The sequence below is a fragment of the Synechococcus sp. A10-1-5-9 genome (genome assembly GCF_047716785.1).
Taxonomy (GTDB): Bacteria; Cyanobacteriota; Cyanobacteriia; order PCC-6307; family Cyanobiaceae; genus Synechococcus_C.
In genome coordinates, this window is sequence record NZ_CP180406.1 from 1432498 (window position 1) to 1547840 (window position 115343).

97 protein-coding genes, 1 tRNA gene, 1 other RNA gene and 1 riboswitch (2 of these 100 only partly in view) are annotated in these 115343 nt (G+C 54.3%); of the genes, 56 read left to right on the top strand and 43 right to left on the bottom strand.

Annotated features, from left to right (window positions below; genetic code table 11):
• From ACLM45_RS08070 to ACLM45_RS08095, 6 genes are all read right to left on the bottom strand, one after another.
• On the bottom strand, window positions 1–833 hold the 5' portion of the coding sequence (locus ACLM45_RS08070; RefSeq protein ID WP_415408711.1) for a glycosyltransferase. It extends 316 nt beyond the left edge of the window; only the first 833 of its 1149 coding nucleotides appear in the window; the start codon lies at window positions 831–833; its stop codon lies off the left edge, out of view.
• Complete coding sequence (locus ACLM45_RS08075; protein WP_415408712.1) at window positions 833–3052, bottom strand: glycosyltransferase; 2220 nt, start codon at window positions 3050–3052, stop codon at window positions 833–835. Before ACLM45_RS08075 ends, ACLM45_RS08070 begins: the two co-directional genes overlap by 1 nt.
• Window positions 3053–3057: 5 nt before the next feature.
• Window positions 3058–4875, bottom strand: coding sequence for an ABC transporter ATP-binding protein (locus ACLM45_RS08080; RefSeq protein WP_006042437.1), 1818 nt, complete (start codon window positions 4873–4875; stop codon window positions 3058–3060).
• Window positions 4876–4956: 81 nt separating this feature from the next.
• Window positions 4957–6048: a glycosyltransferase gene (locus ACLM45_RS08085; protein ID WP_232198981.1), complete on the bottom strand. Its 1092-nt coding sequence runs from the start codon at window positions 6046–6048 to the stop codon at window positions 4957–4959.
• Window positions 6045–6758: a heme oxygenase (biliverdin-producing) gene (locus ACLM45_RS08090; RefSeq protein WP_006042439.1), complete on the bottom strand. Its 714-nt coding sequence runs from the start codon at window positions 6756–6758 to the stop codon at window positions 6045–6047. The genes ACLM45_RS08085 and ACLM45_RS08090 overlap by 4 nt, the downstream gene beginning before the upstream one ends.
• A 73-nt stretch (window positions 6759–6831) precedes the next feature.
• Window positions 6832–7284 (bottom strand): hypothetical protein, encoded by a 453-nt coding sequence (locus tag ACLM45_RS08095; protein WP_006042440.1) that lies wholly within the window; start codon window positions 7282–7284, stop codon window positions 6832–6834.
• 71 nt (window positions 7285–7355) lie between these two features.
• On the opposite strand from ACLM45_RS08095, the gene ACLM45_RS08100 reads away from it, so the two are divergent.
• Window positions 7356–8660 (top strand): ChbG/HpnK family deacetylase, encoded by a 1305-nt coding sequence (locus ACLM45_RS08100; RefSeq protein ID WP_415408713.1) that lies wholly within the window; start codon window positions 7356–7358, stop codon window positions 8658–8660.
• Here the strand turns inward: ACLM45_RS08100 and ACLM45_RS08105 are convergent.
• A complete protein-coding gene (locus tag ACLM45_RS08105; RefSeq protein WP_415408714.1) occupies window positions 8635–9570 on the bottom strand; it encodes a glycosyltransferase family 2 protein in 936 nt (311 codons plus the stop codon). The genes ACLM45_RS08100 and ACLM45_RS08105 overlap by 26 nt on opposite strands.
• Before the next feature lie 415 nt (window positions 9571–9985).
• Between ACLM45_RS08105 and ACLM45_RS08110 the strand changes: the two genes are divergently transcribed.
• The 4 genes from ACLM45_RS08110 (at window position 9986) to ACLM45_RS08125 (ending at window position 15536) form a co-directional block, all read left to right on the top strand.
• Window positions 9986–10723, top strand: coding sequence for a hypothetical protein (locus ACLM45_RS08110; protein WP_415408715.1), 738 nt, complete (start codon window positions 9986–9988; stop codon window positions 10721–10723).
• A 191-nt stretch (window positions 10724–10914) separates the two neighbouring features.
• Window positions 10915–12339 (top strand): NADP-dependent isocitrate dehydrogenase, encoded by a 1425-nt coding sequence (locus tag ACLM45_RS08115; RefSeq protein ID WP_415408716.1) that lies wholly within the window; start codon window positions 10915–10917, stop codon window positions 12337–12339.
• A 225-nt stretch (window positions 12340–12564) separates the two neighbouring features.
• The gene (locus tag ACLM45_RS08120; protein WP_415408717.1) at window positions 12565–14226 is read left to right on the top strand and encodes a hypothetical protein; all 1662 of its coding nucleotides are present in this window, start codon (window positions 12565–12567) and stop codon (window positions 14224–14226) included.
• Window positions 14223–15536 carry a (Fe-S)-binding protein gene (locus ACLM45_RS08125; RefSeq protein WP_415408718.1) on the top strand — a complete coding sequence of 438 codons (1314 nt, stop codon included), beginning with the start codon at window positions 14223–14225 and terminating at the stop codon, window positions 15534–15536. Before ACLM45_RS08120 ends, ACLM45_RS08125 begins: the two co-directional genes overlap by 4 nt.
• Window positions 15537–15557: 21 nt before the next feature.
• Here the strand turns inward: ACLM45_RS08125 and ACLM45_RS08130 are convergent, their stop codons facing one another.
• Window positions 15558–16961 (bottom strand): four-carbon acid sugar kinase family protein, encoded by a 1404-nt coding sequence (locus tag ACLM45_RS08130; protein WP_415408719.1) that lies wholly within the window; start codon window positions 16959–16961, stop codon window positions 15558–15560.
• On the opposite strand from ACLM45_RS08130, the gene ACLM45_RS08135 reads away from it, so the two are divergent.
• The gene (locus tag ACLM45_RS08135; RefSeq protein ID WP_415408720.1) at window positions 16960–18213 is read left to right on the top strand and encodes an FAD-binding oxidoreductase; all 1254 of its coding nucleotides are present in this window, start codon (window positions 16960–16962) and stop codon (window positions 18211–18213) included. The two genes, ACLM45_RS08130 and ACLM45_RS08135, sit on opposite strands and share 2 nt — an antisense overlap.
• Here ACLM45_RS08135 and ACLM45_RS08140 read toward each other — a convergent pair.
• From ACLM45_RS08140 to ACLM45_RS08150, 3 genes are all read right to left on the bottom strand, one after another.
• Window positions 18138–19112 carry a hypothetical protein gene (locus ACLM45_RS08140; protein WP_415408721.1) on the bottom strand — a complete coding sequence of 325 codons (975 nt, stop codon included), beginning with the start codon at window positions 19110–19112 and terminating at the stop codon, window positions 18138–18140. The two genes, ACLM45_RS08135 and ACLM45_RS08140, sit on opposite strands and share 76 nt — an antisense overlap.
• Before the next feature lie 152 nt (window positions 19113–19264).
• The gene (locus ACLM45_RS08145) at window positions 19265–20131 is read right to left on the bottom strand and encodes a galactose mutarotase (protein WP_415408722.1); all 867 of its coding nucleotides are present in this window, start codon (window positions 20129–20131) and stop codon (window positions 19265–19267) included.
• 36 nt (window positions 20132–20167) lie between these two features.
• Window positions 20168–21100 carry an alpha/beta fold hydrolase gene (locus ACLM45_RS08150; protein WP_415408723.1) on the bottom strand — a complete coding sequence of 311 codons (933 nt, stop codon included), beginning with the start codon at window positions 21098–21100 and terminating at the stop codon, window positions 20168–20170.
• Window positions 21101–21171: 71 nt separating this feature from the next.
• Between ACLM45_RS08150 and ACLM45_RS08155 the strand changes: the two genes are divergently transcribed.
• On the top strand, window positions 21172–21477 hold the full coding sequence (locus ACLM45_RS08155; RefSeq protein WP_415408724.1) for a hypothetical protein: 306 nt from the start codon (window positions 21172–21174) through the stop codon (window positions 21475–21477).
• On the opposite strand, the gene ACLM45_RS08160 is transcribed toward ACLM45_RS08155, so the two are convergent.
• Window positions 21474–22868 carry a cation:proton antiporter gene (locus ACLM45_RS08160; protein WP_415408725.1) on the bottom strand — a complete coding sequence of 465 codons (1395 nt, stop codon included), beginning with the start codon at window positions 22866–22868 and terminating at the stop codon, window positions 21474–21476. The two genes, ACLM45_RS08155 and ACLM45_RS08160, sit on opposite strands and share 4 nt — an antisense overlap.
• A 172-nt stretch (window positions 22869–23040) precedes the next feature.
• On the opposite strand from ACLM45_RS08160, the gene ACLM45_RS08165 reads away from it, so the two are divergent.
• The 14 genes from ACLM45_RS08165 (at window position 23041) to ACLM45_RS08230 (ending at window position 49128) form a co-directional block, all read left to right on the top strand.
• Entirely contained in the window at window positions 23041–25476 is a 2436-nt protein-coding gene (locus tag ACLM45_RS08165) for a phosphoketolase (protein ID WP_415408726.1), read from the top strand.
• A gap of 60 nt (window positions 25477–25536) precedes the next feature.
• Entirely contained in the window at window positions 25537–28059 is a 2523-nt protein-coding gene (locus ACLM45_RS08170; protein ID WP_415408727.1) for a glycogen/starch/alpha-glucan phosphorylase, read from the top strand.
• Window positions 28060–28078: 19 nt separating this feature from the next.
• Complete coding sequence (locus tag ACLM45_RS08175) at window positions 28079–29158, top strand: acetate/propionate family kinase (protein WP_415408728.1); 1080 nt, start codon at window positions 28079–28081, stop codon at window positions 29156–29158.
• Between the two features lie 1086 nt (window positions 29159–30244).
• A complete protein-coding gene (locus ACLM45_RS08180) occupies window positions 30245–31213 on the top strand; it encodes a GDP-mannose 4,6-dehydratase (protein WP_415408729.1) in 969 nt (322 codons plus the stop codon).
• Window positions 31206–32312: a GDP-mannose 4,6-dehydratase gene (gmd, locus tag ACLM45_RS08185; RefSeq protein WP_415408730.1), complete on the top strand. Its 1107-nt coding sequence runs from the start codon at window positions 31206–31208 to the stop codon at window positions 32310–32312. Before ACLM45_RS08180 ends, gmd begins: the two co-directional genes overlap by 8 nt.
• Before the next feature lie 378 nt (window positions 32313–32690).
• Entirely contained in the window at window positions 32691–36713 is a 4023-nt protein-coding gene (locus ACLM45_RS08190) for a glycosyltransferase (protein WP_415408731.1), read from the top strand.
• 1867 nt (window positions 36714–38580) lie between these two features.
• Entirely contained in the window at window positions 38581–40224 is a 1644-nt protein-coding gene (locus tag ACLM45_RS08195; RefSeq protein ID WP_415408732.1) for a hypothetical protein, read from the top strand.
• A complete protein-coding gene (locus ACLM45_RS08200) occupies window positions 40221–41330 on the top strand; it encodes a hypothetical protein (protein ID WP_415408733.1) in 1110 nt (369 codons plus the stop codon). Before ACLM45_RS08195 ends, ACLM45_RS08200 begins: the two co-directional genes overlap by 4 nt.
• Before the next feature lie 331 nt (window positions 41331–41661).
• Window positions 41662–42315 (top strand): hypothetical protein, encoded by a 654-nt coding sequence (locus ACLM45_RS08205; RefSeq protein ID WP_415408734.1) that lies wholly within the window; start codon window positions 41662–41664, stop codon window positions 42313–42315.
• Entirely contained in the window at window positions 42312–43304 is a 993-nt protein-coding gene (locus ACLM45_RS08210; RefSeq protein WP_415408735.1) for a glycosyltransferase 61 family protein, read from the top strand. Before ACLM45_RS08205 ends, ACLM45_RS08210 begins: the two co-directional genes overlap by 4 nt.
• Before the next feature lie 230 nt (window positions 43305–43534).
• A complete protein-coding gene (locus tag ACLM45_RS08215; protein WP_415408736.1) occupies window positions 43535–45463 on the top strand; it encodes an FkbM family methyltransferase in 1929 nt (642 codons plus the stop codon).
• A gap of 573 nt (window positions 45464–46036) precedes the next feature.
• Window positions 46037–48364 carry a glycosyltransferase gene (locus ACLM45_RS08220; RefSeq protein ID WP_415408737.1) on the top strand — a complete coding sequence of 776 codons (2328 nt, stop codon included), beginning with the start codon at window positions 46037–46039 and terminating at the stop codon, window positions 48362–48364.
• Window positions 48365–48448: 84 nt separating this feature from the next.
• Window positions 48449–48688 carry a hypothetical protein gene (locus ACLM45_RS08225; RefSeq protein ID WP_415408738.1) on the top strand — a complete coding sequence of 80 codons (240 nt, stop codon included), beginning with the start codon at window positions 48449–48451 and terminating at the stop codon, window positions 48686–48688.
• Entirely contained in the window at window positions 48685–49128 is a 444-nt protein-coding gene (locus ACLM45_RS08230; protein ID WP_415408739.1) for a TA system VapC family ribonuclease toxin, read from the top strand. The genes ACLM45_RS08225 and ACLM45_RS08230 overlap by 4 nt, the downstream gene beginning before the upstream one ends.
• Window positions 49129–49180: 52 nt before the next feature.
• Here ACLM45_RS08230 and ACLM45_RS08235 read toward each other — a convergent pair whose 3' ends face one another.
• The 3 genes from ACLM45_RS08235 to ACLM45_RS08245 are packed head-to-tail and all read right to left on the bottom strand — an operon-like array spanning window position 49181 to window position 50083.
• Window positions 49181–49354 carry a hypothetical protein gene (locus ACLM45_RS08235; RefSeq protein WP_415408740.1) on the bottom strand — a complete coding sequence of 58 codons (174 nt, stop codon included), beginning with the start codon at window positions 49352–49354 and terminating at the stop codon, window positions 49181–49183.
• Between the two features lie 14 nt (window positions 49355–49368).
• Window positions 49369–49710, bottom strand: a complete 342-nt coding sequence (locus ACLM45_RS08240) for a nucleotidyltransferase domain-containing protein (protein ID WP_415408741.1) — start codon at window positions 49708–49710, stop codon at window positions 49369–49371.
• The gene (locus ACLM45_RS08245) at window positions 49676–50083 is read right to left on the bottom strand and encodes a HEPN domain-containing protein (RefSeq protein WP_415408742.1); all 408 of its coding nucleotides are present in this window, start codon (window positions 50081–50083) and stop codon (window positions 49676–49678) included. Before ACLM45_RS08245 ends, ACLM45_RS08240 begins: the two co-directional genes overlap by 35 nt.
• Before the next feature lie 221 nt (window positions 50084–50304).
• Here ACLM45_RS08245 and ACLM45_RS08250 point away from each other — a divergent pair, with 221 nt between their 5' ends.
• The 7 genes from ACLM45_RS08250 (at window position 50305) to ACLM45_RS08280 (ending at window position 52695) form a co-directional block, all read left to right on the top strand.
• Window positions 50305–50721: a nucleotidyltransferase substrate binding protein gene (locus ACLM45_RS08250; RefSeq protein WP_415408743.1), complete on the top strand. Its 417-nt coding sequence runs from the start codon at window positions 50305–50307 to the stop codon at window positions 50719–50721.
• Window positions 50718–51065, top strand: coding sequence for a nucleotidyltransferase domain-containing protein (locus ACLM45_RS08255; RefSeq protein WP_415408744.1), 348 nt, complete (start codon window positions 50718–50720; stop codon window positions 51063–51065). Before ACLM45_RS08250 ends, ACLM45_RS08255 begins: the two co-directional genes overlap by 4 nt.
• Before the next feature lie 64 nt (window positions 51066–51129).
• Window positions 51130–51375, top strand: coding sequence for a FitA-like ribbon-helix-helix domain-containing protein (locus ACLM45_RS08260; protein WP_415408745.1), 246 nt, complete (start codon window positions 51130–51132; stop codon window positions 51373–51375).
• Window positions 51375–51767, top strand: a complete 393-nt coding sequence (locus ACLM45_RS08265) for a type II toxin-antitoxin system VapC family toxin (RefSeq protein ID WP_415408746.1) — start codon at window positions 51375–51377, stop codon at window positions 51765–51767. The genes ACLM45_RS08260 and ACLM45_RS08265 overlap by 1 nt, the downstream gene beginning before the upstream one ends.
• Before the next feature lie 30 nt (window positions 51768–51797).
• The gene (locus tag ACLM45_RS08270; protein WP_415408747.1) at window positions 51798–51938 is read left to right on the top strand and encodes a hypothetical protein; all 141 of its coding nucleotides are present in this window, start codon (window positions 51798–51800) and stop codon (window positions 51936–51938) included.
• Window positions 51935–52297, top strand: a complete 363-nt coding sequence (locus tag ACLM45_RS08275) for a nucleotidyltransferase domain-containing protein (protein WP_415408748.1) — start codon at window positions 51935–51937, stop codon at window positions 52295–52297. Before ACLM45_RS08270 ends, ACLM45_RS08275 begins: the two co-directional genes overlap by 4 nt.
• Window positions 52294–52695, top strand: coding sequence for a HEPN domain-containing protein (locus ACLM45_RS08280; RefSeq protein WP_415408749.1), 402 nt, complete (start codon window positions 52294–52296; stop codon window positions 52693–52695). The genes ACLM45_RS08275 and ACLM45_RS08280 overlap by 4 nt, the downstream gene beginning before the upstream one ends.
• A gap of 103 nt (window positions 52696–52798) precedes the next feature.
• On the opposite strand, the gene ACLM45_RS08285 is transcribed toward ACLM45_RS08280, so the two are convergent.
• The 3 genes from ACLM45_RS08285 to ACLM45_RS08295 form a co-directional block, all read right to left on the bottom strand.
• The gene (locus ACLM45_RS08285) at window positions 52799–53254 is read right to left on the bottom strand and encodes a hypothetical protein (protein ID WP_415408750.1); all 456 of its coding nucleotides are present in this window, start codon (window positions 53252–53254) and stop codon (window positions 52799–52801) included.
• Window positions 53255–53291: 37 nt separating this feature from the next.
• Window positions 53292–53615, bottom strand: coding sequence for a hypothetical protein (locus ACLM45_RS08290; RefSeq protein ID WP_415408751.1), 324 nt, complete (start codon window positions 53613–53615; stop codon window positions 53292–53294).
• 95 nt (window positions 53616–53710) lie between these two features.
• Window positions 53711–53784 (bottom strand) — tRNA-Arg (locus ACLM45_RS08295).
• Window positions 53785–53806: 22 nt separating this feature from the next.
• Between ACLM45_RS08295 and rnpB the strand changes: the two genes are divergently transcribed.
• Both rnpB and rnc read left to right on the top strand, forming a co-directional pair.
• An RNA gene (gene rnpB / locus ACLM45_RS08300) (RNase P RNA component class A) lies at window positions 53807–54204 on the top strand.
• A gap of 27 nt (window positions 54205–54231) precedes the next feature.
• Complete coding sequence (gene rnc, locus ACLM45_RS08305) at window positions 54232–54954, top strand: ribonuclease III (RefSeq protein ID WP_415408752.1); 723 nt, start codon at window positions 54232–54234, stop codon at window positions 54952–54954.
• Here the strand turns inward: rnc and ACLM45_RS08310 are convergent.
• The 4 genes from ACLM45_RS08310 to ACLM45_RS08325 all read right to left on the bottom strand — a co-directional run bounded on the left by ACLM45_RS08310 (window position 54951) and on the right by ACLM45_RS08325 (window position 56579).
• A complete protein-coding gene (locus ACLM45_RS08310; RefSeq protein WP_415408753.1) occupies window positions 54951–55772 on the bottom strand; it encodes an ion transporter in 822 nt (273 codons plus the stop codon). The genes rnc and ACLM45_RS08310 overlap by 4 nt on opposite strands.
• Window positions 55773–55777: 5 nt before the next feature.
• A complete protein-coding gene (locus ACLM45_RS08315; RefSeq protein ID WP_415408754.1) occupies window positions 55778–55960 on the bottom strand; it encodes an NAD(P)H dehydrogenase subunit NdhS in 183 nt (60 codons plus the stop codon).
• Between the two features lie 239 nt (window positions 55961–56199).
• Entirely contained in the window at window positions 56200–56415 is a 216-nt protein-coding gene (locus ACLM45_RS08320; protein ID WP_415408755.1) for a hypothetical protein, read from the bottom strand.
• 20 nt (window positions 56416–56435) lie between these two features.
• Window positions 56436–56579 carry a hypothetical protein gene (locus ACLM45_RS08325; protein WP_415408756.1) on the bottom strand — a complete coding sequence of 48 codons (144 nt, stop codon included), beginning with the start codon at window positions 56577–56579 and terminating at the stop codon, window positions 56436–56438.
• A 153-nt stretch (window positions 56580–56732) separates the two neighbouring features.
• On the opposite strand from ACLM45_RS08325, the gene rimM reads away from it, so the two are divergent.
• A complete protein-coding gene (gene rimM, locus ACLM45_RS08330) occupies window positions 56733–57305 on the top strand; it encodes a ribosome maturation factor RimM (protein WP_415408757.1) in 573 nt (190 codons plus the stop codon).
• A gap of 23 nt (window positions 57306–57328) precedes the next feature.
• On the opposite strand, the gene ACLM45_RS08335 is transcribed toward rimM, so the two are convergent.
• The 6 genes from ACLM45_RS08335 to ACLM45_RS08360 all read right to left on the bottom strand — a co-directional run bounded on the left by ACLM45_RS08335 (window position 57329) and on the right by ACLM45_RS08360 (window position 65239).
• Window positions 57329–59077 carry an SLC13 family permease gene (locus ACLM45_RS08335; protein WP_415408758.1) on the bottom strand — a complete coding sequence of 583 codons (1749 nt, stop codon included), beginning with the start codon at window positions 59075–59077 and terminating at the stop codon, window positions 57329–57331.
• Complete coding sequence (locus ACLM45_RS08340; protein WP_415408759.1) at window positions 59074–59541, bottom strand: hypothetical protein; 468 nt, start codon at window positions 59539–59541, stop codon at window positions 59074–59076. Before ACLM45_RS08340 ends, ACLM45_RS08335 begins: the two co-directional genes overlap by 4 nt.
• A 303-nt stretch (window positions 59542–59844) precedes the next feature.
• Complete coding sequence (locus ACLM45_RS08345) at window positions 59845–60114, bottom strand: HU family DNA-binding protein (RefSeq protein ID WP_006042464.1); 270 nt, start codon at window positions 60112–60114, stop codon at window positions 59845–59847.
• A 126-nt stretch (window positions 60115–60240) separates the two neighbouring features.
• A complete protein-coding gene (locus tag ACLM45_RS08350) occupies window positions 60241–61350 on the bottom strand; it encodes a DUF1501 domain-containing protein (protein ID WP_415408760.1) in 1110 nt (369 codons plus the stop codon).
• Window positions 61350–62468, bottom strand: coding sequence for a DUF1800 family protein (locus ACLM45_RS08355; protein ID WP_415408761.1), 1119 nt, complete (start codon window positions 62466–62468; stop codon window positions 61350–61352). The genes ACLM45_RS08350 and ACLM45_RS08355 overlap by 1 nt, the downstream gene beginning before the upstream one ends.
• Window positions 62469–63169: 701 nt before the next feature.
• Window positions 63170–65239, bottom strand: a complete 2070-nt coding sequence (locus ACLM45_RS08360; protein WP_415408762.1) for a hypothetical protein — start codon at window positions 65237–65239, stop codon at window positions 63170–63172.
• On the opposite strand from ACLM45_RS08360, the gene ACLM45_RS08365 reads away from it, so the two are divergent.
• The 5 genes from ACLM45_RS08365 to rfbB all read left to right on the top strand — a co-directional run bounded on the left by ACLM45_RS08365 (window position 65234) and on the right by rfbB (window position 69237).
• Complete coding sequence (locus ACLM45_RS08365) at window positions 65234–65581, top strand: hypothetical protein (protein ID WP_415408763.1); 348 nt, start codon at window positions 65234–65236, stop codon at window positions 65579–65581. The genes ACLM45_RS08360 and ACLM45_RS08365 overlap by 6 nt on opposite strands.
• A 150-nt stretch (window positions 65582–65731) precedes the next feature.
• Window positions 65732–66673 (top strand): glucose-1-phosphate thymidylyltransferase RfbA, encoded by a 942-nt coding sequence (rfbA, locus tag ACLM45_RS08370; protein ID WP_415408764.1) that lies wholly within the window; start codon window positions 65732–65734, stop codon window positions 66671–66673.
• Window positions 66663–67250 carry a dTDP-4-dehydrorhamnose 3,5-epimerase gene (gene rfbC, locus ACLM45_RS08375; RefSeq protein ID WP_415408765.1) on the top strand — a complete coding sequence of 196 codons (588 nt, stop codon included), beginning with the start codon at window positions 66663–66665 and terminating at the stop codon, window positions 67248–67250. Before rfbA ends, rfbC begins: the two co-directional genes overlap by 11 nt.
• On the top strand, window positions 67250–68158 hold the full coding sequence (gene rfbD, locus ACLM45_RS08380; RefSeq protein WP_415408766.1) for a dTDP-4-dehydrorhamnose reductase: 909 nt from the start codon (window positions 67250–67252) through the stop codon (window positions 68156–68158). Before rfbC ends, rfbD begins: the two co-directional genes overlap by 1 nt.
• 5 nt (window positions 68159–68163) lie before the next feature.
• Complete coding sequence (rfbB, locus tag ACLM45_RS08385) at window positions 68164–69237, top strand: dTDP-glucose 4,6-dehydratase (RefSeq protein ID WP_415408767.1); 1074 nt, start codon at window positions 68164–68166, stop codon at window positions 69235–69237.
• Window positions 69238–69396: 159 nt separating this feature from the next.
• On the opposite strand, the gene ACLM45_RS08390 is transcribed toward rfbB, so the two are convergent.
• Window positions 69397–70245 carry a Stf0 family sulfotransferase gene (locus tag ACLM45_RS08390; protein ID WP_415408768.1) on the bottom strand — a complete coding sequence of 283 codons (849 nt, stop codon included), beginning with the start codon at window positions 70243–70245 and terminating at the stop codon, window positions 69397–69399.
• Window positions 70246–70685: 440 nt separating this feature from the next.
• Window positions 70686–71567 carry a hypothetical protein gene (locus tag ACLM45_RS08395; RefSeq protein ID WP_415408769.1) on the bottom strand — a complete coding sequence of 294 codons (882 nt, stop codon included), beginning with the start codon at window positions 71565–71567 and terminating at the stop codon, window positions 70686–70688.
• A 481-nt stretch (window positions 71568–72048) separates the two neighbouring features.
• Here ACLM45_RS08395 and ACLM45_RS08400 point away from each other — a divergent pair, with 481 nt between their 5' ends.
• Window positions 72049–72243, top strand: coding sequence for a hypothetical protein (locus ACLM45_RS08400; protein WP_415408770.1), 195 nt, complete (start codon window positions 72049–72051; stop codon window positions 72241–72243).
• 570 nt (window positions 72244–72813) lie between these two features.
• Here the strand turns inward: ACLM45_RS08400 and ACLM45_RS08405 are convergent.
• Genes ACLM45_RS08405 through ACLM45_RS08415 form a run of 3 tightly spaced genes read right to left on the bottom strand, consistent with a single transcriptional unit; the run spans window position 72814 to window position 78954 of the window.
• Window positions 72814–76812: a glycosyltransferase gene (locus tag ACLM45_RS08405; protein WP_415408771.1), complete on the bottom strand. Its 3999-nt coding sequence runs from the start codon at window positions 76810–76812 to the stop codon at window positions 72814–72816.
• Window positions 76813–76837: 25 nt separating this feature from the next.
• The gene (locus tag ACLM45_RS08410; protein WP_415408772.1) at window positions 76838–78766 is read right to left on the bottom strand and encodes a glycosyltransferase; all 1929 of its coding nucleotides are present in this window, start codon (window positions 78764–78766) and stop codon (window positions 76838–76840) included.
• Window positions 78763–78954 (bottom strand): hypothetical protein, encoded by a 192-nt coding sequence (locus tag ACLM45_RS08415; RefSeq protein ID WP_415408773.1) that lies wholly within the window; start codon window positions 78952–78954, stop codon window positions 78763–78765. Before ACLM45_RS08415 ends, ACLM45_RS08410 begins: the two co-directional genes overlap by 4 nt.
• Window positions 78955–79029: 75 nt before the next feature.
• On the opposite strand from ACLM45_RS08415, the gene ACLM45_RS08420 reads away from it, so the two are divergent.
• The 4 genes from ACLM45_RS08420 (at window position 79030) to ACLM45_RS08435 (ending at window position 85327) form a co-directional block, all read left to right on the top strand.
• Window positions 79030–82728 carry a glycosyltransferase gene (locus ACLM45_RS08420; protein ID WP_415408774.1) on the top strand — a complete coding sequence of 1233 codons (3699 nt, stop codon included), beginning with the start codon at window positions 79030–79032 and terminating at the stop codon, window positions 82726–82728.
• Between the two features lie 43 nt (window positions 82729–82771).
• On the top strand, window positions 82772–83692 hold the full coding sequence (locus tag ACLM45_RS08425) for a hypothetical protein (RefSeq protein ID WP_415408775.1): 921 nt from the start codon (window positions 82772–82774) through the stop codon (window positions 83690–83692).
• A 46-nt stretch (window positions 83693–83738) separates the two neighbouring features.
• Window positions 83739–84578 carry a hypothetical protein gene (locus tag ACLM45_RS08430; RefSeq protein WP_415408776.1) on the top strand — a complete coding sequence of 280 codons (840 nt, stop codon included), beginning with the start codon at window positions 83739–83741 and terminating at the stop codon, window positions 84576–84578.
• Window positions 84579–84799: 221 nt separating this feature from the next.
• Window positions 84800–85327 (top strand): sulfotransferase family 2 domain-containing protein, encoded by a 528-nt coding sequence (locus tag ACLM45_RS08435; protein WP_415408777.1) that lies wholly within the window; start codon window positions 84800–84802, stop codon window positions 85325–85327.
• A 23-nt stretch (window positions 85328–85350) separates the two neighbouring features.
• Here ACLM45_RS08435 and ACLM45_RS08440 read toward each other — a convergent pair whose 3' ends face one another.
• Together ACLM45_RS08440 and ACLM45_RS08445 are read right to left on the bottom strand one after the other, a co-directional pair.
• The gene (locus ACLM45_RS08440) at window positions 85351–86115 is read right to left on the bottom strand and encodes a hypothetical protein (protein ID WP_415408778.1); all 765 of its coding nucleotides are present in this window, start codon (window positions 86113–86115) and stop codon (window positions 85351–85353) included.
• Window positions 86116–86454: 339 nt separating this feature from the next.
• Entirely contained in the window at window positions 86455–87621 is a 1167-nt protein-coding gene (locus tag ACLM45_RS08445) for a hypothetical protein (protein ID WP_415408779.1), read from the bottom strand.
• Between the two features lie 298 nt (window positions 87622–87919).
• On the opposite strand from ACLM45_RS08445, the gene ACLM45_RS08450 reads away from it, so the two are divergent.
• Entirely contained in the window at window positions 87920–88810 is an 891-nt protein-coding gene (locus tag ACLM45_RS08450; protein ID WP_415408780.1) for a sulfotransferase family 2 domain-containing protein, read from the top strand.
• Here ACLM45_RS08450 and ACLM45_RS08455 read toward each other — a convergent pair.
• The gene (locus ACLM45_RS08455) at window positions 88768–89760 is read right to left on the bottom strand and encodes a tetratricopeptide repeat protein (RefSeq protein ID WP_415408781.1); all 993 of its coding nucleotides are present in this window, start codon (window positions 89758–89760) and stop codon (window positions 88768–88770) included. The genes ACLM45_RS08450 and ACLM45_RS08455 overlap by 43 nt on opposite strands.
• 213 nt (window positions 89761–89973) lie before the next feature.
• Between ACLM45_RS08455 and ACLM45_RS08460 the strand changes: the two genes are divergently transcribed.
• From ACLM45_RS08460 to ACLM45_RS08480, 5 genes are all read left to right on the top strand, one after another.
• On the top strand, window positions 89974–90960 hold the full coding sequence (locus ACLM45_RS08460) for a glycosyltransferase family 2 protein (protein ID WP_415408782.1): 987 nt from the start codon (window positions 89974–89976) through the stop codon (window positions 90958–90960).
• Complete coding sequence (locus tag ACLM45_RS08465; protein WP_415408783.1) at window positions 90957–92471, top strand: glycosyltransferase family 61 protein; 1515 nt, start codon at window positions 90957–90959, stop codon at window positions 92469–92471. The genes ACLM45_RS08460 and ACLM45_RS08465 overlap by 4 nt, the downstream gene beginning before the upstream one ends.
• Complete coding sequence (locus ACLM45_RS08470; RefSeq protein ID WP_415408784.1) at window positions 92468–93598, top strand: tetratricopeptide repeat protein; 1131 nt, start codon at window positions 92468–92470, stop codon at window positions 93596–93598. The genes ACLM45_RS08465 and ACLM45_RS08470 overlap by 4 nt, the downstream gene beginning before the upstream one ends.
• On the top strand, window positions 93595–95076 hold the full coding sequence (locus ACLM45_RS08475; protein ID WP_415408785.1) for a sulfotransferase domain-containing protein: 1482 nt from the start codon (window positions 93595–93597) through the stop codon (window positions 95074–95076). Before ACLM45_RS08470 ends, ACLM45_RS08475 begins: the two co-directional genes overlap by 4 nt.
• A gap of 67 nt (window positions 95077–95143) precedes the next feature.
• Window positions 95144–95998: a calcium-binding protein gene (locus tag ACLM45_RS08480; protein WP_415408786.1), complete on the top strand. Its 855-nt coding sequence runs from the start codon at window positions 95144–95146 to the stop codon at window positions 95996–95998.
• Window positions 95999–96745: 747 nt separating this feature from the next.
• Here the strand turns inward: ACLM45_RS08480 and ACLM45_RS08485 are convergent.
• On the bottom strand, window positions 96746–97804 hold the full coding sequence (locus ACLM45_RS08485) for a hypothetical protein (protein ID WP_415408787.1): 1059 nt from the start codon (window positions 97802–97804) through the stop codon (window positions 96746–96748).
• Window positions 97804–98484, bottom strand: a complete 681-nt coding sequence (locus ACLM45_RS08490; protein WP_415408788.1) for a hypothetical protein — start codon at window positions 98482–98484, stop codon at window positions 97804–97806. The genes ACLM45_RS08485 and ACLM45_RS08490 overlap by 1 nt, the downstream gene beginning before the upstream one ends.
• An 84-nt stretch (window positions 98485–98568) precedes the next feature.
• Between ACLM45_RS08490 and ACLM45_RS08495 the strand changes: the two genes are divergently transcribed.
• Window positions 98569–99729, top strand: coding sequence for a glycosyltransferase family 4 protein (locus ACLM45_RS08495; protein WP_006042507.1), 1161 nt, complete (start codon window positions 98569–98571; stop codon window positions 99727–99729).
• Here the strand turns inward: ACLM45_RS08495 and ACLM45_RS08500 are convergent.
• Window positions 99638–100393, bottom strand: coding sequence for a tetratricopeptide repeat protein (locus ACLM45_RS08500; RefSeq protein WP_415408789.1), 756 nt, complete (start codon window positions 100391–100393; stop codon window positions 99638–99640). The genes ACLM45_RS08495 and ACLM45_RS08500 overlap by 92 nt on opposite strands.
• Between ACLM45_RS08500 and ACLM45_RS08505 the strand changes: the two genes are divergently transcribed.
• From ACLM45_RS08505 to ACLM45_RS08520, 4 genes are all read left to right on the top strand, one after another.
• Window positions 100392–101021 (top strand): peptidylprolyl isomerase, encoded by a 630-nt coding sequence (locus tag ACLM45_RS08505; protein ID WP_156783650.1) that lies wholly within the window; start codon window positions 100392–100394, stop codon window positions 101019–101021. The two genes, ACLM45_RS08500 and ACLM45_RS08505, sit on opposite strands and share 2 nt — an antisense overlap.
• Window positions 101018–103996 (top strand): peptidase domain-containing ABC transporter, encoded by a 2979-nt coding sequence (locus ACLM45_RS08510; protein WP_415408790.1) that lies wholly within the window; start codon window positions 101018–101020, stop codon window positions 103994–103996. The genes ACLM45_RS08505 and ACLM45_RS08510 overlap by 4 nt, the downstream gene beginning before the upstream one ends.
• A gap of 46 nt (window positions 103997–104042) precedes the next feature.
• On the top strand, window positions 104043–105146 hold the full coding sequence (locus tag ACLM45_RS08515; RefSeq protein ID WP_415408791.1) for an HlyD family secretion protein: 1104 nt from the start codon (window positions 104043–104045) through the stop codon (window positions 105144–105146).
• A gap of 62 nt (window positions 105147–105208) precedes the next feature.
• Window positions 105209–106675, top strand: coding sequence for a mannose-1-phosphate guanylyltransferase/mannose-6-phosphate isomerase (locus ACLM45_RS08520; RefSeq protein WP_415408792.1), 1467 nt, complete (start codon window positions 105209–105211; stop codon window positions 106673–106675).
• Here the strand turns inward: ACLM45_RS08520 and glmS are convergent.
• Both glmS and psaC read right to left on the bottom strand, forming a co-directional pair.
• Window positions 106662–108548: a glutamine--fructose-6-phosphate transaminase (isomerizing) gene (gene glmS, locus ACLM45_RS08525; RefSeq protein ID WP_415408793.1), complete on the bottom strand. Its 1887-nt coding sequence runs from the start codon at window positions 108546–108548 to the stop codon at window positions 106662–106664. The genes ACLM45_RS08520 and glmS overlap by 14 nt on opposite strands.
• Before the next feature lie 65 nt (window positions 108549–108613).
• On the bottom strand, window positions 108614–108859 hold the full coding sequence (gene psaC, locus ACLM45_RS08530; RefSeq protein WP_006042515.1) for a photosystem I iron-sulfur center protein PsaC: 246 nt from the start codon (window positions 108857–108859) through the stop codon (window positions 108614–108616).
• Between the two features lie 151 nt (window positions 108860–109010).
• Here psaC and acpP point away from each other — a divergent pair, with 151 nt between their 5' ends.
• From acpP to ACLM45_RS08550, 4 genes are all read left to right on the top strand, one after another.
• Complete coding sequence (gene acpP, locus ACLM45_RS08535; protein ID WP_006042516.1) at window positions 109011–109253, top strand: acyl carrier protein; 243 nt, start codon at window positions 109011–109013, stop codon at window positions 109251–109253.
• Window positions 109254–109264: 11 nt separating this feature from the next.
• The gene (gene fabF, locus ACLM45_RS08540) at window positions 109265–110512 is read left to right on the top strand and encodes a beta-ketoacyl-ACP synthase II (RefSeq protein WP_006042517.1); all 1248 of its coding nucleotides are present in this window, start codon (window positions 109265–109267) and stop codon (window positions 110510–110512) included.
• A gap of 51 nt (window positions 110513–110563) precedes the next feature.
• Entirely contained in the window at window positions 110564–112573 is a 2010-nt protein-coding gene (gene tkt / locus ACLM45_RS08545; RefSeq protein WP_415408794.1) for a transketolase, read from the top strand.
• A gap of 96 nt (window positions 112574–112669) precedes the next feature.
• Window positions 112670–113608 (top strand): UDP-glucuronic acid decarboxylase family protein, encoded by a 939-nt coding sequence (locus ACLM45_RS08550; protein ID WP_415408795.1) that lies wholly within the window; start codon window positions 112670–112672, stop codon window positions 113606–113608.
• A gap of 32 nt (window positions 113609–113640) precedes the next feature.
• On the opposite strand, the gene thiC is transcribed toward ACLM45_RS08550, so the two are convergent.
• Together thiC and ACLM45_RS08560 are read right to left on the bottom strand one after the other, a co-directional pair.
• The gene (gene thiC / locus ACLM45_RS08555; protein ID WP_006042520.1) at window positions 113641–115044 is read right to left on the bottom strand and encodes a phosphomethylpyrimidine synthase ThiC; all 1404 of its coding nucleotides are present in this window, start codon (window positions 115042–115044) and stop codon (window positions 113641–113643) included.
• A 46-nt stretch (window positions 115045–115090) separates the two neighbouring features.
• Window positions 115091–115201: riboswitch (TPP riboswitch) on the bottom strand.
• A gap of 32 nt (window positions 115202–115233) precedes the next feature.
• Window positions 115234–115343, bottom strand: partial view of a HEAT repeat domain-containing protein gene (locus ACLM45_RS08560; protein ID WP_415408796.1) — the end only. Its footprint extends 517 nt past the window's final position; only the last 110 of its 627 coding nucleotides appear in the window; the start codon falls outside the window, past its right edge; the stop codon is at window positions 115234–115236.

Consider the following 115343-nt stretch of genomic DNA (forward strand, 5'->3'; position numbering starts at 1 on the left):
GCCCTGCGATACCAGCGGGTCATGCTGCCGCAAACCCCTGGCAACAACAGCCGGCGCTGCAGGTCGGAATCCGCCCCCAGCCGTTCGCGCAACCAAGCCTGCTGATCCTGCCCGTGATAAGTCCCTGAAGTCAGACCCAGCACAGCCAAGTGCAAACGGGAGTCCGCCAGGCCTAGCTCGGCAAACACAGGCATCAGGCGATCAAATCCCTTCTGCCGCGCCTTGGTTCCCGCGGCCAGGATCAAAGGCAGCTCCGGTGCCAACCAGTCTTCAGGCTCGATCAGTGGCTCACGATCCTGCAGCGGCCAGCTCACTGCATTGGGCAGCAGCCGCTGACGACGCACACCACAATGCTGACGTAACCAAGCGCCGGTGATGCGGGTCTGCACCAGGTGCAGATCAGCCCAGGGATAGGTGAGCTTGCGCAACCAGCGCCAAGGCAGAGCCGGGGGTTTAGCGGGCGGATAGTTGCGCTCTGACACCACAGTGCGCAGAGGCAGTCCGGCACAGGCCAGCAGCAACTTCACGGCCGGCAGGGTGGTCATGCCCACGGCCAGATCACACCGTTTCTGCATCAAGAGCCGGCGCAGTTGCCAGACGCGAAAGGGGAAGGCCAACCAGCCGAGCCGCTCAAGGGGAGCCGGCAACCCTGGTTCCTGGCATCGCTGCACACCATTCGGCACTGGATAGGCATCCCGGTCGGGCCCATGGCGGGTGATCACGAGCACCGACCAGCCTTCGTCCTTGCACCATTGAGCCCACTGGAGCAGAACCCTTTCGGCTCCGCCCAGCTTGAGCGAGTCGATCGAGAACGCGACACGCAGACCCCGCATCAGGACTGAGCGACGGGCTGCAACGACTGCAGAAAACGACGCGCTTTCTCGGCCCGGTTGCGGCGCAGATCAGGGAAGTACACCAACAGAACAGGGTCCACCAAGCACTCCAGCTCCGGCCGTTGGGAGGGGTCCGTCACCGACCAGCGACAGGCCGCCAGCATCGCCACCACCGCATCGGCGAAACCACGGTGATCTTCCTGAGTTTTATTGGCAATCGGATCAAAGCGATCGGCATGACAGGCCTTGCGCAACCGCTCCATTTCGCCCAACACATCGGCAAAGCGCTGGGCTTCGGCTTTCTGCCAGGCCATCACCGCAGCAATGGTGAGGCTGCGCATGATGTTGCGCGTCATCCGCGTCGCTGTGTTGCGATCGATCGCGAAGGGCTCGTAACGACGGGCACTGTCCAGCAGTTCGCGGGAGGCCTGAGCCAGAGCGGCCGTGTCCTGGAGAGCCATCAGAGCCCGCAGCCGAGTGAGCTGGGCGGAAATCAGCAGCTTGGCTCTGTTCTCGCGGTTGGGCTTGAGACAACGATAGGTATCGGGATCACGCTCCAGCTCCAGAAGAATCGCTTCAAGACCCACGACCCCCCGTCGCAGAGCGTTCGGATCTTTGGCATCGATGGCCCGGTAGGTGCGCACCACCCGGCAATAGCCGGCGTAATGCAGAGGTAGCGATGGACTGGCGGCCAGCACATCGAAGAGGGCCAGCTGATCCACCTTGGATCCAGGCCTGGATCCACGCCGAAACAGCAATTGATGGAGAATTTCGGCCTCGCCATCCTCCGCCCAGATCCGTTCGATCAACTCACAACCACCCAAGTTGTCCCCGACAGACAGACGTCTCTGCGCCAAAGCAGCCAAAAGGGTGACATTGCCCGGCTCTCGCCGAAGCCAGTAACGCAAACAAGCCTCAGCCGCCTGCGCAAGACCCAGCGTCTCGAGGATTCTCACCGGCCCAAGGCGTCCCAGAGCTGAAAGGTGGGCCCGACTCCACTGACTACGCACATGGTGATAAGGAGGAGCCTGAGGAGCCAGCGGTTCCTCAGGCATCAGACCGTGCTGACACAGGCACTGGAGCATGGCGGCCGTACGGCTGCGGTAGGTGTGACCAGCGGCCCGTTCCAAGCGCTGGTTCTGGCTTGGCCCCTCTCCTGCAAGAGCCTTGCGGATCGCCTGCTCAAAGGCCATTGGTTCCGGCGGAACCAGCCAAGCCACATCCCCTTGATCCGCGAGCGACGGAATGTCCGTGGCCACCACGGGCAGGCCGGCGGCAAGGTACTCGAAGAACTTCATCGGATACATGTGGCGGGTGTAGTCGTTGATCTGCAGAGGCAGCAGGGCAACATCGGCCTGAGCCAGATAAGCCGGAAGGGTGGAGTAAGGCCGCGGCCCGAGCACATGCACGTTGGGCAAGCCTTCAAGAGACGAAATATCCGTTGTTGGATCCGTTTCTCCGACCGGACCGATGAAGACATAAGTCCACTCAGGCGTGGATGGCGCCAAACGCTCGAGCATCGTCAGATCCAATTTGTAGGCATCGATCGCACCGATGAAGATCATCACGGGCCCTTGAATCGTTGGCCAGTCGACTGGGGCGTGCCGCTGAGGCTCAAGCGCTTGGCCGAAGTGGTCGGCATCCGCCACATTCCCGAAATAGTGACTCCCCGCATTCAGGGGTCCAAGCGACTGCAGCAGCTGAGGAGCCGTCGTGAACAAGGCATTGGCGGCTCCGCAGAGATCCCGTTCTGCCGCTTCCAGAGCGGCCACCGGCATCCCCGGCTGCGCCTGGATCCGATCAACACAGTGATAAATCACAGCGTGAAACTTGCCTAAGCGCAGGTAGGCACGGGTCTGGGGGTTGAACGTCCACAGCAGAGGACGTCGCAGGTCCAGAACCAGGTCTGCAGCGAACAGGCACAGATTCAAACTCCAGCGATTGAGTCGGCCAGCCACACCCTGCGTCTGCCCTGGGATCACCAGGGGAGACACCACCCACACACCGGGACGGACCTGTCGTGGCAGGCGCAGCCCGCGCCGCAACCGCCGAAGAATCCGGCCGGAATCAGCGCGATCGACCCGAGGGCCGCGCACACCAAGGGAGTCCACATACAGAACCCGATGGCCCAGCTCGGCCAGGGCACAGGCAACGTGCTGCTTATTGGTCCAGAGCGGATGATCCCAGTCGGCCGTGGCCAGAAGAACAATGTCTGCCATGGCTTTCAGACCACATCCAGCATCGTCATTTCACGAAAACTAGGTGATGTGCGTGTCAACGTTTCAAAATCACCGGAAGCGATGATTCGCCCTTGATCCACCTGGTAAATCCGGTCACATTTTTTGACGGTGGACAGACGATGAGCAATGACCACCATCGTGCAGCGGCGACCGATCAGATCAAGAGCCTGCATCACGTCATGCTCGGTCTTGTTATCAAGTGCGCTGGTGGCTTCATCAAGAACCATCAGCTTGGCGCGTCGGTAAAAAGCTCTGGCAAGTGATAGACGCTGCCGCTGACCGCCAGACAGCTTCATGCCATTTTCACCACACATAGTGAACAGGCCGTAGGGCATCTGAGCAACAAATTCGGAGAATTGTGCCGCTTCCAATGCAGCCCAAACCTGTTCATCATCAATGGCATCGGGTTGCTCACAGAACGCAACGTTTTCGCGCACGCTCGCGTCGAGCAGACGAATGTTCTGGGGCACGAATGCACAATTGGCCTGCCATGCGGGCATCTCCTCATCAGACACTGGAACGCCATCCAGAAGAAGTTCTCCGGTGGTGGGTGTGTAGAGACCAAGCAGCACGTGAGCCAGGGTCGTCTTGCCGCTGCCGGTTTTCCCAACAAAGGCGATGCGCGATCCCACCGGGATCGAGAGATGAATACCTTCCAGAACCGGGCGCTCGCTCCCGAAGTAATTGAAGCTGACGTCATTGAGCTCAATCAGACGCCTGGGCATCACTCCATCCGGAGAGGGCACCCCGGGATCACCGAGCGAATATCGCTGGGGACGCATGCGCAACAACTCAATGGCGTCTTTGACTTCGGGAAGACCGCCTCTGAGCTTATTGATACTGCGGAATACAGACTGGAGTGGACCAGAAATCCGCAGCAGCACCACAAGGATTGTAGCGAGTTCCGGCAGAGCGTCACGAAGCCGGTCACCGTCTCCGGTGACGATTGCGGGAGCGAGTCCAACCGCGAACAGGATAGTGATGCCCGCAGGTTCGATCACGAAGCGCGGCACATTGGGAAGCAGGCTCGAGAGCCTGTCATTGCGCTTGGCCTGCACTCCTTCACGGGAGAAGCGATCAACAAAAAATCGATGCGAGGAATACATCTGCACATCACGCATCGATTTCAACGACTCTGAGAAAATGACATGAAGCCTTCGGGAATATCGATTTTTCTGACGAACGGCTAACCGCAAATAGGGGGTAATAATCTTTGAGGAGAGAGCATAAGCCGCCAGCAACAAAGTAAAAATCAGCAGGGATGAACTACCGAGAACAAAAATCACACCCACGATCAACGCCAACACGGAAAGCAAATTTCCTGCGATTGCAATCATGGGAGTGATCACAGCGCCGGTCACCCTGCTGAGGATGCGATTGAAGCGCTCTGACAACACTGATGTGCGCTTATGCATGAAAAACTCATAGCGCTGCAGCATTAAATTGTTATAGACCTTGTTAACAAGATCAGACCAGATCTCAGCCGTTAGGAGAGATTCGAGCAAAGCAACGCCAAAGCGGATTCCCGAAGCGAACCAGTACGCCGTGATCAGCAGAACCACGATCCAGCCAGCCTGATCGAGAAGCCCCCCGCCGAAAAAACGGATACCGGGAATCTGATCCCCAAGCTTCGCGCCCGCCAAGAGACCAACGAGACGAGCCAGGAGTCCGACCAAAAGAATGTCGACGATCCCCTGAAACAGAGACGCCAGCAACACCACAGCTAAAAACCGCAGGCGTCTGGACGACAATTCCTGGAGCAACAGCTTCAGTTCATTCCAGGTCTGGCTCTTGAAGGGCATGAACGAAGGTGCCGAAGACTCTGCCCGTATGGCAGATGCCTGTTCTTGCAGAGCTTTATTAAAGACCGGGAGCCGGTCTGATCAGCTCGGCCGCAGCCAGCCGGGCAACCGATTGACCACCTTGCTTCGCAGCCGATCCCCACGCTGGCCCCAGCGCAGACGTCGGGTGGATGGACTGGTCAGAGATGCCGCAGGATCCAGGCCGAGGGCTTGGCGCTCGGCAAGAGCGTCCAACTGGCTGAGCGTGGCTCGCCAACGCTCCAGCCAACGGGCTTCAGTGACGTTCTCCAGCACAACGGCGAGGGACGAAGCATCGGGCCCCCAGCTCTCCGGATCAACGGCAGCGGCACTGATGCGCAGGAGATCGTTGTCTAGAGACCCCTGACCGATCTGATGAGCGGTGACCCCAGGGGTGAGGCTGTCAGCCAACGCATGATTGAAACTGCTGAACACTACGCAGCCACAAGCCAGGGCTTCCAACGGCGGCAGGCCAAAACCCTCGCTCACCCCGCGGCCTCGCCAATACTCAGCCGAGTCGTAGAGAACCACGCCAGCACTGTTGAACAAGCCAACAAGATCATCAACCCAGCCGCTTTGCACCTCCACCGTCAACCCCCGTGCACGCAGGGCAGGAACCAGCCGGTTGAGGACGTAAGGACTGCTTTTGCGCTTCTGCACCAGCACATCGATCGGGCGCCTGGATCGAACAGCTCCTAGCCCGATCGGACGCGCTCCACGTTCCAACCACTGGGGCTCAAGGGCATTGGGAACAAGAAAGAGGGGATTGCGAGGCGCCCGATCACCCCAGTAGCCAAGGGTATTGCGGCTGACGGCGACCACCGGGACTGCCGGCGGAAGACCAAAGCCATACCCGCTGCTGTGTGCCTGATAGACCGCAGGGCGTCCGCGGAGCTTTCTCAACAACCCAGGAACATCAAATCCCCAGCTCACCACCCAGAGACTGTCACCCGGTGCAGCCTCGCGCTTCAGTAGATCATCGAAGAAAGCGTGATCGTTCTCTCTCTCCCGGTAGGTCACCACTTCTGTCGGACGAAGGCCCGCCAGCAACCGGGCGGTCTGCAGGGCAACGCTCAATCCGCCGCAACGAAATCGGGCCCCGGTGCCTGGAACCAGAACCCGAATGCGTAGCAAAGAAGCGGCGGATGGAATCAAGCAGCCACAGCCTCGGTGCTGCCGGCGCGTTGACGGCGGGTGAGAAAGCCGAAGAGCACCTTGCCAATGGCAGCCACCAGATTGCCTTCAAGCTCTTGGAACATCTTCATGTTGAGGTGGAAGGCATGGTTGGCCTCCTCCACCATGCGATCAGCCGTGGGCTGGTCAATCGGAAGCTGATCCATCGCAGCTCGATAGGTGGTTTTGAAGGCCTTTTCGTCGGCGATCGAAGGGAAGGAATAGAAGTGCAATCCATCGTTCTCACCCAGGTTCATGGCCTTCTGGGCAATGTTCTTGAGGATCTGGCCACCGGAAAGGTCACCGAGATAACGGGTGTAGTGGTGGCCGACCAGCAGCTCAGGAGACTCCTTAGCAACCTGGCGGATGCGTTCCACATAGACCTGAGCAGCAGGGGTTGCCTTGATCTGCTGAAGCCAATCTGCTCCGTAGTAATAAGCAAGGTCCTGCTCAAGTGCCTCACGGCGGTTCAGTTCAGCAAAGGCGATCGGAGCGATCACCGGATGATCGGCGAGACGCGCCATTTCTTCTTCCATGGCGGCATAGACGAAATAAAGATCAGCCACCAGCGTGCGGTAGCTGCCCTTGTCCACCACACCTTTCAGGAAGCAGCTCACAAACCCGGTGTTTTCGGCCATGGTGTGGGACTTTTTCGTGCCTTCACGGAGCTGGGAGGCGAGAGCGACGGGCATAGGGAAAGCGTCTGTTCAGTGCTTGCAACCATAAAAGCGATGTCCGAAAACACGGCTGGAGGGTTGCGAAGGGTTACGCCGCGGTGTCGGATGCAGCCGAATCGGCAAAGAGAGCGAAGAGATCACGACAAACCTGCTGCAACTGGAGCACCTGCTCACGCTGAGGCAGATGGGACCCTTCCGGCCTCCAGTCGCCCATGGTGGCCATGCGCCAGCGTTCACCATCGAAGGTCATGCCACGCATCAGCACACCGAGCAGCTCAGGGGAGGTGTGAGCCCCACCCCTAGCCGTGCGTTTCAAGCGCAGCTGTAAGAGGAGGCTCCGGCATTGCAACCGAGGACTCCAGCCAGGGAAATGAAAAGACAGATCCAAAGTCTCGTCTTCCTGCCAACGACGGGTCTGGGGGTCATCTCTCCAAGGGCTGAGGTTGGCTCGAGCGGCAGGAAAGTGCTGCTTCACAAGCGTGACCGCCGAGGCCAGGGCCTGGACCAGCGCCACGCTGTCAACGGCGTCTGCTGCGTTCACTGGCCTCCGATCACTGTGCTTAGGGTGAATGGTGATCAGTGCTGACGCCAGAAGCCGTTACGGTTGCGACCATGATCTTGAGGACTCTCAGCACTCGGCTCAGCCTGTACAGCCTGGTGGGCGTCGGAGCCGCTGCTGTTCACGCCGGTGTGCTTCTGAGCCTGGGGCTTGTCATGCCCTGGTGGATCGCCAATCCACTGGCCTTCCTTGCCGCTTCCCTGGCGAGCTATTTGGGCCATGCCCACGTCACGTTCCGCCCTGAAACAGGGGGTCAGCAGTTCGCCCGGCGCTGGTTCGCTCTGCAGTACGCCGTCAACCTCACCGTCAGCAGCGTTCTTCCGCTGGCCTTACCAGGCTGGCTTCCCACCTCGGCCGAGGTCGTCGTTCTGGTTTTCACTCCCACACTGCTGAATGCCCTGATCTGGTCACAGGCCGCACAGTTCAGCCTGCGTCGACGTACGAATCGCACTTCACCTCCACGCCGGCATGCCGATGATCTCGGCTTGAGCCACGCCACCAATCAGGCCATCCTCACGCTGGCAGAGGAAGGACTACTGGAGGGAACCAGCCTGCTGGTCAATGGTCCAGTCGCAACTGAAGGGGCAAAAGCCTGGAGCGTGCTGGCGGCAGACCGACCGACACTGCAACTCTGCCTGCATCTTTGTCTCACAGAGGGGCCGTCGAGTGCTCCGCCCGATCTCATTCCTGATCTGGTGGATCACCAAGGACATCTGCATCGGTCCTTTGGACACTGGCTGCTCCTGTCACTGCTGCCGCCTCGACATCCCAGGCGGGCAAGGCTTGTCGAACAGTTGGGACTCGAAATTGACGCGCAGGTCAGACAATTTCAAGCCATGCGAGGCGAGGGGCTCATCGCACTGGACGGCCATCAGCACATCCATCTGGTTCCTGTGGTGCTCGATGCCGTGCTCGCCCGTTCCAGCAGGTTTGGCATCACTTGGCTGCGAAGCACGGATGAACCTCTGCCCACTGGACTTCCACTGAGATGCTGGTTGCAATCCTGCCGCGACGCAGGGCTGATCAAATGGCTTGTTCTTCAGTTGTTGAGCCGCCGCGCCAGGGGAGCCTTCCGGCAGCACGGAATCACCAGCAACGGAGGGTTCGCCGGAGTCTTGTTCACAGGACGGATGACCGGTGCTCCGCTTCGGGCTGCCTGGAGTGAGCTCGCCAGCCTGCGCTCCCCAGACCACTGCACCCCCTCGCTTCTGCTGGCCCACCCTGGAGCCCCACTGGAACAAAACATCGCCCAGGAGGGGTTCACGGTTTCACAGCCATTTGCAGCGTCTCCCTGGAGGCAAAAGGAATGGCGTGCTCTTCAAGCGCTCAGCGTCACGCCTGATGAATGCTGCGGATGAAGTAATGGGGTCTGGCCTTGGCCTCCACATAAATCCGCCCGATGTAATCACCCAGCACACCGATCCCGATCAACTGAATGCCACCAAGGAACAGCATGGCCACCATCAAGGAAGCGTACCCGGGCACATCTCTGCCCACAAGAACCGTCCGCAGCGCAATCACCAAGGCATAGAAAAGACTGAAACTCGACACGAGAACACCAAGGCCTGTCCACACCTTCAAGGGAAGAACAGAGAAAGAGAAAATCCCGTCGAAGGCGTAACTGAAGAGCTTGAGCGGGCTCCACGACGTGGTGCCACCCGCCCTGGTCACCCGCTGATAAGGAAGCTCCGCGCTGCGATATCCCGTCCAAGGCAGTAGCCCTTTGGAAAAGCGGCTCGACTCCCGCAGTTGGGTGAATGCCTCCACCACCTGAGCATCAAGCAAACGGAAATCCCCAGCCCCCTCCTGCAGCTGGATGGAATCCACAACTTTGTTGAACACCCGGTAAAACCAAGAAGCGCTCAACACCTTCAGTCGCGATTCCTGGTCGCGGTCATCGCGCACGGCGGTGACGACTTCAGCCCCTGCACGCCACTCCATCACCATCGCTTCAATTAATTCCGGTGGATGCTGCAGATCGGAATCGATCAGCACCACCGCAGCGCACCGGCCATTGGCGTAGTCCAGCCCGGCCAGCATCGCCGCCTCCTTGCCGAAGTTACGGGTGAGCTCCAGGAGGGTCACGGCCTGATCGGGATGGCTTAGCTGCCATGTGCGGATGGCTGCCACCGTGGCATCGGAGGAGCCGTCATCAACGAGGATCAGACGGTTCACCGCCGGCAAATCCATAACCCGGTCCATAAAGGCACTGATCACCTCGGCTTCGTTGAAGCAAGCCGCTACAACCCAGAGCTGCTCACTTGACATAACCAGAATGGAACAAGTACGACATCATGATCGACAATAGAATAGAGGTGATTTGTTTTTTACGCCTCCTCAACAATTAGAATCCAATTGCATTGGACTTTATGTCAAAAATATAACCAGCATATCCAGCGGAGTTCCGCGATTATTTAGCCAGATGAAACCCGCAAAATGAATCCACCAAGAAGATCACCATTGACCAGAAGTGCAATGCATGTTAGTATTATAAAAAATTTATTGTATGTTTTACGGAACACATTTTCCTAAAACCGGGGGCACCAGTCTTTTATCAGCTTTCAGACAAATTCACGGACCCGAAAAGATACTTTCAATAGGGCGTGGATCTTACAATTTAAAAAATTTACCATTAATCAAATTACTATACGAAACTAATTCAAATATCAATAATTTTCAATTCGTGTCTGGACATCACAATAATTTTTCGACATTAAGTTTTTGGGAGCAACCAGAATCAGTTCTTCCAACTACGTTTTTATTAAATAGAGATCCTCTAGAAACTTTTTGGTCTTCCTTCTACCAGTCCACAATAGAAGGGAAACAAACGATTAGCCCAGAAGAACACCTAGAAAGACGAGGCCACTCTCCAAGCGCTACGTGGCATGAAAAAAAATACGCACCACTCACTGGTGACAAGAAACAGGCAACCTGGGAAGAGATTTTCAAGGCAACAAAATACCTAATTTTTACAAAAAATATATCGACTCAAATACCATTAATTCACCCCGATATCAAAGAAATACTACAGAACCCCAGAAGAGTTAGAAAAAATATCACTAAAGACTTTCAGCCACATCCACTACAAGAAAATGATGACTTCAATCGGAAAGTAAAAGAGCATCTATCTAGAGACTATGAGTTTATCAGACAGCAACAGATACACACCGCAGAAGGCGACCTACCCTCCTGCACTCTCTACGAAGAGTCTTATTTAAAAGACTCACTGATTAACATGCAAAAAAGGCTTCCAAAGAGCATAGTAGCATCAAAATATGCCTCAAACTTCGAAACCAACTTGATAAAGAAAATTCAATCAATTGAAGACTCAAAAGCTAAAAAAATGTTTGAAAAAATAGATCAAATCTTTGAAAGTATTAACGCTTCCGTACCAGAAAGATTACTGGAACTTATTCGTTAATTTTTTTTGCAGACGACAATCTCACAAGCTTGCACTAACACTTTTCAACTGCCATCTTTAAATCCCACTATTTTACATCCAGCAATAAAAAATCTTTAGCTTTATTTATCGCCAAAATTTTTCTCGGCAATAAATTGCCGAATAGCCGATCAACGCCAGAGAGCTAGATTCACGATAATTGTTTTCACTTCATGGCCCAGTTCGAGAAGCTCACTGCCCCCAGCCAGGGCACGCCGATCCGCTTCGAGAACGGCCAACCCGTGGTGGCCGACAACCCGATCATCCCTTTCATCCGGGGCGATGGCACCGGCGTGGACATCTGGCCCGCCACCCAGAAGGTGCTGGATGCAGCCGTGGCCAAGGCTTACGGCGGAACCAAAACCATTGAATGGTTCAAGGTCTACGCCGGTGATGAAGCCTGCGAGCTCTACGGCACCTATCAGTACCTGCCCGAAGACACCCTTGAAGCAATCCGCAGCTACGGCGTGGCCATCAAAGGCCCCCTCACCACACCGGTAGGCGGCGGCATTCGTTCACTGAACGTGGCCCTTCGCCAGATCTTTGATCTCTATTCCTGCGTTCGCCCTTGCCGGTATTATGAAGGCACACCCAGCCCCCACAAACGTCCCCAAGATCTGGACGTGATCGTGTATCGGGAGAACACTGAAGACATTTATATGGGCGTGGAATGGGAAGCCGATGACGCCGTCGGCCAGGAGCTGCGGAGGCACCTCAATGAGGTCGTGATCCCCGCCAACGGAAAGTTGGGCAAACGCCAGATCCCAGAAGGCTCCGGCATTGGCATCAAGCCGGTGAGCAAGCATGGCAGCCAACGCCACATCCGCAAGGCGATTCAGCACGCCCTGCGCCTGGAGGGCAACAAGCGCCACGTGACTCTGGTGCACAAGGGCAACATCATGAAGTTCACCGAAGGCGCCTTTCGCGACTGGGGCTATGAATTGGCCACGACTGAATTCCGCGACGTCTGCATCACGGAGCGCGAGAGCTGGATCCTCGGCAACCTCGAGACGGATTCAGCCCTGAGCGTGCAGGCCAACGCCCGCATGATCGAGCCCGGCTACGACAGCCTCACCCCCGAGAAAAAGGCTGACATTGATACGGAAGTGCAGGCCGTGATCGATGCCATCGGTTCCAGCCATGGCGGCGGCAAATGGAAAGAGATGGTGCTGGTCGACGACCGCATCGCCGACAGCATCTTCCAGCAGATCCAGACCCGGCCTCAGGAGTATTCGATCCTGGCCACCCTCAACCTCAATGGCGACTACATCTCCGATGCTGCGGCCGCGATGGTGGGCGGTCTGGGCATGGCCCCCGGCGCCAACATCGGCGAAACCGCCGCGATCTTTGAAGCCACCCACGGCACGGCCCCGAAACACGCAGGACTTGATCGCATCAACCCCGGGTCTGTGATTCTGAGCGGCGTGATGATGCTGGAGTTCCTGGGCTGGCAAGAGGCTGCTGACCTGGTGACCCAAGGTCTGAGTGCAGCGATTGCCGACAAGCAGGTCACCTATGACCTCGCTCGCTTGATGGAACCGAAGGTGGATCCGGTGAGCTGCAGCGGCTTCGCCGAAGCGATTATCGAGCGGTTCTAAGCAAGGCCAGGGATCTTGAACGGGCGAGAGAAACATTGGCTGTTGCGTCTGGCGACGGCATGGATCGCCCTGAGCGCAGCCGGGATTGGCTTGTGGGTGTGGGTTCGGCAGCGTCCTCAAGCACTCCCCCCTCCAGATTCCAAGTCAGGCCAAGATCTCCTACTCGGTTACCAGGAGATCACACACAACATCTGGCTGATCGCTCTTGCCCTGGTCATCATTTGCTTGGCCCAGCGTATTTATGTCAATCGCAAGCGCGAGACGCTGAGATCCGAGCACCAATCCAAACAGCCCATCGAATCGCTGCTGCGTTTCATCAAAAAGAATCCAATTGCAAGTGCACTCTTCATCGCTTACGGCGTCGCGATGATGTCCGGCATTACTTACCTGCACAAAGACATGCTCGGCTGGTATCCAGAGCTCATCAAAGGACACTTTCTCGATAACTTTTCAATCCGACAATCCTTCGTTAGCGAAACAATGCGACGAACCGATTATCGCTTTTTCCCACTCGCCCACCAGGACCTTCACATTCTCAGCTGGTTCACCATCCACATCAAAACCTGGATCCTGGTGAGCGTGGCCGAACTGATCAGCATCGTTTTATTGAGCATCAAGTTCCTCAACGACTTGACATCAAGCAAGCTCGCAAAACAGTCGACCATCCTCTTGCTGACACTCCTCTTTTTAATCCACCCATCAACAGGAACCGCCTTCTTTCATGTGATCTACTGCGAGCGGCTGTTGTGCCTTGTTTTCATGCTTTATGTCACCACCTATGCATTCTATCGAAAAACATCACATGCATCTTACTTTTACCTCACTTTTCTTTGGGCACTGCTTGGCATTTACATCAAAGACATTGCCGTCATTCTCTTCATCACACCGGCTGCGTCTCTATGGATAGCGGACTCGATCACAAACCAATCAAAAGACAAGCCAAATCATCGCCTTGAACATTGGCTTTGCAGCCTGAGCCTTGTCTTTATCACAAGCTATATCTTTTTAGCGCTGATCCCCAGCAGCTTTGCCGGAGGGAGTGCTTACAACAACAACGCTCCAGGAGGGTTAGTTCTCGACATTCGCTGCTATATCTTTAGCGCTGTCGCCCTGACCAGGGCTGGAGCAATCCTCAGGCGGCGCCTCACATTCACGATCCTGGACTCCATCAACATCACCGCTTTTGCCTACGCCTCCGCATTAGCTCTCACCTATGCGTTCGACGCCAACAGCTATTTGGCATTACCGGTTCAATTGATCGCAACAATCAACATCGGCTGGGCATGGATGCAACTTATTGAACCCAAGCAGCGACGCCACCATCAACAAAGCGTCAAGATCATGGCGGCGGCAGCATCAGCAAGCTTGATCATCGGAGCCGATCACACACTGATGGACAAAACCTTCGCCAAAACGATCGCCGAACAGAAATTCGACCAGGCTTCCACACAAGCAACCTACGAAAAGCTCGATCGGATTTGCAAAAAAGTCCGCGAGTCAGGGGCCAACGTACATCTCATCATCAGCCAGGATTCATCGCTTTCAGCCAAACGCCACCTCAATCGCATTCACTACAGATCCCTGATCGAATACGAGCCAGTCAGCAAGGCGTTCATCGTTAAAGACGGAGCCAACAAAGGCATGCGTTACACACCTGCGCCCGGAGATCTCATTGCCAATGTCGACAAAAACATCAATGTCTTGAATCCAATCCTGAACGGACTAGAAACTGAGCTCATCTACCGACACAATCCGAGCGAACGCAGCGGAATGATTCTCAGGATCACAGGCATCAAGCAGATGGATCACGATCAGTCATCACTGAACGACAGAGTCCCAGACAGTTCCGACAGCATCGGTTCTGCTGCAATCACAATGGACCCATGAGCTCGCCGCCCGGTCCTACGCCTCAAACGCAGAGCTTTGCCGGCCTTCCGGAGGGTGCAACCGACCCCTGCGTGCACTGTGGCTTCTGCCTGCCCACCTGCGCCAGCTACCGGGTGCTGGGCACAGAGATGGATTCCCCCCGTGGCCGCATCCACAGCCTCAAGGCGATTGAAGCGGGTGAGCTCGAGCTCGATGCCACCGTGGCCTCCCATTTCGACAGTTGCCTGGGGTGCTTCGCCTGTGTGAGTGCCTGCCCCTCCGGCGTGCGCTACGACCAGCTGATCGAAGCAACCCGGCCGAAACTGAACACAGCGGAGCTGCGCAGCCCCTGGCAACAGACCTTCCGGCAGCTCCTACTGGCAGTACTGCCCTATCCCAGCCGCCTACGGGCTTTGCTCACCCCCCTGCGGGCCTATGCGGGAGGTCCGCTGCAGATCCTGGTCAGGCGAAGCGGTCTCACCCGCCTACTCGGGCCTCAACTCGAAGCCATGGAAGCGCTGCTGCCGCCGCTGGCGCCGGAAGGCTTCGCCGATCGCTTCCCGCTGTTAACACCCGCCAGAGGCGAACGGCGCGGCCGGGTGGGCCTGCTGTTGGGCTGCGTGCAACGCTGCTTTGACCCCCAGGTGAATGCAGCCACCCTGGCCGTTCTTAAGGCCAATGGCTTCGAGGTGGTGATCCCCGCCGACCAAGGCTGCTGTGGTGCGGTCAGTCATCACCAGGGACAGATGGAGCAGACCCGCTCCCTGGCCAGCAATCTGGTGCGCAGCTTCGAGGAAGCCGCAGGAGCTGAGGGCCTCGACGCCCTGCTGGTGGCTGCATCCGGCTGCGGCCACACGATGAAGGCCTATGGCGAACTCCTCAGTGACGAGCAAAGCAGCTTTTCCTGCCCCGTGCTCGACGTGCATGAATTTCTGGCAGAACGAGGCCTGTCGGAACCATTCCGCGCCTCCCTGCAACCCCTACCGATCATCGTGGCGTATCACGATGCTTGCCACATGATTCACGGGCAGGGCATCAGCAGCGAGCCGCGAGCGTTGCTACGCATGATCCCCGAACTGCAGCTGCGTGAGGCCACGGAAGCTGGTGTGTGCTGCGGCAGTGCCGGGATTTACAACCTGGTGCAGCCGCAGGAAGCGGCCGAACTGGGACAACTCAAGGTGGAGGATCTGAGCCGCACCGGGGCCAGCGTGATCGCCAGCGCCAACATCGGCTGCACCCTGCAACTGCGTCGCCATCTGCAACAGGACGGACCGAAGGTGCTGCATCCGATGGAGCTGCTGGCCCGCGCCGCCGACCTGACCATCGCTTGAAAGACCTAGGCCGCTGTTGACTCAGCCTGACTCCATCAGCCGCCAAGCCTCCGCCAAGGTGCTTGCATCCCCCAGGTTCCCAGGGAAGGTCACGATCGGCAGCCCATCCCAAGGCAACCCTCGAGGCACCAAAGGACGCACCAGTGACAGGCCCGGCAGCAACTGCCCTTCGAGCTGCACGGCCTCCAGGTCCAGCCCCTCAGCCAGCAGGGTGCCGGTGGTGATGCCGCCTTTGCTGATCACGTAGCCCAGCTGAGGTGCCAGTGCCGCCACCAGCCTGGCTGTGAGCTGGGCCAGCTCCAAGCCGAACTGCAGGCGCCGCCTCTGGGAGGAAGCACCGTCGCCGAATGTGAGCTCTCCGCGGCTGGTGAACAGCACCGGTGTGCGCCTCCTGGCCAGACATGACTGCAGATGCTCCCCCCACTCGCACTCGAGATCAGCCAGCAGCAGGTCGGGCGTCCCTCCCTCCAGCACCCGCGCAATCCGCGCCACCGGCAGTTCCAGGCCGGCACAACGGTCATCCGTTAGCAGCTCCGCCAATTGCACATCGGCCAAGGGCACATGGGAGCCCACCAGCACTAATCCGGGCAAGGCCACCCCCATTGAATCCCGACGACGCAGGCTGGTCAGACCTGCTGCAGAGAGGGGTTGGGGCCCTAATGGAGTCTTGCCAGCGTTCACCAGACCATTGATCAGACTCGCGGCGGCGCGAAACAGAAAGCGCTTGCGCCCCTGCAACCGGTGCACAGCAACCCCGAGGGCATCGAGTTGCGCCGGACACTCGGCATCCACCACCACCGGCGCATTGCCCCGCAAAGCCAACAGCCAGTCCAGCAGCGCTTCTCCGCCCTCAGGGACCTCGTCGACCGCACGATCGAGCAGGTCTCGTCCCAGGCGCAGCACCGAGTGCGCCGGAATTGTTCCAGCACTCTTTTCTTCAAGCCAGGCATCGAGAGCACTGGTGCTGAAGCCGAAGCTTCGGTCCCTGGCAAAGGCCGTGGTGTGCACCGGTTCGCCGTGCAGCAGATGCACCCCATCCACGGTGGTGCGCCCCCCAGGCAGAAAGGCCGGCACATGCAAGGTGGCATCCACAGGCCCAAAACGAGCTTCCAGCTCCTCGGCGAGAACAGCCGGTTCGAGCACACCGTGGCCGCGCAACGTGGAATCGCCCCGACTCACCAGCAGGAGTTCGGACTCGGGGATGGCCTCGGCCTCCAAAGCCTGTTGGAGTGCATCCACGATCTCCCGGTTGCGCTGAGCGGCTTCCTCGGGGGGGAGCGCACGGGTGTTGGCCAGCACAAACAGAAGCGATGAACGATGGCGCAGGCCCCGGCGCAGACTGTCCACTTCCCAGCGCAGCAACAACGGACAGCTGTGCACCGTCTGGGACCCGGTGGGATCGTCGTCGATCACGACAATGGTCATGGCACGATCATCTCGCGCGTTCAGTCCCACCATCACTGAGGCCTTCTCCGAGACGCTGCTGCAGCCGCACAGCGAAGCTGAGCTGAGCGCGCTCGTGCGCGACCTGCATGGCAGTGGCCGTCCCTGGACGCCGGCAGGGCTGGGAAGTCGCCTGCACTGGGGACCGCCGCTTCAGCAGGCAGGCCCAGCCGTGAGCACCCGCCGATTCAACCGGATCATCGACCACGCCGTGGATGACCTCACCATCACCGTGGAGGCCGGGCTGCCCCTGGCCGATCTGCAGAACGCCCTGGCCGAACACCATCAGTGGCTACCGGTGGACTGGCCCTGGGGCACCGCGACGGAGCTCGGGACCAGCGCCGGCACAGTGGGAGGGCTGGTGGCCCGAGGGCTCTCCGGCAGCCTGCGCCAGCGGCATCTGGGGGTGCGTGATCAACTGATCGGCATCGGCCTGATGCGCAGTGATGGCGTTGCTGCCAAGGCCGGCGGGCGGGTCGTGAAAAACGTGGCCGGCTACGACCTGATGCGGCTGCTCTGCGGCAGCTGGGGCAGCTTGGCCCTGATCACCGAAGTCACCCTGCGGGTGCAGCCCATCCGCAAGGCCCGTCGCCTGCTGCTGGTGCGCGGAGAGCCGTCCAGTCTGGAGCCCCTGCGCCAGGCGGTGATCCGCGGCGGTTTCACCCCAGACTGGATCAACTGGGAAACGACACCCGACCGGGGCTGCACCCTCAGGCTGGGGGTGGCCAGCATCAGTGATGCCGCCGTTGACGCACAGCTGAGTCAAATCGAAGCCCTGGCCGATGACCTGCGACTGAAGACGGAACGGCAAGCATGGAGCCATCCACTCCCAGCCCCAATCCCTCAAGCGTCAGACCCAGCCTGGTTGCTACGCCTGAGCCTGCCGCCGGCACGCGGTATCGACCTGCTGAACGACGAAACCTTCCAGCGATTGCAAGGCTGGAGCTGTCAACTGGCCGCAGGAACAGGCAGCGGCGATGCCTGGCAGGCACAGGGCCCGGCAACTCCCACCTATGCGATTGCAGCTTTGCGCCGACAGGTGGTGGGCCTGGGAGGTGAGGTCACGGTGCTGACTCAACCGTCAGAACCGGACAACAAGGAGGCGCTGGACGCCTGGTTGGATGCTCCCTCCAGGCCCCTGATCGAAGCGGTGAAGCGTCAGTTCGACCCCAGGCTGCAACTGGCCCGGGGCCGACTGCCTGGGGTCGCTTCCTGGGTAGTCGCAAGTGATTGAAGGTGGAGCTCTCTGTAAGCAATGGTGATCACCTTGGCGTACTTCGCTAGATCAAAGCTGTGGCCTTGAATCTGAGGATGTTCATACTCGCGGTCTTGATAGGCATCAGAAGACCACCAACGCGGATCTTGCTTGAAATCTGCAGCATCCTGCTCTGACATCCAAGCAGTCAGAGCCTGACTGCTGGTTTTTGTTTGCGTGAGGATCTGCTGAATCAGTTCCCTGTTGATCACCCATGGAGCCCGTCGAAAAGCAGTCGAATGGTCATTCAGTGCACGAAGGATTGAAAAATCGATTCCAGAAGCATGCGGCCCCGGACGCAGTTCAGGGAAAGCCTGGTAAAGCCTTAGAACAACCGCAGGAAGCGAGGAATTGGCAACACTGCCAACAGAAGCAAACGCCGTCGCCTCCAACCCACACAGCATTGCGAGGTCCGTGAGAAGGGTGGGCTTGAGGAGCAACACTCGTAGATCAACTTTAGGGAATCGCTCCTTCACGATGTTCAGTTTGTAATGCCATTGAAGTGATTTCAACATCACTGGAAACCAGCGCTCAAAGTTGGGCTCCGATTGCCAGGCACCCCATTGCCACCATGCGGAGTTGATCCATTCCACCGGAGGACGGACCACCACAATCATCGTGGTCTTAATCGGAGAGCAGACCTCAATCAGGTCGTTGATCTCCTCACAAAACCCTGGGAGAGAAAAAGCTTGTGCCCAGCCCTCATTCGAGAGAAACAGAGACGCGCCTGACTGCTCCTTGAAGAATCGGGAGGCCTGTTTTTTTGAACGTTGTGGACGACAGACAAGGATTTCAGCTGCGGCACTTGATGTGTAACCAAACGCGTTTCTTTGGGCCCGCTCCTTGACGAGCTCGGGACTCAGAACCCTTCCCTTCATGATCGCAATGTAACGAAGGGGATCACCGTCTTTGTCCACATGCTCTGGACAAAGAGAAAACGCTGACTGAATCGAACTGCTACCGCACTTAGGAAGGCCAAGATGAAGAAAAAGATTCTTGACCCTCATTCGCTCAGCGCAGGAAATGGCACTTAATCACAATCGCTCACCAGATAGCGGCAGGTGAGTGTGGTGCTCTGGCCGGCGCTCAGTTCCAGCTTGCGATCGCCACTGACCAACGATTGCCGCGGCCCCGTCCAGGGTTCAAGGCACACCATCGGGCGAGGGGGCTCGGTCCAGACCACCGTGAGGTCCATGGGTTCATGGTGCTGCAGCTGCAGACGGGTGCCAGCCGCTTTGTCAACCAGAGTCACCGGTCCGGACGGACGGGTGAGGAAGTCCACGCCATCGGGCAGACGACCCAACTGTGAGGCCGTCTCAGCGTCCGCCATCTCAAGGTGATTGATGCAGCGGGGGGCGAGACCCTCGAGCTGGGTCTGGGCCAGATCGGTCACGTTGAAGTAGGGGTGCAAGCCGAAGCTGAAGGGCATGGCCTCGCCACCGGCCTCGGAGGTATTGGAAACCGTGGTCACAATCTCCAGAGCGGACGCAACAGGGCGAATCTCCATCTGCACCTGGAAGGCGAAGGGATAAGCCGCCCGAGTTTCGGCCGTGTCAACGAGGCAGAGCCGCACACCGCTCTGATCCTCGAGCAGTTCGACCGTCCAAGGGAGATTGCGGGCAAAGCCATGCTGCTTGAGGGTGTAGGTGCCGCTAGCCAGGGGCAGGCTGTCGTTCGGCAGGTTGCCGCAGATGGGAAACAGCACGGGAATGCCGCCGCGGATGCTCTTGGCAGGATCGGAGTAGCGCTCCTGATCGAAGTAGAGCACTTCGCGCCCATTGCAGAGCCATTCGCTCACCAGACCACCGCGCTCGGGCACGACTCTCAGGCGATCACCGCTGCTTGGATGCACATATTCCCAGTGGGCGTAGGGAGCGGACTGCTGGCGGAAGGTCATAGCCACAGGACTTGGACACCCAAGATTGGCCGGAAATTACCGGGCTGGCTGCGAATCCGAGGTGTTCCTGCCAACACGCGCGTCCAACCAGTCCAGCAAGGCCCGGTTCACCTGATCGGGAACCTCATCGTGGGGGCAGTGGCCGGCGTCGAGCACCACTTCGGTGGTGTTCTCGGGAGCATGGCGCTGAAAGCTGGATCGCCTTCCAGCTGCATTGATCCAGGGATCGTGGATCCCCCAAAGCAGCAGCAACGGCGCCCGCAGATGGGCAAACAGCTCATCCAGGGGTTGACCGCTCGGGATATCAAACACAGTGCGGAACACGCCGAAGGCTCCCGGGTCCAGCGACGGACGTCGGATCGACTCCACGAGCTGGTCATCGACATTCGTCTTGTCGATGTACACCTGCCGCAGCGTGCGACGGATGGTGGCGGGCCTTCGCAGGTTCTCAAACAGCAACCGCTGCAGCACCGGGCTTTTGAGCAGAGCGCTGCCGATGGTGCGCCGGCTGATGGCTCCCCACCCCCCTGGGCTGGCGGATTGTTCATCACTGAAGGGACCCGCAGCATTGAGCAGCACCACCCCAGCCGCTTGTGTCCCAAGAGCAGCACCTGCGGCCAAGGCAGCGAATCCACCCAAGGAATTGCCGGCAATCACCGTGGGACGGCCAATCCGTTCCTGCACGTAGGCCACCAGCTGATCGCGCCAGAGGGCACCGCCATAGCTGAGTTCCGCGGGCTTGGCGCTGCGGCCGAAGCCGAGGAGATCCACGGCGTGCACTTCATGGGTCTGAGCGAGCGCGGGGATGTTGTGACGCCAGTGATCGGTGGAGGCACCGAAACCGTGCACGAGCAACACGGCAGGGCGCTCGAGCACTTGTTGGTCCTGGTCCGGCGTCGGGCCGGCGCACAGACCGTGCACGGCATGGCCCTGGAACCGCCACCACGCTGCCTGGTCGTTGCTCACCACACCCGAATCAATGGCCCGCGATGCTAGGCATCCCGTTCCTTCGGTGGTCCGACCGGGCTGCCAGCACCGCGATGTTCGACGACAGCGTCAGCCCCTTGCTTCAAGGCGCCACCCTCAGCGGAGGACTGTTTTGGGCGTTAGCCCTGTACCTGCCCCTGAGCGGCCCTCTGAGCCGCTTCGAAGCAAGTCTGGAAGGCGGCCCATTGCCTGAACCCTGGCGTCAGGCCGCTCTGGTGATCAGCAGTCTGCTGCTGGCGCTCGCAGTGGGCCTGGTGATGCAGCTGATCCTGGGGTGGGCCCTCGGACCAGGCTGGGCGTCCAGCCTGGCCCTGATCAGCATCGGTTGGGGATTGTTTCTGAGCCTGGCCCGGCGTTAGAGCAGGCCCACCGGATCGGCGGCCACCTCATCGCTGACGCTGTCACCGTCGTCAGGCTTGTTGCCTCCAATCACAAGACGCAGCAGCACAGGCGCCAGGAAGGTGGTGCCGATCACCATCAGCAGGATCGCGGCTTCCAGCGAGGGGGAGAGCAGCTTGGCGCTGGTGCCGAGGCCAAGGAAGATCAGGCCCACTTCCCCTCGGGGCATCATCCCCAGACCCACCACCAGGCGGCGGGTGGGCTGCTTGCTGACGAACGCCCAACCTGCGGCGATCTTGCCGATGATTGCCACCACGAGCAGGAAGCCTGCCACCACCAGCGCCGTGCGGCTGGAGGGATCGGAAGGATTGATCACCGAAAGATCCATGCCCGCGCCGACCAGCACAAAGAAGATCGTGGCGAACAGGGTCACGATCGGCAACACCGCCTGCTGAATGGCGTGGTTGTGCTTGGAGCTGCTGAGGATCAGGCCGGCAGCGAAGGCACCCAAGGCAGCTTCGAGACCGATGGCGGTCGCGGTGAAGCAGCTCAGGGCCAGGATCACGAAGGAGCCCACGAGCACTTCACCCGGTGCCTTGAGCTTGTCGATCATCCAATCGAATGCGGGCGCTGCGCTGCGGCTGAGGCCGATGGCCGCCACCACAAAGACAGCGGCAGCAACCACCAGTTTCACAATCGGACCAATTTCCAGGCTGCCGCCGGAGGCCAGCGCCACCACCACCGCCAGGATCACGATGCCGAGAATGTCATCAAGCACGGCAGCACCGATCACGATCTGGCCTTCCCGAGTTTTGAGGAAGCCGAGCTCACCGAACACGCTGGCCGTGATGCCGATGCTGGTGGCCGTCATCGACGCTCCCGCGAAGATCGCCGGTATCGCATCCACGTGAAAGATGGCCATCAGGCCCCAGGTGCCCAGCGCGAAGGGAAGCACCACACCGGCCACAGCCACGGTGAAAGCCTGGGCACCAACGGCGATCAGTTCCTCGAGTTCGCTCTCCAGACCCGTCAGGAACAACAGGGCGTAAAGCCCAAGCTCCGCCACCGATTCCAGCGAAGGAAAACTCTCGTTGTAAATGTCCGGCACGGCCTCCGGGGGGACATTGACCAAGCCGCTCACCAGGCTGATCACCCCGTTGCTGAGCTCCACCTGCGTTTCCGGCGGCACCAGCAGGTGCAGGCCGGAGGCGCCGATCAGCACCCCGGCCAACAGTTCCCCGAGAATGGTGGGCAGCTGAAGCCGCACCAGCACTTCAGCAAGAACGCGTGCTGCAACAAAGATCAAGGCGAAACGGGCCACCCCAATCAGGGTTTCGGCCATTTCGAGGTCGTGGGCGGAGATCTCCGCCAGCAGGGGAGTGAGCAGGGGCGGCATCGCTGCAGCGAGCATCGGAGTCGTATAGGCCTCTTCCGCGGACCTTATCCGTAAACGGGTTTTTTCACTGCATGAATGCACGCAGACAACCTGTGGACTGGGCCACGATGCGGATGTGCGGTTCTTAACGAGCGCATTCGGTTGAGCTGGCTACCTTCCGCGTACGCAGTGCACTGACGGGTTCCGCATGACGTTCACGACCAACCTGTCCCCCTCGGCCGCCTCAGAGGTTCAGGCGCCAAGTGACGAAGAACTGCAGTGCCTTGACGCCTATTGGCGTACCGCGAACTACCTCGCGGTGGGGATGATTTATCTGCAGGACAACCCCCTGCTGCGGGAGCCGCTGCAGCCGGAGCACATCAAGAACCGACTGCTTGGCCACTGGGGCTCCAGCCCGGGCCAGGCCTTCATCTGGACCCACGCCAACCGGCTGATCAACACCTACGACCTGGACATGATCTACATGTCCGGTCCTGGCCATGGGGCCCCTGGCGCCCGCGGGCCGGTGTACATCGACGGCAGCTACACCGAGCGCTATCCCGATAAGTCGCTGGATGAAGACGGCCTGAAGAAGTTCTTCAAGATGTTTTCCTTCCCAGGACACATCGGCAGCCACTGCACTGCGGAGATGCCCGGTTCGATTCACGAGGGTGGTGAACTCGGCTACGTGCTCTCCCATGCGGCTGGATCGGTATTCGACAACCCGGAGCTGATCACGGTCGCCTGCGTGGGTGATGGCGAAGCGGAGACCGGGCCTCTGGCCACCAGCTGGCACATCAACAAATTCATCAACCCGATCAAAGACGGTGCCGTGCTGCCAGTGCTGCACCTCAACGGCTACAAGATCGCCAACCCCACGATCCTCAGCCGCATCGATCACGACGAGCTGGAAAGCCTGTTCCGCGGGCTGGGCTGGACGCCGATCTTCGTGGAAGGCTCCGATCCAATGGAGATGCACCGCAAGATGGCCGTGGCCATGGAGCAGGCCGTGCTCGAAATTCGGGCGATCCAGGAGCAGGCCCGCGGCAGTGGTGAAGCCTTCCGCCCCCGCTGGCCGATGGTCGTGCTGCGCTCCCCCAAGGGATGGACCGGTCCGCAGGAACTTGATGGCAAGAAGATCGAAAACTTCTGGCGCGCTCACCAGGTGCCGATCGGTGATGTGAAAACCAACCCAGATCACCTGCAGCTGCTGGAGGACTGGATGAAGAGCTACCGCCCCTGGGAGCTCTTTGATGACAACGGTGCCGTGCGTGAGGAGATCCGGGCGTTATCCCCCAAGGGTGATCGCCGCATGGGCTCCAATCCCCACACCAACGGTGGGGTGTTGCGCAAAGATCTGCGCTTCCCGGAGCTGCGCAACTACGAAGTCCCGGTCGAGAGCCCCGGTACCACCGAAAAGGAGAACACTTACCCCCTTGGTGAACTGATCCGCGATCTGATCAACCACAACCCCGGTGCCTATCGCCTCTTTGGCCCAGACGAAACGGCATCCAACCGCCTCCAGGCCATTTATGAGACGACCAAGAAGGTCTGGATGGCGAATTTCCTGCCCGAAGACCTCAACGGCAGCGAATTAGCCCGCGACGGCGCCGTGGTGGAGATGCTCTCTGAGCACACCCTGGTGGGGATGATGGATGGCTATCTGCTCACCGGCAGGAACGCTTTCTTCCACACCTACGAGGCCTTCGCCCACGTCGTGGCCTCGATGTACAACCAGCACTGCAAGTGGCTGGAGCACTGCGAAGAGATCCCCTGGAGAGCGCCGATCGGTCCTTGGAACTGCTTGATCTCGTCCACTGTGTGGCGGCAGGATCACAACGGCTTCACCCACCAGGATCCTGGTTTCATCGACCTGGCGGGGAACAAGAAGGGAAGCATCACCCGGGTGTTTCTGCCGGCTGACGCCAACAGTCTGCTGGCGGTGTCTGAAAAGGCCCTCACCGAAACGAATGTGGCCAACATCATTGTGTCGGACAAGCAGAAGCACCTGCAGTACCTCACCCTTGACGAGGCTCGCCGCCACGTCGCCAAAGGCGCCGGCATCTGGGAGTGGGCCTGCAACGACAACTGCGGTGTTGATCCTGATGAACCCGATGTGGTGCTGGCCTCCGCTGGAGACATCCCCACCAAGGAATGCCTCGCAGCGATCGAAATTCTGCGTTCACAAACTCCCCATCTCAAGATCCGCTACGTGAACGTGGTGAAGCTGTTCTCCCTGGGTAACCCCAAAGACCATCCCCATGGCCTCAGCGACAGGGACTTCGAAAGCCTGTTCACTCCAGACAAACCGGTGATTTTCAACTTCCACGGCTATCCCTGGCTGATCCACCGCCTCACCTACAACCGCCCGAACCACAGCAACTTCCACGTGCGTGGTTACAAGGAGCAGGGCAACATCAACACCCCGCTCGAACTGGCCATCTGCAACCAGATCGATCGCTTCAACCTGGTGATCGATGTAATCGACCGGGTGGAGTCGCTCGGATCCAGGGCCGCCCACGTGAAAGAGCAGATGAAAGACGAGATCCACAAGCACCGCGCTTACGCCCATGAGCACGGCACCGATGCACCTGAGATCAACAACTGGCGCTGGAGCCTGGGCCGCAGCTCCTGTGCTGTCTGAACCACAGCGCTGATCCAGACCTCTCTTTCAACGTTTCCAAGCCCCTTGGCCAACCCTTCCATGAGCAACTCCCAACCCCTCGACTTGCGCCTGCCCACCCCGGGATGCCACGCCGATCCTGAACGCGCCGGTCTTGATGCCGAATCCGTGTTCGCCGGGATGACGGAGCACCTGTTCTTCACGCTGGGCAAGCTCGCCCCGTCGGCCAGTCGCCATGACCTCTACATGGCCCTGAGCTACGCGGTGCGCGACCGCCTGATGACCCGCTTTCTTGCCAACAAAGAGGCGATCAGCGCCAGGCCCCAGCGCACGGTGGCTTATCTGTCCGCCGAGTTCCTGATCGGACCCCAGCTGGCCAACAACCTGCTGAACCTGGGCATCCAGAAGGAAGCCGAAGAAGCACTCAAGCGCTTCGGCATCGAATCCCTGCAGCAGATCCTGGAGGTGGAAGAAGAGCCCGGCCTCGGCAATGGCGGCCTGGGCCGTCTGGCCGCCTGCTACATGGAGTCGCTGGCCAGCCTGGAGATCCCGGCCACCGGCTACGGCATCCGCTACGAGTTCGGCATCTTCGACCAGCTGATCCGCGATGGCTGGCAGGTGGAGGTCACCGACAAATGGCTGAAGGGTGGCTGGCCCTGGGAGCTACCCCAGCCGGATCAGGCCTGCTTCGTGGGCTTCGGCGGCCGCACCGAGAGCTACATCGACGACAAGGGCCAGTACCGCTCCCGCTGGATCCCGTCTGAGCACGCCATCGGTGTTCCCCACGATGTGCCCGTGCTGGGTTATCGGGTGAACACCTGCGACCGGCTGCGGCTTTGGCGCGCCGATGCCACCGAAAGCTTCGACTTCTATGCCTTCAACATCGGCGATTACTACGGTGCCGTGGAAGAGAAGGTGGGCAGCGAAACCCTCTCCAAGGTGCTGTATCCCAACGACGGCACCGATGAGGGCCGCCGCCTGAGGCTCAAGCAGCAGCACTTCTTCGTGAGCTGCTCTCTGCAGGACATGCTGCGCAGCCTCGACAGCCGCGGTCTGTCGGTGGAGAATTTCCCCGACTACTGGACCGTTCAGCTCAACGACACCCACCCCGCCATTGCCGTGGCGGAGCTGATGCGCCTGCTGGTCGACGATCGCCACCTGGAGTGGGACAAGGCCTGGGACATCACCACCCGCTCAGTGGCGTACACCAACCACACCCTGCTGCCGGAAGCCCTTGAGAAGTGGGACCTGAACCTGTTCAGCAGCCTGCTGCCCCGGCACCTGGAGCTGATCTATGAGATCAACCGCCGCTTCCTCCAGCAGGTGCGCCTGCGCTACCCGGGCAACGACGCCATCCTGCGCAAGCTCTCGATCATCGATGAAGAAGGCGGCAAGGCCGTGCGCATGGCCCACCTGGCCACCATCGGTGCCCACCACGTGAACGGTGTGGCCGCGCTGCACTCCGATCTGGTGCGCGAGCAGCTGATGCCCGAATTCGCGGCACTCTGGCCGGAGAAGTTCACCAACGTCACCAATGGCGTGACTCCGCGCCGCTGGGTCGCCCTGGCCAACCCGGAACTGTCCACCCTGCTCGATGAGCACGTGGGCACGGGCTGGATCCAAGACATGGAGCAGCTGCGCCGGCTGGAGGAGCGTCAACACGACCACGGGTTCCTCGAGCACTGGGGCAACACCAAGCTCTCGGTGAAGCGCAAACTCTCGGGCTACATCCACCGCAACACAGGGGTGCTGGTGGATCCCTCCAGCCTGTTCGACGTGCAGGTGAAGCGCATCCACGAGTACAAACGCCAGCACCTCAACGCCCTGCAGGTGATCACCCAGTACCTGCGCATCAAGAACGGCCAGGCCGATGGGATGGCCCCACGCACCGTGATCTTCGGCGGCAAGGCGGCACCGGGCTACTACATGGCCAAGCTGATCATCCGCTTCATCAACGGCATTGCCGAAACGGTGAATTCCGATCCGGATATGGACGGGCGTTTGCGGGTGGTGTTCCTGCCGGATTACAACGTGAAACTGGGCGAGCAGGTGTATCCCGCCTCCGATCTGTCCGAGCAGATCTCCACCGCCGGCAAGGAAGCCTCCGGCACCGGCAACATGAAGTTCGCCATGAACGGCGCCCTCACCATCGGCACCCTCGATGGCGCCAACGTGGAGATCCGTGAGCTGGTGGGCGGCGAAAACTTCTTCCTGTTCGGAAAGACGGTGGAGGAGATCACGGCGCTCAAGCAGGGCGGCTACCGCCCCTGGGAGGTCGTGCAGTCGATTCCCGAGCTGGCGGAGGCGGTCCACCTGGTAGAGACCGGCCACTTCAGCAACGGCGACGGCGAACTGTTCCGCCCGCTGCTCGACAACCTCACCGGCAACGATCCCTTCTTCGTGATGGCCGACTACGCCGACTACCTGCGGGCACAGGATGCGGTGAGCCGGGCCTGGAGTGATCGCATGCACTGGAACCGCATGAGTGTGCTGAACACCGCCCGCAGCGGCTTCTTCTCCTCCGACCGCTCGATCCGCGACTACTGCCGTGAGATCTGGAAGGTGCAGGCGATGCCGGTCGAAATCACCTGCGACGTGCCCTGAGCCAGCCCCTGATAAACAGATGAACAACCTGGCGCTGGTCATCAACCTGGGCAGCTCCAGCCTGAAAGCGGCCCTGGTCGATCCCACAGGGGCCAAGGTCTGGCGGGGCGGGCGCTCTCTGCAGGCTGACGAAACGCTCTACGCTGTTCTCAACAGCTGGTTGGCGCCAGAGCTGGAGCCCTACCGCTCAGCGATCACCCTGGTGGGGCATCGGGTGGTGCACGGAGGGGAGCGCTTCACCGCCCCCACCCTGATCACAGCCGAAGTAGAAACCGCCCTGCAGGAGCTGGTACCTCTGGCACGGCTGCACAATCCCCCGGCCCTGAAGGGTCTGGCCTGGGCCCAGCGCTGGGCGCCTGATCTACCTCAGTGGGCCTGTTTTGACACAGCCTTTCACAGCACCCTGCCTGCAGCGGCCAGCACCTATGCCCTACCGCTTGAGCTGCGGGAGCGAGGATTCCGGCGCTTCGGGTTCCATGGCATCAACCACCAACATGTGGCCGAAACGGTGGCCGCTCAATGGAGAAAACAGGGCCGAGATCCCAAGCAGCTGCGTCTGATCAGTGCTCACTTGGGGGCCGGCGCTTCCCTGGCCGCCATCAAAGGAGGCGTCTGCATCGATACCACCATGGGCTACACCCCGCTGGAGGGGCTGGTGATGGCCACCCGAAGCGGCAACGTTGATCCTGGGCTGCTGCTGGAACTCCTGCGCGAAGGCATGGGCGAAGCCGAACTGGCGGACTTGCTGCAACACCAGGCCGGCCTGAAAGGGCTGTCGGGCCTGAGCGGTGACATGCGTGAGATTCGCGAGCAAGCGGCGACAGGCCATCAGGGGGCGCAGCTGGCGCTGGATGTTTTTCGACATCGATTAATTCAAATGATCGGCTCCATGGCCGCCAGCCTGCGGGGCGTTGATGTGCTGGCACTCACCGGAGGGATCGGCGAACACGATCAAGCCCTGCGAGCGGAACTAGCAGACGCCCTGAACTGGTTGCCCAACCTGGAGATCGTGAGCGTGCCTGCGGATGAAGAGGGCATGATCGCTCGGATTTATATCCAAATATCAAGGAGTCTCTATCAAAATAGGGGTAGAAACTGACAATCAAAGAGTGACACTAAGCTGCAGGGAATCTTGATCAATCCACCCGACATTAGCTAGATCGGTAATAACTAGACTGCTTCCGTGCTTGAAAATTCGCGATAAGGTTTTGTCAGCAATACATCGAAGCCAACAAAGTGATCTGTCCCGGAGAACCCGATCATGAGCGGCTAAACACCGGTCGCTTCACCTGGAACAACGGCATATTCACGTAGCACACCAACATAATGCTGGCATGAATGGAGCAGCTGGTACCAGAGATAATGAGCTGTTGCCAGGCGGCACTGGAGAACTTAACCGCCGACCACGCATTTCATCGCTCAGTGCACTAAACCTATGCCCTGTGCACCAACGTGCCCACTGATGTGGCGGAGATGGAAAAACCGTCTAGACACCTGAAGCGCTGAATAAAGGCTGGAGAGACATGGACAGCTGAATCGGATGATTAGAAAACTCAAAACAACGAGATGTCCAGAGAAATGCGGACGTGAACACAGAAGACAACTTAGGATGCAGCTAACGCAGCAGTCATCGAATGGCAACGAACCAAGGAATATAAAAAATAAGTCCTATAAACCCGCGTCGCCGTATTGATCAAAGCTAAATCAATTTTCTAGAGGATCTAAACTCTTTTAAACCAAACGTAGGAGGCGCGTAGACCGAAGAACAAAGCCCAATTAAGATCTAACTGCCTTGTTCCTTCTGCGCATGGGCAACAGAAGAAAGCTCTTAACAAGCGAGGCGGATCTCTATGAAATCGGGTGCATGCACTAAATTCGAAATGGATAATCACTTAACCGGACTCTGGGACGTGACGCAAGAAAGAGAATGCCTTGCATCCAAGGGTATAGAGCGACCACTCGAGGTGTGGCAAATCAAATATTCCGATGAGTCGAAAACACATCTTATTAGAGACCGAGCCAACCCGGATGAAAATTATTGACAAGCACAATGGGAAATACCTCGTCAGTTACAGCATCACAAACTTACAGAATTAGCACGTCCGTGTTAAGCAGTTTGAAAGACGATTAGAATGATTAAACTAGCCCCCCCCCCCCCGAAACTTAACAGCACTAACTCGCTCTCATGAAGGAATTTCTAATCACAGGTGTAAGCGGACAGGATGGCCGACTTATGGCTGAAGCGTTGATTGAGTTAGGTTGTCGCGTGACAGGAACAACCCGTAGCCAAAAAAAGGCCGAGATAAGCAAGATTGCAAGATCACATTCAGACAAGGTCAAGGTAATTAGCCTTGATCCAGAAAAAGCATCGGATTGGCAAGAGTTGATTTCCCAAAAAACTTTTGACGGCATTTTTCACTTCTCCGCCCAATCAAGCGTAGGGAGTTCATTTCAAGACACGCTTGAAAATATAGTAAGCCCCTGTTTTGCAACTTATGCAATGCTTGAGGCGATAAGAGACCACTCTCCCAACACGAAAGTAATTTTAGCGAATTCAACTGAAGTATTTGGTTCGCACGGAAAACTCAAAGTAAAGGAGGACACACCCAAAAAGCCAGAAAGCCCCTATGCAGTTGGCAAGGCCAACATGGAAGCAATTGCCTTGTTTTATCGTTACGCCCATGGCCTGTGGGTAAGCAATGTATTTCTATCAAACCATGAATCAGTATACAGAAGTCAAAAGTTTGTGACAATGAAAATAGTGCGCGGAGCTCACGATATTTCATGCAAAAAAAAATCAATTCTAAAGCTGGGGAATTTAGCCGTGGTACGAGATTGGGGATGGGCCCCTGAATACATAGACGCAATAATTGCTTTAATGAATATGGATGCTCCCAGAGACATAATCATAGCGACAGGAAAAAGCATTACATTGCAAAATTTTGCCGCAGAAATATTTTCTTTCTTTAACTTGTCGATAAAGGATTATGTTGAAACAGATTCGAGGCTATTGCGGACAAGCGATCCGAACGAAGCCTACTACTGCATAAAAAGAGCCGAAGACGTGTTAAAGTGGAATCCCAAATACAAGGGAGTAAAGGTTCCTCGAAAGCTTTCTAGCTCCTATTTGCGATCAATTGCAGAAAATGTCTGACTTTACAACAAAAGTTGCTCTAATTACTGGTATCACTGGGCAAGACGGGAGCTATCTTGCAGAATTGCTGCTTGAGAAGGGATATGAAGTTCATGGAATAAAGAGACGATCAAGCAATTTCAATACAACTAGGATTGATCACTTGTATGAAGATCCGCATGAAAATCCAAAGTTGTTTCTTCATTATGGCGACCTAACTGATAGCGCAAATTTGACTCAAATCATCAGAAGATGTCAACCGGATGAGATATACAATTTAGGAGCGCAAAGTCATGTAGCGGTCAGCTTTGAATCGCCAGAATATACAGCAAACGTTGACGGACTTGGTACATTAAGAATTTTAGAAGCTGTACGCTCACTCGGCTTAGCAAAAAAAACAAGAATTTATCAAGCAAGCACAAGCGAATTATATGGCCTAGTGCAAGAAATTCCACAAACAGAAGAAACAGCATTTTATCCAAGAAGTCCTTATGGTGTTGCAAAGCTGTATGCTTATTGGATAACAGTTAATTATAGAGAAGCGTATAATATGTATGCTTGTAATGGAATTCTCTTCAATCACGAGAGCCCAAGGCGCGGCGAAACATTTGTCACTAGAAAAATTACCCGAGGAATTGCTCGCATTAATGCTGGGTTGGAAAAATGCTTATATATGGGTAATTTAGACGCACTTCGTGACTGGGGACATGCTCGTGATTATGTAGAAATGCAGTGGCGAATGCTTCAGCAAGAAAAACCTCGAGACTTTGTGATTGCAACTGGCCGACAAGAAAGCGTTCGACGCTTTCTTGAGCTTTCAGCTGAAGCAATCGGGTGGGGAGGAATTACTTGGGAAGGTAATGATGTTCAAGAAATAGGTCGTCGTTTAGATACCAATCAAGTTGTTATTAAAATAGATCCAAAGTACTATAGGCCTGCAGAAGTACAGACACTGCTTGGCAACCCCTCACTGGCTAAAGACAAACTCGGATGGGTTCCCACAACAAGTTTAGAAGAGCTTGTCAATGAAATGATTTCCAACGATCAAACAGAAGCACAGAAACTAAAATCAATGATAGACCAGGGATACAAATGCATTAGCAGTCAGGAGAGAATTTAATTTTCACACTAAATTTAATCAAAAATGAAAATGCTTTACAATTTTATGACCTTTAGGATTGACTGGTCCTCACGCCATGACTAATCTTTCAGCCTCTTAATTAGCTGAATCCGCCGTTTTAGTTTACCCGCCCTTTTTCGATGGAACCTATTCTAAATTCAATTAACTCGTATCTCTCCAAAGGAAATGAAGAAACCGCGCTCCGAATTCTTCTAGAGAGATGCATTGAAGCCAATCACCCTTTTTACAACGATTTGTTAGAGGCGACACTAATTCGGATTACTCCTCAAAGGCATATCCCAAAATCCACAACTGAATTTTATAAATTTAAATCAGATTTAAAATTTTATTTGACCAGCCCACTAACTAATTGCACAAATGACTAATATACTGGTACTAAACTTTTTCCCAGCATTTGCTCCTGCGTCAAATGGTGGAGAAAGCAGAGTTCTCAATATCTACAGGAATCTAAGTTATAATAATAACATTGTACTTCTGTCTTCATCGGAATACAATGGTCAAACTGAGGAGATACTACATACACCAACATTTAAAGAAATAAGAATCGCAAAAGATCCTAAATTCGCAAGTTTTTACCAAGAGCTCTCTAATTACTCTAGTGGAGGAGATATTTCAGCTCCTGCAATCTATGAACAAGGTAAGTTTTTCTGCTCATTCCATTCTAAATATCTCGAGCATTATGATGAGAGTGATATCATAATTCATGATTCTCCCTTCACCGTAAGTTACGATATTTTCGCAGGAATTGACAAAAAGCATCGCATTTACAATGCATATAACGTTGAAACAATTCTCTACAAACAATTACACCCATCAAGAAAATCTCTCAAAATACATAAACTTGTAGAAGAAGCAGAGAAAAAGGTGTTAGCTATATCAAGCATGATAGCTGGGTGTAGCCGAGACGATTTAGAAATTTTAAAAAACATGTCTGGCAGAAATGATGTTGAAACTATTTATATACCAAATGGTTGTAATTTAAGAAGTGAGTATTCTAAGGATCCCGGGGAAAAAGGAGTGTCCGCAATTTTTATGGGAAGTGGGCATCCCCCCAATGTAAATGCAGCAAATTATATTGTCACACAAATAGCACCAAAATGCCCCTCAGTTCAATTTCACATTGTAGGAACATGCATGCCTCAAAAATCATTTGACAATGTAATCTCTTATGGCTTTTTGGATGAGAACAAACTTACAGACGTTATTTGTAATAGTAATTTAGCACTAAATCCTATGGAAGAAGGCAGTGGATCAAATGTAAAAGTCTTGAATTATTGGGCACACAAAATACCAGTTGTTTCTACATCATTTGGAATGAGGGGTATTGAATGCAAGGAAACATCATACATAAGATCTTCATTAAAAGATTTCGCTGAAACTATAATATCATCAATCAAAAACCCAGCTCTTCTTTTTAAAACAAAAGAGGATGCATATCAAGAACTAATTAAAAACTATACCTGGCAGAATATAGCGGAAAAATTCAACAAATCAATTAATAAGCTTGTTAATAAAGACAGTACTTCCCTTGAATCAACTATTCTCTTTCTTAATGACTATAATTCGCTAAAAAGTATTGGCGGAGGTTGCGTAAGAACACAAGCTCTGGTAAGAAGCTGTTCAAAGGTGTTTGATAATATTTTATTTTTATGTTATGGAAATGATGACAACGAAATAAAAACAACACTGGATAATATTACGATTATATCATTACCTAAGACTGAAGAGCATTTAAAAAAACTTGCCGAGATAAATAATCAATTTTGGGTTTCATCTGACGACATAGTAAGCTCAATCTTTTGCATCGAAGAAATAAACTTAGGAAGATCCTATGAGGTTTTAGCAAGTGCTTCTAATTGCATTATCTGTGAACATCCATATATGACACCTCTACCGATTAAGTATAGGCATAAATTCATATACTCGTCACAGAATGTAGAATATACGCTAAAATCCGAATCATTAGAATTTCATCCAGTAAAAGATATATTACTTAGAACAGTAAAATCGTTAGAATTAAATGCGCTAAAAAAATGTTCTCTTCTAATTACCTGCACTGATGAAGATGCAGAGTGCTTTTCACGACTTTTAAATTACCAACCAGCGAATATCTGTATACTTAATGGAGCAAAAGATCCTGCTATTCCCGTCGAATTTGCAGATAAGATTAAACTCAAAGTATTTGATGATTATCAATATAATGTTTGCTTCATCGGGTCAGGTCATGGCCCAAATCTAAGTGCTGGAAAATTTATTCTCGACAAATTGGTGATAGAAAATCCTAATATAAATTTCCATTTTATTGGATCTATTTGCAATGCATTGGATTCAAATTTAAAGAATTGTAAGTTTTGGGGAATTGTTAATGATGCAATAAAAGCGACTATCTTTGCCAACTGCGAATTAGCTCTTAACCCAGTGTTTGAAGGTGGTGGTTCTAATATCAAAACTGCCGACTATTTAATACATGGATTACCTGTACTTGTAACACCATTCGGACAAAGAGGATATGATAATGTATCCAAAAAATATCTAATAACGTCAAGCCTCGATGCATTTAATGATAATTTGAAACTATTTGTCTCTGGTCAAAATTCGATTAAAAAGCTAACCAAAAAGGGCATCCACAATGATGTCTACACAAGTGTTTCAATGGATTGCCATGCTCGCAATCTTCCCAAAGCAATAAAAAATCTTGATAAACCAAAGCTAAACATCCTATTCGTAACATATAGATATACAAACCCCGCATTGGGGGGTGCGGAAGCTTATTTAGAGAAACTCTTGAGATATCTCGATAAAAGTAATTCATTCAATATTGACGTAGTTGCAACTAAGATATCGGATATCACGACACATAATCGATATCATGAGGATTATACTTTTAATGAAGAGAGTGCGCGTTTTACGAACATGCAAAATGTGCGATCAATGTATTTTGAACTGGATAAGCCAATTCAACGACTTAGCAAACAAAGACTTCAAAAGATATGGACTTCTCAGATCTTATTTGACAAGACTATTGCCGAAAACCTTGAGGGTAAAATGAAAAACAATGGATTATTAAGTGGCTTTATTTTTGATAAATCCTCCTCAAACCTTTGTTGGGTGTTGCAAACATCAACACTTTATTTAAAAGAAACGTCGGTTCTGCAAATTTCTGGCCATGCTAAAAATAATTCATGCTTAACCTTTACTCAAGCCAAAAAAACCATACAAGAAGTAAATATAGAAGGAGATTTTAATATCTCTGTTGTCGTTAATCAAGGTCTTCTTACTATTGAAAGCTCAATTCGGTATGAACCAGTAGTTTCCAAAAATAATATTGAAGCTAGACCGTTAGCCTTTTATGCATATGAAATAAAAGTCGACTCATGTATCTTAAATTCGCAAAATTTGCTAGTTCCGAATATTATTTCGGAACTGAGTGCAAAAGAAAAAATAAAATTATTTGCACTGACAAGTCAATGCACCCACTCAATGCTTAACACAAGCTTGACAGACGTTAGAGGTCCTTATTCATCCACAATGAATTCATTTCTTAAGAATAATGTACCCAATTATGATTTAGTAATTACTCATAACTATGTGTTCAAACCAGCAAAAGATGCCATCGAAAATGCCAAAAAATACAAGATACCAAGTCTTATCATACCTCACGCTCATCTAGATGATGATTATTATCACTTTGCTGATCTTTATGGTCAAATCAAAGATGCATCGTGTGTAATAGCTTCTCCCCAATCAGCTGTAAATCATCTTATTAATTACAACACAAATACATTATATGGATGTCCTGGAATTGATACAGAAGAAACTTTCTCAGAAGATGATAGCACTTCATTTTATAATATTTACAGTAGCACTTGTCCATATATTCTCGTATTAGGGAGAAAAAGTGGGGCTAAAAACTACACTCAAGTCATAGATGCGGTAAATATTCTAAGAGATCAAGGTAAGAATATCAATCTAGTCATGATTGGTCCTGATGATGACAAAAAAGAAATAAATAAACCATTTGTTTACTATTTAGGTAGAGTAAATAGAGGAGTAGTAAAAGGAGCATTGGCAAATGCAATTGGATTATGCAATATGAGCGGTAGTGAAAGTTTTGGAATTGTCATATTGGAAGCCTGGCTAGGAAAATGTCCGGTTTTGGCCAATAAGCATTGTGATTCGTTCTGCGATTTAATAGAACATAATATTAATGGAAAACTCGTTGATAGTTTCACCTTGGCAGGTGAAATTTCTAGTTTATATGACAAACCTGACGAGCGACAAATGCTAATCAAGAATGGGCTTAAATCTGTTCAAAACTTTTCATGGAATACTATAGGATTAGATTTCGTCAAATTGTGTCACACTCTAGCAAATAAATAATACCTATTTACCTATTATTTGTCATCGCCAAATCCCCTGAATAAATACCTCACGACTTTTACTTAGTAAGAGATATTAAGAAACATGCTCCTACAATATTTGAGGCACAAGCGACTAATTTAACAAATTAAGACTCTTAAGGTCATTTATAACATAACCATACTAGTCAAGTAGACACAGGATATACATAGTTTTGATCTGCGAAATGCCGTGAATCTAATTAGTGAGATTACACCCAGAGCTTGCATTAAATACCTATTTGCACTTTGAGTAAAAAAAGAAAATCACGCAGTTGACCGTTTTAGGTACGCTATTGCGCGGTAAACAAGGCATACTGAATAAGACCAATCCTTTCCAATACGAATTTCTAGGCTAATTCTGAAGAAGGTGCATCACGATGTACCGATTTGATCCCAACGGCGTCCCAGACAATTTTTCTACATATAGCGGCATAAGTATCAACATCAGCTCTTATAATACTATTTCCTGCCAATTAAAAGGAAGGTCTCTAGTAATAATACCCAAATCACGGGGTCTAGTTGAACCTACTTCATAGGCTGAGCTGGAAAATAACCATGCGGGACAATTTTAAGAGGATATGAAGCACAGGATATGCTTCTTGATTTGACACTAAGTATATAGACCTTCACAATCCGACTCAGATTCACGAATAAGGAACTGGTCGAAAAAATAAAAATACCCATATATCCAATTCTTCAACGGCTTTTAAGAATTTCAGCATTGAGCGATAGTTTACTTAACGAAGATAGTCTATTTCCGCAAGGGACAATCGGAAGCTGTTTTCAATCCTAAATTCCAGAAATGTGCAAATTATGAGCGATGACCTGAAAGTGGTTCGCACCTCCGGATCACAAGGATCAGTCGATAGCAATATTAGAGGTGGTGGACCACCAGTTCTGGAGTCAGTTCAAAATCATCTTCACAGATGGAGCAAATCAGGACTTACTTTTGATCGATGACAACTGTGCCCATATAAATACCGAAACCCAACATATCTAACATTGATCAATTAGGCGAGGGAAAAAACTGACGTTTATAATGAAGAAAGGCATCGGCAATAAACTTCTTACATAACACAGACACGCAAATCAAAGATGTTTTTGAGGCCAAAGAAAAATAGATCCTAAGTCAACAAGATACGCAAGTTGAGCAATTACTGCTCGTGTGAATTTTTAGCTGCTTAACAACAACGTTCCACTCACTCGGAGTAAATCCCCAGTTTCCGGCAGTAGAATTTAAAATGGCGGATTTAAACACTATGCTTTTCAAAACCGTCGCTAACTTATCGGTAGCTCACTTTATGCTCTCAAGGTTTTTCACGGATACTGGAACCACCTCTCGCAACAACAGCCGGGCCATCATCCGATTGAAATAAACCCCAAGGTTAATGAGTAGTCCTCTGGGATCCTGGAAATGACATAGCCCATGTGCAGACTCAACCAAATCATGAAGTTAGTCTTTACGGCCTAGCTGTAACTACACATTGCTCATGGCCCAACGCCCAAAATGTACTGACGAGAAGAATAAAGTCGTCCGGAAAGCCAAGGGTGTAACACCGTCTAACCCAAGCAATAGGACCTCCGGCCTCCTTAGTGCACATACAAACATATGCAGTTTAAGGGTCTACAACCTGCCGTTACTGAAGGCTGAGGGATGCAACGGGTTGATGTCACGCCAATAGTCGATCAAGACCTCTCAACAAGCATGGAGGATCGGCTACCTATATGCTGGACAACCGCTCAGTAAAATCATCAATGAAAAATTTGGTAAAATACAACACCTTGAGAAATTCAGTTGCAAGCATTATTACTGCTATTCTACCAAAATGAGTGATTAAGGTGAAAACATGCATAGCAAAACCTGCGCATTGATCCTAGGTTCTTCAACGACCTTATACAATTATTCGGGCACACAAAAAAGAAAGCATTTTTCATTTTTAAACTCAGGCGTTTCACTTGCAGCTGAACTAATTTCAAATTTTTACACTAAAAAAAATATTCCAACCTACCTGGCAACTGACATGCCAGCAATTCCCAAACTAGAAGCCTTTAAAAAATTAAATATCTTAGAGGTAGAATCATTATCAAGCGTAACCGAGACTCTCGCCGCATCTCTTCGAGAGCTGAACGGGTTTGATGAAATCATTATAAATCCGATCCAAAGCATACCCGCCAAGCAAACTTCTGTTTGCAATATTGTACTCTCAGACAAAGAGTACTTAAAAGAAGATTGGACCTCTGTAGATTTCAACAGCAACAAAACGCCTCATTTCTTGTTCAAAGCACAATCCTTTAGCTACGGCAAAAAATCCTACGCATTTTCAGGTAGACTTCATTGTTACCTAAAAGATCTTCTTGAGCTAGTTTACTTAACACTTCCTGGAGAACTAGATGATTTAGGCCATTTAGCGTACAAACTCTTTGCGCATAAAAGTTATAGTTTTTTCTTCGACAAGTGGCTTGACCTTAGTCATACGGATTTAAAGTTAGAATCAAAAATGAATATTATATCAAGCAGAAGCTTCCATTCACTGACTTATGAAAGCAAATCTAAGGTCATAAGAAAAAAAATGAATAGTACTTCTTCTGTGTCAAGGCTTGAATCTTATTATAACACTTTAACTAAAGAAGCTGCTCTTTACTTTCCCTGCTTAGTATCAGCCGACGAAGGAACAGACATGATGTCTTGCTCCTTCGAATTTATTCCTCATCCTACTCTTTCCGAGTTATTTCTACACGAAGACCTTGGTATTATATCTTGGGTAAATATAGCCAAACAGCTAAAAGATGTTAACGACTGCATTTCTAGCATACCAATTGCGCAACCAACTTTACAAGACAATTACTTCTCATCCGAAAAGCTCAGAATACGCCGGGCGCATCTTGAAAAGTTGATAAGTGGAGAAGAAATGAAAATTATAAGCAGCATCTATGAATCGGCCTTTTCTGTATGCGGGATTCACTACCCTCCATTAAAAAAAACATTTGAAGATGTTGATACTCATTTACGCCAGCTCGAAGATGAGGGATTGGAGTATGCATTTAGCCACGGAGATCTTTGTTTTAATAACATCCTGGCTGATCCCCTCTCTGGAATAGTAAAGGTAATTGATCCGCGAATTTCTTCAGAAACAACCTTACCGCTTGGAGTCTTACCACGCTTATATGATTTAGCAAAACTAAAGCATTCCGCGACATATATGTATGACTCTATTGTTAATAATCTTTTTGATTTAAGCTGCAATAGCACGCAATCTTTTCACTTAAAAGTGTTCGTTCCCGGGAAATATGATATGATAAACACTGTTTTTAAGGATGTGTTTTCTAAGGCAATAAATTCTCATAGTGTGAATATTTTAACAGCAAGTCTTTTCTTGTCGATGCTTCCTCTTCATGCTGAATCTCCAAGACGGATGCTTTCTTTAGCTGTTATAGGAAGTTCCATTATTAATCACCCTAATCAATCCACATTGCATTTCTCCTTACGATGAATTACGTCCTTACCGCTGCCGGAAATGGTACAAGATTTTTAAAATCTGGTATTAAGCCTCCCAAGCCACTAATATTAGTTCAGGGAGAAGAACTATTACTTAAGAGCTTGCGCTCTTTTCCTCTGAAATCAGGAGATAATGTTTTCTTCGTCACGCAAAAATGCCACAACATTCGCTCAATTCTCTCCAAAAAACTTTCTAATATATATCCAAATGTATCAATGCATTGGTTAGAACTGGATTATATTCCTAATGGACAACTTTTATCTGCGGCAGAGGCAATAAGACATTTTAATATCAATGATGAATTCATTGTCCATAATTGCGATACAAGCTTCGACTTCATATTTGACTATCTCAAAGATTTGCTCTCAAGCAATCCAGATTGCTACTCAATAGTGCCAGTATTTAATGCCCCGGGGGATCACTGGTCATTCGTTAAAACTTCCAAAAAAGACAGTCCAATAGCTATTGAGCTTTCTGAAAAAAAACGTATTTCTTCCAATTGCTCAATAGGCACGTATTACTTTTCAGCATCTTCTAACTTCCTTTGTGATGTCAAAGATTATGTTTCATATGTAGAGGACAAGCAAAGACCAGGTGAGTTATATATTGCCCCTTTCATTAACTATATGCTCCACAATAAACACAAAAAAGTTCTTATTATGCCAGCCTTAAATCATAAAATTTATGGTACGCCGAAAGAACTCTGTGAATCATGTGGTATTTCCCACTTTGAGCTCTTATCGCAAAATTCATGGAGAGCTCATCAAAGAAAAACGTTAGTTGTCGATGTTGATGGAACATTGTGTGGTCCACCAATTAAAGGTGATTACAACTTATGCGAGCCAGATCGAGAAGTAATCGAGAAACTAAGAGACCATGATAAAAAAGGAAACTACATTATCTTGTTTACAGCTAGGAATATGAGGTCGTTCAACGGCAACATAGGGTTAATCAACAAATATACAAGTCCCATCTTATTACGGTGGCTTGATAAATATAATGTACCATATGATGAAATCGTATTCGGGAAACCATGGGGCTCTGGCGGAGTCGAATATATAGACGATAAAAATACATCCGTCAAGGATTTTGTGGGCTAGTGTTTATAATTAACTCAAGCAAATATTGCGTTTAAACTATTTATATAAAGTGATTCGGCTCAGTTTATTTTGCCAAGATGTTGTTTGGTCACAGGCTAATCGAGTACAAGACCTACAAAGGGAATTTAGCCCTCCAGATTCATACTCCCCTCTGGGGGGAAGTCAGAACTGGAAAGTGCTTTAACTTCTCAACGTCACTCAGAGAAACTGAGCGTACAGAAAAAGGGTGGGAAGATGACATACCACTTTCCAGGTTTATGGCCTAAAAAGTAGTAAATTACAATGAAGTAAATTGTGCTATGATTAAAAAGCGCTTTACATGCCAATATCGATGGCTGCGATTCTAAACGATCGATTACTTCTTTTTACTCCTGGCACAGGCTCTACAGCCTTAGAAGTCTACTTAAAAGTGCATGCGCATATTTTTATTCCTAATTTTACCTTCGTCCCCGATGATCGATTACAAAGACACATCGCATTAGCGGACGTTGAGACTCTCTTAAACAGAAAGTTTGATGTTTGCATTTCAAGCACTAGAAACCCGGTTAATTATTACTTTTCGGAGTGGTATCGGATGAGAACCAAATGGGCAAAGGAGCTTGACAAGCCCGATTCCTGGATTCATCAGAGCCGCACAAAAGAATTCACTCTTAAAGCCATGGAGATGAATTTCGAAGATTGGATAATTGATCATTTTTCTGATTTAAGCATTGATAAACAATTGCATGTGGGTCCTCATTACAAAGGAAGTACGAAGTTTTTGAGGTGTGAAAATCTTTGCGAAGATTTTAGATCTGCATTGTCTGAAATTTACAACAAACCATTAGAGTTGTTTCCAATTCTAAGAATTGTCAATAGTTCAAACATTCCTCCAAGCCTGTATCACAGCGAGTGCTCTGCGGCAGCACTAGAAGCCATTATTCCAAGATTTCTTGACTACAATACTGCTTGCGGTTATTCAAATACTGTCAGTGATTACCTATGAACATTTCGCTGTACAAAAACGTTCTTGTTTACGATGGCGTCCTCTTTGACAGCAATCTTGTACCTATACATGAATCAACTATTCTTAGCAATTTACCTCACAGGAAAGACAATAAATATCACGAAGATCAACTAAAATCCGCTCAGTCTTCATTGAAGAAGCTATTTGCTAGTGGCAATGCTTCAATTTTTATCAAAGAATTCTTCGGTCCATGTTTCTGGGCATATTACCCATGGGACAAAAATCCTCAGCATTTTATTATTGAAACTCTGCCGAGAATATTGTTGATGATTAAAGAGGCGGGAGTAACCCCAGGGCTTTTATTTCTTAATAACAATCTTATAAATTCCGAGATTGCAACATTTGCCATGAGGGAAGCTCCTTGCTTGCTCGCGCCTACTGGCAAGCAGTATGTTTATAAGCTATCTGAATGCTATGTTTCGTCCAACATAAATATAAATTTTGTAAATACATCTCCGCTAGGCGCAGAATTATTAAGAGGTTTTAGGAGTGAGCTGGTGAATTCATCTCTCTCATTTGAAGCAAAGATTGCAAAAGATGCCCGAGTATATGTTGATAGAATATCTAGTCCACTAAATAATGCTCCAGGAAGAACTTGCATTAATCAATCAGAAGTTAGATCTTCACTGCTAAGCAATGGTTTTTCAATAGTGGCTACAGAAGATATGGGTTTTTACAATAGGGTTACGTTCTTCTCAGAATGCAGTGAGATGATGTCAGTAAGCGGTGCAAATTTAATGAATTCATTCTTTACTGGTAAGCGCATCAGCAAAATACATCACTTGGTTCACCCAGCTTTTATTGGTAATTGTGCATGGTTTAAAGGATTTTTTGAAGATATTGTAGGGGCTCAAAATTTTGAACATTTGATACTTGATACTGACAGCAGCACAGGCTTAACTTTCAAAGAGTTTATGTCACTCCCTTTTAAAATTGAGATTCAATCGCTTAATAAAATTATTTCTTAATTTCAATGGAATATTTAACACGCCAAGATATTTTGGCTAAATGATTTTTCGAGTTTTATATTAACTGCGGTCGAGGCTTGTTGCACTCTGTGTTTTATTAAATACATCCTGCCTTTTCGGCCATTGCTAAAACTCTTTTTGGCTTATTAACCTGAGTTGAGTATTTTTTCACAGCACAAATTTGTCAAATTTAGAGCATTCTTGACATCTGGCATTTATCTGCATATAGTATGGCAATTGAAATATTTTTTGCAGCAGTGTGGAAGCCTAACCGCTTATTCTCGCAAAATTTTGAAGACTTATACCTTTATCGACTTTTTTCTGATGTCGATAAAGGTTTTTATGTGGATGTTGGCGCTTGGCATCCTTCTAAAGATAATATATCTAAAATTTTTTACGATAATGGATGGAGAGGGGTAAATATTGAGCCGCTTCGCGAGGCGTTTGAGCTATTGCAAATAGAGCGGCCAAATGATTTCAACTTAAACGTTGCAGTTTCAGATAAAGCTGGACCTGGACATTTGGCAGTCCTGGGTGACCGACCCATATCAAGTGGTCAACATTTTATGACAGACATGCATGAAAATAGTGACTTTGAAATTCCTTCAAATCTTAGCAGAAGCACTTTAAGACCAATTCAATGCACTTCTTTGAGAGAAGTTTTTGAGAAATATGTTTCGAACACGCCCGTAAACTTCCTAAAGCTTGATGTGGAGGGGTTTGAGTATAAGGCGCTTAAGGGGTTAAAGCTTAAAACACTGACAAAGTCTTCTAGTCCACAAGTCATATTGCTTGAAGCGACTTTACCTGACACAAAGCTTTCAGCTCCACATAGGTGTTTATGCCACGAATATTTGGTCAGCAACGGTTACAGCTATTTGTTTTTTGACGGCCTTAATGATTACTTCTGTCTTTCTGATTTGCACGAGCAGTTCTCAGCCAAGATGATCCCACCCAATATATTTGACAGGCCTTCCATTAATTGCAATGATATTTTCAACAATCATTCGATAATTCACGGCTTGCGTAACGAATTAGTTTCCTTACAGGAAAATTTGAAAGATGCTCTAGCACATTGCGATGAACAAGAAAACAATATTGCGCTAGCACAGCAATCTATTGATGACCTAAGGCGGCAGGTGTACGAAAGGGAGTCTCATCTAAATAAAATGCGAGAAGAAAACATTGCTGAAGCGGAGCGTCTCATTGCTCTCGAAATAGAGTTGGCTGATGTGAAGGGCAAGCGTGATGCACAAACAAAGGAGAAAATAAATGCGCAACGCACCCTGGAAGAGCTGAAGAAGCAGTTCTCAGCAAAAGCCGCTGAACTAGAAGTACAGATTAAGGAGAAGGCAGCTGGAACAGAGCGCGTGATGGCTCTCGAGAGAGAGTTGGCTGATGTGAAGAGCGAGCGTGATGCACAAACAAAGGAGAAAATAGATGCGCAAGGCACCCTGGAAGAGCTGAAGAAGCAGTTCTCAGCAAAAGCCGCTGAACTAGAAGTACAGATTAAGGAGAAGGCAGCTGGAACAGAGCGCGTGATGGCTCTCGAGGGAGAGTTGGCTGATGTCAAGAGCGAGCGTGATGCACAAACAAAGGAAAAAATAGATGCGCAAAACACCCTGGAAGAGCTGAAGCAGCAGTTCTCAGCAAAAGCTGCTGAGCTTGAATCACAGATTAAGGAGAAGGCAGTTGGAACAGAGCGCATGATGGCTCTGGAGGGAGAGCTGACTGATTTGAAGGAAAATCTTAAGTCTTTAGCAATGGAAAAAGGGAAAGCAAGTCAAGAGGCTGACCTAGCTTTCAATAAGCTACATGAACTTCAGGAGGAACTAGAGAAAGCATTTCTTGCTGATCAAGCCAAGCAAAAGGAAATTGATGAGTTGATTCAGCAACGAACTGCAGGAGCTGAGCGAGTGAAGTGTCTGGAGGAAAAGCTGGCTAGTATAAAGGGAGAGCGAGATACGCTAAAGAAAGAAATAGGAGAAACACGGGAAAAGTCTTGTCTTACCATACTTCAATTAAATCAAGTTCAAGAGGAGCTAGAGCATTATTTCCTAAAATCGCGCGAACAAGATGATCTTTTACGCCAGCATCAGGAGCAAAGCCTTGAATTCAAAAAAATAATATCAAAATTTGCGGCCGCCCAACAAACCTAAAAATATTATTTTAAATAGCTTATATACAACTTTCTTTAATAGGTCAGGCAGCCCTTTTAGATCCCTTGTTTTTTTATTGCTTCGTGAAACAAGAGGAACAAGCAAAACTACTGATTTTCAGCCGATCGAACGATCACCCTAAAATCAAACTTCTAACGCCTAGAGGCCCGAGAAATACACTTGCTCAAGACAACTTATCCATTCATTTTAAAAGGTTTAAACACACACTCAATCGCTCCAATTTCAAAATGCTAAAAAAGTATTTGGCGCATATCACCGCCTTCTGGCTCACTTCGCAGATTAACAGCAAATAAGAATACCAAGCATCACCTCAAAAGTTGCCCACGAAAAAAATCGTGGAATTAAGCAGACATTCTCTAATTAATTGAACATGGTTCAAAATCGACTATTGAGCAATATAATACCTCTGCTGAAGAACAAAGCTTGATCCACCTTGCCTAGTTAATGAAACACAAGCTTCGAGTGGAGCCATCACAAAAACTTGAACTTAAGCTGCGATCGCTCCTCTAATAATCAAGCTGTCACTTGTCCTTACCAAGCGTCTCCATCTTGATGCCCTGCCGCAACGCAAGGCCTTTCCTGAAAAAAGCTGTTGAATCAGTTCTGCAGCATCAGGAGTGCCTTGAATTACTGGTAGCAGACGGCGAATCCACTGATGGCAGCTTGGAAGATCTCGAGAACTGGCGCAAACATGACTCTCGGATACGGATCGTCAGCCGCAGCGATAGCGGACCTGCTAATGCCCTCAACCAGGCCTTCAGGGCCGCGCGCGGAACCCTGATCGGCTGGCTCAATGCCGATGACCTTTATCCAAAAGGTGCACTCTCCCGAGGAGTAGCCGCTTTGGATGCGCATCCCGAATGGCTGATGCTTTATGGGGAAGGTGACAAATTTAACAACGCCAGAGGCCTGCAGCAGCGCTACCCCACCCTGCCGCCCTCAGCAGGGATGGAAGGCTTTCGTTCCCACTGTTTTATCTGCCAGCCGGCTGTGCTGTTTCGACGCAGCATGGGTGTTTTGCTTGGGCCGTTTGATGAGCGCTGGAAAACATCCTTTGATGCTGACTACTGGCTGCGGGCATTCGAAGCTTTCCCGCACCGGATCGGTTATATCCCCCACATTCAAGGCCGCATCCGTCTGCATGAAGACACCATCACCAATACGCAGCGCAGCCGGGTTGCCCTGGAAGCCACAGAGTTGATCGCCAGGCACTTCGGATCAGCACCGGCGACGCGACTCCACAACCTTGGATTGGAGCTGCAGCTCGGCCTTGCGGAAACCAAGCCGGGCCAAAGCCAGGCCGAACTTCTGCGTGAGATGGCAGATCAGGCAGAGCTATGGCTTGATCCCAAAGCGCTTGAAAGTTTTCGCCATGTCTGGAAACTCAACGACGAGCACCAAGGCACGCTCAATGCCCCCAACTCACCAACGCAGAGCAAGCCAGAACCTGAACAACGGTTCGCGCTGCAATTACTCCAGGCCCTTCATCCACAGTTTCACCCGAGTGCACCAGGCGCACCCCTTGAACGCGAAACGCGCTGGAAGCAGCTCATCGCCAACAACCAACAGCGTTACGGCTTACTAAACAAAGACGAAACATCTGCATCCGCAAAACCAGTTACAACAGGATTCCAGCCCAGGAGATCGCATCGGCCTTTCGGGGTGAACCTGATTGGCCACGGCTTCGAGGTGTTTGGCATCGGGGAAGACATCCGCATGGCAGCGCGAGCCCTGCAAGCAGCTGATGTGCCTTGTTGCGTGATACACCACCCAGCTGGCAATGGCGCCGCATGCACCGATCGCAGCCTTGAACCACTGCTCTGCAGCGACCCAAACGGTGGTCCCTACGCCTTCAACCTGGTGTGTATGGCGGCCCCAATCCAAGCGCGCTGGCTGCTCCAAGAAGGCTTTGATCCCCTGCGTGAGCGTTACACCATCGCTGCCTGGCCCTGGGAAACGCGCCAGTGGCCAAAAGTTTGGGAGCCCCTTCTGGAGGTTGTTAATGAACTCTGGCCATCCAGCACCTTCACAGCCCAAGCCCTCCAAGCACCTGCAGCTCAGGCCAACGTTCCGTTGCAGGTGATGCCGATGTCTGCGGAGATCCCTGAACCAGACCGGTTCTGCTCCCCATCAACACGCCATCCAACACGCGATCACCTCGGTTTACCAAGCGATGCTGTGGTGTTCGTCTACAGCTTCGATCTCAACTCCACCGCCATCCGCAAAAACCCGATGGCGGCGTTGGAGAGCTTTCAACAAGCTTTTCCCCTGCCCCAGTTGCTCTCGAGCAAGGGTCTCTCTCCAAACACCCACCCTCTCTCGGAACGGGTGGCGTTGCTGATCAAAACCTTCCCTCCGCGCAACGTCAATCCGGAATGGAACTGGTTACAGCTCAGAGCCCAGGAAGACCCACGCATTCATGTGCTTGAAGCTCATTTGGAGAGAGATGCGTTGCTCGCCATGTTCGGCTGTTGTGATGCGTTTCTCTCTCTGCATCGCTCCGAGGGCTTTGGTCGCGGCATGGCAGAAGCGCTGCAACTCGGCCTCGATGTGATTGCCACGGAGTACGGCGGCAACACCGACTTCTGCGATGGACCTCTCTCACACCCCGTGCGTTGCAAAGAAGTGCCGATTCCACGCGGTGCCTATCCCTGCGCCGATGGCCATTGCTGGGGTGAGCCCGATCTGGATCACGCAGCTCAACTGATGCAAGAGGTTGCGGAACGGCGCCAAAAACTCATCAACGATCCAGATGCTGCAGCCGCAGACATAAGCCGTGATCCATCCGTCCTCGCGACCTATCGGAAGCGCTTTGCACTAGCAACGGTAGGAGCTCGCTACAAAACCCGCCTGGAAGAGCTCTGGAATCGATTGGCCTGACGGTCGATCAGCCCCCAAAGACGAGGCCGAAACAACTCGGAGACTTGATGCGCACTAAGATGCGCACATAAAAGCGTGATCGAGATGCGCACCACTCTTGAGCTGCCAGATCCTCTTTTTGCCCGCCTGAAGGCAAGGGCAGCCAGCGAGCGCCTCACCTTGAAACAGCTGCTGCACAGCTACGTGGAGCAGGGCCTGAATGCCACAACAACCCACCCAGGCATCAAGCGTTCAGCGCGAACGTTACCCCGCGTGGAGGGTCCCTTGGCCATTTCTGGCCAACAGCTGAGCAACGCCGCGTTGTTCGACCATCTCGACGAATGAGCACCACGGCTGACCTTCCTGACCTCAACGTTTGGCTAGCGCTGACATGCCCAGGTCACAGCCATCACCGACCAGCTGTGCACTACTGGGAGCAACAAGCCGCCGAACAGGTGTTGTTCTGCACGGTCACCGCCCTTGGCCTGGTTCGTCTGGTGTGTCAGCCGAAGGTGATGGGCGCGGCGGTCAAAACCGCGAAAGAGGCTTCTGCGCTGCTGGAGGCCTGCTGCCAGCAGCCGGGCGTAAGTATGGCGCCAGCGGAGCCTCAAGTCTGGGACTTGTTTCACCAACTGCTTCGCAGCGGTGAAGTGCCGGCCCGCCTTTGTACCGACGCTTATTTAGCCGCCATCGCCATGGCCAATGGCTGGCGTTTGGTGAGTTTTGATCGTGATTTTGAACGCTTTGAAGGCCTGGTGCGTTTGACATTGCCAGCAGTGCCGTAACGCCCGGGGGCATCCGATGGCGCATTGACCCCAGGCACCGGAAGCAGCCTCGTTAGAGCACCCAGCGCAGGTCGCGATTCAGCTCAGCCGCCATCGCCATGGCCAATGGCTGGCGTTTGGTGAGTTTTGATCGTGATTTTGAACGCTTTGAAGGCCTGGTGCGTTTGACATTGCCAGCAGTGCCGTAACGCCCGGGGGCATCCGATGGCGCATTGACCCCAGGCACCGGAAGCAGCCTCGTTAGAGCACCCAGCGCAGGTCGCGATTCAGCTCAGCCGCCATCCGCGACCCATCGGTTAAACGTTGCTCCAGCTCAGCCGGCGTCAGCACAAGAGCATCACAACTCAAGGGCAGCTCGGCCAAAGGCCAGAGCTGGAGGCGTTCCACTTGACCACCCCAGGCCTGTTGATCCACCAGCAACAGGTCGAGGTCACTGCCAAAACCAGCCGTACAGCGGCCATAGCTGCCGAAAATGCCCACCCGCACCAAACTCGGCACCCGCTGCTGCTGAATCACAGCCCATGCGCGGACCGCCTCAAGAACCTGGTCAGCCGTGGGCCAGCGCCACACGGATTGCGTCAACGATCGAACCGCCATGGCTGATGGCGTCGGTGCTCTGCAGGCGACCGAAATGATCTGTTGGTGCTCCTTCGGGAAAGCTATCGGGGTATTGGGTTGGGATATAGAGGGCATCGAGAACACGCAGGCGATCCTCCAGATCAGACACCGCTTGGGCCAGCTGCTGATTGAACGCAGGCGGAAGGTCACGAAAAGAGCGCCCCAAGCCGTGGCCCCAGCTTTGTTGGCCTTGCTGAAGATGCGCACCCTTCAGCGCTTTCTCAACAGCTTGATGCGAAGCAAAACAGGCCCATTCGTGATGCCCCGCATCGGCACTGAGCTGGGCCTGGGCTAGATCAGCCTGCGCCTGATGGAGCCAGTCAGCCGAACGATTCATGCACCCAGTGTGACTGAGGCTCACGCGGATCAAACACCTGCCCCCCCAGAAGAGCTGATCCACAGCAACCGTGAGCGCTGATGGCTTCCGCAGCGAACAATCGAGCGAACAAGCGGACGTCAGCTGCCGGAAAACGAGTGCTTGTCGTGCGCTTTGCCGGGGTTGCTGGAGCTGGGGTGAAGAGCTCACTAGCCTGAAGGCATGGTTCTGGCACAACAGCGTTGACGCCCGAGGACATCCGTTGGCAACAGCGCTTCAGCAACTACTGCAAAGCGCTGGCGCAGCTGGAAGCGTTTCGCGATCCCCCTGATCTCAACGAACGGGAGCAACTGGGGCTGATCAAGGCGTTCGAGTACACCTTTGAATTGGCCTGGAACACCTTGCGTGATCTGCTGCGCAATCAGGGGGCAGCCTCACTTCTGGGATCCCGCGACACCCTGCGCGAAGCCTTCCGGCTTGGCCTGATCCGGGATGGCGAAGCCTGGATGTTGATGATTCAAGACCGCAACCTCACAAGCCACACCTACAACCGGGCCACAGCCGACGCCATTGCCGGAAACATACTGGAGCGCTATCTGCCTTGCTATCAGGAGCTGCGTGAGGCCCTGCGCCAACGCCAAAAGGAGGACCTGCCATGAGCACTCCTCGTATTCCAGGCATTCCTCCATCAAGCGAGCAGGCTCTATTGGCACAGTTAACTCGCATTCCAGACCTGCAAGCGATCTGGCTGTTTGGGTCGCGGGCGATGGAGCGCCATCAACCGGGCTCCGACATCGATCTATGCCTGGACATGGCCAGTGATCAACCACTGAGCCACTGCGATCGGCTGCGATTGATTGCCGCAATCGATGACCTGCTTTTGCCGTGGACTGTGGATCTGGCCCTGCGGCAGGAGATCCCTGCTGAGCTCAATGCCCACGTGCACCGGGTGGGGCGATGCCTCTGGCGAATGGAAACCACGCACCAAGACCAGGAGCACTAGAGCGAACAGTGCATGCACCACGCATGCAGATTGAGTAAAATCAATGTTCAGGCTTGGAATAGCAATGCCGTCTTTGCAAATTCGAGATCTGCCAGCCCCCTTGCACGAAGACCTTCAGAGGCGGGCGCGGGCGAACAAGCGCAGCCTGGGCCAACAAGCCCTGCATGACCTGGAGCAACTGGCCGGAGGCGACGCAATCGAACGCCGAAAGCAAGTGTTCGCGAGCCTTAACTCGCTGTGGGACGGCAAATCACCGATGACATTGACGCCTTCCCCAGAAGAATTGATCCGCAGTGACCGAGAGCGCTGATGGCCTTCGCTTTCGTGCTGGATGCCTCAGCCGTTGTGCGCCTGATCCTGTTGGACCCGGTGGCAGCGGATTGGGCCTTGACCCTGGAAACGGCTGCGATGGTTCTTGCACCTGAACGCATGCTCACGGAAGTCGCAAACACGCTTTGGAAACTGCATAGAGCCCAACAGCTTCAAGGGGTGAATCCACAGGAGCTGCTGGACCATGCCAAGGGGTTGGTTGATCACACCGAACCCGATCGACAGTTGCAGGTGGAAGCCCTCGCACTGGCCATCCACTTCAACCACTCGGTCTACGACTGCCTGTATCTGGCCCTCGCACGCCGGGAGGCGGCCACCCTTCTGACAGCCGATCGCAAACTGCAAGCGCTGGCGAACCAGGTTTTGCCCTAGCAGCACCTCTCACGGCAGCCGTACTGCAGCATGATCACGACCACCCACTCTCATAAGCACTGGGCTGATGAAGGGGGTCACGTCACCCTCGCGCGTCGGGAAGCGGTCATCCCTGAAGTTGAGGCCACAGAGGAACGCCAGAATGTGGTCGTTGCGAAAGCGTCGGAATGACCAGCCTGCAAAAGCTGCGCCAACAACGGCATACGCAGTGGCTTTGCGACCTCCAACAACGCATCGATCACGTGCTCAGCCAGAGCGTTCCTGGTGTCAGCGCCCGGCCTGATCAGATCTATCTGTTTGGCTCCAGAGCACGAGGTGACTGGGATGGCCTCTCCGACACGGATCTCTTAGTGGTAGCCCAGAACACCGCAACAGCGGAACACTGGGCCGATCAGCTGCTCGATCACGGGGTTGCCCAGGACGCCATCGGCCTGGATCGAACAGCCTGGCACCACTTGCCTCAACACGCTTCGGTGATCTGGCGCAATGTGGCCCGTGATGCGTTGCCCCTCCTGGAGCAACAACCATGAATGCTCGGCCAAAAGCCTGGCTGCATCAAGCCAACAACGATCTTGCATTGGCCCAGCTCGCGCGCGACAACAATTTTCTGGCGCAGGCTTGCTACTACGCCTCACAAGCAGCCGAAAAAGCCCTGAAAGGTGCATTGCTGGAGCTCGGAATCGAACCCCCACACACCCACGTGCTGAATGATCTGGTGCAAAGACTGGGAGACGCTGGTTTGAACACCCAAGCCTTCCTGCTTCTTCCCTTACGAAGTCTCAGTCGCATGGCGATTCAGTCGCGCTACCCAATGGATGCCACCCCACCTTCGGATCTATTTGATCCCAGTGATGCCGATCAGGCCCTCAGCATCGCCAAAAAAGTGCTCTCCCTAGTGGAAACACTCGATCAACCAGATGAAACTTGATTAAGCAAGATATCTGGTCAATGTGCAGACCGAGGCGGTGATGTTCGTTTACATCTTCGAACTCAACCCCTCCCGCTCTCGGAGCAGGGTGCCAATCCGTTGATCAGCCCCGATCAGGCAGATCAGGGGTCTGATGAAGCAGCCGGTTCAGACGCAAGCGATCGGGATTGAGGGGGTCAGGAGCCAGCTCACCGGCCAGTTCGCGGAACTTCTGTTCGATGTCGTCTGGCACACGCACATCGAAAATGCGCTCCATCAACGCCTCAATCGAGAAGAGATGGGCATTGATGTTCTCCAAATCGGCCATGGCCTGCTGAAGCGCATCAGTGGGCTCATCCACACCACCAACTGGCGTGGCATGCACCTGACTCTCATTAGTGCGAGGCCCGTGTTGCTTCTGAAGATCCTCAAGCACACGCCCTGACAGGGTTCTGAACGACTGGAGAGCCGCCCAGCTCAGCTCCTGCTGTTGACGCAGGGTTGGATTCTCCCGGATCAGCCGGTCATGCTCCCGGTAGAAACGTTGACAATCCGGGCATTGACAGGGCTCTTCTGGCACCGACGACCCACAGCTCAACCCACATCATGGCACCTGATCAGGCGGCAAGCGGTGGTTCCGAGGAAAATCCGGTGTCATCACCATCCACCACAGCAGGCAGGGGAATCTCAATCGATGTCACCACGTGGATCACATCACGCAAGCGCATGGAATCCGCAAACCAGCCCATTGCCTGCTCAGTATCACCACGGCGCTCGGCATCGCTGGCCTGGTCCTCATGGGCCTCAGCCAACAGGGCCAGCCAACAGAGACAGCGGGCCTGAACCACCGACAGATCAAGGTCAGCAGGTTGGGAGTCGGCAATGCGCTCACTTTCCTGCTGAACAAGAAGCCTTAACCGCAGATCGTGAAGCTGGGTCATGGATCCGGTTTCGTTGCAGCAACGCTAGCGGGAGCGTGACGTATGACCACCCCACCAAATGTAGTAGTGACTACCGGTGTCAGTCATTGTCATCACGGGGCTGGCGGGACTCGAACCCACGACCTACGGTTTAGGAAACCGTCGCTCTATCCGGCTGAGCTACAGCCCCATCACGGTTCATTATGGGGTTTGAAAGCAGGCGAGGTGATCGCGACCGCACCTGAGCCTTGTGCCTAGGTGCAGTTGAGGAAAGTCCGGGCTCCCCGATGGCCAGGCTTGCTGGGTAACGCCCAGTGCGGGTGACCGTGAGGAGAGTGCCACAGAAACACACCGCCGATGGCCCCATGGGAGCAATCCCTTTGGCACAGGCAAGGGTGCAAAGGTGCGGTAAGAGCGCACCAGCAGCATCGAGAGGTGCTGGCTCGGTAAACCCCGGCCGGGAGCAAGGCCCAGGAACGACGGTTGGCCATCTGCCCCGTTCCGCCTTTGTGAGCCGCTCGAGGTCGTCGGTAACGGCGATCCCAGATAGATGATCACCCCCCTTCTGCGGAAGGGAGAACAGAACCCGGCTTATGTCCTGCTTTCACCCCTTTCAAGGCGCAGGCACAACACTGTGATGCAGGAAGCAAACCGCGATCAACAACTGCGTTCGCTGTGGAACGAACTGGGAAACCATCCTGAGCGGCTACAGCGCGAAGAGCTCGACTGCCTGAATGAAGCCCTCACCCACACTTCCAGCGGTCTGCATCCCCACCACGAGCAGCTGGAGTTTCTCGGCGATGCGGTGTTGCGCCTGGCGGCGAGTGAATTCATCGCTGTGGCCTATCCCCAGATGCCGGTGGGGGAGCGTTCCAGCCTGCGTGCCCAGCTGGTGAGTGATCGCTGGCTCACGCAGCTAGGAGAAGCCATCACGATTGAGCAGTGGTGGCGCATCGGCCCGAAGGCCAGCGGTGATCCCACCGCAGCTGCCACGATCCGCGCCGAGCTCAGTGAAGCGCTGATCGGTGCGGTGTACCGGATTGCCGGGCTGCAGGCGGTGCAGACCTGGCTGTCGCCCCATTGGCAGAGGAGCGCCGAGGCGGTGCTCGCCGATCCCCACCGGGGCAACAGCAAATCAGCCCTGCAGGAATGGAGCCAAGGCCAGGGCTTGGGTCTGCCCCGCTACGCCTGCAGCGAAATAAGCCAGCGCCATGGCGATCCGAAACGCTTTCAGGCCTCAGTGACCCTGTCGCCGGATCTTGCTGCCGACGGCTGGGGCAGATCACGGCGTGAAGCCGAACAACAGGCAGCGGAGGCTTTGATGGCGCAGCTCAAAGCCTCCAGTTCGGGTCGCGCTTAGGCCTTTCCAGCACTGGCAGGCAACGGCGCCCCGCAACGATCGCAGTGCAGGGCATCGTGGCGGTGATCGCAGTGGCCGCAACCAGCGCACACCCGCTGGTCCTGGCGCACCTGCTGCATCGCTTCCACGGTGACGATGCCAGTGGGAATCGCGATGATCCCGAAACCCAGCAGCATCACAACCGCCGCCAGCAGCTGACCCAACACGGTTTGGGGGACGAAATCGCCATAGCCCACGGTGGTCATGGTCACGATCGCCCAGTACACCCCCTGACCCACCGTCTGGAACTGGGTATTGGGATGGCTGCTTTCAATCACCACCATCAGATAGCCCAGCACCACCTGGGTCAGCACCACGAAGAACAAAAACACGCCGATGCGCCGGGCACTGGCGCGCAGGGCACGACCGAGGGTCTGCGCTTCGTCCATGAAGCGCAGCAGCTTGAACACCCGCAACACGCGGCCAAACTTGAACACCCAGAGAATCAGACCGCTGTTGATCTGCGGCACAAAGAAAAACAGCACCGCCGAGAGGTCGATTAAGCCGAAAAAGCTGCGGGCATAGGCCAGGGGCCTTGGCGAAACCCAGAGGTGCAGCAGGTAATCCGCCATGAACACCAGCAGGCACGCTCGCTCCAGCTCGCCCACCCAGGCAGGAATCTCACCGGGCGCAGCCACCCGGAGAGGGTGGGGCTCCACCAGCAAGCCGGCCACGCTGAGCAGGATCGTGCCGAAGATCAACAGGTTGTAGATCCGCCCAGCTCGGGTGTCGGAATCAAGCACCACCCGCCTCAGCCTCTGGCGTAGGGCCAGATCCATGGGAGTCAATCGGCGCTGAGGTCGCGCAGGCGCAGGGTCACCAACTTGTCCCAGTTACCGCCCTCGAAGAGCACAGCAGCACGGTCACCACTGATCCGCTGCACAAAGCCGGTGTAGCCGTTGTAAATCGACGTGGCCTCCACCACCGTCACCGTGGCACCGGGAAGAATCGGAGCAGCGGAAGCCATCGCAGGGAATCGATCAGATGCCCAGTATCGCTCCGACAGCCCACGCGCTGTCGTGCCCTAAGTCTGCGCAGGAATCGAACGGAGAGCCTGACGACCACTCTTCACAGCCATAGTGCTGAGACGGGTGTCAAAGCTGGCCAAATTCCCTGGTCATACACCGCAAGCGCCAACAGATAGGTGTCAGTGATCTGGCCAGAAAACCTGCGCTGGATGGGCCAGCAATCCATCCAAAAGCGGCATCACCTTCCCGGGGGATCCGGGGGTGTTGGGTAACGAAGATTCCCCAGAATGCGCAAGACACCATTTTGGGTGAGCGGACACGTCCCCCAACCGATTGGAACCTGATTGGCAAACCAGTGATGGGCAGCATTGTGATGAACGTGTTGAGGATCCAACAAAGCAATCAACACATTCACATCCAACAGTGCAATCCGTGCTGGATCGGACGACTGCATCACACCGACTCATCGCGCAACTAATTCACCAGCTGAAGATCGACGACAGCAGCAGGAGCCTTGCTGGCCAGCAACAGCAACCCAGAGCGCTGCTTTGGAGTCGCCTCCAATGGAACAGCCGTATGCAAGGCATCGCGCGCCAAACCACTGATCACTTCACCCACGCTGACGCCTCACTGTCTCGCCAAAGCTCATGCGGCTTCCAAGACGTCGTCATCCAACGACAGGGTGGTACGCATCAGCCATCGCGCATCAAACATCACATTAGCGATGACATCCAACCGCCTCTGGCGTGAAGCGATGATCAACCAACGATCGTGAACGCTTCAGTGGTGATCCCAGCCTTTCCACCCAGTGACGTCCAAGAGGAAGACCACTGGCTTCCGGTGGGCAAAGTCGTTGGCGCCCAGGGGCTGCGGGGCGAACTGCGAGTGAATCCGGCCAGCGACTTCCCCGAACGTTTCACCCAGCCAGGCCCCCGCTGGCTGCAGGCGAAAGGATCAGCGCCAAGAGAGATTGAACTCATCTGCGGCAGGCAGCAACCGGGCAAAAGCCTGTTCATCGTGCGTTTCAGGGGCATCGACAACCGCAGTTCCGCCGAAGCACTGGTGGGACAGACGCTGCTGGTGCGGGCGGATGATCGGCCTCAGCTTGAGGAAGGGGAGTTCCATCTGCTCGACCTCGTGGGCCTGGAAGCACGGTTGAGCCGTGAGGCAGAGGCGATCGGCACCGTGACGGATCTGATCAGCGGCGGCAATGACCTCCTAGAAATCACCCGGCCCAACGGCCGCAAGCTGCTGGTGCCCTTTGTGGAGGCGATTGTGCCGGAAGTAAATCTACAAGACTGCTGGATCCTGCTCACACCACCACCAGGACTACTGGAGCTCTAGGCCACGACTGACTTCACAACCACTCACCACAGCAGGAGAGCCGGCACCAGCAGGGAATAGCTCAACGACAGGGGCCAGCCAAAACGAAAGAAGTCGAGAAAGCGATAACGCCCTGGGGAAAACACCATCAAGTTGGTTTGATAGCCGATCGGTGAGAGGAAGCTCTGGCTGGCGGCGAACACCACGGCGATGGCGAAGGTCATCGGCGACAGATTCAGGCCTTCAGCCACCGCGCCGGCGATCGGCAGCAGCAGAGCAACCGCGGCGGCATTGCTCAACAATTCCGTAGCCACGAGCGTGACCACGTAGATCACCACCAAGCCCACGTAGGCGGACCGGCCCTGCAGCGCCTGGAGCAAGGCATCGGCCACCTGCGCGGCGAGACCGGTTTTCTGCAGCGCCACACTGAAGCTGTAGATGCCCCCGAGTAAGAGATAAAGATCCCAGCGGATCGATCGCAGGGCCGTACCGGCATCGAGGCAGTTGCCGATCACCAGTACCCCAACCCCCAGGAGCACAGCCGCCACCAGCGGAATCAGCTGGAAACCCGCCAGCAGCAGCACCAACACCATCACCGTTACCGCCAATCCCTTGCGGTGGGTGCTGGGCAGGTCGTCATCCAGCTGATCGAGCACCACCAGATCACTGGTCTGCTGCAAACCACGCAAGGCATCCAACGGTGCCTGGAGCAGCAGCATGTCGCCTTCCCGCAACACGAGCCGGCCGAGGCGGTCCCTGAGAGTGCTGCTGGCGCGGTTCACTGCCAGCACCGTGGCATTAAAGCGTTGGCGGAAGCGCAATTCCCGCAGGGTGGCGCCAGCGAGCAGGGAGCCTGAAGGGACCAGCACTTCGGCATGGCGCAGCTGATCCAAACCATCGGCAAGCAAGGTTCCGGCCAGATCCACCATGCGGTCCTGCTGAAGGCGCAACAGTTCCTGGCGATTGCAGCGCAGCAGCAAGCGATCACCGGCCTGCAGACGCAACTGAGCCAGCGGTGGCTGCAGTCGCTGGCCTTGACGGTGCACATCCAGCACATCCACATCAAAGCGACGCTGCAATCGGCTGCTGCGCAGGGTCACACCGCAAAGGGGGGAGACCGCAGGAAGCACCACTTCCGTGAGATAGCCGTCCTGACTGAGGGACCTGAGGTTTTCAGCCTCGGGCTGACCATGATCAGGAAGCCAGCGGCTGCCGAGCACGAGATACACAGCCCCGAGCAGCCAAACGGGGACGCCGATGGTGGTGAAACTGAGCAATTCCAGGCGGCCATAGCCAAGGCTGGTGACCAGATCGCTGGCCAGCAGGCTGGTGGAGGTACCGATCAGCGTGAGCGTGCCACCAATCAAGGTGGCGAACGAAAGGGGCATCAAAATGCGCGAAGGGCTCACCCCCCGGCGCTGGCACCAGCCCTGAAGCACGGGCATCAGGATCGCCACAATCGGCGTGTTAGGGATCAACCCGGAGATCGGTGCCACCACAAAGCCGAGCACAGCCATCAGCTGGGTGGGGGTGCGGATGCGCGGGGACGCCAGAAGCTCACGCAGACGATCCAAGGCGCCGCTGTGCAACAGCCCGTTCGCGAGTACAAACAGACCCAACAAGGTGATCAGAGCCGGACTGCCAAAACCAGCCAGGGCCTCTGAAGGCGTGAGCACGCCGGTAGCAATCAGCAGGGCGGCGGCCGTCAAGGCCACGAGTTCTGGTGCTAGCCAGCCACCGATGAAGGTGACGATGGCCAGCACAAGCAGAACAGCGGTGATCGCAGCACTCAAGAGCGGGACACGCGGGAGAAAAAGCCGGTGAACTTGTTGTTGTTGCTGAACGAGCAGCTATGGAAGCGCAACGGTCCGAGCTTGAACGAATCGCCAGCATCAATGCGCTGCTGGATCTCGGAGGCGAGTGCCTTGGCGACACTCTTCACGGCCTTGGCCTCAAAGCCACTGGACTCGCTGACGTCCTTCACCCAGTCGCGGAAAGCGGTGGCAGGGATCTTCTCGCTCTCAGACGGTGCAGAGCCAGAATCAGTCTCGTCAGGGTCTTCAGTTAATAGGGGCTCATCACTGGTTTCCGTGTTGTCACTGAAGCCGTCCAGCAAGGGAACAAGCTTTTGGGCTTCCTGCAGTGAAAGACGCTGATCCAGGGGCAGCAGATTGGGATACGAACGGAATACCTGATCCCATGGGCAATTGCGGAGCCAACCATCGGGAAGTTCCGAGGGTGAACCAAACAACGCCACCTGCATTTTGCCGTCGGCAAGGAAGCATTTCAGTTCGCGGATGGTTTCGATAACCTCCAGAGAAACAGAATCACCCCCTTTATCAGATGGCTCGGATTCCCAGAGGGGCTGTGGAGCTACGTTCTGATCAGATGAACCTTTGCCGAAAAAATTAGAAAGATTTTTTAACATAATAAAAATCCATAGGGTCAATCAAATCAAGCTTTTAGAGAAAAAAATCCGCGACGAGGTTGAAGCATTTCCCACGCCGCGGATAGAAGCAATTCCCTTTGGTCACATCCAGTGGATGCAACAGCAATTCAATTAGCCCACCTCCTCTGTCGCGCTGTCTTCTTTCACCGTGCGGCGGCGAAGCGTTGCTGTCTTGCGCTCAGGGCGAGCAGGCTTATCGCCTTCTGCTTCCCGAGCGGGCTGCGTGCGAGGAGTGAATACAAGCCCCGGGAGTTGGAGCTTTTCGCCATTGTCAATGGCTTCACCTATGCGCTCAAGAAGCGCTTTAGTGATCTTGCGCACTTTTCCTGCCGGAATTTTTTCCGCTTCAGAAATAGACGCTGTGATGTCTTTGATGCTCATGAGCTACCTCATCGAGGTGAGAATGAAAGGGTTATTCGTCGCTATCCGCGACCCCTTGCTTTTCAATATATCCGATCGTTCACCACTTGAATACGATTCAATCCAGATTCCAAACAGCACACTGGGTCACGCCCCCAAAGCCAACACCCGGCGATACAGCTGCTCAGGCGACTGAGTGGGCTGTAGATCACCGCGGTCGTCCAGGTCGCTCAAGCTCGGATACGTGCCGAAGAACGGCCCTGGGATGCGATCACCCATCAACAGAGCCACAGAAGCACTGCCGTGATCGGTGCCGCCCGACCCGTTTTCCTGCAGCCTGCGCCCGAACTCACTCACCGCCAACAACGTCAGCGCCGGCCGCTGCTTCATGCCCTGCAAGCCAGCATCCAATCCCGCCAAAGCCAGGGCCAGCTGGTTGAGCACCCGCTGATGGCGGCGGCCCTGGTTGTTATGGGTGTCATAACCACCCTGGGCCAGGGCCAGCACCGGCGGGCACTGGCCACTGCCGATCAGACGCAGGGCCAGCGCCACCTGCCGGCCCAAGCTGCCCGCCGGTAAGTCCAGCCCCACCGGCGGTGGGGCCAGGGCGCCGCGTAGCCGTTCCAGCTCCCTGGCACCGGCGGATTCCAAAGCGATCATCTGACGCAACACCGGACTGGCCTCCACCACCAGTGGGCTCGGTGCCTGCAAGGATCGGCCTAGCAATTGCGCAGGCCCCAGCTGCAGCGCCAGCGGCGTACCGCCTTCCGTGGCGGCACACCCGGACGCATCCAAAGCCACCAGTGGCCCGGACTGGGCCCTGGTGCCGTAGGCCCGGGCCAGCCAGCCGGCTCCCTCGCCGGATGCATCACCCACGGCCCATTGATCCGCCGCCTTGAAATGGCTGCGCTTGGGGCTGGACCAGCCCACGCCGAGGGCAAAGCCCAGGCGTCCACGCCGCCAGAGAGGTGCCAACGGCGCCAGGGCCGGATGCAGGGCCAACCCATCGGCAAGAGCGATGGCGTCATTGCCGAGGGCCAGGGTGGGCCGGGCCCGGCGGTAGACAGGATCAGCCACGGGCGCCAGAGTATTGAGGCCGTCGTTACCGCCGCGCAGCTCCAACAGCACCAAAACGTGCGACGACGACGCTCCCCTGCCGGAAGCAAAGGCCTGCGCCAGCGCCCCCAAGCCGCCGGTGGCGGCAGCAGCGGCAACACCGGTGAGCAGGGTGCGGCGGGAGAGATGAAGCTCAGACATCAGCGCAAGGCAGGAGACAGACCCAGCTGCCACACCGGATCAGCGAAGAGGGCAGCGACGCTGTCGCGATCGGCGGCGGCCGGCAAAGCCAGAGCCAACGGCGGCAGATCGGTGAGGTTGGCGGCCAAGGTGGATGGCAGTTGACGCGTGTCCCAAACCTCCTCATCGGCCAGCAACTGCTGCAAAGTGCGGCGGCGGGCCTGCAACCAGCGCAGGTTCAACCATTCCTCATTTACCGGCCACCCCTTCACCGACGGTGGTTCAAACGGTGCCTGCCCCATGGCACGCAGACCACGCAGGCTGATCGCAATCGCATCGGGATGGTCACTGCCCAACAACTGCAGGCTGCGCACCACCAGCTCCAGAGGATCGCGCAGACGCAGGCCCTGGCGCTGACTCTGCTCAGCCTCCGGCGAGGAGGCCAAGGTTTGCATCAGCCAAGGCAGAGACAGATCCTGCGCCCGCCAGGCGGTGGAAACGGCCTCGAGCCGTTCCGGAGAGGGTTCGGTGCCGATGCAACGCCGCCACACACGGCGCGCGATGTGACGGGCGGTGGCTGGCTGTTCGGCCAACCAAGCCGCCAGGCTGGGGGCCTCAAAGGCCTCCGTGCGCCCGAGGATGGTGTGAGGCCCCGGATCATGGCGGCGGGGCATGAGCTCCATCTGACCATCGGCTTTTAGGCGATAGCCGGTGAGGGCCCGGGCGGCTTCCTTCACATCGCCTTCGCTGTAGTTGCCTTCCCCGAGAGAAAACAACTCCAGCAGCTCCCGCGCCAGATTTTCATTGGGATTGCGCCGGTGATTGGATGGCCCATTGAGGGAAATCTGCAGGGCAGGATCGAGCAGCATCGCCTCGAGCAACTGGCCGTAGCCACCATCGAGATGCTCTCGAATCGTCGCCATGCTGATGGTCAAGAGACCGGGACGTGCACCGAGTTGACGGCGATTGACAGCGAACAATCCGAGCCAGAGCTGTACTTGCCAGGCCTCACGGCCTGCTGGCCCAGATGCCTGCAGGTTCTCCAACCAACCCTGCTGCAGATCTTTGGTCTGCTGGCGCTTGCAGCTGCGCTTTTCATCCCGCGGCAAAGCCTTGCAATTGGGAACTGAAGTAACCAAACAGCTGCAAGGGAAGGTGTAATAGGACTGTAGTGCGTATGGCTGCTCCATTGAGCAGCAGTGGCATCTGGAAATACCTTGAGAGTCGACAAATTCACCCCGACATCATGTTGAGATCGCCGGGGAATCTCAGCAATTCAGGAATACGTGCAAACGTTGCGGTCATCGACTCGAGAGATGAGGTACCGCAGTTGCTTGAGGGTCTCCGAACACTGGACAACCGCGGCTATGACTCTGCAGGTGTAGCCAGTGTGGAGGCAGGGCAGTTGCAAGCAGACATGCCATCGCGACCAACCCAGAAGCTACTGATCCAAGCCGTAACACTGCAGTGTTAGCGGTCCATCGCAAGCGCCTGGAAGAGCTCTGGCGTGAACATTGAAAAAGCTGCCGTAAGACCCCTCCAATACGAGGGGTCATCTACATCGACAGATGCAGCACCTGCTTGATGCCGATTAGCCTGAGCGATGGCCAATAGCAATGACAGAAGGATCAAACAAAAACAAAAGAAGCGCAGCAAGAAGCCGCACTTACCCTACTGCAGCCCCATCAGGTGCAGGAAGAACTTGAGAACTATCTCTTGAATTCACGCTCCAAGGATGAATAATTCTAGCGATACAATCAACAAACGAACGATGGAAAGAGAGTGATTGCGGCAATCAGCCGATCGCGAGCACAATTCAACGCCGAATCACTTCTCAGAATTAATCGGAGCTATCAGACAGTTTCAACTTTTTCTTAATTTCCATCAGGAAAGCACTGTTGATGTCCACCTGATCTAAGTATTGAGCTGTTTGATAAACGTCAGACTCTTCAACATCACCAGAACGACGCTTGCGCAGGTAGCCAGCGAGCGCAGAATTGAGCTCCTGATTATCGGGATGGTCCACCAAAGCTTGAACCAAAACGTCAATAGCACGCTCCAAGTTTCCGTTGCGTTCTGCATCGGCTGCATTCGCCAGCAAGCGGTGGAACTGCACTTCATCAAGACAACGTTGAACTTGTTCACTAAAGCCTTTGACCCTATGAACAGAAAGATCAGTCCAGATACGAAGAGCAGCATCAAGTTGACTCAGATCCTTTAGAGCCAAAGCTTTGTAGTGGAACAGCCAGAGCGAGTCAAAATCATGCGCGATCGCTATCTCCAACAGATCAATCGACAACTGCGCCTGGCCATCTCTGCGAGCTTCAAACGCTTCTTTTAAAATCAATTTCACTAGATCCAGATTTTCCGTGTCTGCATCACGAACGGGCAAATGCAGCGCTGATCGTTTGGCCTGATCCAAACGCGCATGCAGATCAGCCAACACTGCTCCCGCTTGCTCTCGTTGCTGCTCAGCCAGAAGCTCCTGCGTTGCCTCGAGTTGCCCTTTCACTTTCTCGGTGAATTCTGGAAGTCCATCGAGATTGGTAAGAGCACTCCACACCGCGATCGCACCAGCCAGATCACCCATCTGCCGCAAGGCCAACGCCTTGTTGTGCACAAGCCAGAGCGAATCAAACCCATGCGCGATTGCTGTCTCGAGCAGATCAAGTGACAGTTTCGCTTGCTGATCATTCCGCGCTGCAATCGCCTCTTTTAAAATCAACGTCTGCAGATCGAGCTCTTCTGTATCTGCATCACTGTCTGGCAAATGCAGCGCTGATCGCTTGGCCTGATCCAAAAACCCATGCAGATCAGCCAACACTGCTCCCGCTTGCTCTCGTTGCTGCTCAGCCAGAAGCTCCTGCGTTGCCTCGAGTTGCCCTTTCACTTTCTCGGTGAATTCTGGAAGTCCATCGAGATTGGCAAGGTCACTCCACACCACGATCGCACCAGCCAGATCACCCATCTGCCGCAAGGCCAACGCCTTGTTGTGCACAAGCCAGAGCGAATCAAACCCATGCGCGATTGCTGTCTCGAGCAGATCAAGTGACAGTTTCGCTTGCTGATCATTCCGCGCTGCAATCGCCTCTTTTAAAATCAACGTCTGCAGATCGAGCTCTTCTGTATCTGCATCACTGTCTGGCAAATGCAGCGCTGATCGCTTGGCCTGATCCAAAAACCCATGCAGATCAGCCAACACTGCTCCCGCTTGCTCTCGTTGCTGCTCAGCCAGAAGCTCCTGCGTTGCCTCGAGTTGCCCTTTCACTTTCTCGGTGAATTCTGGAAGTCCATCGAGATTGGCAAGGTCACTCCACACCACGATCGCACCAGCCAGATCACCCATCTGCCGCAAGGCCAACGCCTTGTTGTGCACAAGCCAGAGCGAATCAAACCCATGCGCGATTGCTGTCTCGAGCAGATCAAGTGACAGTTTCGCTTGCTGATCATTCCGCGCTGCAATCGCCTCTTTTAAAATCAACGTCTGCAGATCGAGCTCTTCTGTATCTGCATCACTGTCTGGCAAATGCAGCGCTGATCGCTTGGCCTGATCCAAAAACCCATGCAGATCAGCCAACACTGCTCCCGCTTGCTCTCGTTGCTGCTCAGCCAGAAGCTCCTGCGTTGCCTCGAGTTGCCCTTTCACTTTCTCGGTGAATTCTGGAAGTCCATCGAGATTGGTAAGAGCACTCCACACCGCGATCGCTCCGGCCAGATCTCCCATCTGCCGCAAGGCCAACGCCTTGTTGTTCAACATCCAGCACGAATCAAACCCATGCGCGATAGCTGTCTCGAGCAGATCAAGTGACAGTTGCGCTTGTTGATCATTCCGTGCTGCAATCGCTTCTTTTAAAATCAACGTCTGCAGATCTAGATCTTCTATAGCTGCATCACTCTCTGGTAGATGCAAGGCACTCCGCCCGCAAGCATGAATGAAAGAGCGAAGAGACTTGAGAAGCAAGAGATCAGACTGAGAATCCTGCTGCCGCCCAGCGCCTGCATTCATTTTCCTTGGATAAACTTAATTTGTATTTTATCTAATACTAGCACAGCTCTTCGCTCCAAATCCACGCCACTGCCAATCGCTGCAAATCCTCTCGATCCACAAAAGGTACAAACCTCCAACACTTTTTGGCCAACCAAATATCGACTCGCCTTTTTTTCAAAAAAGATTGCTCAAAACCCGACTACCATTATCAAATTGCCCACATCATCGCCGGTATCAATCTCAACAACAAAACAAGCTACATAGCAAACTAATCCACCTCAACCCAGCCTCTTGTTACAATACACACTAAGAAGTCGATAAAAAAGTCAGATTCGCGCCTGCTCGCGCAACACGCGCAGTGCTTCCCAAGCGGCTGAATGTTGTGCTATGCAATCAAAACTTCCAAGACCTCCGATGGCGTCGAAGCAAGTGTCGAGGCGTGGAATCATTCTTGCCGGCGGCAGTGGTACGCGCCTGCATCCCATCACCCAGGCGGTGAGCAAGCAGCTGCTGCCGGTGTATGACAAACCGATGATCTTTTATCCACTCAGCACTCTCATGCTGGCGGGGATCCGCGAGGTGCTGATCATCACCACACCCCACGACCGCGATGCCTTTGAACGTTTGCTTGGCGACGGCAGCCGCTGGGGCATGACGATCGACTACGCCGCACAACCCAGCCCCGACGGCCTAGCCCAAGCGTTCCTTATCGGCGCTGACTTCTTGGATGGAGCACCCGCTGCACTGGTGCTGGGCGACAACCTCTTCCACGGCCACGACCTCATCCCCCAGCTCAAAAGCTGCAACGAGCAGGAGCGCGGTGCCACGGTGTTTGCCTATCCGGTCAGCGATCCAGAGCGTTATGGCGTTGCTGAATTCGATGCCGAAGGCCGCGTGCTCAGCCTGGAGGAAAAGCCGGCCCAACCCAAAAGCCGCTACGCGGTCACAGGTTTGTATTTCTACGACGCATCCGTGGTGGAACGCGCCCGCCAGGTGAAACCCTCAGCCCGCGGTGAGCTGGAAATCACCGACCTTAATTTGATGTATCTCAAGGATAGGGCTTTACGGGTGGAGCTAATGGGCCGGGGCATGGCCTGGCTCGACACCGGCACCTGCGACTCCTTGCACGAGGCCTGTGGCTACATCCGCACCCTCGAGCATCGACAAGGACTGAAGGTGGGCTGCCCTGAAGAGGTGGCCTGGCGCCAGGGGTGGATCAACGATGAGCAACTGGAATGCCTGGCCCAGCCCCTCAAAAAAAGCGGTTACGGCACCTACCTTCTCCAGGTGCTTGAAGAAAGCACTGGAGACCACGCCGCTCTGCAGCGCTCATTGGAGATCAACCATGCAAGTTGAACCATTGCAAAGCCCCCAGGGGGCCACCATCGATGGACCATTGCTGATCAGCCCGCGTGCGTTCGGCGATGAGCGCGGCTGGTTTTTTGAAAGCTGGAATCAGCGCAAATTCGATGAGGCCGCTGGTGAAACTGTTGTGTTCTCCCAAGACAACCACTCCCGCTCCGTCCAGGGGGTGCTACGGGGCTTGCATTACCAGTTGGCGCCGGAACCACAGGCCAAGCTGGTTCGAGCCAGCATTGGCGAAATCTTTGATGTGGCGGTGGACATCCGCCAGAGCTCAGCCACTTTCGGGCAGTGGGTGGGTGCCCACTTGAGTGCGGAGAACAAGCAACAGCTGTGGGTGCCAGAGGGCTTTGCCCATGGGTTTCTCACCTTGAGCCCTGTCGCTGAAGTGCAGTACAAGGCCCGGGGTTTCTGGAACAAGGAGTGTGAGCGGGCCATTGTTTGGAATGACGCGAGCATCAACATCCAGTGGCCCCTCGATCAGCTGGACGGGGCTGAGGTGAGCCTGTCGAGCAAAGATGCAGAGGCTGCGTCCTTGGTTCAGGCCAAGGCAGCTGGAGACGTGTTCTGATGAAAGTCTTACTCACTGGTGCTGCAGGCCAGCTCGGGCAGGCCTTGATCGACGCTGCGCCGGCAGGCATGGAACTCCTGGCCAGCAGCCGCAATGGCGGTGAGGGCCTTCTGGCCCTGGATTTAGCTGATGCAGCGGCGTGCCGGCAGGCGGTGGCTGAGCACCACCCAGATTGGGTGCTCAATGCCGGCGCCTACACCGCTGTCGACAAAGCAGAAGCGGAGCCGGAGCTGGCTGTGGCCGTCAATGGAGGTGCCCCACGTGCCTTTGCAGAAGCTATCCGGGAGCATGGAGGCCAATTGCTGCAACTCAGCACCGACTTCGTCTTCAACGGCCAGCAGGGGTCCCCTTACCGAGTGGATCAGAACCGCGATCCACTGGGAGTGTATGGCACCAGTAAGGCTACCGGTGAGGAGGCGGTGGAAGAGCTGCTGGGCGCGAGCGGCCAGGGTTTGGTGCTGCGCACCAGCTGGGTGATCGGGCCGGTCGGTAAGAATTTTGCGCTCACCATGCTGCGCCTGCATCGAGACAAAGAGCAGTTAGGCGTGGTGGCCGATCAGGTGGGCTGCCCGAGCAGCACCCTCAACCTCGCCAATGCCTGTTGGCAAGCCATTCAGCGCCACAGCCAAGGCGTCGCCCTCCTGCCGGTGTTGCACTGGTGTGATGGCGGGGCTGCCAGCTGGTACGACGTATCCGTGGCCGTGGGTGAGCTGGGAATGGAACTGGGTCTGCTGGAATGTGCAGCCACAGTGAATCCGATCACAACCGCCGACTATCCAACGCCGGCCAAAAGACCGAACTACTCACTGCTGGATTGCCAGGGCAGCCGTCAGGTGCTGCAGCTGCAGGCCCAGCCCTGGCGCGCAGCCCTCAAGGATGTGCTGCAGGCCATCCCCACGACCTCTTGATAGTGATGACCAACTCCATGCCAAATGCTGCTGAACTGCTGGGATCCCGGCGGCGAGTGCTGGTCACCGGTGGAGCCGGCTTCATTGGCGGTGCTGTGGTGCGACGCCTGCTCCGCGAAAGCGACGCCATCGTGTTCAACCTCGACAAGATGGGCTACGCCAGCGATCTCACCTCAATTGAGGAAGTGCTGAGCGAACTCGGAGATGGGGCTGACCAACGCCACGTGCTGCAACAGGTCGACCTCGCAGATGCCACAGCTGTACGCGAGGCGGTGCAGGCGGCGGATCCGGATCTGGTGATGCACCTGGCGGCCGAAAGCCACGTGGACCGATCCATCGCAGGCCCAGGCGTGTTCATCGAGAGCAACGTCACGGGGACCTACAACCTGCTTCAGGCACTAAGAGAGCACTACGACACCATCAACGGTGAGCGCAAAGAGCACTTCCGCCTGCACCACATCAGCACCGATGAGGTCTTCGGCTCCCTGGGCGCAGAGGGGCGTTTTTCAGAAACGACACCGTATGACCCACGCAGCCCCTATTCCTCCAGCAAGGCGGCCAGTGACCATCTGGTGAGCGCCTGGCACCACACCTATGGCTTGCCAGTCGTGCTGACGAACTGCTCCAACAACTACGGCCCCTGGCAATTTCCCGAAAAACTGATTCCAGTCGTCACGCTCAAGGCAGCAGCTGGTGAGCGTATTCCGCTCTATGGCGATGGACTGAATGTAAGGGACTGGCTCTATGTCGAAGACCATGTGGATGCGTTACTGCTGGCGGCATGCAGGGGCGAATCCGGCCGGAGTTATTGCGTTGGTGGCTACGGCGAACGCACCAATCGCGAAGTGGTGGAGTGCATCTGCGGACATCTCGATCAATTGTTGCCGGGGAAGACACCACATCAGGATCTGATTGAAATGGTGAGGGACCGCCCCGGTCATGACCGGCGTTATGCCATTGATCCAACGCGGATTGAAACGGAACTGGGATGGTCACCGCAACATGATTTCTCAACAGCGATTGAATCAACAGTCCGTTGGTATTTAGAGCATCTAAAATGGCGTTGCAACAAGGATTAAACCGAACATTTGCTTGGCTAGTCGGTCAAAGACCTGGAATCAGCAACAGATCCGAATCATTAGATCAACATCTCAAGCCCAAGCAACCAACATCCAAACAAGCAGAAAATTTCAACCGAAAACCATATCAACCCACTTACTCAAAAAGCCAGCAGTACCTCATTTATTCATTTTAACAATGTCAGCAAGAAATTGAAAATACCATTCATCATTTTTATTATTAGAAAGCTTAACCATGCGACGCCTTGGGAAAGAGTCTTTCTCGACAGCGAAATCAATCCCGACATGCCTAGAGATCAAATTCAGGTAGTCACAATTACCTTGAGCGCACAGATCCTCATAACTTAAAATTAAAGGATGAATAGAATTAACCGAGAAGAAATTAGACCAAACGATGTTTTCTAAAACAATGTTCTGACAGTGGCGTTTAATTTTTTGAAAATCATAACGAGCATCACGGTTATAGGAAGACGAGTAACCCTGCAACAAATTGCCAGCAAAATGGTTGTCATCCTTATTCTGGGTCGCATGATTAACCTTTGTCTCGGTCGACATGTGACGACTAATAGCCTGTCTCAAAGTGTCGTTTCTTTTAACATAAATCCACTTAGAATTCTTGAATAATTCAGCAACATTTGGCAAAAATTGCGTCGCGTTGATCGCGGAAGATTCAATCAGCTTGCGCTCAATACATTGCAGCTGATCAGCCATGATTTTCACAGAAGAAAAACCATTTGCGCCTTTCGACTTGCGCACAATAGAATTTAATTCACGTTCAATATGAACAATTTTTTCGCTCTTATACCAAGGGATAAAGTACTCTTCGGGGACACCAAAGACATGAGCATTTCTCATATCTTCAAGGATCATTGTTGAGCCGCACCTTTGAGTCGCTGCTAAAACTAAATCAATCACCTCGTCAACGCACGCAGTGGGTCCTCTCAATTGTAAATCAACGCAAGACACTGAACCCCAAAAGCCGGGGCATGACGCAATCTCTCCATCCAAAAAACTGAATAATTCAATCAGCAAACTAAATCGTCGATATTCATTGATCAGCTAAGGGAATCATTCCGCCAGCAGGCTTCTATTCCTCGCAACAAATCAGCCCAGCACTTGCTACACAGTTAGCGCCCAATTACATACACGATCACAACAAGAACAAAACCGACAAAAATCGCCTCAAGGATCTATCACAGTCACAACTGACAAAAGCAATCAGATGCAAACAATCCAGTTCACCTTCCAACACGTGAATTCAAATATACGGCCAACGAAGGGCAAATGTTCAACACAGAACTTTTGCAACTAATTCATGCATAATTAGCAAGCAAGAGAGCGTCACAATAGCTGTATAGAAAGGTCTCACTGAGCCAATACAAAAGCGAAAAAGAGAGTGCAGAGAATGCCACACCTTATCATTTGAATACCACAAAGCAATTAATAAATTAGTCAGAATAGCCAATCACCTCCAACAATCTCTGAAGCATTTCCCGAGACTGTTTCCCGGAGGTGGGCAATAAAGTCCGACAAACCTTTGCAATTCGAAATTCACTAGTGTCAAAAAGTTGGCTCAAATAAGAATCTCGGTCACGCAGGAGGTCAGATTCAAATTCATAGTAACAATAAAGCTTTGTTTTACTTAATCCAGACAAACAATTATCTAGAAGACAGAGCTGCCTCAAGATAATGCCAAGCTGATCAACGATCATGCAATGATAATTAGGATACTTTTCAAGCTTTTTCAAAAGATGTTTTTCAAAATCAATCGCATCTTTATCCGTCTTAATATGTGTCGGAAGTCCCATGGAGTTGATCAGCCTTGAGATGGCTTGCTTGAGTTTGTTTTTTCTATCGAGCCTAACAAGGCGGTACAACCTGGATTGATCGATACATTTGAGCTCATCAATAAAAAAAGACGATAGCTGCGCATAAGAGCAATTGAGTGCACGCTTTTTATCAGTACAAAGAAAACCCAACCAACCAACATAGTCGATCATAACTTTAAGGATGGTAAAATCCGAACCATCAAAGGACTGCAGAATATTTTCAATCATGACTGATACTTTTTCGGGCTCTATTGAACACCTGGCAAATCCCTGAAGTAGCGGTATAAATGACTCTGTTGGCGAATAAGAGAGGCACAATGAAGATTGTATGTCTTGGCACAAAAGCGTTGAGCCAGTTCGCTGCGTCGTCAGGATAACAACAAGATTATTTTTGATTTGCCGCAAATTGATATGACTAGCACAGCCAGCATAGTGACTATACTTTTTCCGTAAATGACTAAACTGGACTTCTTTGTCGATCAGTATTTTTGCCAACGCCATTGAACGACTATGTCTTAATTAAGTAATCATAACACGCATGCGCTTACATCGGAACTGCAAAAATAAAATTGCCAGAAAACAAACGCCCCCTATAGATTGCAGCAAAAACAAATTCTCCACAGACAAACGAGGTTGAAACGCATTCACAAAACACCTGAAAATCTTATGTAAAATCATCTTGAATAAAGCAAGGCTAGAACACAAGATTGATAAAGACTTATTCTTCTGGCATGGGAGATAATAAATCGAATGGCAACAAATAAACTCACCAAAAAACAATCAGCTTGAAGAGTTTCATTGCACCAATGGTGATTCAAGTCTTCAGCTCAGTGCTCTGACCATCAATAGACAGACCCAGATTTTCTAAAAGCACCAATCATTCGCTCATAGGCGGGTCATGGACACTGATCGCAGCTCTCCTTGATGAGACAGCGCCGCACCCACAGTCCTGACTGCAAGACCCACGATAAAATCGTCGCGAATGATGCGAGCCGCCAAATTTCTTTTAGCCAAGATAAAAAAGCTGTTCAATGCAATCATTTCCTGTTCACCAGCGAAAAAAGGACAAGCAGGTCCGAGGGATAAGCATGCTTCTGATGAATCTCGAGCTGCACAAAATGCTCATCGATTTGACCTTCATGAACTGCAAAAGCTGATCAACCGTGACCACTTTTAGCCCAGCATCCCTCACCACGAATAACACTGCAGTCAACCCGATCTACACCCTGTAGTTGGAAGACCCTTGAGCGTTCGAGTTTGTAGTCCATGAACCTATCAGACAAAAGTCCCGATCAGCCATGACAAGCTTCAAGACCTTATGCACGCAAAGATTCACAGGCTTACTACCTGAACCCAGCTCCACAGTGTCAGATCAACCATCCATGCAGTTTCCCTATCTAAGGGAGCGCAAGCATGTAAGCAAATAAAATCAAGGTGACTGACTTCTGCACCATTCTGATGGAGAAAGGATTCATCGACATGATGGCGATCGTGAATCTGTTTTGTCGTTAGATCCTTAACGGGAAGATCTCAAATGGCTGAAAAGGGTGATCTAATACTGCGAAAGCCTGCGAGCAATAATGCTTCACTGGCAAGCAATTGATGCCAGAATAGTGACAAAATGTCAGCAAACAATGGCCCATTTTGCATTTACGCAAAATGCAAAGTCATTGAATGACAGCCTTGATCGATTGACTCGATCTTAAAGAATACAGCAAAAAAAGTCCTCAACAAATGAATATTTTGATCATTTTTTGTAACCCTTAAGCCATCCAAAGTGCTTGGCATAAGCATTAGAAGCACGACTTTTCAACTGAGCATCGGAACAAGGAAGCTGAGCACCTTCTCTCAGAATATTTTGCAAGTCTGAAGAGATGGCATTGTAAGCCGACTGTTTATTTAGATGAAAATTATAGCCAAAGCAGGATGAGAAAAATTCTGACTCAGTTGCTGCTCGTTCAAAGGTGTCATTGGTGTCATAGTCATGCGAGTGCTTGACCACAGCATCTCTAACATAGAGTTTTTCATATCCATTTCTGATTACCATGTCGGCCCATAATTGATCTTCACCATAGGGAACACAAGGCAGAGGCAACGAGCGCCAAACACTCTTGCGCAGACAGCTATTGTTATCGCTGTAGAAATGAAGAATTTTTCTCCAACCCTCATCGTCATCAATCACCGCTTGTCGATCAGTTGTCAGTGACATCACCACCGGCAATTGATCAAACCCTTTGAAATGGTTTTTCAGCTCTTGATGAGTAAACGCATCAGCATCATCATGAGCAACATGCCGTCCAAACGCGCCAGCAGCATTTGGTGTTGACTCTAGTGCGTTCACTAAGTTATAAAGCCATTTGTCGTTGGCTGGAATGGCATCTTGGGTAATAAACCCTACGAATTCAGCATTGCTTAGATCAACGCCGACGTTGCGCGTGTAACCATGTTGAAACTCGCCCTTCGGTATTTGATAAAGATCTAAAGCTGGAATACGATCAAGAAACTGATTGCAAATCTGAAGTGTTTCATCTTGGCTTCCACTGTCAATAATCAAACATTGGAAATCCCAAGGAGCTTGTTGCCCTTCAATGGCCTCAAGAACACGTGCTAAAAAGGGACCTGCATTGTAGGTCGGAATAACAATCGAAGCCTTGTAAGGTTTAGCAGGATCATTGTGGCTATTTTGATGAATTTTTTCTATTGAATAAGAATTTTTTGTTTCATGAGTGTCTCTCTCAGACAAGCGATCAATCAAAGCCCTTTCAAAATCATCACCAGCGCGTTCCCAGCTGAACTGCACAACCCATTCATAGGCCGCCAATGCCTGTTGCTGCAAAAGCTGTGGATCTCTTGAATAATGATTCAGAGTATTCGCAATTATTTGCGCACAAGGCGCCATCAATTGAATCACATTCTCAGGATAAATGGCTCTCGTGCTCTCTACATTTAAGTCAAAGACTGGTAGTCCCGCAGCCATCATTTCTTGAGGCAAGAGCGAATAATTGGTCGCAGAAAAACTCAAGCCAATGGTACAAAATTGATAGAGTTTAGCAAGTTGCTCATGATCGAGAATCCCATAATTGACAGCCTTGTAACTTGGATTAATATCAAGATCTTCATCACCAAAAAAGTGAACCACAAAATTAGAACTTAGTTTCGACAACTGTTCCAAAGACTCAAGCGCGAGTTCGACGCAACGCCGCTCAGTATGACAACGTGCATACACTGCAATATGCACCGTATAGTGATCAGCATTAAGTTCTTGATACTTAGATTGAATCTTTTTTTCACTGGTCTTGTAAATATTGTGGTCGTATGCAAGCCACAAAAAGCGGCTCCAACGTTGGTACTTATCTGTCATTAGCTTGTCAAGCCATGGGCTCGCACAGATACAAGCCAAATCATATTGGTAGGTATGTTCTGCCAAAACAGAGTTCGTTCCTCGAGCATAGAAGTAGGGTTCATAATCTTGAATGAAATAATAATGAGCCTGGAACCCCTTAGATTGTCGAACAAAATCAACTGTTTGCCAGCCTGTAGCAACGATGCAATCCCCAGAAGCATAGTGAAATGAAGAATCTAATGGTAATACTTTGGCTCTTATAGGCTGATAGAACTTGACAACATCTTCTCTCAAGTCAGCTGAATGATTAGACCGTTCTGGATTAATGACCCAAACACACACACGATGACCTTTCTCTTCCAAATGACGAATCATCCGGAAAATCGTCATATGACCACCACCACCTTTTGAGAAATCAGGAATGACAAAATGGATGCTCATTGAACTAAAGTCATCATCAGCTCCACATATCGACCACAATTTTTTGGGATCAAAATAAGGAGTATTTTGAAAATTTTCAGCCGCAAGAGCTTGACTATGTCGATGAATATTCCGGGGTGAGAGCAAAACCCCATGACCAAATTCACTAATCAGGGAATTCTTGATATCAATAGCTGATTGTGAATGGTTATGATTGCCAGGCAGAACATTGCAACATACATAATGGTACAAAGGATTTAGCCCACAAGATTTCTGCAAAGATAAATATTCTTCACTGGAAAAATCAGGAGAGGGATCAAGATAGACGCCAGCCGCCTCAGCTTCTTTCCAGCCAAATTCTAAATAATGATCAAGGGCATTATGGAGAGTACGATCAAGATCTTTACGTTGAGAGAAATAAAAATCTTGATCAAAATACTCACTACATCGCGACCTCATTGCCGATAGTTTAGGACCTCCATCATGAGCAATTGCCTCTAAAAAACTCAATCCATTATAAAGCTTGTTTCTGAGCAAATATCTTGCTGCATGCCTTAAATCATCCCCCATAAAATCTTGCCAAACAAAAATATTGATCTCTCCAGTTAAATATTGATCAACGCAGTCATCATAATTCCAAAATCTTTCAGCGAGATCATTTAAATCAATTTCTGCTTCTCCATTCTGACAAAGTTTTAAGCGAGCTTCTTCAAACAAGAGGTGTCCAAATAACTCAACCGTAACTTGTTTCTGAAGGTGATCCTTACTTTCTAGCCGCTTAATCGCTTCGAATGCTGTTTCCGTTGCATTGATATCTGCTGAACTAGATATAATATTGCTCCAATGCTGGTTAGCACTCCTCCAATCTTCAGCCTTGCAAGCCAAGCGGGCAAAATTATCTTCGATCCAAGGGTTGTAATCAACTTCGACCGCTGTCAACAACAAAACCAAGAGACTTTGTTCAGTCTTACTCGCCTCTCTAAATTGAATTGCTAATGCAAGGCATTGATCGACTGAGGCCTGGGGCTTCCTAACAGATGCATATTCTGTTTTATTTTTCAAAGAAAAATATCTTTTGCGCAAATAATCGGCATTGGCATAGTTAGCGAAATAAGATTTGATCTTTGCAATTTCGCCCTGGTGATCATTGATAGCCTTGCGCAGGTGCTCTTGCGTTTTATCAGGCTGAAGGAATTGCAGCAGACTCGATGCGCTCTCAACATCTCCAAGAGACAGCAAAACGCGCACTTTATTATCAATAATCCACTCAGACTGAATTCCCGCTTGCCATGCACAATCCAAGATCATGATCGATTCTTGAAAGTGTCCAGTTTCGCGTAAAGCAATCGCCTGCTCCAGAACAGTATGATGAAAATTTTTGTCAGAAGCATGCTGCAAATAAGCATCAATTAAAGAGAAGTCGCAATGACTCTCTTGCCTTCCAAAAGTAAATAACGAGCTAAATTTTTCCTCAATAGATGAAAATTCTTGCTGATTGATTGCAGAAACCGATCGATGAGAATTCGTGAACAAATGATCAATGGATCGATCATTGGCAATCAAGGTCACTTGCTCCTCTTCACCATCAACAGCAGGCTCCTCCTGTTCACCCTCAGCATCGCCATCGGACGGAGAGGTTTGTTTCCGATGCTCCAACAGAAGTTCTTTAGCAGATGCTGCCACAGCTTCCGTTCCACAGGCGCTAAGTAGTTCGAGCAAGGGCAAGGCCTCCTGTTCACGCCCCAAAGCCAGCAGGGCCCGCGCTCTGTTGGCCTCAACCCAATCGCTCACCAGGCCCGCCTCCATGGCAGCCTCAAGCAACAGCAAAGAGCGATCGGCATCACCGGCTTCGCGCAAGGCGATTACATCTTTCAGCAGCGCCGTCTGCACATCTCCGTCGGCAGCTGGATCATTGAGATGCTGTGGTTCCACCCCCAAAGCCCGACTGCTGTTCACCAAAAAGGCGCGCAGGGTGGCAATCATGGGAGTCAATCCAGGTTGGACCAGATTACGGGAGCTGTTCCAGTCCCCTGGGCCTGCCGTCTGGATGAATTCCGTCGGCCTGCATGGGCCAGCAGGGTCCGGGCCTCTGCAAGCGCACCCCCCAGCGCCGCTGCAACCGCAGCACCGCCCCTGCTTCAGTGCCGCTTTGGCGCACATCACGACTTTGGCTCTCGTGATGCAATAACACCGCCTGCGGCGGAATCAGTTGGTGATATCCCAGCTGCTCCAAGCGCAGGCAGAGATCCACATCGTTGCCCTCCACAGGCAGCCCTTCATCAAAACCACCCAAATTCTCCAGCAGCTCTTTGCGCAGCAGGAGGCAGGCGCCGGTCACTGCATCCCAACGACTGAGCAGTTGACTACGGCCCCGATGCACTCCGTGCTCGAGCGGCAAATGCCGGTAGGCATGCTCTGCATGGCTATCAAGGCCAACCACCAGCCCCCCGTGCTGCAAGGTTCGATCGGGATATAGCAACAATGCCCCCACAGCTCCCACCTTCGGGCGCAAAGCCTGAGCCGCCATTGCCTCCAACCAGCCCGGTTGCAGCGCCTCAACGTCATTATTCAGGAGCAGCAGCAACTCGCCCTGGGCCCGAGCCGACGCCTGGTTGTTGAGCCGGCTCCAGTTGAACGGGCCGTCGTCGCGCAACACAACAAACCTCTCTCCCAGCTGGTGCCTCCAGCCCTGCAGCAGCGCCGTCGTCGCTGGCTCCACCGAACCGTTGTCCACCACAATCAGCTCCAGCGCGAGTCCCTGCTGACGCGCCGCTGCCGTCGTGCGCCAGAGGCTCTGCAAACAGGGCGCCAGCAGATCGGTCCGATCCCGGGTGGGAATGATCACGCTGCAGCTCCAGTGCTGCGGCAGCGCCCACTGCAGTGCAAAGCAACCGGGCAGGTCCGCATGGGGCGTCACCGCCGCGATCGCTTCCCCCCGCTGCTTGAGCTGGTCCCGCAACAGCTGGGCTTTCTGGCCCTGAAGGCGCAGATCGGGTAAACGCTGCGGCGGGTTATGGCTGAGCAGTTGCGGCCAGCCCTGAACCTGCGGTTGCCTGTTCATGGCCTCCAATAACCAACGCCAGTGCCCAAGCCCATCGCAGGGAGGCAAGGGCAGCTGCTGGTGGCGCAGCCAACTGCAGCGCCACAGGCTGCAGCTCTCCAGCCAGGGGCTGGCCCAGAAACTCTCCTCCAGCCAGCCGGGCTTGAACCAGGGATCGCAGCGCTCACCCTGCCGATCCAGTCGATCTTCATCGCCGTACACCAGATCGGGCCCCGGCTGCTGGCCTTGCAACCAGCGCTCCAACGCCGGCAACACCCCGTCCCTTAGCTGCACCCCAGGCGCCAACAGCACCAGCCAGCCTTCCTCGGGCCAAGGGGACTCTCCTAGGGGAGCCAGCTGCGGTTGCAAAGGTGCTGAGCCATGCAGTGCAAGCCAGTGGTTCTCGCGCCAAAGCCAGAAGGGGGTCGCCATTGGCAGCGGCGAAGGCGGTAACCGCTGCTCACAGTGGTCAATCCAATAGCGATAGGCCTGGGGGCCGAACCCATCGCGCAGCACCTCCCCCCCCAGCAGCAAACGCATTTGCACCTGCTGCCAGTGATCGGCAATCCAAACCTCACCGGGGAGTCGCGCTAATGCCTGTTCGAAGCAGGTCTGCGCATCGGCCCAGCGCTGCTGCTGCGCCAAGAGTTCACCGGCGCTGAACCAGTTCCAGCCAAGGGCCGGGTCCACCCGGCAGCTGCGCTCCTGCAACTGCAAAGCCTCAGCGTGATTCCCCTGCTGCTGGCGCAGCTTGCCCAAAAGATGCAGAGCCGAACCATGCTCAGGAGCGAGCGCCACCGCCCGTTGCAGCAGTGGTTCAGCAGCGATCCAATGGCCCTGCTCCCAGGCCTTCCGGCCAGCGCTGTACAGCTGTTCAGCAGCTGTCGACGGGTTCATGGACGGCGGCCGATACGAGCGCTGACCTGACCCAACGCAAAACCGATCACGCCACCGAGGGCAGCGCCTTGGAGCTGCCACAGGGAGTGGCGATAGCGGAAGGGCAGACGACCGAGCTGGATACCGATCAACAACATCACCAGCAGCGCCAGAGCTGTTCCCCAACCCAGCGATCGCCAACGTGACACACAAGGCCTCTTTAACTTGCTTGAAGTTATCGCCACGATGCGAAAATCCGCGCATCTGGTCGTTGCGGACAAGACATGAGTTCCTCAAGACTTAATCCCAGTGAGGTGCAGCAACATGCACAGGTGCTGGAGGAGAGCGAAGCCTGGAGCGAATTGCTCGATTACGCCCAACGGCAGCAGACCCACAGCAGCGACCAGCCCCAGCTCAGTGGCTACCTCGACTACCTGGAAGGGCGTGCCCTTCTCGAACTGGAGCTGAGCGAGCAGGCCGAAGCACCACTGCGTCGTGCCTGCCTAGCCCTTCCAGACTTCCCCTATGGCTTTCAATTGCTGGGGCGCAGTCTCGCCATGCGGGAGCAATGGGCACCCGCAGCTGCTGCCCAGGAACGCTGCATTGCCCTGAAGAACGATTTCGGTCACGCCTGGATGGAGCTGGGCCGCGCCCGCGACGCACTCGGGGCAACCGATGCTGCCCTAGAGGCCTACCGCCAGGCCGACAAGCTGCTCCCCGGCAACGACTGGGTGCAGTGCCGCCTGATCCACCTGCAGGTGCAACAAGCACTGCAAGCGGGGGACCACAAAGCCGCCGCCGCCAGCATTGTGACCTTGCAGCAGCAGCGCAGCCTGCCGGCCTCGCAGGTGCTCACCTGGCTGGACGCTGCAGCGGCCCTGGCCCGCTGCGGGCGCTGGCCGGAAGCGATCCAGCTGGCAGCTGCCATCCGCCAGGGTGGCGAGCAAGCTGGCCGCCCCAGCCCATTGGGAACGCGCGCACCACTGCTTTTGATCGCGGTGGGCGTGTTGATGGATCAGAACAGCAGCACACTGGTCCAGCCCAGGGCATTGGCCGGTGCATTGCTGGAAACGCTCTGGTTACCACACAACGATTTAGAAAATCAGTTCTGGGTCAACACTCTGGCTGACATGGTCACAGCCATGAGCCAATGTTTCACCAATGGCTGGTCACAACACAGCAAAGAATTGGTGCTGTTGGTGCTGGCTGTCGCGCAAGTAGCCGCAGATCATTTCAATGACAACTGGAGAGCTCTGACCCTGCTCGAACAGCTCGCTCTCCTACCAGAGCTTTCAGACAACGAACGTCGCGTATTGGATGAACGCTGCGGACTGATGGCCCTCGGAGCAGCGCGCCCGGTCGAAGCCAACCGACATCTCTTGCGCATCCCCAAACAACAACGATCCATAAATGCTGAGGCCGGTCTCTGCAGGGCACACCTTGAACTGGCTGGACGTCACCTGCCCCTTGACCTGCAGCAGGGGCAGGCCACCGCGCAGCAGCTGATGCATCAGTTCGCCAAGCGCCCCCGCAGCAGTCAGGTGCGTGCTGATGTTGATCTGCTGCTCTGGAAGCTGAATACACGGGTGCTGGATGACACCAATGCCATGGCCCTCGCCAGCGGGCCGATCAACGCTGCCCAGGAGTTGCGCAGCCGCGGCCTCAACCTGATCAGCGCCCTCACCACCCAATCGCTCAATCCCCCGGGCCTTGCACCCCTGCCCGCTCAGAAGTGCTCAGCCCGGCGCTGGCTTCTGCTCGCCAATGCGTCCCTGCCCCAGTGTTTCCTTTACCGGGTTGAACAGAAGAAAGAACAGCTGGAGTCCCTCGATCGCGAGGTGATCATTCTTGATGTGGCGCACTGCAACAACTGGTCTGTGGCGTCCGCCCTGCTCTGGGCCGACCGGGTAGTGGTCTGCCGCCTGCCCGGCACCTATCCCGTGCTTCGCGCCATGGGCCTTGCACGGCGCATGGGCCTCACTGTGTACTACGACATCGATGATCTGATTTTCGATCAGGAACATTTCCCGCCACCTCTAGACAGTTACGGCGGCACAATCTCAGCCTGTCTGCACACGGGGCTTGCCATGGATGCCCCACTGTTTCAGGCGGCCATGACGGAAGCTGATGCGCTGATTGTCTCTACCGCCACGCTGGCGACACGCTGGAGGCAGTTGCATACCAACAGCGAGCAACCCGTGATGGTGTTGGCAAACATGGCACCACCGCCCTTGCGCCGCAAAGCCAGAGCCATCGAGCCCCTGCAGCACCAAGAGGCGGCAGCAGACCAACTCAGGCTGCTGGTGTCCAGCGGCACCCTGGCGCACAAGCAGGTGTGGGTGGAGGAGCTAGCACCAGCGCTGGCCACTGTTCTTGAAAAGCACCCTGCTCTGCAGCTCGATCTGGTGGGTAGCATTGAATGGCCGCAGGAACTGCAGTCGGTGGCCTGCGAGCGCATTCGCAGCCTGCCCTTTAGCGACTATCCCACCTACCTTCGCCACGTGGGCCATGCCCACATTGGCTTGGCACCGCTGGAACCCGGGATCGTCACCGACGCCAAAAGTGCCATCAAATGGATGGAATACAGCCTGATGGGGCTGGCCTCAGTCGTGAGCCCCACTGCCACCTATCAGGAGATCCTCCAGGATGGCGAGGATGTGCTGTTCGCCACCGATCGCCACGGCTGGGTGCAGGCGCTTGAACGACTGATCCACAACCCCCAGCTTCGCTCCCAGCTGGCCGTCAACGCCCAGCAACGGGCGGAAGCGCTGTTCGGACAAGCCCAGGGACAACGCTTCTGGGAAGAGCTTGATCAGAACGATGCCAACGCCCAAGCCCCGTCTCGACGCCGCAAACAGCTGGTCATCAACTGTTTCTTTGCGCCTCAGTCTGTGGGCGGCGCAACCCGGGTAGCTCAGAACCGAGTGAAAGAGCTTTTGGCTCAGGAGAATGCGCCAGACGTCACCGTGCTGTGTGTGGATCTCTCCCCCTGGCAAGGGGCTCCTTCAGCAGAAGCCATGCCGCTTGATATCCACAGCTGGCACGGGGCCAGGGTCGTACGCCTGAGCGTGCCACCGAAACCCTGGGACTGGCATTTCGATGGTGAGGTCGAAGCGTTCTGCCGCGATTGGTTCGAGCGGGAGGGCTTCAATGCAATTGAAGCTCACTCCATGCAGATCATCACAGCTGCTCCACTGAGCGTGGCCAAAGAGATGGGAATCCCTTACACCGTGGTCCTGCATGACGGCTGGTGGCTCAGCCAGCTGCAGTTTCTGACACGCGACGACGGAACCGCCGTGGACCCAATCGACCCTCTGTCCGCGATCGACAGCGATGCACCAGACGCCATCAAAGAGGCAGCACGCTCCCGCCGCCGCGATCTCTTTGCCTTGCTCGATGGTGCACAGGAGCGACTTGCTGTCTCCGACACCTTCGCCGACTTGCATCGCAGGGCCGGAGTGCGCGGCATGGGCGTGCGCACCAACACAGTGGCCCAGCCGGAAGAACAGGAATTAAAACAATGCCGCCAACGCAAGCCAGATGATCCCATCGAGATCTGCATGGTTGGCGGGATGGCCGTGCACAAGGGCTATGCCGTCTTCAGGGCGGCCGTGCAGCAGGCCGGTCTCGGCACCAAGGCCAGAGTCACGGTGATCGACCATCGCCTCGATGAGGGCGACCACAGCTACAGCCTGCAGTGGGGCAAAACGCCTGTGCAGTTCTGTGCACCCATTCCAATGGCACAGATGAATGGCTTCTACGCGTCCCAAGACGTTCTGGTCGCACCATCAATTTGGCCGGAGAGCTTTGGCTTGGTCACCCGTGAGGCTCTGCAGCTGGGTCTTTGGGTGATTGCCAGCGACATCGGCGCCCTGGCCCAACCCATCCAAGATGGAATCAATGGCCGCAAAGTGGAAGCCAGGAACGTGGAGCAACTCGCCAAAGCCCTGCAAGAGACCCTCCACATCCAATCCAACCTCTGACAATCAACGAACCACCACTGTCAAATCACCACCAGCCCGACCGTTGACTGACCCAACACCCACCGACACCTCCCAGAGCTTGCTGCTTGGCGTTGGCTCTCAACGAGCCGGTTCAACCCTGCTCTACCGGCTGCTGCATCAAAGCGTGAAGGGTCTGTTCATGCATCCCGTAAAGGAGCTGCATGTGTTTGATTCCCTCCATCATCTCCGTCCTCGCAAGGCGTTGCAGAGCTTCTCCAAGAATCAACTCCAGCGGCTGAGGAATCAACATGGTGACTTAGCCACAGCTCAGGCGAAAGGAAGTAAACGCCTGATCTGTGAAATTCGCACCAACACAATTTTCAGCGAACGTGACATCAGCGAAGTGAATTATTTGGATTTATTCCGACCTTGTCTGATGCATCACCACTGGATTGGTGAGGTGACTCCGGAATACATGCTGCTTAGCGAAGAGCAACTCCAGGGAGTCCATGATCAGTTCGCAGGTCACGTTGTGCCTGTGCTGATGGTTCGGAATCCTGCCAAACGGTTCCTCTCGGCTTACAAACTGCGGCACTTTTACATGCGGCCCGCCGACCAACCCATGCCTGAGAATGATGCATTGCTGAGCAACCTCAACCTGCTGCTTGATCAAGGAGAGGAGGATGGATGGGTTAGAGCTCAACTGCGCTTCAATCAGTACCGTGAAGCGCAACAACGCCTGCAAGCAGTGTTTGGAGATCGAGCCCTCGTGCTGAGCCTCGACACGTTGACGCAACAGCCAGAGAAAGCCTTTCAAGCCCTGGAAGACCGCACCGGCCTGGTTGTGGATCGCCCCTTAGCTGAAACATGTCTGCAACAAAAAGTGAATGAAACAGATATCAAGCTCTCTCTGGACCCAGACACAACTGAAAAAATGAAAACATTTTTTGCCGGGGCCTTAGAAGATGCAGAACAGCTCTGCGGAGAGCATTTAAAGCTTTAGCTTTTCACTGCGACATCAAACAAACTTCCACCAAAATTCCAAGGCAATGTTCATTAAAGTTTTTGGAGAACGCAACACCGGCACCCACTTCCTCATCAAACTGCTCCGCAACAACACCAATGCAGAGCTGCTAGTTCATCCAGATGGGGCAAGTGAAGCGTCACGCAGAAACCTTGAACACATCATCACTTGCAATCTAGACGTTACAAAGGGTAATCCAGCTCTTCGGTCTTTAATGTTAGAACGCTTAATTGACAGCGATCGCGCAAAAGATATACCTGAGTTTTATGGATGGAAACATGCCGCAGTCAGCAGCAATCAACTCAAGCAGAATCCAAAATTTGAACAAACCCTCTTCATCTGCCTCATTCGCAATCCATGGCGTTTTATTTCAGCTCTACACAGACGCCCATACAATCTATTCCCTCAACCATCCGAGGATCTGACTAATTTTATTCAGCAACCAATTTTAACGAACGCTCGCGACAATCTCGTTGAATCATACCTAAGCTCTCCAGTTGAACTGTGGAACAGAAAAACAGAATCTTACCTTGAACTCAAGAAAAATTGTCCGACCAACGTTGCAATCGCCTATTACGAAGATATAATCTGCGATATATCCAGATTTTTGAACAGTTTACAATTTTTCTGCGAAGTCAAATCACCGCCTAAAGTCCCAAGCCGTTCGACAAAGCGAGATACAAAAACTCATGAGCGGGACGAAAAAACATTTTCTGACTATAAGAATGAGGTTGAGCAATACTCTCCCTTGACGTCCCTTGGCGAAAAGGCATGTGGCTTAATTGCCGAACGCATTGATCTCGATGTGTTCCAAAAGACATATTATGCGCAACACCCTCAGTACTCCAAACACATTCTCTCTTAAACACGAAGCAAATAGCAATTCCAATGCCTATCTTTCACGAAGCAAAGCTCATTCACGTTCACAACCCCCGCTGCGGAGGAACTTCAATCAATGACGCAATTCTCACGAGCTTAGGCCTGCCAGTTTCTACTTTTAGCCCTCAAATAGTCTCCTATCATTATTTATATGGCAACCATAAAACTTCAAGCAACTGTTACGAACTTGACCATCTGTGCTTCGCGTTGATTCGAGAAGCCGCACCAAAATGGATCTTCGATGAATACAAATCATTTGTTATCGTAAGACATCCCTGGGATCGATTTGTTTCTGAGTACACACGGAAAGTATCGCAAAAGTGCAACCGATTTATCAGCCCGCAAGATAAATCGTTTGAGGCTTATTGTCAAAACTTTATTCAAAAAGCAAATCGAAAATACTCTGAATCTGACCCCTATCAGTTTCAAGGAGTAAGCCACTTCTATGGATGCCATTTTTTACCTCAATATCTCTACGCCGGCCTTGAATCATCTTTTGACATCGCAAAACCGCTTGTCATAGACATCAAAGAGATTAACCAAAAGTTACCCTCGCTTTGTGGCAAATTCTCCGAAAAGGTAAAATACGAATTACATAAACCACGTAATAGCCATCAGCAAAAAATTTCAGACGAAATCAGACATCAGATCGATACGATTAAGCCTGAAATACGAAACAAAGTTGATGATTTCTACCGCCTTGACTATAAGTTGCTTGGATACGAACGGCGATAGTTCAATCCTTAAGCTTTGATCGACTATGATGGATAAAAGTATTGCTCTAGGCTTTTAAAATGTTGATTATAAAAGCCTAAAGCTTTGTCGCCGTATCCGTCAAAGGAGCTTTTTCGAAACTCACCAGTTGAATGTGGTGGCAATTCTTTCATAAAGATTGGGGATGCATTCATCAGCTGAGAAGCATCTATCTGATACCCATCATGGGACATATTAGAGGCAAGGGTCTCAAAATATGAGGCAGTTCCATCAGTAAAAAGATCTTCGGTTTTAAGAACACTAAAATTTAAATCAGAAGATTTTAAAAACTCAGCATTCATCAACCAACGTTGTGGTAAATACCAAGCAAAACCAAAGTGTTTCATGGTCAGAATAAGACGATCATCGGCATTAACGGTTTCAAGCAGTGCACTATTTAATGTTCGATCCCCTAAGTGCTTATAAATCCTGTTTTTGCTCCACCGCTCAGGGCTTTTGACATGATAAGACGATGCAGATCTGAAAAAAGATGCAGGATGCCTGACGACTAAAAAGAAACGAGTCTTTTCTGGATCTAAATGCTTTAAGAGCTTAAGTATAGAAATTGGATCAAAATTTCTGCATCTTAGGTTAAGAAAATCTCCCTTGAAATTAGCCAAACTGTTTGGTGTTTCTCCGGGCAATTGTTTGGATGAGCTTAGATCAACTGACTGAAGATTTGAAAATGTGGGATCTTTTGTAAAAACAGATTCAAAAAAATGATTGCCACATTTATGTGTCACAAAAAACACATTGGCAGGACGTTTCATTTGCTCGCCGACATATGAACTGACTCTACCGCAACATGTGACAAGAACCAAAAGTTGGCTCGATTGAGACTCAGCCAGGGTCAGAACAAGCAACAAGATCGGCTGGTCCTGAAACGCATGACGTCAAGGGCCTGGTCACCTATTGACAAGCGACATGATCTCATCAAATAACGAATAAACGATAACAGCAAAGGATTGAAAATAAAACGATGAGACAATGATAGTTATCAATAAACCCACCCAGAACAACCTGTATTCCTATCCACAAAAAGTCAAGACAAGACAATTGAAAGACACTAATTCACTTTCATCATTCTGATTAGATTGATCGCGGCAACATTACTTGTGCCGCGATAATATTTCCTGTATAATTTGTTGATTCCATTGCTCCATAGAGTCCTTCAGAAGGTGTGTTTCCTTCCTTTTTTGAACCACCAGTTGAGGCATCTCCTTTGCAAATGCACTCACCTGAGACTGATCACATGAGTCGATGATAATCGATGCCATATCTTTGAATTCAGGATACAACGGATAATCATTTAAATACAGCACTGGTAGTTGAAAATTAATGCATAGATTAACGGCTCCACTCACCTTTGTGTAATCTCCTTTAACGGCTAAGCTGTTAGAAACGGCCAAGTCTGAACCAAGAAGGCAAGAAAAAAGCTGTTCATAGCTCATAAAAGGAGCGCCATCCGAGGTTAAGGATATGCACGGACATTCGAAGTATTTCAAAAGATTTTGGGATGCCAAATCATCCATAAATCTCTTACCCTCATCGCCTGAAATACCTCCAGCAATGACAAATGTTGGCTCAACACTCAGCGTCTCTTGCGAAAGCAAAGACTTCGCAAAATCAATCAATAAACCATAATCGCGTCTTGCGTAGGCAACTCGGCCTGGAACAACGATTCGTAATTCATTGCTGTTGTTAACCTCTCGTCCCTGAAGACCTTGATGCTTGGAAAGGTCAGAAAAAGGTGGAAGATAAAATTTTAGTGGCTTGATCTTTTCAGCATGGAGCGAAAATGCGTCCACCATTCCATCTGAAAATACAACAGACGTGACCGATGACAATCCTGCCAAGACACGGGATAAGTTGCCGTTTCTTGCATCGTGAACAAAGGCATAGAGATGCATACCTATTTCTTGACAATATTCAAAAATCGGCGATGGCTTTTTCGCAAATGTCGTCCAAAACATGATTGGCAACGAATATTCCTTGTTCAGATAAATTAGTTTCTTGACTTTATTTCCCATCACGCCGAGCCAGAAAACCCGATTGCATGGAGGGGGCGGATTAAGCGTCTTTAATTTTGTAGACTGTTCGATATAAATTTGATGGTGCTCAACATGCAAACTCTGAAATAGGTCTCCTCGTTTTTCACGTAGTTCATTGTTGATATAAATATCAGCATAGATTCCCAAGCGATTTAACGCCAAAATCAATGGAACCGTGCATTCATCATGCCCTGCGAGAATTTGGGCAATACCAACCCGTTTCATAGCATAAACCTTTTAATGATCATACATCAGGGTCACGCGAGCGCACACTTCCTCCCCTGATGAATTCGAAACTTGAATAATTCTAATTAAAACCGATTGAGCTCTTTTTGAAAGCAAGGAGGTCATCCACACTGGAGACTGCTCTATGCACAATGTGGCTTCATTACCTCAGAACCAACCAACAGGCTCGTGCGGCCTCTCAGCAAGCATAAGAGCGACTGCCCCAATCGATATATGTTATCATTAACTACCTAGCTTAAATAGAATGCATTTTTATTATCTCCCTTCAAGAAAAACGATGATCTTGTGGGCTGAAAAATGTGCTTGCACATCGCTAGTTTACTGGGTTGATCATAATTTTGAAGAACTCTCAGAGTGCACAGACAAACCAAGAGCCTATTTGGGTAAAGAAGGTTATGGCAACTACGACTTCAGCGAAGCAAAAGAATTGCTTTTAAATAATGTTCAGATTGACCATTTAATCGTTTCTCATCGCGATCCGGTCAAAAGGATGACGAGCAGCTTCGTGAACAAGTTTTTGATTCGCGGAGAGGAAGGCCTTGTATTACCCGAGAATCCTCAAAAGCTGCAGAAATTCTCAAAAAGCTTTCTTAAAACATTTATAGCACTTCAGCGCAAGCAACAAGACGAACAAGATGAAAGCAAAACTAAAAAACGAAAGAGAAAGAGAGTGAATTATGCAAAAGCCGTCAATAAACTCTCGCTAAAAAAATTCATTTTAACAATCACTCATCCAACCATTGACCGCAATGATTTAAATGGGCACTTTGCGCCGCAACTCGCTAACAAAAAGCAGTGGAGCCTTTACAATAATATTGTCAAATACTCCAAAGCAGTTTACCCTCTCAGAGTAGAAAGTTTTGATGAAGACCTTAAATATATTAATCAAAGCATGGGGTTTGAGGATTTCCTTCCGGAGAAAAAGAACTCCACTCGGCTGCCGATTGAAGAATGGACATTTTCCGATCAAACTGAAGCGAGTGTCTTGACCCTGGCTGACTTGTGCAGCAAAAAACTTGTTCCGAAGAGTGCATCACTTAAGGAGCTGCTCACCACGAATTCAAACCTTCGGAAAAGATTCAAAAATACTTTTAAATTCGACTATCAACTGATTCAACATTTGAATCATTTAAGCAGCTCCCGATACAGGAGTGCTGCTTCTCTGTAATCTCCTACTGACTCCAATCCATCAGCCAGTGCCTGGATGACCTGTTTCTCCGTTGGGTGAACTGCCCTCAGCTCTCGTAACAATTGGAGAGCTTCTTTCTGAATCAGCCCATCATTCTCACCTAATTTGAGGCCCTGATTGGCACACTTCAAGGCACGTTCAATGGGCACTGAATCCGGTAACTGTTCTAACCAGCTCCGATGAAGTTGTAGAGCGACTAACGGACGACCTGCCTTCCCTTCCGCCGAGGAGAGATTGCGGAACAACGCTGATCGTGACTTCTCATCAATCTGATCCAATCCTGCTGTCCAAACCCCTCGCAAGAACTCAAGAGCAGCATCCACATTCTGGTTGGCAAGGTGGCAAGCACCCACATTGATCTGTAGATCCAAGGATTGAGGGTCCTTAACGAGTGCTGCTTCAAAGCTCTTCAAACTATCCGCAGGTTTCCCCAAAACCATCTGAGTCTTGCCCAGCAAGGCCAAGCCTGAAGCCGGCAACTGGCCCTTGGTTTGATCAGCCAGCGCTTTCAAACCCGCCATCACCTGAAGGGCCGTCTTGGCCGACAACTCATCCGAAAGTTCAGCGATCTGAGCTTCCAGTTGATCTTGATCAACGGATGGAGACGCAGGTGCTGGAGATGCAGAGGGCTCGACAGGCTGCACTGCGGGTTCAGCAGCAACTGGCTTGTCTGTGAGAAAGTCCGCCGCTTCCAGCAGACCGTGCAATGCGTCCTGGTTAGCGCTGCCTTTAAGAGCGGGAGAGACCGCACCACCCTGAAGCTGCTGTTGCAACGACTCACGTTCAGCCAGCAAAAGGGCCACCGCCTGGCGATAGAAGGGAACCGCCAGCTCCATGGCCCCCCGCTGATTCATCGACTCAGCCAGCTCGTAATAACGATCAGCCATCGCGCCACTGGGTTGGCTGGTTTGTTCGGCGTCAGAAGGCATCGGTGACACTTTGGAAGGAGTAGGAGAAGATTGAAAAGTATTGGTCTCAGCCTGAGATCTGCGACTGCGGCGCCGAACCCGTGTCACGGAAGACGGCGCAGAGGCCCGTTGAACAGCTCTGCGGCGCGATGAGCGTGGCATATCCAGTCGAAAATCCCAAGAATTCTCGCAGCCATCCGGCAGAGTGCTGTTTCGACTCAATCCGCCCTTGCGATGCCATCCGCCACCCCCAGCGTGTCCGTGGTGGTGCCAATGCGCGATGCAACTCCATGGCTGCCGAGTTTGCTGGCGGCACTTGTTCACGACTGGGACACGGGCTTCGAGTTGGTGGTGGTCGATGACGGAAGCAAAGACGGCAGTGCTGATCTGGTCTGTCGGCTCTGTGCCCACTGGCCTACGGAACGTTGGCAACTGCTCGAAGGCAAAGGAGAAGGTGTTTCCTCAGCCCGCAACCAAGGCATCATGGCCAGCCGAGCCGACGTGATTGCCTTTCTCGACGCCGACGATCGCCCCTTCGCCGGACGACTCAGCAAGCCCTTGCATCACCTGGCGTCCAACCCCCATCTCAGCCATGTGCACGGGGGCTGGTGGCGCTGCAACGCCCAGGGTGAGCGGCAGCAACCCGTTCGCCCCTGGGACGAGGGGGCTGGATTCAGCTGGCACCAATTCATGGAACATAAGGCCGTTCTGCCAAGCGCCTGGACCGTCCGCCGATCCGCTCTCCTGCAGGTGGGAGGTTTCAATCCAGCCCTGCGCCACTCCGAAGATGTCGATCTGATCCTTCGCTTGGCAGCAGCAGGGCACCAAGGAGACTGGATTCATGAACCGCTTGTGCGTTATCGCATTCACTCAGGCAATGCCAGCGGTCGACTGGAACCCCAACTCAAGGGCCTTCTGTCGGTGATCGATCATCACCTCAACACCCTTCCGAATCCACAGGTGGGATGGGCCAAGGACCAGCGCTACAGCACAGCCACCTGGGCTACATGGCAAGCGTGGCAAGCTGGAAACTCCAGCCTGGCACTGCAATTGCTCAAGGGTGCCATGGCGTCTTGCCCCTATCCCCTCGTGCGCCGTCCGGTGCACTTGATCGAAGCCATGCACCGCAGCAGCATGCGGATCGGCGCTCCATTCAATCGTGAGCACTTGTTAGCCAGCGCATTCTGGCGGCAGGCGGAATCCATGCTTTTGCAGCGATGAGCCCAACCCAGGAGACTGCTTCAAGCCTCCATGCCCAGGCCCTGGCCGACCTGGAAGCTGGACGACCGCTGGCCACCTTGAAAGCATGGCAAGCACTGCTCCAGCAGGACAGCGCAGCAGTGCATCGCCATCTGCAAGCCGCCGCTGCAACTCTGAAAACGGATCCCGTGGCCTCGATCAGTCGGCAGGCGATCCAACTGGCCCATGAGCTGCTGGTCCACACGCCGACAGACACAGAAGTGCACCAACTCGGAAGGCTGCTGCAGAGCTGGGGAGAAGTGGCACTGCCGGAAGTGCCCTCACGAGCCCTGCAATTGCTCGAACGGGCCTGGAGCTGTGGCCGCAACGACCGGCTCGATCAGATGCTCGCCGACCTGCATGCACGGCTTGGCTATGGAAGCGGGGCCCATTGGCTGGCGGCACCCAGCGATCCCCCGGAACCCTGGCCGATCGTGCCCTGTCAAGCCTCGGGATGCGTCGATTGCCAGGCGCTACCACCCCCTGAGGATCCTCCCCTTTATCTCCATGCGATCCCAAACGGTCGCATCTGGGTGCAACGACATCGCAACGTCTGGTCGCACAGCCACGGTGTGGCCGTGATCAACCAAAACAGTTGCTACGAAACAAACCTCTGCCGCCATTACCCCTGGCCATGGCCTGGTTGTCGCCACCAGGAGGCCTTCGGACCGCTCAGTCTTCAGATGTTGCAAGCGGCGGAATCAACCCTGTCGAAAGCCCGAGTCGTTGACAGCCCCGTTCTCGCTGTCGCTGAACTTTCCGGAGAAATGTTCTTTCACTGGCAACTGGAGCTGCTTCCCAGATTGGGGCGCGTTTGGGGGGAAGCTCTCAAGCGCTGGCCCAACCTGCGTATCTGGCATAACGGGGGGGACAAGTCGTATGTGAGAGATGGTCTGGAACGACTGGGGATCGACCGCAGCCGCCTCCTTCCTGGTTGCGATCACCTGTCGGCGAGCACGCTGATCGTGCCTGGCTTTGCCAGCAGTTTCGGCAAACCTTCATCGGCGAACCTCGCCTGGCTGGAACGCTTCTGGGATCTCCCAGGTCCATCCAAAGCCACCAGAACGACGGCGGCGAAGGGCAGAACTCGCCTCTGGTTCGGCAGACCTGGAGCCTTGCACCGAACAGTGATCGGGGAACAACACTGGAGTACCAAGTTGCGTGCACCCTTCATGCAGCAAGGCAGCATCCGCGAACAGCAGGCTCAGGTGATGCAGACCGATCTCGTGATCGCACCTCATGGGGCTGGTATGGCCAATCTTTTGGCTGCTCCCGTTGGGAGTGAAGTGATTGAGCTGGTGAATCCCGCCTATCAACCGCCTTATTTCGACGGATTGATCGCCCGCCGACAGCTCCGACACCGCAAACTGGAGACAAGCCCTACCCCCTTGCCCCTGCAGGAATGGCTGTATGCAGGTCCTCTGGCTTTCCCCATTGATCTTGGAACTGAGTCAAGCCCTGCCGCAGAAGCTCTGGCATCATTGACTTCATGAGCAGTTCGAGGATTTCAGAAGAGTTGCGGCAGGCTCTGGCCCGCCTGGCTGAGGAGACAACTCCAGATCCAGTACTGCTCGAACGCGTTGCCCGCTGGCGTCGAGCCTGCGGTGATGCCGAAACGGCCGCGCAGTGGCAAACCTGGAGTCTCCTGCCTCCCAGCTCCGAAGAACTGCGTCCTGCGCTCGCCAGACTTTTGGGAGCAATCGGTGAAAACCATCAGGCAGTACAACTGCTCTCAGACTCTGACCAACGCCACAGCTGGGAACGCCTGGCGGTTTTGCTTGAGCGCAAAAAATTCAAACAAGCTGCATCACTTCAGAAAAAACTGCTGAGCGACCCACCTGAATTGGCCGAAAATGATTTGGTCAAATTGCTGAATCAATGGCTGGAGGCTGAGCATTTCACGGAAGCCCTCAATCTGCTTCACCCGTTGCTCATAGCGATGCAAAAGCGAGGTGACACGCTGTCATCCCGGCTCTGCTGCTCCATGGCAGATCTGCTTGAAAAGCAAGACCGCTTCAACGAAGCCCAGTCCTGGTGGACGCAAGCGCATACCCTGCAACCGCAACAGGTTTGGCCTCTGATGCGTCTGGGATACCAGGCCCTGCGTCAACAGCAACCAACACTTGCCTTTCACTACGCCAGGCAAACCCTGAAAAGAGATCCACAACACGCATTTGCTCCTGAGCTTCAACGCAAAGCGCTCCAGGCAATGCGCGCCGAACGCTCGCTCGCCCTGCTGGACGGTCAGGAACCACCCGCCTTACCGTCCTTTCAAGCCTGTTCCCCATTCCCCGATGAATGTGTTCTGAACTGCCGGACGCTTGTTTTGGTCTCCCTTGAGGATCCAAATGTCCTGAAGGTCTGGGCCGACCAGCTCGACTCGACAGCGGCGAGCCAAACACGCCTTTATCTCATCAACAGCCATGACCCTCTTTGGCTTGAGCAACAGGCCCAACGACTCCTTCCCAACACGCGGATTGATCTCTGGCCCAGTTGGGACCCTGAACGCCATGGCGACGTTGATCTCGTTCTGACAGCCGATCCAGGTGAAAGGATTCCAAACACCAACGCTCAGATTTGGCGTTATGACCCACAAACAGAGAACTGGAACGCACAGTGACGAGTGACTCGTTGCCAGCGCTCTGGCCAATCTTGCGGCGCCAAGCCCGTCGGGGAAATCTCAATGCGTCACAGGTCTTCTCCCTACAGCGAGCGTTTCAGCAGAAACCCAACTGGAAACGACTGGATCGTTGGCTCAAGCCACTTCTCACTGAAGCTGTTCGCGCAGACGACCGGCAGACAGCGATTTTGCAGACAGGAATCTGGCTTCGCCAGATGCGCGAATTTGAACGGGCTCATCACTGCCTGAACCTCCTGAACTGGCGCAAAGCACGGGGTCAGGCCTTTCTGCAGCGCGGCCTTGTCCTGCAGCAACTGGATCAGATTGATGCAGCCCAAAAAGCCTTACGACGCTCCTGTCGTGATGGAAGCAGCTTTGCCGTTGCGAGTTATCACCTCGGCTTGCTTCATCGCTCCACAGGAGAGTTCGATCAAGCCGCACGCTGGCTGCTGCGCTCACTCAAACGGGATGCGAATCCCGCCCACGTGCACACCGTGCTCCAGTACTGCCGCTGCAGCGATGACATGCTGCGACCCATCGTGAGGTTCTATGAACAGCTTCATCGACGCCATCCAGAGCGCGCCTTGCCGCTCCAGCAACTGAGCTTGTACCAGCAGCGCCAGGGAGATCTCATCCAAGCGGGGAAAACAGCTCAAAAGTCTGTGCGCCTGGAGCTTGGACAAAGGACAAGCTTGTTAGCAGACGAAGACCTGGCACCGACCCCTCCCGACTTCCTCGTTTTGGGTGTACCCAAAGGAGGAACCACATCGCTCTTCGCCTGGTTACGCGAACACCCCCAGATCTGGGGACATCCGCGCAAGGAACTGCACTTCTTCGATGGCGATTACCACCTCGGAGAAGCGTGGTACTGCGCCCAATTTCCGCGCTTTCAAGACGGCAGCGGAATCTTGCGCGGAGAAGCCACACCCAATGTCTTCAGCCACCCAGAGGCCCCAGCGCGGGTCACCCAGTTGATCCCGGATGTCAAGACGATGGTGCTCCTCCGCGATCCTCTTGAGCGCGCTGTGAGCTGGGTCCAGCACCTACAACGCCTCGAGGGACTGGAAGGCAGCGTGGAGTCCTGGCTGAGCCAAGAGCTGGAATCATTGCAATCACTCGATGCCAACACCCTGGCCAGATCGGGGCGGATCGGCACTGGAGCGCTCCAGGACAGCCTTTACGACATCCACCTCCAGCGATGGCGATCATCTCTGCCTAGTTCCCAGCAGCTACTCGTGATCTCAAGCGAGCGGCTCTTCTCCCAGCCAAGCCTCCAGCTGGGTGAAGTACTGGGGTTTCTTGGCCTTGACTCCGATCCTGAGCCATGGATGCAGGCGTGGGTAGCCCGCAACGTGAATCCTGGACGCAGGAGCACACTCCCGAAATCCCTGGAATCAGAGCTCAGAGCCTTCCTGCAAAGCCATTGTCAGCAATCCGCGACAGAAACCAAGGAATCACCAGTGGGATGGTTCGAGTAGTGCATACCAAGCGTTACAGAACCTGTGATTTCCTTTAATTTCGGACCGAAGCATTTCCCTCTTCAACGTGTCCATTTTCATTACGCCCGTTCCGGCCCTTGACGCCGCCGCGGCAGAAAATCCGGCAGCTGGGTCCTCCAGCACCGGCGTCTCCGGCGACAGTTTTGTAGTAACCGATCCCACCAGCGGTCCCATTGAAATCAATGGCCCTGGTGAAGGCGGAGCCATCCTCGCTGCCTCAGGTGTTAACAACGCCAACGTCCTTCTTGACGGTGCCGTCGGTGACGAGATTGTTATCACCACAGCATTTGATGCTGCCGGAAACCCCCTTGATGGCTCAGGTTCAGCCTTCCAGGTTGCTGAGGATTTCGATGGCGCTGTCATCGCTAACCTCGATGGTGCATCCACTTCAGGCGCTAGCGTTGACCTGAGCATCGAAACCGAAGAAGGCACGATTGCTGACGCAGCAGGCGGCACGATCGAAGAAGGCGGACTCGGAGGTGACTTCGCCTACTACATCAATGGTGGTGCAGGCCCCGACCAGCTCGGTGGATCTGCAGGCAGCGACTTCATCCGCGGCGGCGCTGGCGACGACAGGATCAACGCAGGTGCTGGCGATGATCTGGTTCGTGTTGGCTCCGGCAGCGACTCCGTCACTCTGGGTGCAGGTGCCGACGTCGTGTACTGGACCGTTGACCAGTTCGAAGGTGATTCCGTCAACATCATCACCGACTTCACGTCCGGTGAAGACAAAATTGCTATCGAAGCTGATGTATTCAGCCGTATCGAAGTTGATCTCGCTGAAGACGGTCAATCTTTCACCGTCACTCTTCTGAACGAGTCCGGCGAAGTCGAGGGAACCACTGAAGTCATCTCCGAAGGCGATGCATTCGAATTCCCCGATGATTTCCAGATCGTTTGATCTCAAACATTTACCATTGCATTACTTATTAAAGTAATGCTCTTCAAGGGGGTGCCACAGGGCACCCCTTTTTTATGTCTCCAAAATGTAGCCGAAGGGCAATGACTATACACAACCAGGTGAGACTATTCAGAATCAACTATGCTCACCAACTCATTTGCCTCAAGAGAATGTTCTTTTTCACCATACTGATGCAAAACAAACTCGAATAGCCTGAGGCTGCATTCACATTTGAGAAGATGAGGGCCGATCGATTTGGCTCATATCACCCTTCAACCGGCTTCGCCTTCAACAACGCTTCAGACGGGATCATGCGCAAAGGCGCGGGTAGCAAGCCTAGCTCCAAAGAAGCGCGGAAATGACCAGACAGCCCTTGCTAAGGGGATTTCGTCAATACCATCACTGATTTTACCTGCAGAGACGACCATCATCTCAATGAAATATTGGCCGTGAATGTAGAATTGAATTCATTGAAAGGGATCAAGACTTCACCATCACTTCGCTCAACATCTCCGGCGATCCGATCAACCACTGAAGCCATCTCAGAATCATTTTACCCGATATTCTCGCCAATTACGATTAAATCTATTCAGTATATTGATAAATAGTGCTCTTAATATACCAAACTTTGAATAATCAGCATCAAATTTTCAAAGCAGTTTAGCGCAGATTAAGAGCATGATCTATCACTACAAATGAACAGCATCAAAGTCGCCACTCGCTCAACACAATCGCTGTTTTCTCCGCTCATCCCGCAAAGCCGGTCACCGGTGGCCGCAGGTAATCCACCAATTCATCAGGATCCACCAGCGACACCTGCCCGCCAGCCACCAGCAAGGGATCCGGCATCTGATTCACGTTGCTTTCCATCAGCCATCGCTTCAGAAAGGGGCAGCCATCTAACAGTAGAGGAATGGCCCAATAGTGAGCTGGCGATACGTAATTCAATGAACTCAAGCCGGTGCTCAGCAGCTGCTGCTGAATCCACTGGGACGCCTCCTTGGAACAGTGAAGCTGAAGCTGCTCCAAGAGATGGGCACTGGCCAATTGGGCCCGGAGCCGACTCACTGGGTGAAGCGCCCGCAGGGCAACACCCTGATGAAGCAACAACTGAGACAAACCGATTTCTCCATCACGAATGGCAATGGTCATGCCTCCCCAGCCCGGATAGGTAGCCCAGTACGACTCCCACCAGGGTTGTTGCAAGATCGCCCCAGGCAGATTCAAGGCATAACTCTGCAAGTGATAGCCGTTCTGGAAGGAATCACTGAAACCCACCACCGACGCATCACGCACGTCGAGAAACATCGGCCAGCTACTCCCCTCAAGGTCCACCACGGGGTAAACACTGTCATTGAGCATCACCAATCGCTCGATGCTCTCCGAGAGACCACGGTGGCGCAACATCAGCCAACCATCCTGAAAAGCCCCGAAATCGCGTCCTTCATTCCGGCGTCGCAGCCAACCGATCTCCTGTGAATCACACCAGGCCAGTGCCGCTGCATCGAGATGGTCGCTGAGAAGCAAAACCTGCCAGCCACGCCCCCGCAGATCCGCCAGTTCACGGCGAATGCAGCGCTGCAACCAACCCCTTGGATGGAAATGGGAAAACAGAACCAAGTGATCGAGCTTGGACGAATCCGTACCCGGCAACCGCACCTCCTGAATGCGATCGAGAGCATTGATTGAACGAAGGCGATCGCGATTACGACGGGCCTGAATGGGGCCAATCATTCGCTCCCACGACGCCTGACTGCGGTTCAAACCCAGCCGCAGATTCCGCTTCAAAACGCTGCGAAACCCCATCAGATCGGCTCCTTGGTGAAGTAATGCCCCGGCAGAAAAGCCGTACCTGTATTCAAACTGGTGGCATCCGTACGGAAGGCTTCAGTGGCAAAGCGCTCGGGAACAAAGCGGAAGTCAATGCTCGCCACCGAAACCCCTTCACGATTCAACGGACAGCCGTGCAAGCGATCGATGTGATCGAACAGGATTAATTCACCAGAATCAAGCTCGAGAGGGTCAAAACAGTGGCTGCCAGCATCTCGCTCCACATGCAAAGCAGCACTGCCCTTCATGACAGTGAGCGCACAAATGGCGTTGAATTCGTAATTACTATGCCCAAAATCTGAATCACGATGATAATTGCCAACCCAACGATTGCCTGGCAAACCAAATCGATATGTGGGAATACGCTGCACAAAACACGGCTCTCCGATGACCTCGACCACGCGTCGGCAGAGCGCTAGGTAGAGCTGCTCCTGTTCGGCATGTTGCGAATAAAACTGTTGGTGGGTCTCCGTGGTGTTATCCGAACCAGGCAGAAACAGGGGATAGGGACCGACGTGTTCATGCAAGGCCTCCAGTGGAAGACCAATAGAGCTGGCAACAGCCGTCGCGAACCGTGCCCCCTCAAGCGTCCCGGTGATGCGGTGCCGATGCAGGTCTCGACGGCGTTGCTCAGCAGACTCCCGTTGCGATTGCATCGTCAACCCCCGGTATTCATCGTCAGGTCATCGGTCAAATGACCCTCGTTTGGGCATTATCACGCATGGGTTTAGACCGCAGCCATGCACGTGCGTTTTTATGGCCACCTCCGCGCTGGCTTTGGGCTCGCCGGAGGAGCCCGGGCCACGGCCCGCTGCCTGCAGGCCGCAGGCTGCACCCTCGACTACGTGGATCTGGCACTGGCCAGTCATGCCGCAGTGCAAGCCATGCCGCAGGACACGTCATGCCTAGACCAGCAGCAGATCACCCCTCAAGTGGACCTGGTCCACACCAACCCCAACATCCTCGCCAGCAATCCTGAACTGCTCCAACGCCAACCCCTCAGCGCACCCCTGCGCATCGGTTACTGGGCCTGGGAGCTTGAAGCGTTTCCTGATGGATGGGAGCGCTTCTTTGGCGACTACGACGAAATCTGGTGCCCCAGCAGTTTCACGGCACAGTCCCTTGCTCTGCGATCACCGATTCCAGTGATCGCCTTACCCCATCTTCCCGACTGGTCGCACCTGGACGAACGCCGCCGACTGCGTCAGCAACAGCGCCGCCAACGCCAAGACCGCCTCCCTTTCACCTTTCTCACGCTCTTCGATTTCTGGAGCACTCCGGAGCGCAAAAACCCGGAAGCGGTGATCCGCGCCTTCCAAAAGGCCTTTCCCAGACATGCGCAGGATCAACCCTCGGTTCAGCTGCTGATCAAAGCCAGTAGCGCCGAACAGTTTCCGGAACAGGCCATGGCCATGGATGCCCTGACAGCGGGCGATCCGCGCATCCGCTGGATCAAGGCCTTGCTGAGTAATGAGCAGCTCGATGCGCTCTACGACGAAGCCGACGCCCTCGTCAGCCTGCACCGCGCCGAAGGATTCGGGCTCACTCTTGCCGAAGCGATGGCGTTGGGTATGCCCGTGATCGCCACGGGCTACTCCGGCAACCTCGATTTCATGCCGCCGGGCAGTGCAGCACTGATTCCCTGGCAGCTCCAGCCTCTGGAACGGAGCTATGGCGACTACCTCGCCGGTTGCCACTGGGCTGAACCCGATCTCTCAGCTGCTGCAGCGGCTATGCGCCGCCTCGCCGGAAACCCCGGCCATGCAGAACAACTCGGGGACGCAGGCAGCCGATTGGTTAGGGAGCGGCTCAGCCCCCACCGCCTGGCTGCGGTCGTGAGGCAGCGCCTCGGCCGTTGGTGGCTGCCGAACGCGACGACGGCAAAAGATTCAAGCGCTTGAGGCGTTCTTGCAGTGCCTGTTCCCAGGCTGTCAGCCCTGCTGGCTGTGCCGCGGCCTCCCGTAGCAGATCGCAGACCTGATCGATGTCCATTCCATAACAAGCCGCTTTCAGCAAACGCTGGCGACAGTCACCATCCGCCAACCCCCAGCTTTGCAGCGTTTGCACGAGCGCTGGACCTGGCACCAACAAAGCCGCTTGCCGGGCACCATCCCAGGCCGCGTCCGGCATCCCTGCGGCCAGTTGCCGCCAACGCTTCAGCTCCCCAAGGGCCAACCGAGGATCCTGGCGATCCAACACTTGCAGCAGATTGCGAAAACTGAGCGGACTGTCGGAACCTTCCTGGAGCGAAAGGCGATAAGAGCGCACGGCATCATCGAGCTGATTCAGGCCCCGATAGGCATCACCAAGCTTGTGCTGCACCCAGAAACTGCGCTGAGGGTGGCTGGCAAACGGCTTCAAAACCTCCAGGCATCCCAGGTAATCTCCTTGCATCAGCAAGGTGAAACCGAGGTGGTCCCACACATCCACCCCTGCCGAAGGGTTGAGCTGGATGAGTCGACGCAGCAACCCTTCCGCCGCTTCCCAGTCAGCCTCTTGAATCGCCTCATACGCAGCCCTTCTGACTGCATCAACTCGGTTCTGCACGTCCAGCACTGAACCCATGAATCAGCCTTCCCCATCTCATCACATCTCATCAATCTCTCTTGAGTGGCCTAGTACCGAAGTGCTTGATGCCCTTGAAAGCACCCAACTGCTCACCCTCTGGCTCGGACGGACCATCGAACGTCTCATCGCCGTTGATTGCACCCTGGAGGAATGGCAGGTGGCCCACTTCTCCAATCAGGCCCACGATCAATTTCTCGAAAAAGGATCAGCGCTCGACCGATTCTGCTTCTCGGTGCTACAAACCAAGGATGCCAATCTTGCGCAGGAATGGGCCTTTCGGCTGCAAGAAGGCGATGTCAGTTTTGCCCAACTGGCTCCGCTATCGATTGGCCGTAGCCGTGAGACCGGTGGCCGCCTCGGCCCACTGCGCCTCGAAGATCTGGACGCGCCTCTCGACCGGCTACTGCTTCGTATCACTCCGGGAGTGATTCAGCCACCCTTGCAGCTTGGTAACGGGCGCACGATTGTGCTTCGGCTCGATAGCCGCCAACCGGCTCAATGGGACGGGAATGACAGACTTGACCTGATTCAGCGGCTGTATCGCCGCTGGCTAACTGACACCATCAAATCGCTCCAGGCTGGGGAGCCCAAGCCGGGGTCTACCTGTTCCATTCCCCTGCCATGAGCGAAAACGTCACCGCACTGCCGATTCCTCTTCAGAACTTTCTGGCCTCCCAGCGGGCCAAGCTGGAATGGCTGAGGTACCGCACCGGTCAACCACTGCTGCAGTCCGACAGACTTCCCCACCAGGTGATGTTCATCGCCGAAGGAGCCGTTCGTCTCATCGGTGACGACCCTGCAAGCGGACCCTTCACCCTGGCGCGTTTGTTCACCGGTGAGGCCATCGGTTGGTGCGGGCTGGTGCGCAACCGCCCCTGCGAAGCGGTGACCGCCATGGAGCCGACCGTCGTAGCGGCCCTGCCCGCGCGTCAGTTTCTCCAGCTCCTACCGAGTGATCCAACCCTTCAGAAGGGATGCCTGGAGCCGGCCAGAAGTGAGCTTGCGGAGCTGCTGATGGCCTGGATCAGCCGCCAACCCCATCGCTACAGCGATCTCCCAGGACTGTTCACAGAACTCTGGCGCCCGGGTGCCCTCCAGTTGCTGAGCGGCGAAGCGCTAAGCAGCGCCTGCCCCCTGGATGACAACTGGCTCTGGCTTCCCAGTGCTCCTCTGACGCCCCGGGCACCCCTCGGTGTAGCCATCGAACACTGGTCACCCTCCAAGGAGTCGCGCGAGTTACCACTCGGAGGCCGTCTGCTCGGCATCCGCCGAGACGCCTTGAACGAAGCCCTGGCCGTCCGGGCCACCCGACCGAGTACGAGCCGCGCCAGCTCGGGATCAGCTCCTGAACCGCTCTGGCAAAACGCTCGAGATGCCGAGGAGCTTCCCGATCCCATCGCCCCATCCAGCCTGGGGCTCACGGACTACACCCTGCGCATTCCTCAGATGCGCGGGCGTGCCGAAGGGAGTCTTGAAACTGCATTGATCTGCCTGCAGCGCCTCTCCAACCGCTACCGCTTCCCCTTTCCTCGTGAAACGGCGCGGATGCTGCTCAGCGACTGTGAATCACGGCTGGGTGGGATCACACTTCTGCATCTGGGTCAGCTCCTGGAGAGTCTGGGCCTCGAGGTTCGCCCCCTCGCTGCACCCACCAACAGCCTGCACCGGCTGGAGACGCCTTCGTTGCTGAAGCTCGATGATCGCTTCGTTCTGGTGGAAGAAGCGAGTGCGCGCGGACTGGTGCTGGCCGACCCCACGGACGGCATCCGCAAACTCAGCCCAGCGCAACTGAAACAGTGGGGTGAAGGCCCGCTCCAGTTGATGCTGATCCGCCCTGCGGAATCCAGCGAAAGCGATCAACTGGCCACGCGGTTCGACTTGAGCTGGTTCTGGGAAGTCATTCGCCCATACCGCCCACAGCTGCTGCTGATTTTCATCAGCGGATTTGTGCAGAAGGTGCTGGATACATTCTTCATCCTTCTGATCATGCAGATCATCGATGTGGTGATCATCACCAGAGATCTGGGCCTGCTCTGGCCGATCATCGGCGTCATGAGCCTTCTGATCGGTGTCAAGGCTGTGCTCGCCCTGTTGAACAACGTGCTGACCACCGACCTTTCAGACCGGATCGACACCAACCTCGGCGGTCAGATGGTGGGGCATCTGTTCCGCCTCCCGATGCGCTTCTTTGATCGGCGCACGGTCGGCGACCTCGCCAACCGCTTCAACGACCTGCGCAAGGTGCGGGCTTTTCTCACAGGCACCGTGATCGACACCGCCATCGATGTGCTGTTCATCCCATTGCTGGCGATCATCCTGCTGTCGATCTCACCCCTGATGACCTTGGTTGTGATGATCAAGGTTCCGTTGATGTTCTTCAACACCTGGTTCACTTCCAAAGTGATCAAACGCCTGATCAACCGCCGCAATCGCGCCTGGTCGAAATCGCAGGGGTTCCTTGTGGAGTGCCTCACAGCCATCCGCACGCTGAAAACACAGAACTTCGCCACGCAGGCCCGCTGGCAATGGCTCAGCCGCTACCGAATCTTCACCGGTGAAGATTTCAAGCTTGGTCAAATGAAGACCATCTCCGGAGAAATCAACAAAATTATTCCAAAGGCGAGCCGCGTCGCCTTAATCCTGACCGGAGCTATTCTCACAATTAATGGTGAGGGATCTGTAGGGGCCATTTTCATTTTCATGATTCTGGGTTCAACCATCGCCGGCTCGATGGTGTCGTTATCAACCGTTTCAGATCAGTACCAAGAAGCACGTGCCGCCATGGACTCACTGGCCGATGTACTCAGTCAGAAAGCGGAAGATTCACTCGCCAGCGGCTCGATGCTGCCGCTGCCGTCCGTGACAGGTCGTGTTGATTTCGAAAAGGTGTCGTTCTCCTATGGCCTGAACGGACAAAGCCAAATGGATCATTTCGATGTGTCCATCGACGCGGGCCAAGTGGTCGGACTGGTGGGAACCAGCGGCAGCGGCAAAAGCACCTTGGTGCAGCTCCTTGATGGCCTCTACAAACCTGATGAAGGCCGGGTCTTCGTCGATGGCGTTGATATCAGCAAGGTTCAGATCGGCAGTCTGCGGCGCCAGCTGGGCTTCGTACCGCAGGAATCGATCCTGTTTGACGGCACGGTGATGAACAACCTGCGCCTGAACATGCCGGATGCGCCCTACGAGGCCGTGGTACAGGCCGCCACCGTGGCCTGTGCTCACGAATTCATCATGTCGCTGCCTGACGGCTACAACACCCAGGTGGGCGAACGCGGTGGCGGTCTCTCCGGCGGCCAGAAGCAGCGAATTGCCATTGCCCGGATGGTGCTTCAGAACCCACGGATGATCATTCTCGATGAGGCCACCTCGGCCCTCGACCCCACCACCGAAACCCTTGTCCTGCGCCGCCTGCGTCAACGGTTCACGAACCAGACCATGATTGTGGTCACGCACCGGCTCGGTTGCCTGCGAAGCGTTGACAAAATTCTCATGCTCGACCGCGGTGTGCTGGTGGAGCAGGGCAGTTGGAACGAGTTGATGGCCCTGCAAGGCGCCTTTGCCAAGCTGGCGCAGCAGCAGGAAGCTGTTGTGGTCTGAGCGGTCTGCCCCGCAATCCGGTAGCTCAAGAGCCTTCACCTTCACGATGTCTCAGAAATCTCTCCCCAGCCCCTCAGCGAACCGCGTCAATGAATCGGGCGATGAAGCGCTGCGACTGGAATCAAGACCGTCCCCAGTTTTACCGGCTGTTCTGGTCGGAAGCCTTTCAGCTCTGTTTTTCGTGGTGGTGTACTTCGCCTCCACGGTGAAGATCGATCAGATCGTTTCGGTGCCCGGCAAACTGGTCACCCGACGCAGCACTCAAGACCTCACCACGCCAGAGCCTGGGGTGGTGAAGAGGGTGTTGGTCAAAAGCGGCGACGTGGTTCAACAGGGTCAGGAGCTGGTGGTGCTCGACCCGCGGGTCCAGACCAGCAATGTTGATGAACTGCAGAAGCAGCTTGAGGCGGAAGCCGCTCGTCTGCAATCGGAGCAGGCCCGCATCAGAGAAACGATCCGAGGTCTGGAAACCCAGCTCGAAATCGATCGGCAGATCCTTGAGCCCTTCAAACAGCTGGCGGAACAGGGTGCCAGCTCTCAGCTGCAATTGATTGAAAAGCAACGCCAGCTCGAGGTAACCCGACGCTCCCTGGCCGAAGCCAGGGAGCAGCTGCAAACCATTTCCTTCCAATCACAAAGCGTTCAGGCTCAGCTCAGAGCCTCCTTGGTGAAGTCTCAGAACGCCCTCGACCTGGTCACCCTCAGGGCTCCGGTCGCTGGCACGGTGATCGACCTGGAGGCTCAGACAGGCCTTGTGGTGAACAACACCACCTCCCTTCTCAAGCTGGTTCCGATTGACGACCTCGTAGCCCAGACCTTCGCCCGCGACTCGGACATCGCCTTCATCCGTGCTGGCCAGGATGCCGAGATCAGCTTCACCACATACGACAAAACCATCTATGGAACGCTCCCAGGCTCGGTCACCCTGGTAAGCCAGGACTCCTTACCGCCGGAAGACCCCTACAACTACCCCCATTTCCCCGTCACCCTGGCCCTCAGTGCCCAGAGCCTCAGCAAAAACGGCAAAACCTTCGAACTTCAGCCGGGCATGGCCCTCAATGCCGAAATCAAACTGCAAAAACGCACGATTTTCCAGCTGATCTTCAGCCGCATGAGCAAAACCACCGACGCCGTGCGCACCATGCGCTGAGAACCAAAACAGACAAAGTTCAGGATGGTGGGAGAAACTAGTTGTCATCTGTATGGCATCCGGTGACCACCCCTCTGATCCCGGTCATTCTCTGTGGCGGCACCGGCACGCGCCTTTGGCCCCTCTCCCGTGCCAGCTATCCCAAGCAGTATTGGCCCTTAGGGGGGAGCGGCGATGAGACCCTCCTACAACAAACCCAGCAGCGGCTGAAGGGACTCGACAACCTGGCGCCTCCCCTGCTGATCTGCAACGACGACCACCGCTTCATCGTGGCCGAGCAGATGCGCCAGATCGGCGAGGAGCCCGGCGCGATCCTGCTGGAGCCGATGGGACGCAACACGGCTCCTGCCGTGGCCGTCGCCGCACTCCAGGCCACAGCCCGTGGTGAGGACCCGCTGCTGCTGGTGCTTGCCGCCGACCATGTGATCCGTGATGCCGCCCACTTCCGCACCGCCATCGACGCCGGGCGCAAGGAAGCGGAGGCCGGCCGGCTGGTGACCTTCGGCATCGTGCCCACAGCGCCGGAAACGGGCTACGGCTACATCGAAGCGGCCGAGCCGCTGCAACCCGGTGCCCTCACCCCCGTGCCGATCGCCCGCTTCGTGGAGAAACCCGACCGCGCCACAGCCGAGCAGTTCCTTGCCAGTGGGCGCTTCACCTGGAACAGCGGCATGTTCCTGTTCAAGGCCAGCGCCATGCTGGCCGAACTCGAGCGTTTGGCACCGGAGTTGGTGAGCTGCTGCCGCGCCGCCCTGGAACAGGACGTAGCCGATCTTGATTTCCTCCGCCTGGAGCGCGAAGCCTTCGCCAAATGCCCCAATGTGGCCATCGACGTGGCCGTGATGGAAAAAACCGAGCTGGGCACCGTGCTTCCCCTGGCCGCCGGCTGGAGTGATGTAGGTAGCTGGAGCGCCCTATGGGAGACCGCCGATCGCGATGACGACGGCAACGTGCTGCGGGGCCGCGTGATCAGCGAGGGCAGCCGCAACTGCTACTTGCGTAGCGAACACCGCTTGGTGGTAGGTCTGGGCGTAGAGAACCTGGTGGTGGTTGAAACCGACGACGCTGTGCTGATTGCCGATCGCAGCCAGGCCCAGAACGTGAAAACGATCGTGAGGCAGCTGGAGGCAGATGGCAGCTCAGAGGGCAAGGCCCATCGCAAGATCTACCGGCCGTGGGGTCACTACACCGGCGTAGTCGAAGACAGCCGCTGGCAGGTGAAGCGCATCTCCGTAAAGCCCGGTGCCAGCCTCTCCCTGCAGATGCATCACCACCGCGCCGAACACTGGATCGTGGTGAAGGGCACAGCTCTGGTGGAACGCGATGGCGATCAGCAGCTGATCGGCGAGAACCAGAGCACCTACATCCCCCTCGGTTGCCGGCACCGGCTCACCAACCCGGGAAGGATCCCGGTGGAACTGATCGAGGTGCAGAGCGGGGCTTACCTGGGAGAAGACGACATCGTGCGCTTCGACGATGTGTATGGCCGCAGCAATGCGGCCGCCAGGGCCGCCCTCACTCCACAGTGACGCTCTTGGCGAGGTTGCGCGGTTGATCCACATCCAGGCCCCGATGGGCTGCAATGTGATAACTCAGCAGCTGCATCGGCACCACCGTGAGCAAAGGGCTGATCCACTCGCTCACCGCTGGCACCGGCAGCAGCTCATCAAACAGATCTGTATCCGGGCCCTCAGGCGCCACCCCGATCAGCTGGGCATCTCGGGCCTTGGCTTCCTGGGCATTGCTGAGCACTTTCTCGAATACCACTCCGGGCACAGCGATCGACACCACCGGCACCCGGGCGTCGAGCAATGCGATCGGCCCGTGCTTCATTTCCCCGGCCGGATAGCCCTCGGCGTGGATGTAGCTGATCTCCTTGAGCTTGAGCGCCCCTTCCAGCGCAATCGGATAGTTGATGCCGCGCCCCAGAAAAATCACATCCTGGGTGTCGGCAAACCGGTGCGCCATCGCTTCTGAGCGTTGATCGTGCTGCTCCACCAAGGCACTGAGCTGCTCCGGCAGACCTCGCAGCTCAGTGATCAACCCGGCGATGTCCGCCTCACTGCGGCTGTTGCGGCGAGCTGCAAAGCCCAGGGCTAGGGCATAAAAGGCGAGCAGCTGGCCAAGGAAGGTCTTGGTGGCCGCTACACCTACCTCGATTCCCGCACCGATGTCGAGGATGTGGGGCACCTGCCTGGCCAGGGAACTCTCCGGCCGGTTGGTCATTCCCAGCTGCCGAGGCGCAAAGGCTGGATCGCTATGGCCCTGGCGGCGCTCAACATCCATCGCCAGGGCCGCGAGCGTGTCCGCCGTTTCACCCGACTGGGTGACACCAATGGTGAGGGTATTGGGAGCCAGCGGCGGTGGCGCATAGCGGAACTCACTGGCGTAATCCACGCTGGTGGGAACACCAGCGAACTGCTCGAGCAGATAGGCCCCGACAAGAGCAGCGTGGCGACTGGTGCCACAGGCCAGGATCTGAATGCGCTCAATACCCTCGTAAAAAGCTTCATCGAAGGGCAGGGCCACCGGCTGCTGTGCCGGCAACCCCGGCGGCAGATGCCGCTCCACCCAGAGCCGGGCCGTCTCTGGCTGCTCATGGATCTCTTTGAGCATGAAGTGGCGGAAGTGCCGCTTGTCAGCCACATGCTCCTGGCCGCTGAGCAGAGAAGGGCTGCGCTGCTGCCGCGCTCCGCTGGCGTTGTAGAGCTCAATGCCGAGCGGACTGAGCAACGCCACCTCGCCATCCTCCAGAGGCAGGATCGTGCGGGTGAAGCCAGCCAGGGCGGGGGTGTCGCTGGCGCAGAGAAACTCGCCTTCCCCCAAACCGATCAACAAAGGGGCCGCCTTGCGGGCCACCACCAGTGCCCCTGGAACTTCGGCCCAGAGCACGGCCAGGGCGTAGGCCCCCTGCAGTCGCGGCAGCACCGCTTGCACGGCCTCAAGTAGCAGGGCTCCATCAGCGCCGCGTCCAGCGGCCTGCAACCGTCCCAGCTCCGCAGCCACCAGGTGGGGAATCACCTCCGTGTCGGTGTCGGAGCGGAAGCTCACGCCGTTGGCGGTGAGCTCCTCCCGCAGTTCTCTGTGATTTTCGATGATGCCGTTCTGCACCACCGCCAACGCACCGCTGCCATCACGGTGGGGATGGGCGTTGTGCTCCTCGGGTTTGCCGTGGGTGGCCCAGCGGGTATGGCCGATGCCCACCAACCCCGGGGCTCCCTCACGCTCTACCCGTGCCGACAGGTTCACCAACTTGCCCTTGGCCCTGATGCAATGCAGCTGCCCTGCCTCCACCGTGGCCACACCGGCAGAGTCGTAGCCGCGATATTCCAGCTGACGAAGACCCTCAAGCAACAGCGGTGCTGCGTCCCGCGAGCCAATCACCGCAACGATTCCGCACATACAAAAAAGCCCGGCAGTGCCGGGCTGAGCTTATGGGTAATAGATCCGAAAGACCGAGAGGTCGCTCAATACGACAGCCCCATGCTGCGGCTGGTCTCGTCGCCGAGATAAACGCGAATGCTGAGGAAGTCGGTGGGGCAGGCGGTTTCACAGCGCTTGCAACCCACGCAATCCTCGGTGCGAGGGGACGAGGCGATCTGACCAGCCTTGCAACCGTCCCAAGGAACCATCTCGAGAACATCGAGTGGACAGGCACGCACGCACTGGGTGCAGCCGATGCAGGTGTCGTAGATCTTGACGGCGTGGGACATGAACCCGTCTCAGTGCGGTTGACTTGAAGTCAACGTACCTGTCACGCCCGCGTCTGGGATCGAGCTCGCGCTCTGCCGTCACTGTTGTTAACGCCCGTGGCCGATGCTGCCTGCGCTAGCCCGTAAGATGCGGCGTCCCGTCTTCACGGCCATGTCTCAGGAAGCGATCCTCGAAAAAGTCCGTTCGATCGTGGCGGAGCAGCTCAGCGTCGACGCCGGTGAAGTGAAGCCGGAGTCCAATTTCCAGAACGATCTAGGCGCCGACTCGCTCGACACCGTCGAGCTGGTGATGGCCCTGGAGGAAGCCTTCGACATCGAAATTCCCGACGAATCCGCCGAAGGCATCGCCACAGTGGGCGACGCCGTTAAGTACATCGAAGACAAGCAGGCCTGAGGTTCCGCAGCATGGTGGAGGGTCTCCAACGCGTCGTGGTCACCGGCCTTGGCGCGGTGACACCGATCGGCAACAGCGTTGCCGACTACTGGGATGGACTCACGTCCAGCCGCAATGGCGTCGCAGGGATCACCCTGTTCGATGCGTCTCGGCATGCCTGTCGCTTCGCGGCCGAAGTCGAAGCATTTGATCCTTCTGGGTTCATCGAACCCAAGGAAGCCAAACGCTGGGATCGGTTTTGCAAATTCGGTGTTGTCGCGGCCAAACAAGCCCTGATCCATGCCGGCCTGGACATCACTCCAGAGAACGCTGATCGCATCGGCATCATCATCGGCTCCGGCGTGGGCGGTCTGCTCATGATGGAGACCCAAGCCCATGTCTTGGAAGGGAAGGGCCCCAGCCGTGTGAGTCCATTCACCGTGCCCATGATGATCCCGAACATGGCCACAGGTCTGGCGGCAATCGCCGTGGGAGCCAAAGGACCAAGTTCAGCTGTATCCACCGCCTGTGCCGCCGGATCCAACGCCATCGGCGATGCCTTCCGCCTGCTCCAGCTGGGTAAAGCCGATGCCATGCTCTGCGGCGGAGCGGAGTCGGCGATCACCCCCCTGGGCGTGGCAGGTTTCGCCAGCGCCAAGGCCCTGTCCTTCCGCAACGATGATCCGGCAACGGCCAGCCGCCCCTTCGATCGAGACCGTGATGGATTCGTAATCGGCGAAGGTGCCGGTCTGCTGGTGCTGGAAACCCTCGGCCACGCCGAGGCACGCGGCGCCACCATTCTTGCCGAGATCGTGGGCTACGGAACCACCTGCGATGCCCACCACATCACTTCACCCACTCCGGGTGGAGTCGGCGGAGCGGCTGCTATGCGCCTCGCTCTTGAGGATGGGGGCATTGATCCTTGCGTCGTTGACTATGTGAACGCCCACGGCACCAGTACTCCCGCCAACGACAGCAACGAAACCGCCGCCATCAAGAGCGCTCTGGGTGACCGTGCCCTGAAGATCCCGGTGAGCTCCACCAAGTCGATGACCGGTCACCTGCTGGGTGGTTCAGGCGGGATCGAAGCCGTGGCTTGCGTGCTAGCACTGCAGCACAACGTGGTCCCCCCCACGATCAACTACGCCAATCCAGATCCCGACTGTGATCTGGATGTCGTTCCCAATACAGCCCGAGACCACAAACTGGAAACGGTGCTTTCCAACTCCTTCGGCTTCGGCGGCCATAACGTCTGCCTGGCTTTCCGCTCGATGGGGTGAGCGGCGACACCGCACCCCTCCTTCAAACTGTCCGCAACTCACTTCTGAACCATGGTCGCAGCGCCCGCCTCTCTCGACACGCTCTGCATCAACAGCATTCGTTTTCTTGCTGTTGACGCCGTCAACAAATCCAAGAGCGGCCACCCTGGCCTGCCTATGGGTTGCGCCCCGATGGGCTACACCCTCTGGGACAAGTTCCTGAGGCATAACCCCAAGAACCCGAAGTGGTTCAACCGCGACCGCTTTGTGCTCTCCGCTGGACACGGCTGCATGCTGTTGTACTCCTTGCTGCACCTCACGGGCTACGACTCGGTGAGCATCGAGGACATCAAGCAGTTCCGTCAGTGGGGATCGAAAACTCCGGGACACCCGGAAACGTTTGAAACCCCCGGCGTGGAAGTAACCACTGGCCCACTCGGTGCCGGCATCTCCAATGCCGTGGGTCTGGCAATTGCTGAGTCCCACCTTGCGGCCAAGTTCAACAAGCCCGACGCCCAGGTGGTTGATCACTACACCTACGTGATCATGGGCGACGGCTGCAATCAAGAAGGTGTGGCCTCGGAAGCCTGTTCCCTGGCTGGCCACCTGAAGCTGGGCAAGCTGATCGCGCTCTACGACGACAACCACATCACCATCGACGGCCGCACGGACGTGTCCTTCACCGAGGACGTGCTCAAGCGCTATGAAGCGTATGGATGGCACGTGCAGCACGTGGCCGATGGCAACACCGATGTGAACGCCATCGCCAAAGCGATCGAAGCCGCCAAGGCCGTCACCGACAAGCCCTCGATCATCAAGGTGACCACCACCATCGGCTATGGCTCCCCCAACAAGGGAGACACCGCCGGTGTGCACGGTGCTCCCCTGGGTGAGGAAGAAGCCGAGCTCACCCGCAAACAGCTGGGTTGGAGCTATGGCCCCTTCGAAGTACCTCAGGAGGCCTACGACCAGTACCGCCAGGCCATAGAGCGTGGTGCCAGCCAAGAGGCTGAGTGGAATCAAACCCTCGCCGCTTACCGCAACCAGTACCCAGCCGAAGCGGCTGAGTTTGAGCGCATGCTCCGCGGTGAACTACCCCAGGGCTGGGACAAGGAGCTCCCCACTTACACCCCCGACGACAAAGGACTGGCCACCCGCAAGCACTCCCAGATCTGCCTGGGTGCCCTGGGTCCCAACCTTCCCGAGCTGATCGGTGGTTCCGCTGACCTCACTCACTCCAACTACACCGATATCAAGGGTGAGACCGGTTCGTATCAACCGGAAACCCCCGAGAAGCGTTATCTGCACTTCGGTGTGCGCGAGCACGCCATGGCCGCTGTGCTCAACGGCATTGCATATCACAACAGCGGCCTAATCCCCTATGGCGGCACCTTCCTGGTCTTCGCCGACTACATGCGTGGCTCCATGCGCCTGTCTGCGCTGAGCGAGCTGGGTGTGATCTACGTCCTCACCCACGACTCCATCGGCGTCGGCGAAGACGGCCCCACCCACCAGCCGATCGAAACCATCCCGTCCCTGCGGGCCATCCCCAACATGCTGGTGTTCCGCCCTGGTGATGGCAACGAAACCAGCGGTGCCTACAAGCTCGCCATCGAGAACCGTCATCGCCCCAGTGCTCTCTGCCTCAGCCGCCAGGGCATGGCCAACCAGGCCAACTCTTCGATCGACAAGGTCGCCCACGGCGGCTACATCCTTGAAGACTGCGACGGCACGCCTGAGCTGATCCTGATCGGCACCGGCACAGAGCTTGACCTCTGCGTGCAGGCCGCCAAACAGCTCAGTGCTGAAGGCAAGAAGGTGCGCGTTGTGTCCATGCCCTGTGTGGAGCTCTTCGATGAGCAGAGCGATGCCTACAAAGAGCAAGTTCTGCCTACTGCGGTGCGCAAGCGCATCGTGGTAGAAGCAGCCGAAGCTTTCGGCTGGCACCGTTTCATCGGCCTCGATGGCGACAGTGTCACGATGAATCGCTTTGGTGCCTCCGCTCCTGGAGGCACCTGCATGGAGAAGTTCGGCTTTACGGTTGAGAACGTGGTAGCCAAATCCAAGGCATTGCTGGGCTGAGCCAGACTTCAGCTGAGATCAACAGACGAGGCGGGGGAAAGAATCTCCCGCCTTTTTTCTTGAGCACCAATCGCCTGCTTACGCGACCATAACGGCATGCGCAATCTGATCACGGGAGGCGCAGGCTTCCTCGGCTCACACCTCACCGACCACCTGATGAAGTCAGGGGAAGAAGTGATCTGCCTTGACAATTACTTCACTGGAAGAAAAAGCAACATTGCCCAATGGATGGGCCACCCTGATTTCGAGCTGATCCGCCACGATGTCACCGAACCGATCAAACTCGAGGTCGACCGAATCTGGCATCTGGCCTGTCCCGCATCACCCATCCACTATCAGTTCAATCCGATTAAAACCGCCAAGACCAGTTTTCTTGGCACTTACAACATGCTGGGGCTGGCAAGACGCGTCGGAGCCAGACTTTTATTAGCCAGCACCAGCGAAGTGTATGGCGATCCAGAAGTACATCCTCAACCCGAGAGTTACCGGGGGTCTGTCAATCCCATTGGAATCCGCAGCTGTTACGACGAAGGCAAACGCATCGCCGAGACGCTCTGTTTCGACTACAAACGCATGCACAACACCGAAGTGCGCGTGATGCGCATTTTCAACACGTATGGCCCTCGCATGCTTCCCGATGATGGCCGCGTTGTCAGCAACTTCATCGTTCAAGCCCTCAAAGGCGAGCCGCTCACACTCTTCGGCGACGGTTCCCAGACCCGTTCGTTCTGCTATGTCGACGATCTAATCGAGGGCATGATCCGCCTGATGAACAGCGACCACACCGGACCGATGAACATTGGCAATCCGGACGAATTCACCATCCAAGAGCTCGCCAGGATGGTTCGCGATCGCATCAATACCGAATTAAAAATCATCAACAAGCCCTTACCCGAGGATGACCCGCTTCAGCGACAACCTGTGATCAGTCTTGCCATGCAGGCTCTGGCATGGACGCCAACGATCTCCCTCGCGACTGGCCTTGACCGGACCATTGCCGACTTCCAGTCGCGATTGAAAGGAGACGTCAATTAAGCGCATCTGCCTCCGAACACCTCGACAGACAATCAGTCTGCTTTCTCCATCTTCACCCCAGCCAATTCACCAGCACCGCGTTTGCTCTCCAGAGCCTTCTCCAGGCCTTCAATATCCTCATCGGTGATCTTGGTCTGCATCGGGCAGTGCTTGGGTCCGCACATCGAACAGAATTCGGCCTGCTTGTAGATGTCAGCCGGCAGGGTTTCATCGTGATACTCCTTGGCACGCTCGGGATCCAAAGAGAGCTCGAACTGCTTATTCCAGTCAAAGTTGTAACGGGCGCGGCTGAGCTCATCGTCACGATCACGGGCACCGGGCCGGTGACGGGCAATATCGGCCGCATGGGCAGCGATTTTGTAGGCAATCAGGCCCTCGCGCACATCTTCGGCATTGGGAAGACCTAGGTGTTCCTTAGGGGTCACATAACAAAGCATCGCCGTGCCATGCCAGCCGGCCATGGCGGCACCGATCGCTGAGGTGATGTGGTCGTAGCCGGGGGCGATATCAGTCACCAGGGGACCCAGCACATAGAAAGGCGCTTCATTGCACTCCTCCATCTGCTTTTTCACGTTGAACTCGATCTGATCGAGGGGCACGTGGCCTGGTCCCTCCACCATCACCTGCACGTCATGGGTCCAAGCGCGACGGGTGAGGTCCCCCAGTGTTTTCAGCTCAGCCAGCTGTGCTGCATCGGAGGCATCGTGCTGGCAGCCAGGGCGCAAGGAATCACCCAAAGAGAAGGTGCAGTCGTAGCGCTTGAAGATCTCGCAGATGTCGTCAAAACGCGTGAACAGGGGGTTCTGACGATGGTGATACAGCATCCACTGGGCCAAGATGCCGCCACCCCGGCTCACAATGCCGGTGAGACGTCCCTTCACCTTCGGAAGGTGCTCGATCAACAGACCGGCGTGGATCGTCTGGTAGTCCACACCTTGCTGACAGTGCTTCTCGATGATGTGCAGGAAATCATCTTCATCGAGCTTCTCGATCGAACCATGCACGCTCTCCAGGGCCTGATACACAGGCACTGTGCCGATGGGCACAGGCGATGCATCGATGATCGCCGTGCGCACTTCATCGAGGTTCACTCCACCGGTGGAGAGGTCCATCACCGTATCGGCGCCGTACTTCACCGCCAACTTCAGCTTGTTCACCTCTTCGGCCGCATCCGAGGCATTGGGCGAAGCGCCGATGTTGGCATTCACCTTGCACTTGCTGGCAATGCCGATCGCCATCGGCTCCAGACCGGTGTGATTGATATTCGCCGGGATGATCATGCGACCCCGGGCGACTTCCTCCATCACCAGGGATTCAGGCAACTTCTCACGGTTGGCCACATAGGCCATCTCCTCCGTCACCACACCCTGGCGTGCGAAGTGCATCTGGGACACGTTGGCCTGTCCGCGTCGGGACTCAACCCAGGAAGCGCGCATGATTCGTTCAGCGAGAGAACTGCCAGGAGCCGGTCGACAAACCGCAGATCACGTGCATTCACTTCCCTGGCGCCGGCATGACCCGGATCAGGTTCGGAGGGTGTGATCTCAGCCCTGACCGCCAAAGAAGACGTCCAGGGCACCCCTAGTGGTTTTTAAAAGCTAGCAAGAGTCCTGGGGAGCAGGACATCACCCCCCCTGAAGACCATTGAGCGCTGCAGCTACCACCCTGTGATCCTGGTCCTGCTGCAAAGGCTGCAGAAGGACACGGGCCTGCTCGCCGATGGGACGATCCTGGG

What these genes read in the sequence shown, in the direction of transcription:
- ACLM45_RS08265 (WP_415408746.1), top strand. Translation starts at nt 51,375, where the DNA reads ATGGCCTTCGCTTTCGTGCTGGATGCCTCAGCCGTTGTGCGCCTGATC.
- ACLM45_RS08410 (WP_415408772.1), bottom strand. Translation starts at nt 78,766, where the DNA reads ATGAACCCGTCGACAGCTGCTGAACAGCTGTACAGCGCTGGCCGGAAG.
- ACLM45_RS08430 (WP_415408776.1), top strand. Translation starts at nt 83,739, where the DNA reads ATGTTCATTAAAGTTTTTGGAGAACGCAACACCGGCACCCACTTCCTC.
- ACLM45_RS08075 (WP_415408712.1), bottom strand. Translation starts at nt 3,052, where the DNA reads ATGGCAGACATTGTTCTTCTGGCCACGGCCGACTGGGATCATCCGCTC.
- fabF (WP_006042517.1), top strand. Translation starts at nt 109,265, where the DNA reads ATGGTGGAGGGTCTCCAACGCGTCGTGGTCACCGGCCTTGGCGCGGTG.
- psaC (WP_006042515.1), bottom strand. Translation starts at nt 108,859, where the DNA reads ATGTCCCACGCCGTCAAGATCTACGACACCTGCATCGGCTGCACCCAG.
- thiC (WP_006042520.1), bottom strand. Translation starts at nt 115,044, where the DNA reads ATGCGCGCTTCCTGGGTTGAGTCCCGACGCGGACAGGCCAACGTGTCC.
- ACLM45_RS08175 (WP_415408728.1), top strand. Translation starts at nt 28,079, where the DNA reads ATGAACAACCTGGCGCTGGTCATCAACCTGGGCAGCTCCAGCCTGAAA.
- ACLM45_RS08450 (WP_415408780.1), top strand. Translation starts at nt 87,920, where the DNA reads ATGATCTTGTGGGCTGAAAAATGTGCTTGCACATCGCTAGTTTACTGG.
- ACLM45_RS08405 (WP_415408771.1), bottom strand. Translation starts at nt 76,812, where the DNA reads ATGATTGCCACCCTGCGCGCCTTTTTGGTGAACAGCAGTCGGGCTTTG.
- ACLM45_RS08080 (WP_006042437.1), bottom strand. Translation starts at nt 4,875, where the DNA reads ATGCCCTTCAAGAGCCAGACCTGGAATGAACTGAAGCTGTTGCTCCAG.
- rnc (WP_415408752.1), top strand. Translation starts at nt 54,232, where the DNA reads ATGCAGGAAGCAAACCGCGATCAACAACTGCGTTCGCTGTGGAACGAA.
- glmS (WP_415408793.1), bottom strand. Translation starts at nt 108,548, where the DNA reads ATGTGCGGAATCGTTGCGGTGATTGGCTCGCGGGACGCAGCACCGCTG.
- ACLM45_RS08215 (WP_415408736.1), top strand. Translation starts at nt 43,535, where the DNA reads ATGGCAATTGAAATATTTTTTGCAGCAGTGTGGAAGCCTAACCGCTTA.
- ACLM45_RS08320 (WP_415408755.1), bottom strand. Translation starts at nt 56,415, where the DNA reads ATGCAGTCGTCCGATCCAGCACGGATTGCACTGTTGGATGTGAATGTG.
- ACLM45_RS08445 (WP_415408779.1), bottom strand. Translation starts at nt 87,621, where the DNA reads ATGAAACGGGTTGGTATTGCCCAAATTCTCGCAGGGCATGATGAATGC.
- rfbA (WP_415408764.1), top strand. Translation starts at nt 65,732, where the DNA reads ATGGCGTCGAAGCAAGTGTCGAGGCGTGGAATCATTCTTGCCGGCGGC.
- tkt (WP_415408794.1), top strand. Translation starts at nt 110,564, where the DNA reads ATGGTCGCAGCGCCCGCCTCTCTCGACACGCTCTGCATCAACAGCATT.
- gmd (WP_415408730.1), top strand. Translation starts at nt 31,206, where the DNA reads ATGTCTGACTTTACAACAAAAGTTGCTCTAATTACTGGTATCACTGGG.
- rfbB (WP_415408767.1), top strand. Translation starts at nt 68,164, where the DNA reads ATGACCAACTCCATGCCAAATGCTGCTGAACTGCTGGGATCCCGGCGG.
- ACLM45_RS08220 (WP_415408737.1), top strand. Translation starts at nt 46,037, where the DNA reads ATGCCCTGCCGCAACGCAAGGCCTTTCCTGAAAAAAGCTGTTGAATCA.
- ACLM45_RS08440 (WP_415408778.1), bottom strand. Translation starts at nt 86,115, where the DNA reads ATGAAACGTCCTGCCAATGTGTTTTTTGTGACACATAAATGTGGCAAT.
- ACLM45_RS08170 (WP_415408727.1), top strand. Translation starts at nt 25,537, where the DNA reads ATGAGCAACTCCCAACCCCTCGACTTGCGCCTGCCCACCCCGGGATGC.
- ACLM45_RS08275 (WP_415408748.1), top strand. Translation starts at nt 51,935, where the DNA reads ATGACCAGCCTGCAAAAGCTGCGCCAACAACGGCATACGCAGTGGCTT.
- ACLM45_RS08470 (WP_415408784.1), top strand. Translation starts at nt 92,468, where the DNA reads ATGAGCAGTTCGAGGATTTCAGAAGAGTTGCGGCAGGCTCTGGCCCGC.
- ACLM45_RS08345 (WP_006042464.1), bottom strand. Translation starts at nt 60,114, where the DNA reads ATGAGCATCAAAGACATCACAGCGTCTATTTCTGAAGCGGAAAAAATT.
- ACLM45_RS08515 (WP_415408791.1), top strand. Translation starts at nt 104,043, where the DNA reads ATGTCTCAGAAATCTCTCCCCAGCCCCTCAGCGAACCGCGTCAATGAA.
- ACLM45_RS08500 (WP_415408789.1), bottom strand. Translation starts at nt 100,393, where the DNA reads ATGGGTTCAGTGCTGGACGTGCAGAACCGAGTTGATGCAGTCAGAAGG.
- ACLM45_RS08190 (WP_415408731.1), top strand. Translation starts at nt 32,691, where the DNA reads ATGACTAATATACTGGTACTAAACTTTTTCCCAGCATTTGCTCCTGCG.
- ACLM45_RS08245 (WP_415408742.1), bottom strand. Translation starts at nt 50,083, where the DNA reads ATGAATCGTTCGGCTGACTGGCTCCATCAGGCGCAGGCTGATCTAGCC.
- ACLM45_RS08135 (WP_415408720.1), top strand. Translation starts at nt 16,960, where the DNA reads ATGGCACGATCATCTCGCGCGTTCAGTCCCACCATCACTGAGGCCTTC.
- ACLM45_RS08260 (WP_415408745.1), top strand. Translation starts at nt 51,130, where the DNA reads ATGCCGTCTTTGCAAATTCGAGATCTGCCAGCCCCCTTGCACGAAGAC.
- ACLM45_RS08495 (WP_006042507.1), top strand. Translation starts at nt 98,569, where the DNA reads ATGCACGTGCGTTTTTATGGCCACCTCCGCGCTGGCTTTGGGCTCGCC.
- ACLM45_RS08155 (WP_415408724.1), top strand. Translation starts at nt 21,172, where the DNA reads ATGTTCGACGACAGCGTCAGCCCCTTGCTTCAAGGCGCCACCCTCAGC.
- ACLM45_RS08140 (WP_415408721.1), bottom strand. Translation starts at nt 19,112, where the DNA reads ATGAAGGGAAGGGTTCTGAGTCCCGAGCTCGTCAAGGAGCGGGCCCAA.
- ACLM45_RS08090 (WP_006042439.1), bottom strand. Translation starts at nt 6,758, where the DNA reads ATGCCCGTCGCTCTCGCCTCCCAGCTCCGTGAAGGCACGAAAAAGTCC.
- ACLM45_RS08205 (WP_415408734.1), top strand. Translation starts at nt 41,662, where the DNA reads ATGGCTGCGATTCTAAACGATCGATTACTTCTTTTTACTCCTGGCACA.
- ACLM45_RS08270 (WP_415408747.1), top strand. Translation starts at nt 51,798, where the DNA reads ATGATCACGACCACCCACTCTCATAAGCACTGGGCTGATGAAGGGGGT.
- ACLM45_RS08160 (WP_415408725.1), bottom strand. Translation starts at nt 22,868, where the DNA reads ATGCTCGCTGCAGCGATGCCGCCCCTGCTCACTCCCCTGCTGGCGGAG.
- ACLM45_RS08100 (WP_415408713.1), top strand. Translation starts at nt 7,356, where the DNA reads ATGATCTTGAGGACTCTCAGCACTCGGCTCAGCCTGTACAGCCTGGTG.
- ACLM45_RS08510 (WP_415408790.1), top strand. Translation starts at nt 101,018, where the DNA reads ATGAGCGAAAACGTCACCGCACTGCCGATTCCTCTTCAGAACTTTCTG.
- ACLM45_RS08255 (WP_415408744.1), top strand. Translation starts at nt 50,718, where the DNA reads ATGAGCACTCCTCGTATTCCAGGCATTCCTCCATCAAGCGAGCAGGCT.
- ACLM45_RS08365 (WP_415408763.1), top strand. Translation starts at nt 65,234, where the DNA reads ATGCAAGGCACTCCGCCCGCAAGCATGAATGAAAGAGCGAAGAGACTT.
- ACLM45_RS08130 (WP_415408719.1), bottom strand. Translation starts at nt 16,961, where the DNA reads ATGACCATTGTCGTGATCGACGACGATCCCACCGGGTCCCAGACGGTG.
- ACLM45_RS08230 (WP_415408739.1), top strand. Translation starts at nt 48,685, where the DNA reads ATGAGCACCACGGCTGACCTTCCTGACCTCAACGTTTGGCTAGCGCTG.
- ACLM45_RS08465 (WP_415408783.1), top strand. Translation starts at nt 90,957, where the DNA reads ATGAGCCCAACCCAGGAGACTGCTTCAAGCCTCCATGCCCAGGCCCTG.
- ACLM45_RS08310 (WP_415408753.1), bottom strand. Translation starts at nt 55,772, where the DNA reads ATGGATCTGGCCCTACGCCAGAGGCTGAGGCGGGTGGTGCTTGATTCC.
- ACLM45_RS08455 (WP_415408781.1), bottom strand. Translation starts at nt 89,760, where the DNA reads ATGCCTTCTGACGCCGAACAAACCAGCCAACCCAGTGGCGCGATGGCT.
- ACLM45_RS08180 (WP_415408729.1), top strand. Translation starts at nt 30,245, where the DNA reads ATGAAGGAATTTCTAATCACAGGTGTAAGCGGACAGGATGGCCGACTT.
- rfbC (WP_415408765.1), top strand. Translation starts at nt 66,663, where the DNA reads ATGCAAGTTGAACCATTGCAAAGCCCCCAGGGGGCCACCATCGATGGA.
- ACLM45_RS08315 (WP_415408754.1), bottom strand. Translation starts at nt 55,960, where the DNA reads ATGGCTTCCGCTGCTCCGATTCTTCCCGGTGCCACGGTGACGGTGGTG.
- rfbD (WP_415408766.1), top strand. Translation starts at nt 67,250, where the DNA reads ATGAAAGTCTTACTCACTGGTGCTGCAGGCCAGCTCGGGCAGGCCTTG.
- ACLM45_RS08200 (WP_415408733.1), top strand. Translation starts at nt 40,221, where the DNA reads ATGAATTACGTCCTTACCGCTGCCGGAAATGGTACAAGATTTTTAAAA.
- ACLM45_RS08195 (WP_415408732.1), top strand. Translation starts at nt 38,581, where the DNA reads ATGCATAGCAAAACCTGCGCATTGATCCTAGGTTCTTCAACGACCTTA.
- ACLM45_RS08105 (WP_415408714.1), bottom strand. Translation starts at nt 9,570, where the DNA reads ATGTCAAGTGAGCAGCTCTGGGTTGTAGCGGCTTGCTTCAACGAAGCC.
- ACLM45_RS08280 (WP_415408749.1), top strand. Translation starts at nt 52,294, where the DNA reads ATGAATGCTCGGCCAAAAGCCTGGCTGCATCAAGCCAACAACGATCTT.
- ACLM45_RS08400 (WP_415408770.1), top strand. Translation starts at nt 72,049, where the DNA reads ATGATGCGAGCCGCCAAATTTCTTTTAGCCAAGATAAAAAAGCTGTTC.
- ACLM45_RS08350 (WP_415408760.1), bottom strand. Translation starts at nt 61,350, where the DNA reads ATGTCTGAGCTTCATCTCTCCCGCCGCACCCTGCTCACCGGTGTTGCC.
- ACLM45_RS08505 (WP_156783650.1), top strand. Translation starts at nt 100,392, where the DNA reads ATGAATCAGCCTTCCCCATCTCATCACATCTCATCAATCTCTCTTGAG.
- ACLM45_RS08145 (WP_415408722.1), bottom strand. Translation starts at nt 20,131, where the DNA reads ATGACCTTCCGCCAGCAGTCCGCTCCCTACGCCCACTGGGAATATGTG.
- ACLM45_RS08420 (WP_415408774.1), top strand. Translation starts at nt 79,030, where the DNA reads ATGAGTTCCTCAAGACTTAATCCCAGTGAGGTGCAGCAACATGCACAG.
- ACLM45_RS08550 (WP_415408795.1), top strand. Translation starts at nt 112,670, where the DNA reads ATGCGCAATCTGATCACGGGAGGCGCAGGCTTCCTCGGCTCACACCTC.
- ACLM45_RS08115 (WP_415408716.1), top strand. Translation starts at nt 10,915, where the DNA reads ATGGCCCAGTTCGAGAAGCTCACTGCCCCCAGCCAGGGCACGCCGATC.
- ACLM45_RS08165 (WP_415408726.1), top strand. Translation starts at nt 23,041, where the DNA reads ATGACGTTCACGACCAACCTGTCCCCCTCGGCCGCCTCAGAGGTTCAG.
- ACLM45_RS08125 (WP_415408718.1), top strand. Translation starts at nt 14,223, where the DNA reads ATGAGCTCGCCGCCCGGTCCTACGCCTCAAACGCAGAGCTTTGCCGGC.
- ACLM45_RS08460 (WP_415408782.1), top strand. Translation starts at nt 89,974, where the DNA reads ATGCCATCCGCCACCCCCAGCGTGTCCGTGGTGGTGCCAATGCGCGAT.
- ACLM45_RS08395 (WP_415408769.1), bottom strand. Translation starts at nt 71,567, where the DNA reads ATGGCGTTGGCAAAAATACTGATCGACAAAGAAGTCCAGTTTAGTCAT.
- ACLM45_RS08485 (WP_415408787.1), bottom strand. Translation starts at nt 97,804, where the DNA reads ATGGGGTTTCGCAGCGTTTTGAAGCGGAATCTGCGGCTGGGTTTGAAC.
- ACLM45_RS08490 (WP_415408788.1), bottom strand. Translation starts at nt 98,484, where the DNA reads ATGCAATCGCAACGGGAGTCTGCTGAGCAACGCCGTCGAGACCTGCAT.
- ACLM45_RS08225 (WP_415408738.1), top strand. Translation starts at nt 48,449, where the DNA reads ATGCGCACCACTCTTGAGCTGCCAGATCCTCTTTTTGCCCGCCTGAAG.
- ACLM45_RS08210 (WP_415408735.1), top strand. Translation starts at nt 42,312, where the DNA reads ATGAACATTTCGCTGTACAAAAACGTTCTTGTTTACGATGGCGTCCTC.
- acpP (WP_006042516.1), top strand. Translation starts at nt 109,011, where the DNA reads ATGTCTCAGGAAGCGATCCTCGAAAAAGTCCGTTCGATCGTGGCGGAG.
- ACLM45_RS08290 (WP_415408751.1), bottom strand. Translation starts at nt 53,615, where the DNA reads ATGACCCAGCTTCACGATCTGCGGTTAAGGCTTCTTGTTCAGCAGGAA.